This window comes from Tessaracoccus sp. OH4464_COT-324, from assembly GCF_003932855.1.
Lineage (GTDB): Bacteria > Actinomycetota > Actinomycetes > Propionibacteriales > Propionibacteriaceae > Arachnia.
Genome location: NZ_RQYZ01000002.1, coordinates 115,344 through 216,794, shown reverse-complemented (window position 1 = coordinate 216,794; position 101,451 = coordinate 115,344). Strand labels below are relative to the sequence as shown.

The window sequence follows — 101,451 nt, the reverse complement described above, 5'->3', positions numbered from 1 at the left end:
CGAAGCCGAGCGAGCCCAAGCCGAGCGAGCCCAAGCCGAGCGAGCCGAAGCCGAGCGAGCCCAAGCCGAGCGAGCCCAAGCCGAGCGAGCCGAAGCCGAGCGAGCCGAAGCCGAGCGAGCCGAAGCCGAGCGAGCCGAAGCCGAGCGAGCCGAAGCCGAGCGAGCCCAAGCCGATGAGGCCCAGGCCGGGGCTGCCCAAGACCGGAAGATGAAGTATGACTGGGGCGCCAGCGGTTAAGCTGGCGTCCCAGTCTCACTCTCCCGTGGGCTCAGTAGACTGCGCATATGACCGCAACGCCGCTGGAAATCCATATCTTCGCGGACTCCACGGGGGAGTCCGCCGCCCGGATAGCTCGGGCCGCCGTCGCCCAGTTTCCCGGACGGGAGTTCGTCATCATTCGTCATCGGCGGATGGGCTCGGCCGAACAGATCCAGCGGGTGCTGGCCACTTTGGAGCTCGTTCGCCCCATCGCGATTCTCTACACGCTCGTCAAGCGCGAGATGGCCGAGACCGTTGAGCGGTTCTGCGCGCAGTATTCGGTGCCCCACTCGGACCTCATGACCGACACGGTCTCCGCGCTGGAACAGGCGTCCGGGACCGAGGCCGCGGCGGTGCTGCGGCGCCCGGTAGGGGTGGAGGCTGACTATTTCACGAGGGTCACCGCAATCGACTTCGCGGTGCGCAACGACGATGGTTCCATCCCTCAGGCGCTACGTGAAGCGGACATCGTTCTCGTCGGGCCCTCGCGGGCGGGCAAGACGCCACTTTCGATCTTCCTGGGCTATTTGGGATTCAAAGCCGCAAACGTCCCGCTCGTTCCAGGGATCACCCCCCCGGAGGAACTGTTCACCGTTGATCGCTGGCGGATTGTTGGTCTGACCATGGACGCCGACCGACTTCAACAAATCCGAAATCAGCGGGTGAAGGGCATGGGCGGATTCGGCAATCGCGACGGATACGCCGACCTGGCAAAGATCTATGACGAACTGGACGAGGTGGGCGAAACCATGCGGGTGCTCGGCTGCCCAGTGGTCAACACCACGGGAGTGGCGCTGGAGGAAAACGCCAGCCGAATCGTCGACCTGGTGGCCACCCGAGCCATGAAATTCGGCGCAAGCCTGCGCACACCCCCTGGGGTGATGTGCCGGCCGGACGCGATTTAGTTAGCGTTTCCAAGCATTTGGCGGCCCCTGTGCTGAGGTGAACTCTGGGCTGAGTAGTGTTGAGACATCGGGGGCTACGGTCAGCCCCCGAGTCGAGTCAAAGGAGTCTTGACCATATGAGCGACAAGCGCTACATCTACGATCTTGCCGACGGAAACGCCGGCATGAAATCCCTTCTCGGCGGCAAGGGCGCCAACGTTGCGGAAATGCACCGCATCGGCATTCCTGTCCCGGATCTGTTCACCGTGTCCACTACTGCGTGTGTCGAAACCATGCGCCTCGGCGGCGAGTGGCCGGAAGGGCTGGCCGAAGAGGTCGACCAAGGCCTGGCTCGCTTGGAGGAGCGCACCGGTAAGAAGCTCGGAGCTAGCGTCAACCCGCTGCTGGTTTCGGTCCGTTCCGGCGCGGTCTTCTCGATGCCCGGCATGATGGACACCATCTTGAATCTCGGCATGTCCGATGAGTCGGTGGTGGCGGTGGCGCAGGAGTCGGGCAACGAGCGCTTCGCCTGGGATTGCTACCGTCGCTTCATCCAGATGTACGGTGAGGTCGTCGAGGGCGTTCCGTCGCACGCGTACGAGGATGCGCTCACCGAGCTCAAGCTCGCCAAGGGCGTGGAACAAGACACCGACCTGAGCGCCGACGACCTCAAGGAGTTGGTGGCCACCTTCAAGGAGATCTCGGTTGACCACCTGGGCGGGGAATGGACCTCCGACCCCCGCGAGCAGCTGCACCGCGCGGTGAACGCTGTCTTCAAGTCCTGGCTCAACCCGCGAGCCGAGGTCTACCGTCGCGCCAACAACATCTCCGCAGACCTCGGTACCGCAGTCAACGTGCAGCAGATGGTCTTCGGCAACCGCGGTGAGACGTCGGCGACCGGAGTCTGCTTCACCCGCAACCCGTCCACCGGCGGGAAGGAACTCTACGGCGAGTTCCTCGTGAACGCCCAGGGCGAGGATGTCGTCGCGGGCATCCGCACTCCTCGCCCGCTCGAGGAGATGCTCGAGGTGCTGCCGGAAGCCTACGATCAGCTCATCGCGACGATGGAGCGCCTGGAGCAGCACTACCGCGACATGCAAGACATCGAGTTCACTGTCGAAGACGGCAAGCTCTTCCTGCTGCAGACCCGAAACGGCAAGCGCACCGCTGCCGCCGCGCTCAAGGTGGCCTCCGATCTCGTCGACGAGGGCCTGATCGACAAGTCCGAGGCTCTGCGCCGCATCGAACCCAGGCAGCTGGACCAGCTGCTGCATCCCGCGATCGATCCGAAGCACGGCAAGCGACCGGTGGCCAAGGGCCTGCCCGCCTCACCCGGTGCCGCCGTCGGTGAGGTTGTCTTCGACGCCGACACCGCGGCGGAGCGCGGCGGGCGCGGCGAACCCGTCGTGCTGGTGCGCTACGAGACCACGCCGGATGACATCCACGGCGTCATCGTGGCCCAGGGAATCCTCACGGCCCACGGCGGAATGACCTCGCACGCCGCGGTGGTCGCCAGGGGCATGGGTAAGCCGTGCGTCGCCGGAGCCGCCGGGATCCGCATTGATGCGGTCGGCAAAAAACTCACCATCGGCGAGCACGTCTACGCCGAAGGCGACGTGATCACGCTCGACGGCACCAGCGGCGAGGTCTACGGCGAAGCGCTGGAGCTGATCCCTCCGCAGATCAACGAGGACTTCGAGCGTGTCGTGGAGTGGGCCGACGAGGTGCGCCGCCTGGGCGTGCGGGCCAACGCGGACAACTTCGAGGACGCCTCGAAGGCGCGCGAGCTGGGCGCGGAGGGCATCGGACTGTGCCGCACGGAGCACATGTTCATGGCCGCCGACCGGCTGCCCGCGGTGCGGCGCATGATCCTGGCGGAGACCCCCGAGGCGCGCGCCGATGCACTGACCGAGATCCTGCCGATGCAGCAGGCCGACTTCGAGGGCATCTTCACTGCGATGAAGGGGCTTCCGGTGACGGTGCGCCTGCTGGATCCGCCGCTGCACGAGTTCCTGCCCAACCTGGTGGAGCAGTCGCTGCTGGTTCAGCGCCTGGAACTCACGGGGGCCGACGCGGAAGAACTCGCCGCCGCACGGCAGACCCTCGCCCAGGTGAAGCGGCTGCACGAGCAGAACCCGATGCTCGGCACCCGCGGCTGTCGTCTCGCGATGCTCTACCCGGAGATCCCGGAGATGCAGACCCGCGCCATCATCCGTGCGGCGCTGGCCGTTAAGGAGCGCGAGGGCGAGACCGTGGGGGTCGAGATCATGATCCCGCTGGTGGCGCTCAAGCAGGAACTCGAGGTGCAGCGCGCCATCGTCGAGCGTGCGGTGGCGGAGGAAGTCGGGGACTCAGGCCTTGAGGTCAAGATCGGCACGATGATCGAGTTGCCGCGCGCGGCGCTCACTGCCGATCAGATCGCTCAGTCCGCCGACTTCTTCAGCTTCGGCACCAACGACCTCACCCAGACCGGTGTCGGCATCTCCCGAGACGACGCCGAGAACGGCTTCCTGGCCCAGTACGTGATCGATCACGTGCTTGAGCAGAATCCGTTCGAGTCGATCGACGTCGACGGCGTGGGGCAGCTCGTCGAGATGGGAGTGGCCAAGGGCCGGAACACGAAGCCCGACCTCAAGACCGGTGTGTGTGGAGAGCACGGCGGTGACCCCGCGTCGATCGAGTTCTTCAACGGTGTCGGCCTCGACTACGTGTCCTGCTCCCCGTTCCGGGTGCCGATTGCGCGGTTCGCGGCGGCCAAGGCCGTTCTCGAGCAGGGCTGATCGCGACGACCAGCTGAACGGGTGGGGCGGTGAGCCCCACCCGTTTGCCGTCCCCGCGTAGGGTGGTGACCGGGTGGCGCGCGGCCCGGAAGTATCTGTTTACGGCGGCCCGGCGCCGGCCAGGCTAGCGTCTTGGCATGCAAGCAACACCGTATTTTGATCGGAGAAACCTCATCCGGGCCACGGCGGCCGCGCTGATCGCGCCCGGGCTGGCCGGCTGCCAACTCGGCGCGGTGATCAGCAACCCGGCGGTCACGGAGTGGCTGAAGGGCTTCGCCTCCGACCTGCTGGCGGAAGCGGCTCTTGACCTGCTGACGGACGTCTCGGCCGTGCTGCGCGACGGCTTCCACAAGGCCTACCAAGAATGGCTCCCGGGAGATACCGCCTCGCTGACCGAACTCGACTTCGGCAAGGTGTACTGCGACCAGGAACGCACCGTCCTCTTCGCCGGGGTGTCCGACCAGCGGGAAAATCAACAACGCGGTACCAACAGGGGCGCGAGCGACCCCAGGACCGACTGGTGTTTCATCGTGTTCGCCCAAGGGGAGCAGTCGCTGAAACTCCCGCCCTGGGCGTGGCAGGGGCTGCATATGTTCATTCAGGAGATGTCGACGAGCGCGGAAGCGGAAAGCGGGAACCGGGTGCGCAAACTGCTGGCCGCGACGCTGACCCCGACGGCGCTAGAGACCAACCAGGTGACCAGTTGCGCCGAGGCGGTGGAAGCCGTCTCCTATCAGGGTGGGTACGGGCCCGTCGACGTCGCGCTCGTCGAGCAACCCGACCACAGCCACTACGTGCTGGTGAAGGCCGCCGGCTTCCCGGACGCAGAAAACGGGCCCACCGTCGCCCAATACGACCTGCCAACCGCGGCGGGTTAGGACCTGTCTCGGAAACGCTGCTGGGGCGAAGACGCCCAGGGATGTGTTGGGCCCCTCGCGCCCGACCCAGCGCGACCCGCGCGCCAGGCTCAGGCCTCGCGCTCCGGAAGCAGCCGCGCGGGCTCGCCCGTCAACCAGGAGCGCAGCCACCAGATCAACTCCACGACGCCCACCCCGACTGCGCCCGCCACGTAGGCCACCAGCATCGTGTGCCAGTTGGCGGTGTCTAGGTTGAGGATGCTGGCCGTCACCGGCCAATGGATCAGCACGCCGTAGAAGGCGTAGGCGAAAGCAACGAGCGCCAGCCGCCACAGCCGGTACGGGCGAGCGACCACGGACAGTACCCACGTCGCGACGATGATCATCGTCGTCAGCGCGGCAGTGGAGGCCTGCAATTGCAGATCCATCGGCACCTCGCCCAGACCACGTGCCCACAGGTAGGCGACGATCGTAGCCGCCGCCACAGCGACGCCGGCGGGCACCGCCAGCGAGAGTGTGCGCGAAACGAAGCCCGGACGGGCGAGTTCCTTGTTCGGCGCAAGGCTCAGGAGGAAAGCTGGGATACCGATGGTGAACCAGCCCACGACGGTGACGTGCAGCGGCTGAAACGGGAACGGCACCGCCACGAGGCCAAAGATCAGGGCCAGGGTCACCGAGTAGATGGTCTTGGTGAGGAACAGTTTCGCGACGCGCTCGATGTTGCCGATCACCCGGCGCCCCTCGGCCACGACGTGCGGCAGCTGCGCGAACTTGTCGTCGAGGAGCACCAGCTGCGCCACGCTTCGGGTGGCTGCGGCCCCCGAACCCATCGCCACGCCGAGGTCGGCGTCCTTCAGCGCCAACACGTCGTTGACTCCGTCGCCGGTCATCGCGACGTTGTGCCCGCGGGACTGCAGGGCCGACACCATCTGGCGCTTCTGCTCCGGCGTGACCCGACCGAAGACGCCCGCGTTCTCGACCCGCTCGGTGAACGCCTCACTAGGCTCGGGCAGGGTGCGGGCATCCACCACCTCGCCAAGATCCACGCCCAGGGACCGGGTGACCGCACCAACCGAGGCCGCGTTGTCGCCCGAGATCACTTTCAGCCGAACACGCTGGTCCTGGAAGTAGGCGAGCGTGTCGGCGGCGTCGGGGCGAACCAACTGATCCAGCACCACCAGCGCCAGCGGAGCCACCCGGCCGGGTGCGTCGGCGGAGTCTACAGGCAGTTCGGCGCTGCCCAGGAGCAGCACCCGTCGGCCGGTCGACCCGACCTCTTCCGCCTGCGACGCGACCTGCCCCTCGGCCAAGACATCCGGAGCGCCCAGCACGATGTTCCGGTCGCCAAAACTGACGCCGGACCACTTCTTCGCCGACGTGAACGGGGCCCGCGCGGTGACCTGCCACGGGTCGGAGGCGGGCTCCACGCCCAGCGCGATGGCCTGCATCGAAGCGTTCGGCGTATCGTCTGCGGCGACGAGCTGCGCCAACACCGCGCGAGCCCCGGCCTCGTCACCCACCACCGGGAGGATCTCGCCGAGCGTCATGGCGTTCTGGGTCAGGGTGCCAGTCTTGTCGGCGCACACCACGTCCACGCGGGCCAGCCCCTCGATCGCAGGCAGCTCCTGCACCAGCACATTCCGTTTGCCCAACCGGATGACGCCCAAGGCGAACGCCATGGCGGTCAGCAAAACCAGACCCTCCGGCACCATCGGAACCAGGGACGCCGTCATGCCGAGCACCGCCTGCTGCCAAGTGGTGCCTGGTTGGGCGAACTGCACCCAGATGGACAGCACGCCCACCGGGATCAGCAGCCAGGAGACGTATTTCAGGATCTGGTCGATTCCCTGACGCAGTTCCGAGGACACGAGGGTGAACTTCGCGGCCTGCGCCGTGATCTGCGCCGCGTAGGCGTCGGCTCCCACCTTCGTCGCCCGGTAAACGCCCGAGCCGGAAACTACGAATGCCCCGGACATCACCTCGTCGCCGGGGACCTTGGCGATGGGGTCAGCCTCGCCCGTCAGCAGCGATTCATCAACTTCGAGATACTGGGCGGTTACCACCTCACCATCCACGACGATCTGCCCGCCGGGTGCGAGGATGATCAGGTCGCCCAGCACCACCTCGTCGCGCAAGATCGAGGTGCGCACCCCGTCGCGGATCACCTCGGGTCGGGCCTCGCCGACCACGGCCAGCCTGTCCAGCGTGCGCTTGGCCCGCAGCTCCTGGATGATGCCGATGATGGAGTTCGCGATGATGAGCATCGCGAACATCCCCTGCAACAGCTGGCCTGTCGTCAGCACGCACAGAAAAAGCACCGCGAGGATGAGGTTCACGCGGGTGAAGACGTTGGCCTTCACGATACCGGACACGGTTCGTCCCGAGCGGGGTGGGAGCGTGTTCACTTCGCCACGCTCGACGCGCTCGGCCACCTCCTGGGAGGTGAGCCCCACAAGACTCTCAGTACGCACGGCGCACGCTCAGCTCTGCCAGGCGGGTGAGGGCCGCGGTGCCTGCGGCGGAGAAGCCACCCGAGTGCAGCGCCTCAAGGCCCTGGGACAGGTGATCCTCGATCAAGCCTTCGACACTGGCTCGCGCCCCGGTGGCCTCGATGATCTCCGCCGCGGCCACGATGTCGCGCTCGCGGGCGTCCTTCGCGCCCAACACCTCCCTGAGACGGGCGGCAGCCGTGGCATCGGCCCGGTTCAGCGCGGTGAGCACCAACACGGTCGCCTTGCCCTCGCGCAGATCGCCGCCCGTCGGCTTCCCGGTGAGGCTTTCGTCGCCCCACACGCCCAGCAGGTCGTCGCGCAGCTGGAACGCGTGTCCCACGTGCGAACCGAAGCTGGCCAGCCGGGCGAGCGCCGCGTCGTCGGCACCGGCCAATCGGGCGCCGATCGTCGAGGGGCGCCGCATCGAATAGCTCGCCGACTTGTACTCAAGTACCTTCTCCGCCACCACGAGCGGGTCCGGGTAGTCCGCGACGTCGAAGGCGGCGGAGATGTCGAGGAACTGCCCAGCCGTCACCTCGGAACGCATCCGGCTGAGCTCCGGCCGGGCCGCCTCCAGATTGGTGGCTCCTGCGGTGTCGAACATCTCCGCGCTCCACATCAGCAGCATGTCGCCCAGCAGCACCGCGGCGGCTGCCCCGAATTCCTGGATGCTTCCCCGGCCGCCCCGCTCGACATGGAGCATCTCGAAACGCTTGTGCGCGGCGGGTAGGCCGCGGCGGGTGTCGGCTGCGTCGATCAGGTCGTCGTGAACCAGCGCCGAGATATGCAGCACGTCCAGCGAGGCCGCGACTTGTAGCACCGCCTCTCGCTCGCTTGGTTCTCCGCCGACTGCTTCGTGCGCCCAGTAACAAAAGGCCGGACGCAGCCGCTTGCCGCCCAACGCGTAACCCAGCGCAACCTCGAGGAGCGCGGAGGTGCCCACCTCCTGCATGAGCGGACGCTGCTGGTTCAGAAAATGCGCGATGGCGCCCTCCACCTTGGTGCGGAATTCGTGCGCCAGGGGATCGTCCGGGTCAAAGTCTCGAAGCATGGATCAAGACTAGCCACCAGATCCGCCTTCGCGTCTATCCTAGCCCTCATGCTTTCTCCCGCAGGGCTAACCGTTGCTGAGCTGCTCAGCCAAGGCAAACCTCTTTTCTCCTTCGAGTTTTTCCCGCCGCGAACGGCGGAGGAGGTTCCGAGGCTGCTGAATACCGTCGCGGCGCTCGCTCCGCTGGCTCCCGACTTCGTCTCCATCACCTACGGCGCCAACGGTTCCAGGCGTGACCGTACGATGGAGGCCACCCGGGAGATCGCACGGATAGGCAACCCGATGACGGTCGGCCACCTGACCTGCGTCGACCAGTCGAAATCCGACGTGGCGAACGCGCTGGCGCTCTACCGGGAGGTAGGGGTGCGCAACATCCTGGCCGTGCGCGGCGACATGCCCGGCGGGGGCCGATGGAGGCCGCACCCGGACGGGTTGCGCAACGCAACCGAACTCGTCGAATTCGTGAAGAGCGAGGGCGACTTCTGCGTCGGAGTGGCTGCCTTCGTCAGCCCGCACCCCGAGACCAACGACGCAGACCTGGATGCTCGGATCCTGCTTGACAAGGTCGCAGCAGGAGCGGACTACGCCATCACCCAGCTGTTCTTCGACACGGCGGACTACTTCGCCCTCGTCAACCGGATGCAGTCGCTGGGCTGTGGCATTCCCATCATCGCCGGGCTCATGCCGCTCACCGCCATCCGGCAGATCGAACGTTTCGAGGCGCTCTCCGGAGCCCCGTTGCCTGCGGACTTCGTGGCAGGCCTGCGTGCGGCCGACCCGGCGGACGTGCGCTCGATTGGCATCAGCCATGCGAAAGACATGTGCCGGATCCTGCTCGACGGCGGTGCGCCCGGGCTGCAGTTCTTCACCCAGAATCGCGCCAAGGCGACCCGCGAGGTGCTGGCGGCGGTGCGCGGTCAGAGGAACTGACGCCAGCGGGCGGAGTCGATGTCGATGGCCACCATCCGCTGAGTCGCGCGGGTGAGCGCCACGTACAGCACCCGCTCGGCACCCGGGGCCTCGGCTACGATCTCATCCGGGCCCACGACGGCCACCCCGTCGTACTCCAGACCCTTGGCCTGCAGCGCGGTGACGACGACGAGCCGGCTTTCGAATGCGGACAGCCGAGGATCTGACAACACGAATCGGGTCATGTCGGCGAGCCGGGAGGGTGCGACGATGATTCCGATCGTGCCGGTGACCTGACCGGCCATGGCGATCACCTCGTCGCGGAGCTTGATTTGCAACCCGTCGGCGCTCACCTGGATCAGGCGCGGTTCAACCCCCGTCGAACGCACTGCCTTGGGCAGGAGCGCGTCGGGGTGCACTCGGACGATCACCTTGGCCGCTAGGTCAAACACCTCGGAGGGGGAGCGGTAGTTGGTGCTCAGCACGAAGCGGCGATGCGCGCCCCTGCCGATGATCTCCTTCAACGCTCGCTCGGTCTCCTCCGGCTTGGGGAACGAGGATTGTGCCGGGTCGCCGACGATGGTCCACGAAGCCTGCGGCCCCCGGCGGCGCAGCATCCGCCACTGCATCGGCGTGATGTCCTGGGCCTCATCGATCAGCAGATGGGCGAAGGTGCGCTGCGGCTCGTCGTCCGGATCCGCCATCTTAGTGCGGGCGAACCGGTCGCCCAGACCAACCAGCTCTTCGACGCCTGCGGCCTCCAGATAGGCGAGCGGGTCGTCGATCTCCTCCGGCTCCGGCCCGAGCAGACCCACCAACTCGTCGAGCAGCGCGACATCCGCCACCGACCAGCCGCGGGGCAATTCCTCCACTTCAAGGTCGGTTAGCCAGGCGTAGGACTTTGCCAAGGCCATACGCTCGTCGTCGCTCAGTTCGGGCGCCACCTCCCGCACGACGGCTGGGTCGGCGAGTCGGGCCAGCACGGTGTGCGCGCTCAAGGTCGGCCACCAGGCGTCCATGAAGTCGCTCAGCTGACGCTGTTCGCGGATCAGCTCCGGCACGTTCGCGTCGTCGACTTCGACGTCCTCGGGCAGTTTCGCGACGAGCGCCTCCACAACCATGTTGGTGGCCTGCCGGCGGGCGAGATTGAAGCGCTGGGCGGCGAGCACCGCGTCGCGGATGGCGCTGAGCTCCTCCCTGCTTAGGCTCAGGATCTCTCCCTTGACCGATACACGCAACCGGGGCAGCTCGCCCAGCGGCAGCCGAACCAGCCGGCGCAGCACCTTCGCCATCAGCCAGGAGCCCTTGCACGTGGCGGCCAGTGAGTCGTCGAGGCGTTCACTGGTCATGCCCAGCACATCCGTGGCCACCGAGCCGATCGACTTGAGCGTCACCGAGTCCTCGCCGAGGCTGGGCAGCACCCGTTCAATGTAGTTCATGAACACATTGCTGGGTCCGACGACGAGCACCCCGCCGCGCTCAAGCCGCGCACGGTTGGTGTAGAGCAGGTAGGCGGCGCGGTGCAGGGCTACGACAGTCTTCCCGGTGCCTGGGCCGCCCGCGATCACGGTGACGCCGCGGTAGGGCGCGCGAATCGCCTCATCCTGCTCGGCCTGGATAGTGGACACGATGTCACGCATCTGGCGTCCGCGTGCGCGAGTCACCGCAGCCATCAGCGCGCCTTCGCCAAAGATGGGCAGCTGACGTTCAGCGTTCGGATCTAGCAGGTCGTCTTCGATGCCGAGCACTCGTTCGTCTCGGCAGCGCAGCACGCGACGACGGATCACGTTCATGGGAGAAATTTGGGTGGCGCGGTAGAACGGCTCTGCGGCGGGGGCGCGCCAGTCGATCACCAGGGGCTCGTACTCGTCGTCGCGCACGCCGATGCGCCCGATGTAGCGCACCTCGTCGTCGGTCAGATCGATCCTGCCGAATACCAATCCCTCGTGCTCCGCGTCCAGCACCGCGAGCCGGCGCGCAGCTTGGAACGCGAACGCGTCACGCTCGAACAGCGCGGTTCCGTTCTCTTCCCTCAGGAAATCAGCGCGGTCGGTGACGAAGATCTCCCGGCCCTGGCGGGCCAGCTCCTTGGCGCTGGAGGTGGCCACGTCGAGGTTTGCATAGACTTTATCGACATGGGCTTGTTCGATCGCGATCTCTTGTTCGAGCGCTTCGCGCGAAGTAGTCAATGGAATCCTCACTGCTTTTGGGCGTGGCAGGATATTCTAGCCCACCGAAACTGGAGTCGAGTCATGAGGCGTTGTAGGTGAAGAACAAGATTCAGCCGATGCAGATCATCCTGGGCGCGGTACTCGCTGTGCTGGTGCTGGGCAGTATCGCGATGCTGGGCCAGCAGGGCCAGTCAGCCGCGGAGTCCGCGCCCCCCAAATCGGCCTCCGCGCAGCAGGCCGGCGGCGAGAAGTCGGCCGCGGGCACAACGTCTGTCGCGCCGTCGGCGAAGCAGCAACCCACGGAGCGAAGCGACCAGGAACGGGCACTATTGGCGCTGCCCAGACGCAAGGCCGACGATCCGGCCGCCTTGGGTGCTGTTGACGCCCCCGTGGTCATCACGGAGTGGGCTGACTTCCGCTGCCCGTTCTGCTCCGCATTCAGCGAGCAAACCTTGCCGAAGCTGCGCAGCTTCATCGACTCCGGCCAGGTACGGTTCGAATTCCGCGACTTCGCGGTCTTCGGCGATGACTCAGTGTTCGCAGCCGCAGCAGCGCGTGCTGCCGGGCGACAGGGCAAGCAGTTCGAGTTCATGGAGACGTTGTTCATCGCGCTGCCCAACAGCGGACACCCACCGGTCAGTCGCGATCTTGCGCTTCAGGTGGCGCAGCAGGTTGGGGTTGCCGACTTGGATCTCTTCGCGGCAGACATAGACGGTGAGGAGCTCAAGGCCGCGGTGCAAGCCGAGACAGTGGAAGCGCAGCAGATCGGTATCCAGAGCGTCCCGGCCTTCGTCGTTGGTGGCCAGTACATCTCCGGCGCTCAACCCGCAGAAGTTTTCGTGCAGGTGATCCAAGAAGAGCTGGCCAAGGCGGGCAGGTGAGCGTCGGCTACGCGTTGGCTTTCCTGGGGGGTGCCGTCGCGCTGTTCAGTCCGTGCGCGGCGATGCTGCTGCCGAGCTTCTTCGCGCTCGCGTTTGGTCAGCGCACGGCAACCCTCCTAGGCCGGGTTGGCATCTTCTACCTGGGTTTGCTGGCCACGCTCGTCCCGCTGGGGTTGGCGGCGGGGACGGTTGGTGCGCTGCTCGGTGCCCACCGGGAGACCTTGGCCCTGGCGGGCGGCATCGTGCTGATCGTGCTCGGCGTGGCCACCGCCTGCGGCTTCTCGCTGCCGGTGCCCGGGCTGAGCGCGAAAGGTGGTTCCAGCCCGGTGGCGGTGTTTGCCCTCGGCGCAGTCTACGGTCTTGCCGGGGCCTGCACCGGCCCGCTGTTGGGTGCTCTTTTCACCTTCGTCGCGGCCAGCGGATCCAGCCTCTACGGGGCGCTGCTTTTTGCGCTTTTCGGCGCGGGCATGACTCTGCCGCTGGCGCTGCTGGCCCTGGTGTGGGACGCGGGACGCATCGGGGAGCGGCTACGGCCCAAACCGCTGCAACTGGGACCGATCACGACGTCGGTGTGGTCCATCGTGGCAGGTGCGCTGTTCGTCGCGCTGGGCGGGCTTTTCCTGTTCTCCGACGCCACGGGTTCCCTTGGCGGGCTGCTCGACGCCACTCAGCAGTTGGAGCTGGAGGGCTGGCTGCGCAGCCTCGTCGGAGGAGTGCCTGACGTCGTGGCACTGGTTCTGCTGGCGCTTGTCGTCGGGCTGCTCGTCTGGTGGGCGGTGACTCGCGAGGATCGCAGCGCGGTCTAGCGCCTGTTGCAAAGAGCATGCCGGGCTGCGGCGCACCGGATCGGGCGACTCCCAAACTCTCAGCATCTTGATACCCAGTAGGAGGCAGAGGCCGAGCGCCCATCTCGTCCTGCTCAGAGCATCCTCGCTCCGACAGCGCTTTCGTAGCAGACTCTAGCCCTGGTCGGCGCGCGCCAGCCTGGGCAGCTGGAAGGAGCGGTTCGTCGGCCGGCAGTCCTGCCCGGTCAACTGCTCGTGCAGTTCGTAGACCGCCAGCGCGGCGCTCAGCAGCTGAGCCCAGGGTTCCCCGCCGGCCAGGCAACTAGCGGATGCGAGGCACGCGCCGGGGATTTGGCGTGCCAACCAGCGTTGGACGTCGTCGGGGGCGATGCCAGCGCTGAGGTCGGGGCGCGCAGCGCTGTAGTCCACCACTTGGGTGCGGTGTTCGCCGCGGATGGTGCGCAGAGGCAGCGGGCCGGTGAGGTCGACGATCTCGGCGGCCGGGCCCGGGTCGCCTTCGGTGACTTCGGGCACCAGCGCGGCGCGGGGGCGGCGCCACAGCCGGCGGGGGAGGCGGGGCCGGGCGTCCAGTGTGGGTGGATCATCGGAGGAACAGACCCCACGGAGTTCCAATCGGTTGCGCAGCAACTCAACCAGGGAGTTGGCCTCGGCGGTTGTTCCAGAGTGGACCAGTCGGTGGCGGCCGAAGGTGCGCACGATAACCTGCCGCACCGCGAGCAGGCCGGGAACAGTGGGCGAGTCAGTGCCGGCTAGTGGGCCTTCTGCGAGGATGATCGGAGCCAGTCTGCCTGCGCGGTCGGCGACATCGGGCAAGGTACGATCCAGCCACAGCGCCCGCAACTCGGCACCGGTCGCCGGACGCCTTGGAGATTCGAGCCCAAAGCGACGCAATGCGCTCCAGACGTCGTCCAGGTCGTCGAGGAGGTCGCGCCAGGCTTCGGCCGGCGCGCCACCCAGTGCGTCCCGGATGGCGTAGAACTGGCCTGCGCGGTCGTCGGGTAGCGTCAGACGCAGCCCGTCCGGGAGCAGATAGGTGGTAGGTGGCGCGGGCTCCAGGCTGAGGTGGCGGGAGTTCAGGGCCCCGACGAGCGGCTGGCCGGACTTCTTAAACAGGTCGCGCCAAGCAGCTGGCAACTCGAAGTGGTTCAGCAGTTCCTGGCCCTGCTCCGCGCCGGAGAGCCCGACCGCATGACCGAGCCGGGCCAGCCGGGCTGCGGCGGCCATGCCGGCCAGGGTGCGGCCCGCGACGACGATCATGGCGAGCAGTCTAGAACACCTGGGGGCTTGCCGGTTGATCAGGGAGGGCCTTTGCAGTTGCGTTTACTGAGCAGGGGCTCTACTGGGGTGGGGCTCGACTCCGGTAGGTATTGGGCTTCTTAGGCCCGGCGCAGACTCGGCCCGCGCGTCGGCCAAGCAAGCGGCGGGCCTGCTCCGGGCGGCGGAGCAGGCGAGGAGGCGGCGGCCCGGCGGCCGCACCCCGCGCCGGAAGTGTGGGCCAAGACGGTGAAGGATCTCTTATCCGACCCTGCGCAGCCCGGAATAACTTTCGAACAGGGCCTAGAAGTCCCCCTGGCGTTTGCGCCAGCGTTCCTCCAACCTGTCCATGAACTCCTTGCTGCCCGAGCCGCTGGGGGAGGGCTGCTTCTTTGGGCGCTGCTCCCCGCCGTCTGTCACTCGCTGCCAGGAACCGATGCCGACGATGCACGCCGCAAGCATGATGCCAAACCCCAAGACGCTGATTCCCCAGAAAAGTTGGAAACCGAACAACAGCGCCACCAGGCCGACCAGGAATCCGACGCCGGCGAAGGCTGCCCGACGCCGATGGATTCGCACCTGGCCGCGCCCGCTCAACGTTTCCGCGAATTTCGGGTCTTCCGCCTTGAGCGAGGCCTCAAGCTGCTCCAGAAGCTTCCGCTCCTCTTCAGATAGCGCCATGGGGTCTCCTAGAGTTGGGGGTCTGCTTAGGATTCTAGTCGGGTCCGTCAACTGCTGCTCCTACTGCGCCAAAGCGATCGAGGCAGCCAGAGGTACCGTGCGGGGGCGTCGTGCAAAACCTCGGATCGGAAGAGTCGCACGAGCTGAGGGAGGCGCTCGGTATCGACGCTGTCGCGGGCGAAGAAGGAGCGTTCCACGATGTCAGCAATCGCCATGAGGGTGTCGTAGCCGGGCAGGTGCTCGCCCAGTTCGCGCGCGGCTGGCCCGGGGGATCCGGCAGGCAGGGAGATCCCGATGTCGGCGAGCGTTGCGACCACCTCCTGCCAGGCGTTTCGCGCGGCCTCGGACGGAGGTTGGGCGGGGCGGAGCCGCCACCGTCGTTGTCCGGTGCGCACGGCGCTGGGCAACGCGGACAGCACTGTGGTGACCGCCAGCCCGAGCAGGAGCCACAGCAGTATGCCGAGCCACGCAGCCTGCTCCGTCTTAGCCGTAGTGGGTTGGCTGGCGGGTGCCGGGGAAGCCGGTGCCGTGCTGGGCTGCGCGGAGGGGCTGGGCGAGGCAGGCGACGACGGAGTGGGCACCGGGTCCGTCGTGTTCGGGGCGTCGGAGGGATTGCTGGCGGGTGGAGCGAAGCCGCCGTCGCCTGGGGTGGGCTCGAATGGTACCCAGCCTAGGCCGTCGAAGTAGAGCTCCGGCCAGGCGTGCATGTTGTGGGTAGTGACGAGGAAGCTACCGTCCGGTTTCCTGGTTCCCCCGTTGAATCCCACCGCCATGCGCGCAGGAATGCCTTCCAAGCGGGCCATAGCCACCATCGCCGAGGAGAAGTGGATGCAGTATCCGGCCCGGTCTTCGAGCAGGAAGGACGAGATAGCGTCCAGCGAGGTGGAGTCGGGGGCGTCGAACGTATACCGGAAGCCATCTTCGCGGAGGAAGGACTCGATTCTCAGGGCCTTGTCACCATCGGACACGGCGCCCTCAACGACGGAGCTAGCTAGTGCCTTCACTTCCGGGCTCATCTGCGGCGCCACCGTGGTGATCTGTTCCACATCGGTGCCGGCGACTGCTGTGCGCAATTGCTCCGGGGAAACCCTGGGCACGTGGCTGTGGGCGGTGTAGTTGAGGTTCCGCCCCTGCTTGCTGCCCTCAACGCCGGAGGCGATGACGGAGAGGGTGATCGGGTCGAAACTCCATTTGCCCTCGGCGGAGAAGGAATCCACGGCGAAGGGGACAGGCAAATAATCCGAATCGAAGTCCATCTGAACGTTGACCTCCACCTCCTCCCCGGGGAAGTCATAGGCGCCGGCCAGACCAAAGTTACGCAGCTGCATCGGTATGAGGCGAGCGCCGTCGTTGGTCAGGTCAGGTAGGGCCACCGTCCGCAGGTATATGGGTTCCCCGGTCGAGCTGCTGTACGTGAGCACCCGCTGCTCTTGCGGGCGCTTCAGATTCTCGGTGAGGTTGATCGTCGGGTCGCCGAGCTGGATCGAGCTGGGGGAGTCGCCCTGGAAGGGGGGGTGATCGTTGACGGGGAGCACCTTTGCGAAAAGGGTCGCCGGAAGCAACGTGGCCAGCAAGATGAGCAGCGCACCCAGGGCTCCGAGCATCGACCGGATATCATTCCTGTTCCTCAATCCGCTGGGGAAGGAGGGTAAGCCGGACGAACAGTACAGGGCGACGACGTACGCGGCCAACGGCAAGCCGTAGGCACTCAGCCAGAGGGATTCTTCGTTCACCAGGGAAGCGACGACGGCACCCAGCAACAGCGGAGCAAAGGACCAGACAGTTTGTCCCAGAACCCGGGAGAGGAACTCCGCGAATAGGTAGAGCACCAGCGAACCCACCAGGGCGAGGAAGCCGACGGCTGGGGTGACGGTGATCGGGGTGGTGTTCCTCGATATCTGATCCAGTCCACTCTGGACGCCCGTGAGCCAAGCCGAAAGGTAGTCGTCGCCAGGCAACTGCGTCGCCCCGAGAAAAACCACGATGCCAAGTGCGGCCAGCGTTTCGAGGAGGAATATCCATCTGTTTCTGAATAGCCGGAAGAAAGAGAGAAAAACTGCGGCCAAGGCCAGGCCCAGGGAAGGGAGGAACAAAGACAAGCCGAAACGGCCGGAGAAGAAGTCAGCCAGCGGGAGGAGCCCGACGGCCGTTCCGACGGCGAGTATCGGTGAGGCCCAGGTGCCTGGGCGGGTTTCAGTCATCGCCATTTCCCTTTGTGAGTGAGGGCTTGCAATACGCTGGGTACCGTTTCCAGTGTCCCGTGGGTGTGACAGAGCCAACCGTGCAGCCTGAGGGAATCCAGCGCGGATCGGTGTGCTGGAATGTCCGAGCCCCACTGCCCAGGGTCCGGGGCGAAGAGGACCGGGGCGGTCAGACGCTCACCGATGGTCGCCAGGAACTCCGCGTCGTCGACTGACAGTAGTCCCGTGCAGGCGATGAGCCGGGAAGTGCTCGGCAGCGGGGTCAGGTGGCCGGCCATATCGGAGAGCCGCTGCCCGTCGTCGGCTTGCAGATCGATCGCGGTCTCCAGTAACTGGTGGTGTTGATCGCCGCGAGCGTCGGAGGAGGAGAAAATCAGGCCGGAACCGCCGAGGATCCTCAGCCGGTGTTTCTCGCTCAGCAGCCTTAGTCCGATGCTGGTACTCGCGGATATGGACCACTCCATGCTCGACGAGGCCCCGTTTCCCAGATGAGCCGAGCGGCGCAGGTCGAGCAGCACGGTGGAGGAGGGCTGCAGCGGGGCGTCGTCAAGGCGAACCATCAACTCGTCACGCTTCGCGCTGAGCCGCCAGTGCACCTTGCGCATCCCGTCGCCCTCGCGGTGTTCGCGTACCAGCACATCCGGGTCGCCCGTTAAACCTGTTTTCCCGGTCCCGGCGGCCCCAACCCTGGGCGGGCCGCCGGCAGCGAGCGCGGGCAGGGGCCACACCCGGGGAGCCACCCGCAGCGTGTTCTCCTCGCCCAGCGCACGAATGCTTCTGGCGGCTAGGTTCAGTGGAGAGAGCACTTCGACGATGGGAGCTGCAAGTCTGAACCTGCCGCGAATCGAACTGCGTAGCCTGAATGTGTCTAGCACCTCACTCCAGGGCCTGAGCTGGTTGACTCGTAGCGTTCCGCCTCCACGTAGCGGTGGGTGGGGGACATCAGTGATCACCGCCGTGCAAATCGATCCTAGGCCGGGCTTGGTGATCTGGAGGTCGTAGGACAGGGGCTCGTTTATGCACACCTGGGTGGAACTCATGATGCGCTGGAAATGCACCTTGCGCAGCAGAAAGGTCAGCAGCAAAGCGATGACCGGTAGGAACACCAAAACAAGCCCGACGGCTAAGAAATCCCGCTCTCCGAGGTAGAGCCCGGACAGGACGAACAGGGCTCCGCCGACCAGCAGGGAAGTGCCGCGTGAGGTGAAGCGGATGCTCACCTATCCTCCTCGGGGGGCCGACACGGTGTTGACGATTTCGCTGATCACATGCTCTGGGCTTCGTCCGGCGACATGCGTGTCCACCGTGGGCAGCACTCGGTGGGCGAGAACCTCGACTGCAAGCATGGTGGCGTCCTCGGGGATCACATAGTCGCGGCCGGCCAGAGCGGCAACCACGCGAGCAACTTGCATCAAATGGAGCGATGCCCTCGGGCTGGCTCCCAGCCGCAGGCTGGGGTGCGCCCGAGTGGCGGAGCACAGCTGGACGATGTAGTCGGCGATAGCGGGAGAAACGTAGACCAGCTCAAGCGAGCGCATCGCTTGGTTGATCTCCTCGACCGAGGTAACCGCACGAACCTGGCCGAGCCGGTCCCCGTCCGCGCGAGCCAGGAGCATTCGGCTCTCCGCGGTTTCCCCCGGGTAGCCCATGGAGATGCGCGCCATGAAGCGATCGCGTTGGGCCTCGGGTAGTGGGAAGGTGCCTTCCATCTCGATGGGATTCTGGGTTGCGATGACCATGAACGGTTGGGCGAGCCGGTAGGTGCGGCCATCGGCGGACACCTGACGCTCGGCCATCGCTTCCAGCAGCGCGGATTGCGTCTTGGGGGACGCGCGGTTGATCTCGTCGCCCAACACGATGTTGGCGAAGATCCCACCGGGCTTGAACTCGAACTCGCGAGTGTTCTGGTTGAAGACGGATACCCCTGTGATGTCCGAGGGCAGGAGGTCCGGGGTGAACTGGATGCGTTTGAAGCTGCCCGAGATGGACCGGCCCAAGGCCTTAGCCAACACGGTCTTTCCAACTCCGGGTACATCCTCGAGCAGTAGGTGGCCGCCGGCGAGTAGCACGGTCACGGCCGTGCGGACCTGGCGTCGCTTTCCCTCGATGACGCGATCCATCTCGCTGGAGATCGCTTCGGCCAGACGAAGTATCTCCCCGACTCTCGAATCCACCACGGCGCCGAGCCTCCTTCCGATGTTGGGCAGGCCCAGCCTACTGACTCGGGCAAACAATTCCTGCCTCGGCCGCAGCTGCGGCCGCGTCCGCGAGGGGCTCGCGACTCGCCGATGAAGAGAAAGTGGTGGAAAGTGGGGTAAAGTGGGGCGAAATGGAGTGAGGTGTGGTGATCTGTGGCGGAGGGAGGTGCGCCCCGTGTTTCTCGGTACTTACCTGCCGAAGCTCGATGACAAGGGGCGGATCATTCTTCCCGCCAAGTTCCGCGACGCGTTCGCCGAGGGGCTCGTGGTGACCCGCATTCAGGAGCGGGCTCTCGCGATCTACACGGCGAAGGCATTCGAGGAGTTGATGGCCCCCGTAGCTTCAGCGCCGACCACGGTCAAGCAGGTGCGCGACTACCAGCGCATGCTCGCGGCCGGGGCCAGCTTCGAGGTGCCGGACAAGCAGGGCCGGATCACCATCCCCCCGATCCTGCGTAAGTACGCAGGGCTCGATCGGGACGTGGTGGTGATCGGCGCGGGCAACCGGGCCGAGATTTGGGATCTAGCGGCCTGGGAGCAGTACTCCGAAGCCAGCGAAGCGGGCTTCGCCGACCTGGACGAGGAGTTCATGGTGCCGTTATAGGTCGCCACCCGGTCCCCTCCTGGCGGGTCCCCTGACTTTCTTCCCCGTAGTCAGGTGGCTCACCAGGAGGGGACCAGGTGGCGAACAACATAGGAGTTTGAGGAGGGTATTGATGGCTGATGTGCATGTACCTGTGCTGCTGGAGCGGATCGTCGATGTCCTTTCCGGCTCCCTGGGCGCCCCCGGGGCTATTTACGTGGACGGCACGCTCGGGTTGGGTGGGCACGCCCGCGCGGTGCTGGCACGCAACCCGCACGCCAGACTGATCGGGATCGACCGTGACACCGACGCGCTGGCGGTAGCTCGGGAACGCCTGGCGGAATACGAGCCACGAATCACTCTGGTGCACGCCGTTTACGACGAGCTGCCGGACGTGCTGGATTCACTGGGCATACCTGAGGTCGATGCAATCCTGTTGGATCTGGGGCTCAGCTCGCTGCAGATCGACCGGGCCGGGCGTGGCTTCGCCTATCGCTTCGACGCGCCGCTCGACATGCGGATGAATCAGGAGGATCCGCTCACAGCTGCTGATGTGCTGAACACCTATTCGGTGGGAGAGCTGGCCCGAATCCTCACGCGGTACGGCGAGGAGAGGTACGCCGACAGGATCGCCCGAGCTATCGTCGCGCAGCGCCCATTCGAGAACTCCGGCCGGCTGGTTGAAGTGATCCAATCCGCCCTCCCGGCTGCTGCGAGGCACAGCGGGGGGCACCCCGCGAAGCGTACTTTCCAGGCGCTCCGGATCGAGGTGAACCGGGAGCTCGAAGCCCTGGAGAAAGTGCTGCCCACATCCCTGGACAGGTTGCGGCTGCACGGTCGGGTGGCTGTACTCAGCTACCACTCGCTGGAGGATCGGCTGGTCAAGCGGGCTTTCGCGGCCGCGGCCAGCGACCGCGCACCACAGAACATTCCAGTGGTGCCCGACCACCTCCGCGCTCAGTTCGTCCTCGAGACTCGGGGCGCTGAGCGGCCGACGGTGGACGAGACGTCGAACAACTCCCGGGCGGCCTCCGCCCGGCTCAGAATCGCAAAACGGATCAGGGAGAAAGCATGAGCGTAATTGTTCCCCGTGCGCGGGTGTCCACCGTCGGCTTCGTGCTGATCATCCTCACCGTGATCGGCATCGGGCTTGGCGCAGTAGCCATTGTCACCACATCAATCGGTGCCCAATCGCGTGAGCTGGAGACCCTGCGTCGTGAAGCCACCCAACTGACATACGAGTCTGCCGCGCTTAAGTCGCAGATCGAGAGTATTGGCAGCTCGGCGTCGCTGGCTTTTCGAGCAACCGACCTGGGCATGGTGCCTAACCCATACCCTGCCTTCTTGCTGCTCGCGACCGGAGAGGTGGTGGGTGCGCCCACCTCCGTCAAGGGGGACGAGCTGCCGTTGCTGCGCGGAATGCCCGTGCGGCAACCGCCCGAGTCGCCTCAGCCCGATGAAGCCGCTTCGTTGCCCATCGACGGTGCGGGAGGCAACCCGGATGCGGCGAACGTCACGGTCAACGATCCGGCTCCCGCCGAGACCCAGCCCGCTTCGGGGGTCGTAGCGGCTCCCGCTCAAGGGACTGGAGCTGCGGCGGCTGGGGAAGGGTAGAGATGATCAAGTCTCGCAAATCGCCGGTGAGGGAGAACCAACCCCGCTCTCAAAACGGTAGGCGCCCGCGCTCCTCGTCGAAGAAGCTTTCGGCGAGCGCCGGGCGTCGTTACCGCGGCACGGTCACCCTGCGGCTGGGCAACCGGAACCGCAGGCTGCGGCTATTCGCGGTCTCTCTCGTTTTGCTGCTGGCGGCGAGCATGATTCGGGCGGTTCAGTTGCAGGCCATAGATCCCAAATCGTTCGCGGACGAGGCCATCAAGAAGATGCAGCAGACCCGCTCGGTGCCCGCGATGCGCGGTGATATCCGAGACCGCAACGACGTCACACTGGCCATGACCGAACCCGGGTTCCGGATCGTCGTGGACGCCGAGATGATCCACATGAACGGCGCGCCGCGGAACCGAGAAATGACCGAGCGTGAGCGGGCGGATGCGGAGGTAGCGCCGGGCCTCGTCGCGGATATTCTGGTGAAACATATCGGGGGTCGACGCGGCGAGTACCTAGAGGTGTTCAACCGCAAGAAGCCCAACACCGACCAGTTCTCCCGCTACGAGATAGTGGCGCGACGCATCTCGGCGCACGTCTTTAACGCGCTCATGGCTGACCTGCGCGTCGGTATCAAGGACGGCGACAAGTCCCGCAGGCTGTTTGGCGTCTACGGCGAGCCCGACCCGGTTCGGCTCTACCCCAACCGCTATACCGGTTCCAACGTCGTGGGATTCGTGAACGGAGACGGCAACGGTGCCAGCGGACTTGAGTTCGCGCTGGACAGCCAGCTCAAGGGGGAGCCGGGGCAGGTGACCTTCGACAGGCTGCGCTTCGGTCGCATCCCGTTGGGTACCAACGTCGCGATTCCAGCGGTCGACGGAACGGACTACCAGCTGACCATCGACTCCGACCTGTCCTGGGTGACGGATCAGTTCTTGGCTGAGGGCCTGAAAAACTCCGGGGCCAAGACCGGCACGGCCATAGTCATGGACGTGAACACGGCTGAGGTGCTGGCGATGTCGGTACTGCCGAGCTTCGATTCGTCCAACCCGGCTGAAGCAGACTTCGCCGATCTGGGAAACCGGGCGGTGGCCCAGGCCTACGAGCCGGGGTCCACCCAGAAGGTGCTCACGATGGCGGCGCTGGCCGACCAGGGGCTCGTGACGCCAGATACGCGGGTTCAGGTTCCCGCCCGTATCCGATCCGGTGCGGGTTACGTGCGTGACTCCTTCGAGCACGGCACCCTGAAACTCACCGCTCGCGGCGTCGTGGCCCAGTCGTCGAACATCGGCACAATCATGCTCGCGCGGCAAGCAGACAAAGCCAAGCTCTCGGATTACTACGCCGCATTCGGTCTGGGCAGCCGGACCGGCGTCGAGCTTCCCGGGGAGGCGGCGGGGCGGTTGCCGGGCAAGGACATGCCCGACTACACCCGCGATCAAATCTCCTTCGGACAGGGGCTCAGCGTGAACGCCTTGCAGATGGCCAGCGCGATCTCCGCTGTGGTCAACGGCGGCATGTACCACGCGCCGCGCATGATCAAGTCCGCGACAGCGGCCGACGGCAGCGAGGTCGAGTTGCCGCCCGCGCCCTCGCGGCGGGTCATCTCCGAGGAGGCATCCAAGATGACCGTCGAGATGATGGAGGCGGTCACGATGCTCGACCCGGAGAACCGGGCCATCCCCGGATATCGCACTGCGGGCAAGTCGGGCACCGCCCAGCGGTTCGACGAAAGGTGCAAGTGTTACAACGGCTTCACCTCTTCGTACGTGGCGGTGGCGCCCGCAGAGGACCCGCAGCTGCTGGTGTACGTGGTCCTGGACCAGCCGAGCAACGGCAACCTGGGCAGTCGGCTGGCTCTTCCCGTCGTGAACCAGATCCTGCAGGTCGCGCTGCCCCGATACAACGTGCTGCCCTCGTCGACGGCTGCCCCCAGCGATCCTCTAGTCTTCGAGTGATGAATGCTCTACCTCCCGCCGGCCGGGCACCGGTGCCACTGCAGAGTCTGGTTCCCTCGGCCAGCGCGAACCCGCTGATCTCCGGCATCTCCCTCGACTCCCGCAGCGTTCAGCCCGGGTGGATCTACGCCGCCCTGCCGGGGAGCCGGGCGCACGGCGCCTCCTACGCCGGTCAGGCGATCGCCGCGGGGGCGGCCGCGGTGGTGACCGACGAGGAGGGCGCGCGGATCGTTGATGATGTGGCCGTCCCGGTGGTGGTGTTGCCCGATGTCCGCGCTGGGCTCGGGGTCATCGCGGCTGGCGTGTTCGGACGGCCCGCCGACGATCTGCTCACCTTGGGCGTGACGGGTACCAACGGCAAGACCACCACTGTGCAGCTGTTGGCCGCGGGCCTGGAAGCGGCGGGACGGATGCCCGCTACTGTCGGCACGCTAGGTTTCCTGCTGGCGGGGGAGAGCTTGGAGACCGAGCGCAGCACGGTGACCACCCCGGAGGCGCCAGATCTTCAGGCGCTCCTGGCTCACTTCCTGGCCGCCGGTGCAGATTCCGTCGCTCTGGAAGTTTCCTCGCACGCGCTGGAACTGCATCGGGTGGGAGGGCTCAGGTTCGACATCGCAGGATTCTTGAACCTGGGGCACGATCACCTGGACTTCCACGGTACGCCAGAGGCTTACTTCCGGGCTAAGAGGAGGTTATTTGATCCTGAGCTCTCCCGGCGGTGCGTGATCTGGCTCGACGAGCATGGCTCGCTCATCGCGGAGGACGTGCGTGCCGTGCGGCAGGCCGACTTGGTGACGGTCGGTTTCGAGGATGCGGACTATGTGCTTGGCGGCTATCGGCCGCAGGGCAGGCTCGGCGGGGTTGCGAGCGTGACGCGAGGTGGGGAGCGGTTGGAGCTTCGGGTGGCCTTGCCGGGGCAGTTCAACATGATTGATGCGGCGGTGGCCCTCGCGATGCTGGAATCGGCGGGGATCTCCACCTCGGTCGCGCTGGCGGGCTTGGCGCGAGCCCAAGTACCGGGGCGGATGCAGCGCGTCGTCTTCGACGACGAGGCGCCTTTGATCATCGTCGACTTCGCGCACACCCCGCAGGCGGTGGCGGCCACGCTGGAGACCCTGGGTCAGCTGGGGCCAGTCACGACCGTTCTAGGCTGTGGCGGCGACCGGGACGCGCGGAAGCGCCCGGCCATGGGCCGGGTTGCGGCGGAACTGAGCTCTTCGCTGATCGTCACCGACGACAACCCACGCAGCGAACCGCCGGCCGAAATTCGCGCAGCGATGCTGACCGGAGCCCGCGCGGTAGCCGGATCGCGGGTCGTGGAGATCGGGGATAGGCAGGAGGCGATCGAACATGCCATCCGCTCCACGCCGGCCAGCGGGGTCGTGGCGATCCTCGGCAAGGGGCATGAGCGGGGACAAATCCTCGCGGACCGGGTGGTGGATTTCTCGGACGCGCTGGTCGCGCGATCCGCTTGGGAGAGAATGCGAGGTAGGGCATGAAGCAGCGGAACCTGGTGGAGCTGGTGGAGTTGATGCAGCCCGCAGCGGTCGAGGTCTACGGCGAGGACTGCGTGGTTGGGCCCGATGTGGTGACGGACAGCCGTGCCGTCACCGAGGGAGCCATATTCGTGGCCATCCCGGGCGAGCGGGTCGACGGCCACGCCTTCGCTGTCGCTGCGGAGAGTGCGGGGGCCGCGGTAGTGATGGGTAGCTACGTCACCGACGCGTCGATACCGCATTTGCTTGGCGAGAACTCCGTGCAGACTCTCAGCTGGCTGGCGCGCGGCCTGGTGCGTGAGGCGCGTGCCGCGGGGATGGTTAGCGTCGGGGTGACCGGATCGTCGGGAAAGACCTCCACTAAGGATTTGATTGCCCAGGTGCTGGAGCGTCGTGGACCGACGGTTTCGCCTGTCGGCAGCCAGAACAATGAGATCGGCGTGCCGTTGACCGCGTGTCGCATTGATGACGAGACGGCGTTCCTGGTGAGCGAGCTGGGCGCTCGTGGCCTGGGCCACATCAAGTGGCTGACCTCGCTGGTGCCGCTGGACATCGCGGTGGTGGTGAACGTCGGGCAGGCCCACGCCGGCGAGTTTGGCGGGATCGAGGTGACGCAGAAGGCCAAGACCGAGATCGTCGAGGACCTGGGGGCGGACGGCTGGGCGGTGCTAAACGGCGACGACCCGCGGGTGGCGGCGATGGCCGACGCCACGAAGGCACGGCTGGCCTGGGTGGGGCTCGGGGAGCTGCCCGCCGGCGAGTTGCAGGTGCGGGCCCGCGAGGTTCGGGTGGACGAGCTGTCGCGCCCGAACTTCGTACTTGAGGTTACCGACGATACGGGCACCTCGGCGGTTAACGTGGATCTGCAGGTGGTGGGCCGCCACCAGGTGTCGAACGCGCTGTTGGCCGCCGCGGTCGGGCTTATCAGCGGCCTCAGCCTCGACGCCGTGGCAGCCGCGCTACGCGAGGCAGGCCCGCGTTCACCGTGGCGGATGGCGGTGTCTCGCGGCATCGGGGGAGCGATCGTCGTCAACGACGCCTACAACGCCAACCCGGACTCGATGGCTGCTGCGTTGCACACCGCAGCCGAGCTGATCGGGCGTTCGCGCGAGCGGTACCCCGCAGCTCGACTGATCGCGGTTCTGGGCGACATGCTGGAGCTTGGCGAGGATGCGGTTCAGGCGCACGAGGCCGTCGGACGGTTGGCGCACGAGTGTGGGGTTTCGGAGCTAATCGCAGTCGGCGAGCACGCCAGGGATGTGGCGCGTGGCGCGGCCAATGTGCCGTGCGTCCGGGTGGCCATGCGCGAAGAAGTGGCGGAATCCCTTAGGCTGACTGTTGGCGATGTGGTGCTGGTCAAAGGCTCGCGTGGAGTGGGCTTGGAACTCGTGGCGCAGTCGCTGGAGGAAAAACAGTGATCAACATCTTGCTAGCTGCGGGCCTATCGCTCGTCTTTACTCTCGGCGGCACTCCGTTGCTGATTCGTTTTCTGGTTCGAAAGAAGTACGGCCAGTTTATTCGCGAGGACGGTCCCGACTCGCACCAGGTGAAGCGGGGAACCCCGACGATGGGCGGGCTAGTGATCGTCGCCGCCGTGCTCCTGGCCTATTTCGTCAGCCACCTCATCCTGTGGAACCCACCGACCCTGTCGGCGCTGCTGCTCCTCGGCCTGATGAGCGCCATGGGCCTGCTTGGCTTCCTGGATGACTGGTCGAAGATCTCGAACGAGCGCAGCCTCGGCCTGACCGCGCGGGGCAAGCTCATCGGCCAGGGGATCGTGGGTTTGGGTTTCGGCTGGGCTGTGCTCAACTTCCCGAACTCGCGTGGCGTGACGCCCGGCTCCGCCGCCATTTCTTTTCTCCGGGATCTGAGCTGGTTGGTGCTGCCATCCGTCGTGGCGATTCTTTTCTTTGCGTTCGTCATCTCGGCCTGGTCCAACGCCACGAACCTGACCGATGGGCTCGACGGTCTGCTCGCCGGGTGTGCGACTCTCGTGTTCGCGGCTTATACCTTGATTTCCATCTGGCAGTTCAACCAGTGGTGTGGTCGAGCGTCCACGGCGGGCCCGCGCTGCTACCTGGTTCGGGATCCGTACGACCTCGGGGTGGTGGCCATCGCGCTGGCGGCGGCCTGTTTCGGTTTCCTCTGGTGGAATGCTAAGCCGGCCAAGATCTTCATGGGTGACACCGGGTCGATGGCCATCGGGGCTTCGCTGGCTGGGCTGTCGATCATGACGCACACCGAGTTGCTGGCGGTAGTGCTGGGCGCTTTGTTCGTGATGGAGGCGGGATCGGTGATGCTCCAGGTCGGGTATTTCAAACTCACCAAGGGAAAGCGAATCTTCAAGATGTCGCCCATCCATCACCACTTTGAACTCAAGGGCTGGGACGAGGTGACCGTCGTGATCCGATTCTGGATCATCTGCGGTCTTTTCGTCGCGCTCGGCATCGGCGTTTTCTACGCGGAGTGGGTGGTAAGCCAATGAACGTTGACTCGTTGAACCGGCTGTCCGATTGGAGTTCGGTCCGCGTGGTCGTGGCCGGGCTCGGAGTATCCGGCTTTGCTGCGGCGGACGGCCTACTGGAGTTGGGTGCTCGGGTCACGGTGCTCGACGACTCGACGGCGCACGAGGACAAGGCCGAATTGCTCAGACAGCTGGGGGCCACCGTCGTGACGGGGCCGGGCGCGACGGGCAGGCTGCCCGAGGGCACGGACCTCGTCGTTACGTCTCCCGGCTGGCGTCCCGATGCCCCGCTGCTCGCGGCCGCCGGCGACGTCGAAATCCCCGTCTGGGGCGAGGTTGAGCTCGCCTGGCGCATGATGCAACCCGACCGCGCTCGCCCGTGGCTGGGCGTCACCGGGACGAACGGGAAAACCACCACCACGCAGATGCTGACTGCGATCCTGCGCGCCGACGGTTACCGCGTGGCGGAAGTGGGCAACATAGGCCGCCCCATCGTCGAGGCCATCCTTGACGAGGAGGACTACGACGTGTTCGTCGTGGAACTGTCCAGCTTCCAGCTGCACTATGTCAACTCTGTGGCCCTGCACTCCGCGGCGGTGCTCAACCTGCACGAGGACCATCTAGAGTGGTACGACGGGCCGGACGGTTTCGAGCGTTATCGGGCGGACAAGGCGCGCGTCTACGAACGAGTGACTCACTCCTGCGTCTACAACGCCGACGAACCGGCCACGGAGCGGCTGGTGGAGGAGGCGAACGTCGCCGAAGGGGCGCGCGCCATCGGCTTCACGCTTGGCGTGCCCGCGCGTTCGATGATGGGGGTCGTGGACGATCTGCTGGTGGATCGAGCCTTCGTTCAGCAGCGTGCCACGTCCGCGCTCGAATTGGCGAAGGTGAGCGACGTGCAACCCTTCGCTCCGCACAACGTGGCTAATGCGCTCGCCGCCGCAGCTTTGGCGCGTAGCTTGGGTGTGAGGCCGCAGTCTGTCGCCCAGGGGCTGCAGCAGTTGGAGCTGGCCGGACACCGGATTCAACTGGTGGCCGAGGCCGAGGGAATCACCTGGGTGGACGATTCCAAGGCCACCAACCCGCACGCGGCGGATTCGGCCCTGCGGGCCTTCGAATCGATCGTCTGGCTTGCCGGTGGGCAAACCAAGGGTACGAGCTTTGATGACCTGGTGGCCAAGCACGCGGCCCGGCTGAGGGCTGCGGTGCTCTTTGGCGTGGATCGGGCGGTGATAGCTGAAGCACTTCGACGACACGCGCCTGAGGTGCCGGTTCATGTGCTGGATTCGGCTGACACTGGGGTGATGGACGAGGCGGTAAGCCTGGCCGGGTCGTTGGCCCGCTCCGGCGACGTGGTGCTGCTGTCCCCGGGAGGTGCCTCACTGGACATGTTCACGGGTTACGCGGCCAGGGGAGACGCCTTCGCCCAGTCGGTGAAAGGCTACCTGGATCAAGGTTAGGACGGTTGGAAATGGCTAAGCAGGCTTCCCCGGTGCACGCTTCCAACCGCAGCCAGTTCCGCGCGCTGATCGCGGCGCCGACGACGCCGCTCTATCTGGTGATCGCGAGTGTGGCTTTCCTGGTCTCCCTCGGGACGCTGATGGTGTTGTCCTCGTCCTCGGTGGTGGCCGAATACTGGAAGCTGAGCCCGTACTACTTCGTCGTGCGGCAGGCCCTGATTCTGGCGGTCGCGCTGTTGGCGGCCTGGGTGTTGGCCAGGTTGAGCGCGGAGACCTACGTGAAGCTGGGCTGGGCGGCCTGGGTACTGTCGGCTGTGCTGTTGACAGCGGTACTTGTGGTGGGAGACGACCGGTTCGGCAACCGCAACTGGCTCACCTTCGGGCCGATCAGCATTCAGCCTTCGGAGTTCGCGAAGCTTGGGTTGATCGTGTTCGCGGCCGCGCTCCTGCACAGACGCAGTCGCACGCTCAACAAGCCTTGGGCGTTGTTGATCCCGCTCGCCCCGATGGCGCTCATCCTCTTCTTTCTGATCCTGGCCGGGCGCGACGTGGGCACCGGGCTGATCATGGCGACCATCGCCGGGCTGATCATGTGGTTCATCGGCACGCCGATGCGCATCCTCGCTCCGGCGGCCGCGTTGGGGCTGGGGTTGATGGCGTTGCTGGTCTTCGGCTCGGACAACCGATCTGCCCGGATCGCGATCTTCCTCAACCCCGACAGCAACCCCGATTTGGCCTCGCAGCCCATGTCGGCGCTCTACGCGCTGTCTTCCGGGGGCGTGTGGGGCGTCGGTTTGGGCGCGAGCCGACAGAAATGGGGTGGGTTGCAGACCGGGCCACACACGGACTACATCTTCGCGGTGATCGGGGAGGAACTGGGGTTGTTCGGCTCGCTGGCGGTGCTGTTGGCTTTCGCCGTCTTCGGTTTCGCCGGGATGCTGATCGCGATGCGTTCGGACTCGCTTTTCTGCCAGATAACTGCTGCAAGCATCACCGGTTGGATGATCGTGCAGGCGGCGGTGAATATTTTCGTGGTGATGAACCTGCTGCCGGTGCTCGGAGTTCCGCTGCCGTTCATGTCGTACGGCGGGTCGTCGCTGTTGGCCAGCATGATGGCGGTCGGTGTGCTGATTTCCTGTGCTAGAAATACACCGGATATGCGCAAGCACCTGGAGGCGAAGCGCAGGGCGAAGCGGACGCTGCGTCGTCGCATGACGAGTGTGATGGCCGCGACGAAAGGAGACTCATGACGAGCGTGGTTCTCGCGGGCGGTGGCACGGCTGGCCACACATCACCGCTGATCGCTACGGCTCAGGTGTTGGAGGAACTCGGCGTGCAGCGTCTCGTGGCGGTGGGCACCGCTAAGGGCCTCGAAACCGAGGTGATTCCCAAGGCAGGATTGAAGCTGGAACTGATCGAACCGGTTCCGCTGCCCCGAACCGTCAACCTGGATCTGGCGAGACTGCCGGTTCGCCTCAGCAGAGCAGTTCGGCAGTCGCTGCGCATACTGCGGCGCTATAACGCCGATGTCGTGGTGGGTTTCGGCGGATATGTGTCGATCCCGGTTTACCTGGCGGCCCGGGCGGCGAAGGTGCCGGTGGTTGTGCACGAGGCCAACAACATCCCGGGGATCGCGAACAAGATCGGGGCGCGGTTCGCGCGATATGTGGCGACGACGTTCGACACCCCGATGCGAGGCAACCCGCAGGTGATCGGGATGCCCATGAACCGCAGTATCACGAGGCCCAGTCATACCCCGGAGGAGGCACGGGAGAGCTTCGGGCTGGATCCGCGGCGCAGGACGCTGCTCGTCAGCGGCGGGTCGCAGGGAGCATTGGCGGTGAACCGCGCGGTGATTGGTGCTCGTGACGCGTTGCTCGACGCAGGAATCCAGATTTTGCATGTGCTCGGACCGAAGAACTATGCCGATGATCCGGTGGTCACTCGGGGCGGTGTGGCTTACGTTCCGGTGGCCTACGTGGATGACATGTCGCGTGCGTACCAGGCTGCCGACCTGATGGTGGGGCGTGCGGGCGCGGGCACGGTTATGGAGACGGCGGTCAGTGGCCTGCCCGTGATCTTCATCCCGCTTCCGTGGGGTAATGGGGAGCAGGGCAGGAACGCGGCAGCGTTGGTCGCCGCAGGCGGTGGCGTGCTGCTGGAAGAGAACAGGCTGGACGAGGGGACGCTGGGTGCTCAGGTCCTGGAGTTGTTCGAGGGGGATCGGTTGGGTGAGATGGCGCAGATCGCGCGTGACTTTTACCCCAGCGACGCGGCCGAGGTTCTGGCGCGCGCTGTTTACGATATCGCCAGGAAAGGATGAACACCGATGTTGCTAACTCCGATCGAGGTTGCGCCCGCCGTCGAGGTAGGCCCAGTGCACTTTATTGCTGCGGGTGGTTCTGGGATGAGCGGTGTTGCGCGACTGTACGCCCAGCTCGGAGTGCGCACCAGCGGGTCGGATCAGAGCGATTCACGCGCGTTGCGTTCGCTGGCGGAGGCCGGGGTCAGGGTCTATGTCGGCCACAATGCGGATCAGCTGGCCGATGACGTGGAGACGGTGGTGATTTCGTCGGCGGTGCGGGAGACGAACGTCGAGTTGGCCGAGGCGCGCAGGCGCGGGCTACGGGTCTGGCACCGGTCGGCTGCGCTCGCCGCTCTGATGCTGGGCCGCGACGGTGTGGCCGTAGCCGGCACGCACGGCAAGACCACCACCACGGCGATGACTGCGGTGATGCTGGGGGCGGCGGGGCTGGACCCCAGCTATGTGATCGGCGGTGCGCTCTCGACGACGGGCGTTAGTTCGGCGATCGGCGAGGGTCGGGCCTTCGTGGTCGAGGCTGACGAGTCGGACGCCTCTTTCCTGCAGTATCCCACCAAAGTGGCGGTGATCACCAACATCGAGGCGGACCACCTGGTGAACTGGGGTAGCCCGCAGGCCTACGCGGAGGGTTTCTACCGATTCGCCACGCAGCCCCAGGTGGAGACCGTGGTGATCAACATCGACGATGAGGGCGCGCGCGTGCTGGCCGAGCGGCTGATCGCGGAGAACCGGAAGGTCATCACCTATGGCGAGAGCGCGGCGGCCGCCGTGCGGTTCTCGGCGGTGCGCCCGACACCGGGTGGGGTTGAGGCGGTGCTGAGCTATGGCGACGAGTCCGGCGCCCTCCGACTGCAGGTACCGGGCAACCACAACCTAGCCAACGCGTGTGCGGCCTACGCCGTTGGGCGCGCGCTGGGCCACGAGCACGGGCGGCTGCTGACGGCGCTCGGGGAGTTCGTGGGCACGCTGCGCAGATTCCAGTTGATCACCGATACGGCGGGCATCCGCGTCTATGACGACTACGCTCACCACCCGACGGAGATTCGGGCCGCGCTGTCGGCCGCTCGCCGGGCCACCGAGGCCGGGAACGCGGCGACCGGGTTGGCGGGGCGGCTCGTCGCCTGCTTCCAACCGCATCTGTACTCGCGCACGCTCGACTTCACGGAGGAGTTCGGGGAGGTGCTGACGCTGGCTGATGTCGTCGTTGTGAACGACGTGGACGGCGCCCGGGAGGATCCGGTGCCCGGAGTTACCGGCGAACTGGTGGTTGATGCGGCTAAGCGGCACGGTGCGCGGGAGGTGCACTACGTCGAGGATAAGTATGATCTGCCGGCCGCGCTGAACGAGTTGGCGCGACCGGGGGATCTCATCATCACGCTGGGCTGCGGTGACGTGACCATCGTCGGTCCGCTGCTGGCGAAGCTGCTGGAGCAGCGTGCAGACGCCTGAGGAGTTCGTCGCCACTTTCCGCGACGAGCGGGCCAAGAAGCGCCGTCGCAGGTGGATCCTGGGCGGAGCGGTGGGCGGGTTCGTCTCAGCCGCCGCCGTCGTGGTTTGGTTGTTCTTCTTTTCGAGTGTCCTGGCGGCGGAGCAGGTGAGCGTCGAGGGCGCTGTTCTTCTTGAGGAGCAGGAGATCCTGGCCCAGGCCGAGGTCCCGCTCGGGACCCCGCTGGCGCTGCTCGACACCAGAGCCGTTGAGGAGAGGCTGAAGCTGCTGCAGGATCTGCGTGATGTGGTTGTTCTCACGGATTACCCGAACACGGTTCGCATCCTGCTCACCGAACGGGAACCGGTTTTTCAGCTTCCGGTGGGCGACAGCTATTCCTGGGTTGATTCCGAGGGGCTGGTATTTCGCACGGGCCAGGCCCGCTCCGGGCTGTTGCCCGAGGCACGCACCGATGTTAGCGACGCCCGGCTGCTGGTCGAGGTGGCGCGGGCTGTCGGACAGCTGCCTCAGGAGGTTCGTTCTGATCTGCGGTTCCTGGAAGCCAGGTCTGTGGATCGCATTGAGTTCGAGCTCCAGGGGGATCGGAGAGTCATCTGGGGCAGCGCCGACGATGGCGTGCTGAAAGCGGAGGTGCTGAGCGGCCTGCTCAAGGTCAGCGCGAGCGTTTACGACGTTTCGGCGCCTACTCATCCGACGACACGCGGCAGATGAGCGGCAAACCTTAAACCACCACTTGAGGCCAGTTTGGCTCTTTTCGCGTTGTTCGTTGGACTGTGAGCCCGATTGTCCATAGCCTTCGTTCCATAGGTTTCCCGGGCCGGAAGGCGGACAATGGCAAGCGCATCCCAGAATTACTTGGCGGTGATCAAGGTTGTGGGCGTTGGCGGCGGTGGCGTCAACGCGGTCAACCGCATGATTGAGGCGGGCTTGCGTGGGGTGGAGTTCATCGCCGTGAACACCGACGCCCAGGCGCTGGTCATGAGCGATGCCGATGTGAAGCTCGATATCGGCCGGGATCTCACCCGCGGTCTAGGCGCAGGAGCCGACCCGGCGAAGGGGCGGCAGGCGGCGGAGGACCATGCCGAGGACATTGAGGAAGCGCTCAAGGGAGCCGACATGGTTTTCGTCACTGCGGGCGAGGGCGGCGGCACTGGCACAGGGGGCGCGCCGATCGTCGCCAAGATCGCTCGTTCGTTGGGCGCGCTCACCATTGGGGTCGTGACCAGGCCGTTCTCGTTCGAGGGACGGCGCCGGGCGATGCAGGCGGATTCGGGAATTGAGGCGCTGCGCGACGAGGTGGACACGCTGATCGTGATCCCCAACGATAAGCTGCTCCAGATGACGGACCACCAGGTTGCCATCCTGGACGCTTTTAAGTCAGCTGACCAGGTGCTCATGCAGGGCGTGTCGGGGATTACGGACCTGATCACCACCCCGGGGCTGATCAATCTGGACTTCGCGGACGTCAAGTCGGTGATGAGCCAGGCGGGATCCGCATTGATGGGCATCGGCTCGGCGCGTGGTGAGGATCGGGCCCGGGCTGCGGCTGAGATGGCGATCAGTTCACCGCTGCTTGAGGCCAGCATCGATGGGGCTCACGGGGTCCTGCTTTCCATCGCGGGCGGTTCGGATCTGGGCTTGTTCGAGGTGTCGGCCGCCGCCCAGCTCATCGAGGCTGCGGCGCATGACGAAGCCAACATCATTTTCGGCACGGTGATTGATGATGCACTCGGGGATGAGGTTCGGGTGACCGTGATCGCCGCTGGCTTTGATTCCGCGCCCGTGAAGCGCCCCGCGGCTGCTCGACCCCCGCAGACTCGGCCAACCCCGTCGGCTTCCGCTGCTCAGATGGTTGCACCTCAGCAACCGGTTCAACCCAAACAGCCGATGTCGCCGCCTCCGCAACCCAGGCCGCAGCCGACTTTTTCGGATGACGATCTCGACGTGCCCGATTTCATGAAATAGGGTTCGATCAAGTTTGAGTAGCCTCAACAGCGCGTCGTTTCCAGTAGCACGGGTATGACGCGCTAGCCTTCTACGAGTAAGCAATTTTTCAGGAGGCGACAGTGGGCCTACGCAACATCGCTGCTTGGATCGGTCTCGTTGACGACGGCCGCTACGATAGGGATCCGAGCCAGCTTGAAGAGGAGCTCACCGGCGACGACTACATTGAGGAGGAGTCGGTCGTTGAGGAACTGCCTGCTGTCCCGGAGGCGCGCACCCGTCCGCGCACTGTTGTCGCGAAGGAGAAGGAGCCCGAGGTGGCCGACTTGAGCCGTATCGTCAGCGTGCGTCCGAGGTCGTACAACGAGGCGCGCATGATTGGCGAGAACTTCCGCCAGGGCGTTCCTGTAATCATGAACCTGTCCGACATGGAAGACGGCGATGACAAGCGGCTTGTTGACTTCGCGGCCGGGCTAATCTTCGGCCTTCGAGGCAACATCGAGCGAGTCGCTAACAAGGTGTTCCTCCTGTGCCCGAACGGATTGGTGGTGGGCCCGGAGGACCGGGAGCGCATCTCCTCGGGCGGATTCTTCAACCAGAGCTGAGGCAGAGTTGAGCGTGATCGGGTTGATCCTTTGGTGGGCCATCAACATCTACTTCTGGGTATTGCTCGGCAGAGTGGTGTTGTCGTTCGTGCCAGCTGTCGTGCCGGGATGGACCCCGCGTGGTGTGTTGCTCGTGCTGGCCGAGGTGCTCTACACGCTGACCGACCCACCGTTGAAGCTGATTTCCAGGGTCGTGCCTCCTGTTCGGTTGGGAGCGGCGGCGCTCGATTTTTCGCCGCTGGTTCTCATTTTTGCTCTCCAACTGCTGCAAGTGGTGGTCCGCCTCATCTTCTTCTAGGCGTCGGATGTGCCAAGCGGGTACCTTGGAGGGAGTGGTTTCCTGTAGGGTAACTTGTTGGTTAGTCCATTTCTAGAGAGTTTGGAGCGCATATGAGCCTCACCCTTGAAGATGTGCGTCGCATCCGGTTCCGTATGGCACGTCCACGCGAGACCGGCTACGCGGTTGCCGACGTGGACACCTTCATCGACAAGGTGGAGGAGAGCTTCGAACACTTCGAGAAGTCGAACGACCTGCTTCGTCGAGAGATCGAGGCTGCCGCCGCCGCCCACCCCGGCAAGGACCACTCAGCGGAGCTTGCGGAGTCCAGGCAGCAGTTGGCTGCCAAGGATCGGGAGGTCTCGTCGCTTCGCGCTGAGATCGCTCGGCTGAAGAAGGAGGTCGACGAGGCGCGCAATGCGACGACCACCATGGCCCAGATGAGCGACGCGGGCGACGAGGTCCGTCGGCTGCAGGCGGCCAACAACGATTTGATGAACCAGCGTAGCCAGTTGGAATCGCAGGGCGATCAGTTGAGGGCTCAACTGGAGCAGACTCGCTCCGAACTCGAACGGATGCGTACCGAGCGGGTGACGCACCAGTTCGGTAGCCCGTCGCAGTCGCTCACCGTGCATGCCGCAGAGGACGCGGCGCCTGCTGTTACTCGGCTGCTGCAGATGGCTACCGAACAGGCTTCCACGCTTGTCTCGGAAGCTGAGATTGAAGCTTCCCGTAAGTTGGCGGACGCGGAACAGCGCGCCACCGAGATCAAGACTGACGCTCGGACCCGGGCGGAGCGGATCGAATCCGAGGCTCGGGTCAACGCTGAGCAACTCACGGGCGAGGCGGAGTCCCGTGCGGCCCGCCTGGATTCGGAGGTCAAGGCTAAGCGCAACGAACTCTTCGCGGAACTGGAGCGCGAGCAGGGCATTCTCTCGGGCAAGGTCAGTGCGCTGCGGCACTTCGAGTCGAAGTATCGGGAGAACCTGAACGCCTCACTGCAGCGGCTCGTTGGTGCGCTGAGCAATGAGCATCCGGAGCCGTTGGAGGTTCCGGAACTCGCCCAGCGATCGGATACCCCGCGTCTCGACGCTCTCGTCGGAAGGCATGAGGCTCGACGCTGATTCGACTCGCCAGGGCGGGTCGATCCCAGAGCACGGGGTCGACCCGCCCTGCGCTTGTCGCGGAAGTGGTGTACCCTTCCTGCACGGTAATCAATGAGGAAAGACACATCATGGCCAAGAACGAGGCAGCCAAAACTCTCCCCATCCGTGAGGGCGAAGAACCCTGGACCGAGGAGGAGATTCGAGAGCAGCGCGAGGAACTCGTCGGGGAGCTTGCCCGCATCGAGAAGCGGATTGAAGAGTCCGAGGCTGAACTGGCTGCGCTGCTCAGTGGCGGTAACGACGGCGCGGGCCGTGATCCGGCCGACGTCGGCTCCAGCAACTTTGAGCGGGATCAGGAACTGTCTCTTGCACACAACGTGAAGGAGATGGCAGATCAGCTTCGGCTCGCTCTCACCCTGTTCGACCAGGGCCAGTACGGTTACTGCGAGGTTTGCGAGCAGCCGATCGGCAAGGGCAGGCTGCAGGTGTTCCCGCGGGCGACTCTGTGTGTCGGCTGCAAGCAGCGGGAGGAGCGACGCTGAAGCGGGCAGCGATTGCGTTGGCCGTGGGTCTCGGACTTTTCGGGTTTGCGGCGGACCAACTCACCAAAGAGATCATTCTAGCGTCGCTCCAACCTGGCGAGTCTGTTCCAATGTTGGGGGAGTTGCTGCGGTTCACGCTGATCTTCAACCCGGGGGCGGCGTTCGGCTTGGGGCGGAGCGCCACGCTGGCCTTCACGGTTTTCGCGATCGTCGCGCTGGCGGGATGCCTCGGCTACGCACTGCCTCGGGTGCGGCGAGTGAGCCAAGCAGTGGTGCTCGGCTTTTTCCTTGCCGGGATTTCCGGCAACCTGCACGACCGGTTGTTCCGCCCGCCTGCCGCGCTTTATGGGCATGTGGTTGATTTCATCCAGTTGCCTTATTTCGCGATTTTCAACGTTGCGGACGTGTTCATCACACTAGGGGCGGCCCTGCTGATCCTGTTCGGGTTCAGGAGCGGACGCAGGCCGAGCGGGGTGTAGCGGTGAGCATCTTCCTGATCCCGGACGCGTTGGCAGGTGAGCGGGTTGACGTCGCGGCGGCGAGAGTCAGCGGCTACTCTCGCTCGAAAATAGAGACCATCCTGAACGCGGGCGGGCTACTGCTCGATTTCAAACCGGTGCTGAAGGGAGCCACCCGGGTCGCCGCGGGGGCGATGCTGGAGATTCTCGACGAGGCGGTTCCGGCCCCCTTGACGGTGAAGCCACGTGTTGCTGAAGGGCTGAGCATCCTGCACGAGGATGCGGATATCGTCGTGGTGGATAAGCCTGCGGGCATCGCCGCTCACCCGAGCCTGGGCTGGGAGGGCGGCAGCGTGGTAGAGCACCTGGCCCATGTCGGTGTGAAGGTCGCGACGAGCGGCGCAGCCGAGCGGCAGGGGATCGTCAGCAGGCTGGACGTCGGAACCTCGGGCGTGATGGTGGTGGCCAAGAGCGAGCGAGCCTATTCGATCCTCAAGGACGCGTTTCGTTCTCGATTGGTGGACAAGACCTACCATGCTCTCGTCCAAGGACATCCTGACCCCTTCAGCGGCTCCATCGACGCTCCTATCGGGCGTCATCCCGGGCACGAGTGGAAGATGGCGGTTGTCGAGGGCGGGCGCGAGAGCCTGACCCACTACGACACCATCGAGGCCCATAGACGGGCAACGCTCCTTGATGTCAAGCTGATGACCGGACGGACCCATCAGATCCGGGTGCACATGGCTGCCATCGGGCATCCCTGCGTGGGGGATCCGCTCTACGGGGCAGATCCCAAACTCTCCGCGCTGGTTGGCCTCGACCGGCAGTGGCTGCACGCGCTGCGACTCGGGTTCGAACACCCAGCGACGGGGAGGCGAGTGGAGTTCGAGTCGCCCTACCCGGAGGAGCTGGCGCGTGCGCTGGAGGTCGTCCGGTCAAACGATTGAGCAACTTTTCTTCGCAGTTGGCTAACAGAAGGACTCCGGGTGAGGGTATTCTCTACCCTTCGGGTAGGCTGAGGCATTGTGCGTAGAGCTAAGATTGTTTGTACCCTGGGCCCGTCTTCCGAGTCTGTTGAGCGTCTGGTGGAGCTCATCCAGGCGGGCATGAACGTAGCCCGACTCAACATGAGCCACGGCGACTACAACGAGCACCTCACCCGACTGAAGAACGTCCGGGAGGCTAGCCGCATCACTGGCGCCACCGTCGGCGTGTTCGCCGATCTGCAGGGCCCCAAGATCCGTCTCGGAAAGTTCGCGGATGGCCCGCATAACCTCGCCCGTGGTGACGTGTTCACCATCACCGTGGAGGAAATCCTCGGCACCAAGGAACGCTGCTCCACCACTTACAAGGGTCTGCCGGGAGACGTCCGCCCCGGCGACATGCTCCTCATCGACGACGGCAAGGTTGGCCTGCGGGTGACCGCAGTGGATGCCACCGACGTGGTCACCGAGGTGGTCGTGGCCGGGCCGGTGTCCAACAACAAGGGCATCAACATCCCGGGAGCCGCGGTCTCGGTTCCGGCGATGAGCGAGAAGGACGAAGCAGACCTGCGCTGGGCGTTGGAAAACGGCATCGACATGATGGCGCTGTCCTTCGTTCGCTCGGGAGATGACATCAAGCGCGTGCACGAGATCATGGACGAGGTCGGCCGTCGCGTGCCGGTGATCGCCAAGCTGGAGAAGCCGCAGGCCATCCGGAACCTGCAAGCCATCATCGACTCCTTCGACGCCTTCATGGTGGCCCGTGGCGATCTGGGCGTGGAACTGCCGCTGGAAGACGTTCCGCTGGTGCAGAAGAAGATCATTCGGGCCGCCCGCAAGTGGGCCAAACCGGTCATCGTAGCGACGCAGATGCTCGATTCTATGATCTCCAACCCGCGCCCGACCCGGGCTGAGGCCTCCGACGTGGCGAACGCCATCCTCGACGGTGCCGACGCGGTGATGCTCTCCGGAGAGACCTCGGTTGGCGACTTCCCGGTCCTCACCGTCTCCACGATGGCGCGCATCGTCGAAAGCACCGAGAAGGAAGGCCACGCGGAAATCCACCACATCGACTGGGATCCGCACACCACGGGAGGCATCCTCGCGAAGGCCGCGGTCGAGGTGGCCGAGCGGGTTGGCGCCCGCTACCTGGTGGCTTTCACCAAGTCGGGGGACACCGGTCGCAGGCTCTCCCGCCTGCGGGCACCGATCCCGATGCTGGTCTTCTCCCCCGAGGAGACCACTCGCCAGCAGATGACCCTCTCGTGGGGTTTGAACACCGTGGTGACGCCCAACTTCATGGCCCAGGAGGAAATGGTTCAGGCCCTCGACGCCTACCTGCGAGCCCACGGTCTGATTGAGGTGGGGGAACGCGTCGTGATTCTGTCCGGTATGCCGATGGGTGTGCCCGGCAAGACGAACAACTTGCGCGTTCACCGCATCAAGGACTGAGCTAGGTGCGACGGCGAAAGAGCCGCAGGAAAACCTGCGGCTCTTTCATTGTCGTACCCGGCAGGGGGAGTGTCGCGGCTCAGGACATAGGAGACGCATGTCTCACGACATGGGAAACCTTTGGAGCGCGATGCTCGAGGATGTTGAAAGCACGTCTCGTTATCACGGCTGTGGCTATCCGGGGACTCCCGCAAGCCGAAACCGCCCGCCGCTACCAACCCCAAACAATGAACCCCCCCGAACCCTGAAGGTTCAAGGGGTTTCCGATGTCATGAGACATCACAATCGTACCCGGCAGGGGACTCGAACCCCTACGGCCTTTCGGGCCACTCGATTTTGAGTCGAGCGCGTCTACCATTCCGCCACCCGGGCAACTCCAAACATTGTGCCACACTTGACTGATTTTGCGCTAAGTGGGCAAAGACGCGCCGACAGCAGTAGGCTATTCGCTGAATGTGCTCAGCCTGAGCAAGTGAGGAACCAATGACTGAATCGACTAAGAAGCCGACGGTGCTCGTCGCAGAGGACGAGGCGCTCATCCGATTGGATTTGGTGGAGCTGCTCATTGAGGAAGGCTATGAGGTGGTCGGCCAGGCGGGGGACGGCGAGGAGGCCATTGAGATGGCGCGCGCGTTGCAACCCGACCTGGTCATCATGGATGTGAAGATGCCGAAGTTGGACGGCATCTCGGCCGCCGAGACCATCGCGGAGGAACGCATCGCTCCCATCGTGATGCTCACGGCCTTCAGCCAGCGAGACCTGGTGGAGAGAGCCCGGGATGCGGGTGCGATGGCTTACGTGGTCAAACCCTTTGACGCCTCGGACGTGGTGCCAGCCATTGAGGTGGCACTCGGGCGTTTTCAGGAGCTACGTGCCATCGAGGAGGAGCTGGCCACACTGGAAGAGCGGCTGGAGTCCCGCAAGATCATCGACCAGGCCAAGGGAATCCTGCAGAAGAACCTGTCACTCACCGAGCCGGAGGCGTTCCGCTGGATTCAGAAGACGGCTATGAATTTGCGCAAATCCATGCGTGAGGTGGCGGAGGGCGTGATCGCTCACCACAAGAAACAGTCCTAGAAAGAGACCTCAGCTTGTCGGCACGAGCATGCAGTTCAGCGTGCCGGTCGAGATCAACCGGCTTGCGTCGTCGGTGACATCCACGCGGTAGGCGGCGACCCGCCGGCCGAGGCGCACCGCCGTCGCGGTTCCGTAGACTGTGCCGCTCCTTGCTGAGCCCAAGTGCGTGACGTGCAGGTCGAGTCCCACCGCCATCAGCCCCAGCGTCTTGCCGTGGGCGGTGGCACCCAATGATGCCAAGGTCTCGATTAGGGTGGCCGACGCGCCGCCGTGCAGCCTGCCAAAGGGTTGCACGTTTCCTGCTACTGGGATCCAGCCCACCACTCTTTGCGGAGACAGCTCGACGAGTTCCAAGCCCAACTTCTGATCAAACGGGCTGGCCATTTCGGTTGCCCAGGACGGGAGATCGGTCATGGTAGGACTCTGCCACAGGTAGGGTTGACTTCATGACCTCAGCTCTAATTGTGGTGGACGTCCAGAACGACTTCTGCGAGGGCGGAGCCTTGGCCGTCGCTGGTGGCGCGGCAGTGGCCGCCAAGATATCCCGGATGCTGAACGCTGGAACCAGCTACGACGTTGTGGTGGCCACCCGGGACCAGCACATCGATCCCGGCGCACATTTCAGCGAGCAGCCCGACTACGTGGATTCCTGGCCGCCGCACTGCGTCGTGGGCACGCCGGGGGCCGAACTGCATCCGAACCTGACGTTTGAGTTCGAAGCGGTCTTCGACAAGGGGGCTCGTGCGGCCGCCTATTCGGGTTTCGAGGGAAACTGTAATGAGCAGTACTTGGTCGACTATCTGCGGGAGAGGGGCGTGACGCATGTGGACGTTTGCGGAATCGCCACCGACTACTGCGTGCGGGCGACGGCGTTGGATGCCAAAAGGAGTGGGTTTGACACGCGCGTGCTGCTCGACCTGACGGCCGCCGTGCATCCGGATCGGGTCCACGAGGTAGAGGCCGAACTGTCGAGTGCCGGTGTCGAGGTCGAACACGTGCGTGACCTGCATGTTTCCTGGGAGGTTGTCGAACGTCGCCTGCTGGCAGAAGGCCGGGTCTCAAGCTATGTGAGCGAGACCGTGCTCACCCCGGCGGGCGAGCGAATGGAGCGGCAATTCCTCAGCCACCCGGGTGCGGTTGGGATCGTTGCCTGGGACGAGGGCACAGACGAGATCGTCGTGGTGCGCCAGTACCGGCACCCGGTGGGGATGGAGCTGGTCGAGATCCCTGCCGGACTGCTGGATGCCGAGGGCGAGACCTGGCAGGCGAGCGCTGCTCGCGAACTCGCGGAGGAGGCAGGCCTTGGGGCCGAACGTTGGCAGGTGCTAGTCGACGTCTGCACCACGCCGGGAGCTTCTGCTGAGACATTGCGAATCTTCCTGGCCAGGGGACTCAGCGCCGCGGGGGCTCCTGCAGGATTCGTGGCTGAGGGCGAGGAGGCCGAGATGCGGGTTCAACGGGTGAAGCGTGCCGAATTGGTGGCCGCGATCCTCGACGGCCGGTGCCAGTCGCCGTCGTTGGTGGCAGGCGTGCTGGCGTTGGACAGCGCCCTGAACGCGGGCCGCGTCAACCAGCTGCGTGATGCCGAGGCGCCTTGGCCGGTCAGGGACTGAGCATCGAGGAAGCGGTCGCCGAGTACCTCGGCCACGTGCGGGTGGAACGAGGGCTATCGGCCAACACAGTCGCGGCCTACCGTCGGGACCTGGCCCGGTACACGGGATTCTTACGGGAACGCGGTATAACGCGGGTGGCCGACGTCAATGTCACGGATGTTTCGGAGTTCGTGCGCCACCTCGGCCCACAGCTGGCCCGAGCCTCGGTGGCGCGCGCGGTGGTGAGCGTGCGCAGCCTGCACGCCTTTGCGTTCGGGGAGGGATTTGCTGCAGCGAACCCGGCGGCTGAACTCGCCCCGCCAAAACTACCCAAGCGGTTGCCGAAGTCGCTGACAGTGGATGAGGTAGCCCGATTGATCGCCGCGCCGGACATCAGCACGGCGGCCGGCGTGCGCGACGTGGCCTTGCTGGAGTTGCTGTACGCGACGGGGGCTCGCGTCAGCGAGGTGTGCGCGCTCGACCTGTGGGAGGCCAAGGCGGCGCTGGAACACCCGGATGCCGGAATCCTGCTCAGAGGGAAGGGTGGGAAGGAACGGGTGGTTCCGCTCGGCAGCTACGCGGCCGACGCGCTGGGCGCCTACCTGGTGCGTTCGAGACCGAGCTTGGCCACCCGCCCAGAACGGGCGCTGTTTCTCAACCAGCTGGGCCGCAGACTGAGCCGGCAGAGCGTCTGGGCGGTGCTGCAGCGCGCTGCGGCGAGGGCCGGGCTGCAGGTGGAGATCTCACCGCACTCCCTCCGGCACTCCTTCGCGACGCACTTGTTGGCCGGGGGTGCGGATCTGCGGGTGGTGCAGGAATTGCTTGGGCACTCGTCGGTGGCCACGACACAGATATACACGCTCGTCACGGTCGAACAACTGCACGAGGTGCATCGCAGCGCACACCCGCGCGCTCGCGCAGAGTAGGATGTCGGGGAGCATTGGATGGAAGGAAGACGCTGTGGCTGAGGACACACTGATTCCGGGCGAGATCGGACCGACCGGGCGCCCGATGCCGGAACTGGCGGATCCTCTGCCGCCATCGCACGGCCCGAAACAGGCGGTGATCATCGCACTGTGCAATCAGAAGGGCGGAGTGGGCAAGACCACCACGACGATCAACCTGGGGGCTGCGCTCGTCGAGACGGGGCGGCGGGTCCTACTGGTGGACTTCGATCCGCAGGGCTCGCTGTCGGTTGGTCTCGGGATCAACCCGCACACCCTCGACCGCTCGATCTACAACCTACTGCTCACCCGGGAGTACGCTGTGGACGAGGTCGTACAACCCACGGGGGTACCGGGCTTGGACATTCTGCCGGCGAACATCGACTTGTCGGCCGCTGAGGTGCAGCTCGTCAGCGAGGTGGCTCGCGAGCAGAGCCTGCAGCGCGTGTTGGTCAAACTACGTGACCGATACGACTACATCCTGATCGACTGCGCACCGAGCCTGGGGCTGCTGACGATCAATGCGCTCACTGCGAGCGACTACGTGATCATGCCGCTGGAGTTGGAGTTCTTCGCCCTGCGGGGCATCGCGCTGCTCACCGACACCATCAGCAAGGTCAAGGATCGGCTGAATCCCAATGTGAAGGTGCTGGGTCTGCTGGGGACGATGTACGACTCGCGCACGCTGCACGCGCGGGAAGTGCTGGAGCGCATCGTCGAAGCATTCAAGGAGGACGTCTTCCACACCGTGATCAAGCGCACCGTCAAGTTCCCGGAGACCACCGTCGCGGGAGAACCCATCACCAGCTACGCCCCGAACTCCCCGGGAGCGGCCGCTTACCGACAGCTGGCTCGTGAGGTTTTGTTGAAGGTGCAGAATGGCTAAGCGTGTCGCGCTGCCGGGCGCCAGCGAGTTGTTCCGCCCGACGAGTTCACCCACTCCTAGCCCGGTTCCCCGCCCGGATCAGGCCCAGCCCAAGGAGCAGGCGCCCCTGGCCTCCGGGCGAGTCAAGCACGATCACAAGATCACCGTCTACTTCTCGGAGGACGAACTCAACGCGCTAGAGGAGGCAAACATGCTGCTGCGGCGCAGCCACGGGGTGCGGGTGGACCGAGGACGGCTGGTGCGCACCGCCGTCGCGCTGGCGCTCCGGGACCTGCACGCGCAGGGCGCTGGGTCGGAGCTGGTGCGCGAGCTGCGTGGTTAGGCCCAAACCCGAGAGTTGTGAACCGGATGGGGTGGGCGGCTTCGCAGTTCACCTCACCAACTTCGAGGGCCCATTTGATCTGCTCCTGCAGCTGATAGCTCGTCGAGAACTTGACGTCACCGAGGTGGCGCTTAGCCAGGTGACCGACGAGTTCATCGCGCACGTGCGCGCCGGCGACTGGGACCTGGAGCTCACCAGTTCTTTTCTCGTGGTTGCCGCGACATTGCTTGATCTGAAGACCGCGCGACTGCTGCCGGGAGCGGAGGCCGAGGACCCTGAGGACGTGGCGGCTCTTGAAGCGCGGGACCTGCTGTTTGCCCGCCTCCTGCAGTATCGGGCCTTCAAGCAGCTCGCGGCCTGGATGGCCGATGTCGTCGCGTTAGCCGCGCGCAGGCACTACCGGCCCGGTGGATTGGAGGAGCGGTTCCGCTACGTGCTGCCAGAGGTGGAACTCCAGCTGGGCGCGCATGCCTTCGCGCAGTTGGCCGCAGCTGCGTTAACGCCCAAGGAGCCGCCGCAAGTCCCCCTCACCCACCTGCATGGTGCGAGCGTCAACCTGAACGAACAGGTGCAACTGGTGGCTTCGCGGCTGCGTGCCGAGGGCCGTGTTTCCTTTGGAGAGCTAGTTGCGGGCTCGGATCGTCTCACCACCGTGGTTCGGTTCCTCGCGGTGCTTGAACTGTTCCGTTACGCGCAGGTGGACTTCGAACAGACGAGCCCACTGACTGAGTTGATCATTCGTTGGACGGCTGGGGACGACGCGGCTGCGCGCGTTGTCGACGAGTACGGGACAGAGGAGGCGGAATAATCGGGAGCTTGGTGAGAATCGTGGAAGCCATGGCGCTGTTGGCCACGGAGCCGCTCAAGGCCGACGAGATGGCGGGCAGCCTGGGGCAGCCGGTGGCCGCTGTTGAGCGCGCCTTCCAGCAGGTGGCCGACTTCTACACGCAGAACGACAGGGGAATCCGTTTGGTCTTCGTGGCCGGAGGCTGGCGTTTCGCGACGGCGGATGACCTGGTGGAGGACATCGCGCGTTGCCTCGTCGCAGAGCAGTCCGCAAAGCTCAGCCAGGCAGCGTTGGAGACCCTGGCGGTGATCGCCTACCTGCAGCCGGTTTCACGCTCCCGGATCGCTGGCGTGCGGGGTGTCAACGTTGACGGGGTGGTCCGGACACTCGTGGTCCGGGGGCTGATCAGGGAGGTGGGACGCGATGCGACGACCGGGGCGATCACGTTCGGGACCACCGAGCTGTTCCTGGAGAAACTCGGCCTGGCGTCGCTCCAGGATTTGCCGGACTTGGCGCCGCTCCTGCCCGATGCCGTAGCTTTGGAGGCAGAACTGGCTCAACTCTCGAAGGAAGATGATCGTGATCGAGGCTGAAGGCATCCGCATCCAGAAGGTGCTGGCGCAGGCGGGCATCGCCTCGCGGCGGGCGAGCGAGGAACTGATCATGGAGGGCCGAGTGGAAGTCAACGGCAAGCTGGCCGTTCTCGGCCAGCGGGTCGATCCGGAGAGAGACAGGATTCGGGTTGATGGCTCACGCATTCCTGCGCCGCGCAAGCACACCTACCTGGTGCTCAACAAGCCGCGCGGGGTGGTGTCGACGATGGAGGATCCGGAGGGGCGGCGCACGCTGGCGGACTTCGTGCCGCCGCGCAGCGGCAGGCTGTTCCACGTCGGGCGCCTCGACACGCAGACGGAGGGGCTGATCATCCTCACCAACGACGGGGAATTCGCCAACCGGTTGGCTCACCCGCGATACGAGGTGAAGAAGACCTATCTTGTCGAAGCGGCCGGCGTCGTCGAACCGAAGACGCTTCAGCGGCTGGAGAAGGGCGTCAAGCTCGACGACGGCCCGGTACGTCCCGACCGGGTGAAGCTGGTGGCGCAAACCGAGACGCGCTCGATGCTCAGGGTGACGTTGCATGAGGGGCGGAACCGGGTGGTGCGCCGCATGATGGAGGCGGTGGGGCATCCGGTGGACCGCCTGTCGCGGATCGCTATTGGGCCGATCCGGCTTGGCCAGCTCGCGCCGGGTGAGGTGCGTGAGGTGACGAGTGAGGAACTCGGCAAGCTGCTGGACATCGTTGGGATGTGAGTTCGGGTAGCATTCAACCCGTGTCAATTTCCAAGTCCATTCGCATTGCCCTCGCCGCGGCTACCACGGCGGCCCTGCTGAGCGCGTGCTCCTCCACCACCGAAACCCCATCGCCTGAGCCCTCTACGGAGCAGAGTGTCAGCGAATCTCCTGCGGCCAGCGACTCCGCTTCGCCTGAGCCCTCCGCCAGCCCGAGTGTGTCGGTTGAGCCTTCGACCGACCTGGGCGCGATCACGGTCACGGACACTGACAAGCCGGAGGTGCAGTTCGCGGCTCCTTGGGCAATCAGCAGCACCACGACGAAGGTGCTGCGGCCCTCGGCGAACCCTCAGCACCTTACGCAGGACTCCGTCGTCAAGCTCAACTACGTGGGGGTGAACGGTACCACGGGCGAGATCTTCGACACCTCCTATGATTCGAGCCCCAAGGTGTTCCCGCTGTCTAACGTTGTTCCGGGGTTCCGCCTCGGTCTCGACAAGCAGGCGGTGGGGTCGCGGGTGCTGATCGGCATGCCTGCGAGCGACGGGTATCCGCAGGGTAACCAGTCCGGCAGTATCAAGCCGGGCGACTCGCTGCTCTTTGTTGTGGACATCATTTCGGCCAACTTCGAGGGTGCCATGGGGGAGGAGCAGCCCCCGGTGGAAGGGATGCCACAGGTTAGCGTCGGCACCGATGGTCCGAGCGTTAGCCTTGACACCGCCAAACAGCCGCCCGAACAGCTGCAGGTCGCTCCGCTGATCAAGGGCTCCGGCCAACCGGTCACGGCTGAGAGCCTGCTCCAGGTGAAGTATCGATCCTGGGTGTGGTCCAGCGGGGAGCAGTTTGAGGATTCCTGGGCTCCGCAGAGCGGGCGGCTGAGTGGGCTCATCGAAGGCTGGAAGCAGGGCTTGGTCGGGCAGACCGCCGGCTCTCGCGTACTGCTGGTGGTTCCCCCGGCGCTGGCCTACCCGGAAGGCAGGTCGACATCGCCCGCTCTGCAACCGGGGCAGACTCTCGTCTACGTGATCGATATCCTCGACGTCCAGTAGGAGTAGTCAGCCGGCATAGCGGCCAGGGCCTCCGTGAGATTCCGCGCAGACCCCAGGCCGAGGGATTCGACCAGCCAGCTGAACACCACCTGAGGGCCGCCCGCCTCGTCAAGCGTGACGCCACCGTTTCGCTTGGCGAGGCGTTTGCCGTCCGAGCCCATGACGAGGCTGACGTGCGCGTAGCTGGCGCAGGTGCCGCCCAACTGTTCGGTGAGCCAGGCTTGTCTAGGCGCGCTGCTCAGGAGGTCGTCGCCGCGGGTGATGTGGGTGACGCCCATCGCGATATCGTCCACGACGACCGCCAGGTTGTAGGCGGGTGTGCCATCGTTGCGGAGGAGCACGAAATCATCGACCACGCTGGTCACCTCGCCCGCGAAGCGGTCGGTGATGCTCTGCGTGGCCGCGTCGGCTCGGACCCGCAGCGCGGCAGGCCGCTCGGCCCGTCGTCTCGCGAGTTGGGTTCGTGTGAGCCGCAGGCAGGTCCCGGGGTAGGGGCGGTAGCCGTCCTCTGCGTGCGGTGCGCTGCTGGCCAGCGCTAGGTCACGCCGGGTGCAGAAACACTCGAAGACACGGTCCCCCAAGGCGGCCACGGCGTCGCGATAGGCGTCGTGGCGCTCCGACTGGCGCATGACCTCGCCATCCCAGTCGAGACCCAGCCTGGCCAGGTCGGACAACTGCCGTTGCTCGGCTCCGTGCGCGGCCCGCACACGAGCCACGTCGAGATCCTCGACACGCATCCGCCAACTGCCACCTGAGTGCCGGGCCAGCAACCAGCCCGCTAGCGCGGTGCGCAGGTTTCCCAGATGCAGATCCGAGGTGGGTGAGGGCGCGTAGCGGTCAACATGCATGCCTCCAAGCGTAGAGCGCCGCTCCCTAGCCGATGGTCCTGCCGGTAGGCTTTGGGCTGCGAGGAGGAACCATGGCCAAAGCTACTTCGGAGCGGGTGATGAACCTGCTGATCGCGCTGCTCACCACGCGCCGCTACCTGAGCAAGCAGGAGCTGCGGGAGATGGTGGCAGGTTACCGGGAATCGAAGAGTTTCGACCGGACGTTCGAACGGGACAAGGCCGCGCTGAGGGACCTCGGGATCGAGATCGCCACGGGCGCCAACGACCCGGACTCGGGCGAGGAATATGGCTACCGAGTGTTCCGCAGCAAGGCCGAGCTGCCCAAAGTCAGTTTCACCCGTGACGAGTTGATCGCCCTCGGACTCGCCGGCCACGTCTGGCAGAGTTCCGTGGTCGCGGAGTCGACGATGTGGGCGCTGCAGCGGTTGAAAGCAGCGGGAGCTGAGCCGGACACCGGCCGATTGAGTTCGCTCGCCGCAAAGATTCCTGCAGAAGAACCCGATTTCGCCACGGTACATCGGGCGCTCTTCGCCCGCCAGGAGGTGGTCTTCCACTACGAGGGCGCCCGGCGCAGGCTGCACCCCTGGCGGCTGGTGCAGCGGCGAGGCCTGTGGCTCGTGCACGGCTTCGACCCGGACAGGAACGCTGAGCGCAGTTTCAAGTTGGTGCGGATGAGCGAGGCTCGACTGATGGGCCCCGAACGGGCCTACGAGGTGCCTAGCGAGTTCGGCGACATTGACCCAGAACCGCTGGTGTCGGCGGTGGTGGCTGTGCGGAACTGGCCCGGGCTCACAGCCGGGGCCAGCCCGGTGCAGTGGTCCTGCCCGCTGCCCGAGGGATACGTGGCTTATGAGGTGAGTAGGCCGTACCAGGATCTGATCGTTGCGGATGTGTGCGTCGCCGGCCCGGAAGCGTTTGTACTGGCCCCGGAGGGGATCAGGCAGGCAACCGTGGATAGGCTGACGCGGATCGCGGAGGGCGCGCGATGAGCGAGCTACGTCGGTTGGTGGATTTGGTGCCGTACCTTGCCGCACGTCCGGTGGTTGCGGTGGAGAAGGCAGCGGCTGATTTCGGGGTGCAGCCCAAACGCATTCTGCATGACCTGGAGATCCTGCAGTTCGTCGGCCTACCGGGCTATCTGCCCGGAGACCTATTCGAGGTGGATCTCGACGGCGCTCGGGCGGACGGCTATATCATGGCCCGGAATGTGGACGCGCTGGCCCGACCTCTGCGGCTCAACCCGGACCAGGTGGTGAGCCTGTCGGTGGCGTTGAAGCTGATCGTCGAGATGGGAGCTGGGCATGCGGCGGCGAGCGCGTTAGAGAAACTGGAACAGCTGAGCATACGGGCGACATCGAGCGTTGCCGTCACGGTCGAGGCGGGTGCCCCCGACATCCGCACGGCCTTGGCCGCCGCCGTTGCCAAGCGACTCGTCGTGACGATCGAATACGGTGAGGTTGGCAGCGAGCGGCGGGCCGTCGTCGAGCCACACCGGCTCCGCACCGATTCGGGCTTCGCCTACCTGGACGCCTGGAGCAGAGAGCGCGACGATTGGCGCACCTTCCGCCTCGATCGCGTGCACAGCGCGGAGCAGTCCGATGAGACTTTCGATGTGCGTCCGCTGCCCGACACGCTCGACACCTGGTTCGCTGACGTGTCACGGGAGCTGACCCTCGAAGTCACCGAGAGCGGCAGGTGGTGCGCGGACTACCATCCGACGAGCGCGGTCCATGAGCTGGGGGATCGTTGGCGGATCACCTTCCCCTTGGCCAATCAGGAGTGGGCGGTTTCGTTGCTGCTTCGGCTTGGCGAGCATGTGCTCAGCGTCTCCGACCCGGATATCGAGCACGCGGCTCGGGAAAGGGCCCGAGCCGCTCTCGCCAACTACGGCAGCTGAGCCAGAATTGGCTTTGACGCTGTCGTGACTAGACTTACGGCAAACGAAAGGTGGATTACACATGTCAGTCCTGGTTATTGGCGGTCTCGGATGGCAGGAACTCCTGATCATCCTTGCCGTCGTCCTGCTTCTGTTCGGGGGCTCCCGTTTGGCGGGCATCGGCAAAGGCGTCGGCCGCTCGATCCGGGAGTTCAAGGAAGAAGTGAAGTCCGACCCGAAGGAGCTGCCTGAGGCGGAGGCGGCTGAGTCCAGCGACGTGCGTGCCGAGGAAAACCAAAGGGAGCAGTAGCCTTGGCGAAGTTGAGATCAGTTGACGGTTCCCGCTCGTCCGGGCGCCTCGGCTGGTTGAAACCCCCGAAGGGTGGCCCGGACGGCACGATGTCGTTGCTGGACCACCTGCGCGAGTTGCGCTACCGGGTGTTTGTCTCCCTCGTGGTCATCGTCTCCGTGGCGATCGGGTCCGCGTTCTTCTACGAGAACCTGGTCCGGTTCATCACGGATCCGTACGACCAGGCGAAGCGCGAGGTGATGGAGGCGACAGCCGGCAAGGCGAACATCGCGCTGACCAACCTGGGCGTCACTTCCCCCTTCACGCTGGCGGTGATCGCGTGTGCGCTGGCGGGGCTCGTGCTGGCGAGCCCATTTTGGCTCTACCAGGTGTGGGCGTTCTTTGCTCCAGCATTGTTCAAGAACGAGAAGCGCTATGTTCTGACTTTTGTGGGCACAGCAACTCCGCTCTTCCTGGTGGGCTGCTACCTGGGATACGTGGTGTGGCCACGTGGCGTGTCGTTGATGCTGAGCTTCACCCCGCCGAACCTGGACATCGTGAACCTGCTGGAGATGGTGGATTTCCTGCAGAAACAGGTGATGATCATGCTCGTGTTCGGGGTTTCATTCACGATTCCCGTGCTGGTCGTGATGCTGAACCTGGCCGGTCTGGTTCGAGGACACCACCTGGGCAGATACCGAAAGTTCGTGGTGCTGGGCTCGACCATCTTTGCCGCGGTTGTCACACCCACTGTGGACCCCTTCTCGATGCTGGCTCTCACACTGCCTGTTGTCGTGTTGTTCTTCATAGCGGAGATCATCTGCCGAATGATTGACCGAAAACGCGGGATCACGAAGGCTTCCGCGGCCGAATTCTCCCCAAAGCTGGATGAGGAAGAGTGAACGAACTAGCGAAACCTCGGCTGCTAACTCTGGTGGTAAACCCTCGTTCAGGAGGCGGACGAGCAGGCCGAATGCTGCGCAGGGTGGTCGAGCTCTTGAAGCTCAAGCTGCCGACGTCGGAGGTGCTTGTGGTCGAGTCCGTCAGCTGGGAGGACGCCCGGGAGCTGATCAGGGCCGCGGCCAACTCGGCGCGTCCCGGAGACATCGTCGCCGTGATGGGCGGCGACGGCATGGCCCACCTGGGCGTGAACGGCTGCGCCCACACGGAGGCGACGCTGGCCGTGATCCCGGCGGGGACGGGAAACGACTTCGCGCGTGCGTTGGGGATCGGCAGCGTGGAGTCCTCGCTGGACGCGATCGTCGAGGGACGCAAGCGCCTGCTCGACCTCACCCGGGCCAGCAACCTGTCGGTGGGCGAGCGGCACGTCGGAGCGGTTGTGAGTTGCGGCTACGACGCCCGGGTGAACCGGGCCACCAACAACATCCGGCTGAGGCTAGGCGCACTGAGCTACGGCTTCATTGCGCTGCGCGAACTGGCTAACTTCTCACCGCTCAGCTACCGGGTTTGCGTTGACGGTGAGAGCCGTGAGTTCGAAGCAATGCTGATGGCGATCTGCAACACGGGAATCTATGGCGGTGGGATGAACATTGCGCCTGACGCCGATCCGGGCGACGGCCTGCTCGATATCACGCTCATCCATCCCGTTGGCCGAGCGACGGTGCTGCGGTTGTTGCCCAGCCTTTACTCGGGGAAGTTTGTCAGCCACCCCGCGGTGGAACGCATCCAGGCGCGGGCCGTCGAACTCGACGGGGAGGGTCTGTTCCTGATGGGGGATGGGGAGGAGCTGGGGCCGGTACCCGCGCGAATCGCCGTTGACCCCGGAGCGTTGCGGGTGTTGGTCGGATGAGTCTGCTCACTGAGTTCGCCAGCGGGTATTCGTTTCCATTGGATGACTACCAGCTGGATGGCTGCCGAGCGCTTCTGGAGGGATCGGGCGTTCTGGTCGCCGCGCCCACGGGCGCCGGTAAGACCGTCGTGGGCGAGTTCGGCGTCTTCCTTGCGGTAGCCAACTCGCGCAAATGCTTCTACACCACCCCGATCAAGGCCCTCTCCAACCAGAAGTACCATGACCTCGTGGAGCGCTACGGGCCGGATCGGGTTGGGCTGCTGACTGGAGACCAGTCGATCAACTCCGAGGCGCAGATCGTCGTGATGACCACGGAAGTGCTGCGCAACATGATCTACGCAGCCTCACCCACGCTCAACCATCTCGGCTATGTGGTGTTGGACGAGGTGCACTATCTGGCGGATCGCTTCCGAGGCGCGGTCTGGGAAGAAGTGATCTTGGGGCTCGCGGAGTCGGTACAGATCGTTGCGCTCTCCGCCACCGTGAGCAACGTCGAGGACTTCGGGGCCTGGCTCGACGAGGTGCGTGGAAGCGTGGTGACCGTCGTCAGCGAACGCAGGCCCGTGCCCTTGTACCAGCACGTGCTGGTTGGTCGTAGGCTCGTGGACCTGTTCGAGGGCGTGGCGCCCACTGCGCTGGATTCGCCCACGAATCGGGCCGCAAAGGTGAACCGGGAGTTGCTGCGCGTGGCGCGCAGCGAGTCGATGCGGGTACGCGACGATGCGCGCCGTCCGCGCGGCCGAAGCGGCCGCGGTAAGTCTGGGGGTAGCCAGTACGGTGGCGACACCCACCCCCGGTTCGCCAAGTACCGCACCAGCCGATCCGACGTGGCCCGCACCCTGCGGCAGGCGCAGTTGCTGCCCGCCATCTACTTCATCTTCTCCCGAGCAGGCTGCGATGCGGCGGTGGAGCAGGTGCTGGGTTCAGGCATCGTGCTCACCAGCCCTCAGGAGGCACGCCTGTTGGGCTCGATCGCCGATCAGCACGCCGCAGCTCTCGAGCCGAACGATCTCGAAGCTTTGGGCTACGAGGATTTCCGGCTGGCACTGGTCAACGGGGTGGCAGCGCATCACGCCGGCCAGATCCCGGCGTTCAAGGCGATCGTGGAGGAAGGCTTCCGCACAGGAGCGCTGAAAGTGGTCTTCGCCACCGAGACGCTCGCTCTTGGCATCAACATGCCGGCCAGAACGGTGGCCCTGGAGAAGCTGTCGAAATACAACGGCGAGGCACACGTCGACATAACGGCGGGGGAATACACCCAGCTGACCGGCCGGGCCGGGCGCCGCGGCATCGATGTCGAGGGTCACGCGGTGGTGCTGTGGCAACCGGGCATGGACCCGCGTGCCGTCGCGGGCCTCGCCTCGCGACGGACGTACCCCCTGAAGTCGAGCTTCGCCCCCACGTACAACATGGCCGTGAACCTGATCGCGACGATGGGCCGAGTCCGGGCCCGCGACCTGCTGGATCAGTCCTTCTCGCAGTACCTCTCAGACAAGACCGTCGTGCAAGCCACCCGCAAGGAGCAGCGGGTGCGGCGCGACGTTCAGGAGCTGATGGGGCAGATCAGCTGCCACTTGGGTGACTTCATGGGCTACGCTCGACTGCGAGAGGAACTGTCCCAACTCGAATCCACGTCCGCGAAACATCGCCGCGCGGAGCGCCTAGCCAGCACCGCCGATTCTCTCGCCAGTCTGATGATGGGCGATGTTATCTGGGTGCCGCGCACAGGTTGGTGCGTGGTGCTGCGCACCGGGCGCAGGCAGGCAAAGGACGCGCAGCCGTGGGTGCAGACGCTGGCCGTTGACCACAGCGTCGCGAAGCTGGAGCCCGAGGATTTCGGTGTACCGGTTGCTGTTGGAGGACGCATTCGAGTGCCTCGGCAGTTTCGACTTCGAGAACGTTCCGATCGGCGTTCGCTGATCGCGGCGCTCGCAGCGAAAATTGACACGCTGGACGAGCCGCAGATCGCCGACGTTCCCACGGACGTCAGCCACGCGGAGCGAATCGCGCAACTGCGTCAGGAGATTCGCTCCCACGATTGCCATGCCTGCGAGGAGAGGGAAGTGCATGCGGTGGCCGCAGCGCGGGTGCTTCGCCTGGAACGAGAGGCGCGCGCGTCCCAGGCCTCTGCCCTGGGCCGGGCCAACTCGCTGGGCGTCCAGTTCGACCGGGTTTGCGCAGTGCTTGAGGAACTGGGTTACCTCGCAGGGGAGGAACTCACTGAAGCAGGCAACAAGTTGCGACGCATCTACAACGAGCTCGACCTGGTGGCGGCCGAGGCCATCCGTCGGGGGGTTTTCCTCGGGTTGGATGCGCCACAACTGGGCGCCGTGTTGAGTTCCCTGGTGTACGAATCCCGTCCGCTGAGAGGCGCGCTGCCTCGGATGCCGGATCGGGCAAGTGAACGGGCCCAATCGGAACTGCGCACGGTGTGGCGGGAAGTCGGCGTCGTCGAACGCCGCCACGCCCGGGATCGCGGGCGCGACCTGGACATCGGGTTCGCTGAGGGCATTTGGCGCTGGGCCAGCGGGCAGGATCTGGAGAAGACGCTGCGCCACGCCCCGCTCGCTCCGGGTGACTTCGTGCGTTGGGTTCGCCAGGTGATTGACCTAGCCAGCCAGGTCGGGCAGGCCGCAGGGCCGGGCGACCTGAGGCGCACCTGCCGAACGCTTGTCGACTCGCTGCGCCGCGGTGTTGTGGCGGCCGACATGGCAGAGGAATGACGGACCGACCTGCGAGTTGGCGGCACTCGGCGCTAACTTGGGAGGTATGAGCGTTGCTGTGCGTGTGATTCCGTGCCTGGACGTCGACGACGGTCGAGTGGTGAAGGGCGTCAACTTCGAGAACCTGCGCGACGCCGGGGACCCGGTCGAGCTGGCGGCAAAGTACTCAGCGGAGGGTGCAGATGAGCTCGTTTTTCTGGACATATCTGCCTCGGCGCAGGAGCGCGAGACCACTCGCGACATGGTTTCGCGCTGCGCGGAGCAGGTCTTCATTCCGCTCACTGTGGGCGGGGGAGTACGCAGCGTCGAGGATGTGAACCTGCTGCTGCGCGCGGGTGCGGACAAGGCGGGTATCAACACCGGCGCGATTGAGCGCCCCGGCGTGATCGACGAGATTCGCGGCCGGTTCGGCCGACAGGTGCTGGTGCTCTCGGTGGATGCTCGGCGAGACGAGGCCATGCCCTCCGGGTTCGGGGTCACCACCCACGGCGGTCGGCGCTCCGCCGGGTTGGACGCACTGGCGTGGGTGCGCGAGGCAACCCGGCGGGGCGTTGGGGAGATCCTGCTGAACTCGATGGACGCCGACGGCACCACGTCGGGTTTCGACCTTGAGCTGATTCGCGCGGTTCGGGCGGTCACTCCGTTGCCCTTGATTGCCTCGGGTGGGGCCGGGAAGGTCCAGCATTTCGTTGACGCTGCGGCGGCGGGTGCCGATGCGTTGCTCGCCGCCAGCGTCTTCCACTACGGCAAGTTCACCATCCACGAGGTGAAAGACGGACTCAGGGCGAGCGGAATCACCGTCCGCTGAACTAATGTGCTGGCATGGAGTGCCTGTTTTGCCGGATTATTGCGGGGTCGGTTCCGTCGTATCGCGTCTACGAGGACCCCGCCGCCTTCGCCTTCCTCGATATCGCTCCGTGGCAAGTGGGGCATGCGCTCGTCGTGCCCAAACGGCACAGCGTTGACGTGCTCGACGACGACCGGGTGTTGGGAGAGATCGCGCCCGCAATCGCTCGCGTCGGTCGGCTGCTGAAGGAGAGGCTTGGCGCCACCGCGGTGAACGTGGTGAGCAACGCTGGAGCCGATGCCGGTCAGGAGGTGTTTCACACGCACGTGCACGTCGTTCCTCGTTACGCGTCCAGCCCGGGGCTGGGCCTGCTCCGGGGCCGCGTTGCTGAGGGCGTGGAACTGACCTGGAAGAGAATCGTCGACTGAGCGTCCACAATGTGAACGGGGGTTGACACCTCTGCCCCCGTGCGAAAGGGTTGGGGTGTGTTTAACCGCCACCTCGTAATTCTTTGACAGCGCTTCGCTCAGCATCGATCGAAGCGCTCCCTCGTGTGCCTACAGGCCTCGGGGGTTTTTTATTGAGGTGGCCCAACCGGAAGGGAATGCTATGGCCAAGCAGGACGGTGAGCTTCTCACGGGCGCCGAAGCCCTTGTCGAGTCGCTGGAGCGCGTCGGCGTCGAGGTAGCTTTCGGTATTCCTGGTGGCGCGATCCTCCCCGCCTACGATCCGCTGTTCGACTCGCCGATCAGGCACATTCTCTGTCGCCACGAGCAGGGCGCCGGACACGCTGCAGAGGGGTATGCGCTGATCACCGGAAAAGTGGGCGTTTGTATCGCCACCTCCGGCCCGGGAGCCACCAACCTCGTCACCCCGATAGCCAACGCCTACATGGATTCTACGCCCATCGTGGCGATCACGGGCCAGGTGAACTCCACGGCGATCGGCACGGACGCGTTCCAGGAGGCCGACATCCGTGGTATCACGATGCCCATCACCAAGCACAGTTTCCTGATCAAGGACACCCGAGACATCCCGCTCGCCATCAAAGAGGCATTCCACATCGCGGGCACCGGACGCAAGGGCCCGGTCCTCGTCGACATCGCGAAGGACGCGCTTGCCGGCAAGGCACCTTTCAACTGGCCTGAGGAGCTAGAGCTGCCCGGATACCGCCCGACGATCGAGCCGCACGTGCGTCAGATTCGTGCTGCCGCACAGCTGATCGCGGACTCGCGCAAGCCGGTGTTGTACGTCGGCGGCGGGGTTACTGCGGCGCGGGCGCACAAGGAGTTGGCAGAGTTGGCTGAGCTCAGCCGCATCCCCGTCGTCACCACGCTCATGGCTAGGGGCGCCTTCCCCGACAGCCACGAACTGCACATGGGGATGCCCGGAATGCACGGCACCGTCGCGGCGGTCGGCGCCTTGCAGAAGGCGGATCTGCTGATCGCGTTGGGAACCCGATTCGACGATCGGGTCACCGGGCTGTTGAGCAGCTTCGCCACCCAGGCAAAGGTGATCCATTGCGACATCGACCCTGCGGAGGTGGGTAAGAACGTCGCGGTTGACGTGCCGATCGTCGGCGACGTCCGGCTGACTCTCCAGGGCTTGGTAGAGGCCATGAAAAAGCATCAGCAGCCGGACACCTCGGCCTGGGTTGATCTGCTCCAGGCGATGAACGAGCGTTACGGCCTATACTGGGATGAGGCGCCGGACGGAAAACTCAGCCCGCAAGAGGTGATCCAGCGCATCGGGCAGTTGGCCCCGTCGGACACGATCTTCGTCACTGGGGTGGGACAGCACCAGATGTGGTCCACGCACTTCCTGCCGCACAACACCCCGAACTCGTTCCTGACCTCGGGTGGCGCGGGAACCATGGGCTACTGCGTCCCGGCCGCGATGGGGGCCAAAGTTGCGAGCCCGGAGCGCATGGTGTGGGGCATCGACGGCGACGGCTGCTTCCAGATGACCAATCAGGAGCTGGTCACCTGCGCGGTGGAAAACATCCCGGTGAAGATCGCGGTGATCAACAATAACGTCCTGGGCATGGTCCGTCAGTGGCAGAGCCTCTTCTACGGAGGCCGTTATTCCAACACCAGCCTCTCCTCGGAATCCTGGCCCAACATACCGCTGCTCGCCGAGGCCATGGGCTGCGTTGCTTTCCGGGCGACGAACGAAGAGGAGATGGAAGACGTGCTCTCGAAAGCGATGCAGATCAACGACCGCCCAGTGGTCGTGGAGTTCGTGGTGCACAAGGATGCCATGGTGTGGCCGATGGTGCCCGCAGGAGTCAGCAACGATGAGATCAAGGTGGCGCGTGACATGGCGCCGGAGTGGGAAGAGGAAGTGCTGTGACCGCGTACACGCTTAGCATCCTGGTTTCTAACAAGCCCGGCGTGTTGACCCGAATCTCCGCGCTGTTCTCCCGACGGGGATTCAACATCGAATCCCTGGCCGTTGGCCAGACGGAGCGGCCGGAGATCTCCCGGATGACCGTCGTGGCGAATGTCGCCGACGAGGCTACGCTGGAGCAGATCGTCAAGCAGCTGAACAAGCTGATCGAGGTGCGCAAGGTGTTGGAACTCAGTTCCAATGCGGTGCATCGCCAGATGATTCTGGTGAAGGTGCGAGCCGATGTCGCCAGCCGTAGCCAGATCATTGACGTGGTCGGCCTGTTCCGGGGCAAGGCGGTCGACGTTTCCAACGAGTCGATCACCATCGAGGCTACGGGCAGCACCGAGAAGCTTGAAGCATTGCTGAATATGCTTGCCCCACACGGCATCCAGGAACTGGTCCAGTCCGGGCACGTCGCGCTCGGCCGCGGCACCAAGTCCCTCACCGTCAGACCCAACAACAGGTAAGGAAACAAACATGGCAGAGATGTTCTACGACGACGACGCTGACCTCTCGATCATCCAGGGACGACACGTCGCAGTCATCGGCTATGGCTCGCAGGGCCATGCGCATGCGCTCAGCCTGCGCGACTCGGGGGTTGACGTTCGTATCGGCCTGCGTCCCGGGTCGAAGTCTGCGGCCAAGGCGGAGGCTGAGGGCCTTCGGGTGCTGCCGGTTGCGGAGGCCGTGGAAGAAGCGGATCTCATCATGATCCTCGCACCCGACCAGGTGCAGCGCAAGCTGTACGCGGAGGAGATCGCCGACCATCTGGTGCCCGGCGACGCGCTGTTCTTTGCGCACGGTTTCAACATCCGGTTCGGCTACATCACGCCGCCCGAGGGCGTGGATGTGTGCATGGTCGCGCCGAAGGGCCCAGGCCACCTGGTGCGTCGCGAGTACGTTGACGGCCGCGGGGTGCCCGCCATTGTTGCGGTGGAGAAGGACGCGACCGGCAATGCTTGGCCGCTCGTGCTGTCCTACGCGAAGGCGATTGGTGCGCTGCGTGCGGGCGGGATCAAGACCACCTTCACGGAGGAGACGGAGACCGACTTGTTCGGCGAGCAGGCCGTGCTCTGCGGTGGCGCCTCCGCGCTGGTGCAGGCCGGGTTCGAGACCCTCGTGGAGGCGGGGTATCAGCCGGAGGTGGCCTATTTCGAGTGCTTGCACGAGCTGAAGCTCATCGTCGATCTCATGATCGAGGGCGGGATCTCGAAGCAGCGCTGGTCGATCTCCGACACCGCCGAGTACGGCGATTACGTGTCCGGGCCGCGAGTCATCGACGCTCGGGTCAAGGAGAACATGAAAGTGGTCCTGGCCGATATCCAGTCCGGTGCGTTTGCGAAGCGCTTCATCGATGACCAGGACGCCGGGGCGCCGGAGTTCAAGCGGCTGCGCGCCGAGGGGGAGAATCACCCCATCGAAGCCACTGGCCGTGAGCTGCGCAAGCTCTTCTCCTGGATGAAAGCCAGCGACGACTACACGGAAGGCAACGCCTCCCGCTGATCAGCATCCACTGGGGGGTCGGAGAAACTCGCGGGTTTTTCCGACCCTTTTTGCCAGCCAATGACCCCGAGACGAAATAGGGTGTGCTCGTGACAACTTCTCCTGAACCCCTTCACCCCGCAGTTGCCAAGCTGCTTGAGCAGGCGCGAGCGTTGGAAGAGCGCGCTGCCGCCCGTCTGGATCCCGCCCGCCGTGCTCGCCGCGACGGCCTGAGCGTTGACGTTTCTCCGGTTGGGGGTCTGCTGGCCCTCCGGGTTGAGGAACGTACCTTGACGCCTGTGCACGACTGGGGCGTGACGTTCCAGCATCTGTTCGACGCTGCGGTTGACGGCGGATCCTCAGAATATGAGGTGGCGGAGCTGCCCTTCGATCCGCAGCACCTGGGCTCTTTCGCCTCCCAGCCGCTACCGCCGGGCGTCGACATGAACGCGTCGCCGGAGGTCGCGATGCAGCAGTTCGCCGACGCCGTCGCGCGGCTGCGCCCGCCCAGCGAGGACACGGCAAAGCAGCTGGCCCGATTGGAGGGGATTGGGCTGAGTGACAGCGAGGTCCGGGTGGCTCTCGACGCCGATGAACGGCTGCTGTCGGTTTTCGTTCCCACCGCGTTGGTCCACGAGCCGGTGGAAGTCATCAACGCCAGTCTCGCCGAGGCCGTGGCACGGGCAAAAGCAGATCTGGCGCAGCAAGTCACCGAACTAGAGAGAGCAGAGGGCCTCCGATGAGTGAGATCGGCTTCAGCCCGTCAGAGATCAACGGAGTCGCACAACGGATCACGGCAGCCAGCGCCACGTTGGGCGGGATTCAGCGACCGAACAGCCCTAAGCCGGAGTCCTTCGGCAAGGTACTGGCGGCTGCCGGGGCGCACGCCTTCCCGTACACCACCGACGGTGTGCGCGCCTACCTGGACAGCTCGCAGCAGGCTACCCAACAGATGGCGCAGTCCCTTCAGCTGACCGCCCGCGCCTACCAGGAGATGGAGGAAGCGGCCGAGCAGATCGCGCGCTCGATCTTCGGTGGCGGCGGCGCGAGCGCCCCCAAGGTGGGCTCGGTGCAGATGCCGAGGAGAGATTCCTGGGGTCGAGCTCGCGACGTGCTGGAGCAAGGGGCTGGCCAGGGCGGTGATGCGAGTGCCACCGGGCCGCATACCGCGTTCGCCCAGCTGCGATGGCTGGTCACCAAGCCTAACTTCAAGTCGGTGCTGATGATCAGCCTCGCACAGCTGTTCAGCTACGTGGCTGAGCAGTTCGGCGCTTTTGATGAGCCCCTGGACCAGCTTTCGGGCGATCCTGGCGACGTACAGCAGTTGCAGCAGGCGATGACCGCCGTCGCGCAGGGCTTGATCCAGCACGCGGAACAGGTGGCAGCGGCCAAGGGAACGTCGCCCAACTGGTTCGGCCCGGCCTCTGACGCCTTCTACGTCTACGCAGACTTCGAGCACGACTGCATGCAGGCGGCGGCCAAGGTGGCGGAGCTGATCGGTTCGCGCTCCGTCCTGATCGCGGGAACCACCGGCGAGGCTCGCCGGGCCGCCATCACCGTCGTGATGCGCGCGGTGTATGCGGTGATCGAGCTGGCTTTCAGCAAGTGGTGGAAGCTGCTCGTTGCCATCGGCGTGGCGGTGCTGTCGTGGATCCTGCCGATCGACGCGCGGAAAGCCCTGAACTGGTTCCTCTCCAAGGTGGACACCACCGTCGCAGGCGCCCTGCGCGAGATCGCGGCCCTGTTGCAAAAGGTGGCGAACTCGGGTGCGGCCCAACTGGGCGAGGTGCGCTGGCTGGGGGAGGCCTTCACCAGGGCGGCGGCGATCATCAAGGATGGCAAGGATCCGGGCGCTGAGCAGGGACTTGATCGCGGGTCGTTCGGCGAGTCGATGATGGGTACCGAGCACAAGACGCGTGACGGCGAACTGATCAAGCTCATGGCGAATGATCCGGAAGGGGCCGGATACGAACAAGTGGGCGAGGACGAGGCTCGCTCGCTGGGGGTCACCCCGCAGATGCTGCGCAACGACGAAAACGGTTTCGCCGCCAAGATCTTCAAGCGAATGGGAGCGGACGGCAAGCCCGAGTACGTCGTCGTCTTCGAGGGAACCGATTTCGGCGATCCCCAGCAGCGGGACATGATGAAGGAAAACCTGCCTGGTGGGATCGGCGTCGGGCCGCAGACTCGCATGGCGATCGAGTTGGCGGAGGCGCTGGATCGGAGTCCGCACAGCAGCAACATCATCTATGCGGGGCATTCGCTCGGCGGGCGCTTGGCGTCGGTTGCGGCGTTGACCAGCGGCAATCCTGCAGTCACCGCCAACTCCGCTGGTGTGAGCGACGCGACGATCAACTACATTGCGCAGTCCAACGGGACCAGTTATGAACAGCTCCGTTCCTCGGCGGACCAGGGGCTGATTCGCTCCTATCGAACTTCTGACGATGTGCTCACCTTCTTGCAGGAGGAATATTTCCTGACGAGGGATGCGATGCCGGACGGGCTCGGAACGCGCTTCGAGTTGGGAGGTGACGGCAAGCCATCGGCCGAGGGGCATGGCTCGATCAACGTCAGGGAGCAGTACGACAAGAGCTACGGCGGCAGGTGAGCCGTGGTTGCGTCGGGGCCCTTCTGTTTGACCTCCTGACCCGATAAACTGGAGGGGACGGAAAGGGCTTTGACGTGACTTTGTTTCTAATTGTTGGCGTTATCGGGCTTGTTGCTGCGGCACTGACTCTGATCTTCGGTGAGGCGGTCGAAGCTGCCTTCAATGTGGATTTTCTGGCGGGCGACTCCTTCTCTTTGGCCAGCATGGCTGCTTTCCTCGGGGCCTTTGGGTTCGGTGGTGTCATTTCCCTCAGTCTTGTCCCCAGCACGAGCGTTGCGGTTGTTGTTGGCTTGGCTCTGGGGATGATTGCCGCGTGGGGCGCAATCTCGCTGACCCGCTGGCTCAAGCGCTCTGAGTCGCTGACGACAATGCGTTCGGAGGCTTTGGTCGGGTCAGTGGCCCGGGTGATCACAGCGATCCCAAGCGGTGGGTATGGGGAAGTCCTGATCACTCTCGCCGGCGAGTCACACAAAAGGTCGGCCCGTGCGGATCGAGAGCTGCCCGCAGGTACCGAGGTTTGGGTGATGAGCATTCTCTCTCCAACCGCCGTGGAGGTAGCCTCGACCCGTACTGACGTCATCAGCAACAGTTGAAATTATTTCATCGCTAAAGTATACAGAAAGGAATAGGCGTGCCGGAATTCCCTCCAATCGTTCTTGGCATTGGCGGCGTTTTGCTGCTGATAGTCCTGGTCGTCTGGCTCATTGCTAGCCGCTACAAAGTGGCGCGTCCCAACGAGGCGTACATCATCACGGGTTCCAAGGGTAAGGCGGTGACCAATCCCGAGACGGGACTGGTCTCTACTGACCTTTCGGGTCAGAAGGTGGTCATGGGCGGCGGCGTGTTCGTCATCCCGTTCATTCAGCGCCTGCATGTTCTCGACCTTTCCTCGAGGCGCATCATGGTCACGATCCGCAATGCAGTTTCCGGCCAGGGTATCAAGCTCAACGTCGACGGTGTCGCGATCGTTAAGGTGGGCGGCAACGAGGACTCCATCCGAGCTGCGGCGCAGCGCTTCCTGATGCAGCAGGAAGAGGTCGAGACGTTCACGCAGGAAACCCTGGCGGGTTCGCTGCGCTCCATTGTCGGTTCGCTCACCGTGGAGCAGATCATCCGTGATCGTGCGGCGTTTGCCCAGCGCGTCGCCGACGAGTCGGAAGCATCGCTGACCGGTCAGGGACTGGTGCTCGACACCTTCCAAATCCAGGACATCACCGACGACGGAACCTACCTTTCGGACCTTGGCCGTCCGGAGTCGGCCCGCGTGGGTCAGCTCGCCGCCGTCGCTGAGGCGGAAGCCCGTAGGGAGGCAGAGCAGGCGCGCATCGCGGCATCGCAGGAGATCGCCATCGCCGAGCGGGCCCTGGTGCTGAAGGAAGCCGAGATTCAGGCAGAGACTGACGCGGCGCGTGCTCAGGCCGCAGCTTCCGGCCCGCTGGCCCAGGCTGACCGTGATCAGGCCATTCTGCTGGAGCAGGAGAAGGTGGCCGTCCGGCAGGCCGCGCTGAAGGAGCGTCAGCTGGACACCGAGGTTCGCAAGCCGGCAGACGCGAAGCGCTACGAGATCGAGACGGAGGCACAGGCGCGTCGCCAGGCCGCGATCTACGAGGCGGAGGCCCGCAAGGCGGCGGCGATTGCCGAGGCCCAGGCAGACGCCGAACGGCAGCGGCTCTCCGGTGAGGGTGAGCAGTCTCGCCGCGAGGCGCTCGCCAATGCGCACGCCTTCGAAGGCGCCAAGCGCGGTGAGGCGGAGAAGTCACGTCGTGTTGCTGAAGCGGAGGCGACTCGTGCCGAGGGCGAGGCCAAGGCTGCCGCTATCGCGGCCATCGGTGCGGCAGAGGCTGAGGCGATGGACAAGCGCGCGGACGCGTTCTCGCGTTACAACGAGGCAGCTGTGCTCCAGATGCTCGTCGAGGTGCTACCCCAGGTCGCGGAGAAGGTGGCCGCTCCGATCAGCGCCATCGACAAGCTGACTGTCGTCTCAAGCGACGGCGTGTCGAGCCTGCCGCGTACCGTTAATGACAACGTGCTGCAGACCGTGGAAATGATGAAGAACACCACCGGCATCGATCTGCTCGACGTGCTGCGCAAGCGCACCGCAAAGGCTGGAGGGACCATCGTTGCGGAGGACTCAGAACAGGGTTGAGCGCCCGGCTTGATTGATTCTGGGGTGGGAGGCGTTGGCTCCCCACCCCAGAATTTCATTCAGCACACTGCGGCAGCGATCCGATCTCCCACCGCAGCCGTGCTGGTCGGTGCACTGCGTTCGGCGACGTCCACCGCAACCGCGGCATCGATCCGGGCTGCGAGTTCGGGTTGACCGAGGTGATCTAGCAACAGGCTCATCGAGGAGATGGCGGCGGTAGGGTCGGCTATGCCCTTGCCCGCGATATCGGGAGCAGAGCCGTGGACGGGCTCGAACATGCTCGGAAACACGCCTGTTGGGTTGATATTTGCGGAAGCCGCTAGACCGATGCCGCCAGTGATGGCGGCGGCGAGGTCGGTGATGATGTCGCCAAAGAGGTTGTCCGTGACGATGACGTCGAACGCTGCCGGATCCACCACCATCTTGATCATCGCCGCGTCAATGTGCAGATAACTCGTTTCGATATCGGGGAACTCCTCTCCGACTTCCCGCAGCACCCTGTTCCACAGCGCTCCCGCGTTGACCAACACGTTGTGCTTGTGCAGCAGCGTGAGCTTTCCGCGACGTCGCCGAGCCCGCTGATACGCGTCGCGAACGACGCGCTCCACGCCGAAAGCGGTATTGACACTCACCTCGGTGGCAATTTCCTGTTGCGACCCCACGCGCACTGCACCACCGTTGCCGCAGTACAGGCCCTCCGTCCCCTCGCGCACGACGACGAAGTCCACGCTGCGGTCCTCGACAACTTCTGGAGCCAGCGGGGTAGCCACTCCTCGGTAGAGCTTTGCCGGGCGAAGGTTGATGCCGTGATCCAACTCGAAACGCAGCCTGAGCAGGAGACCGCGTTCTAGCAGCCCAGAGGGGATCGTCTTGGAACCGGGTGCTGCCCCGACCGCGCCCAGAATGATTGCATCGGCGGTCTTGAGTTCTGCCAGCACGCTATCGGGTAGCACCTCGCCGGTTCGTTGCCAACGTTCAGCGCCCAGGTCGTAGGGTAGGAACTCGAACTTTCCCGGCGCCACCGCGTCGAGCACTTTGAGCGCCTCGCGGGTCACCTCGGGGCCGATGCCGTCGCCGGCGATCACTGCGATGTTCTTGCGTGTCATAGAACCACACTAGCCAGCGGACGGCCAAGGCGCGGCGCTGTTTCGCCGCACAAGATGATGTCGCGACAAGTTGTCTCCGGCTGCGGTTGTCGGGCCCGGAGCGCGGCTAGGCTTTGGCCATGCGTATTGCACGTTTTGTCAAGGATGGAATGTCTCCGGCCTACGGAATTATCGAGTTGGCAGTGGACGCGGGAGAACACCCGGACACGATCTCGGTTATCTCCGCCGACCCACTGGCCGGGGTGCCTGTGAACTACACGGGCGAGCGCTTCGACCTCGACGAGGTCCGGCTGCTGGCTCCGGTGATTCCCCGCAGCAAAGTGGTGGGTGTTGGCCGGAATTATCCCGGGCATCTGGCTGAGATGGGTGGCGAGAAACCGTCGAGCCTTCTGGTCTTCCTCAAGCCGAATACGTGCGTTATTGGGCCGGGCGAAGCCATAGTGCGTCCCGCAGGAGTGCGGGAGCTGCACTTGGAAGGCGAGCTGGCCATCGTGATCGGCCGATTCTGCAAGGAGGTGCCCGCCGAACGAGCGGCGGACGTGATTTTCGGCTACACGATTGCGAACGACATCACCGCCCGTGACTGGCAAAAATCTGACGGCCAGTGGTGGCGCGCTAAGGGCGCGGATACCTTCCTGCCGCTAGGCCCGTGGATCAACACACACTGGTCAATCGAGGAGGCCTCCCGGCTGAACATCCAGACCCGAGTGGGCGACGAGTTGCGGCAGGACGGAAACACTCGGGAGCTGATCCACGGCATCGCCGACATCGTCGTGGAGGTGACCAAGGCCTGCACGCTGCTGCCTGGCGACGTCATCTTGACCGGTACCCCTGCGGGGGTTAGCGCCCTCGACGACGGCGACGTGGTGTCGGTGGCGATTGAGGGGCTAGGCGAACTGACGAACCCAGTCGTGGGGTCATGATGGTTGTTCTGCTGCATCGCGGAGCCCCGACGAAACCCGATCCCGAGCAGCCCTACCCGCTCTCGCTCAGGCCGTTGACGCTCGTCGAGGGAACGTTCGGCCTGCTGCTCGCCGCCTCGGGTTTCGTACTGGTGTTGCCGCTGGTCTCCAATCTGGTGCTACGCCTCTTCTTTTGGTTTCGGGGGCGCAGCGATTTCGACGCCTATCTGCATCTCGCCCGGGCCTATCACCTGCCGGAGGGCCTACTGGCCGGTCACCTGGCGTTGGCAAGCCTCACCCTCGTGGTGCTGGGCATCACCCGCGCAGTGCATGGCAGATTGGCGCGCTGGATCTTCTCCGTTCAGCCGGGGATGCGTTGGCGCTACCTGTTGGCTGTGTTCGTGCTGGCTGCCGTGGTGCTGCACGGCATGTTGTGGATCAGTTTCTCCTGGCAGGGGGTACCGGTCTTCAACTCGGGCCAGCCCGGAGCGAGGTGGTTCATTGTTGCGGTTTTGTTGGCTTCCCCGTTGCAGGCCCTGGCCGAAGAGGTCTTCTTCCGTGGCTATCTGCTCGCAGTGATGGGCTCGGTCTCCGGACGGATCTGGGTGGGGATCGTTGGTTCGTCGGTGGTTTTCGCTCTGCTGCACGGTGTGCAGAACCCGGCCCTGTTCACGCATCGACTGGTCTTCGGGCTGATAGCAGGCACCATGGTCTACATCACTGGTGGTCTGGAGGCCGGTATCGCCGCACACATTGTGAATAACCTCGGGGCATTCGGCTACGCAATTTTTACCACCAGCGTGGCCGAAGCCAGAGCGGTGACCGAAATTGGTTGGGGCAAAGCGGGGTGGGACATTCTGGCTTTTGCATTGTACGCGTTGCTCGCTTGGCTGATCGCGCGGCGGATGCGCCTGGCGACGGTCAGCCCGCCCCTTCGTCGAGGCTAGCGGCAGGCAGCCTGCTTGGGAAGGTGAGGCCGCTTGCGGGCTGTGTATTCTGCGGCTGTTCGTCGTCTGGGTGAAGCGATGGGTGTGCTGCGCCTTTCTACGGTCAGCCGGGTCGGCTTCAAGTCGCGCCGAGGTGCAGCGTTTTTGCGAAGTCTCATTGTGGTTTTGCTCGATGTTCTTGGGCCAAAAGTGCTGTTTTCGGAGGGGAATGTTGGGGAAACTTTTTCTGGTCACATGGTCGGTCGTGAGTAATCAGAATAGTTGAGCGTTGTCTGTGGGGACGCCCGAGGAAAGCGAGGGCAGCAGCATTATCCTGACAGTCTTTAACCCTGTCTCGGCTATGGCGCTTCCCGCCCGTCGGATCCGGTGCCGAAGTGACCTCGGGGGAGGGCCTCTGCGACCATCCTCTGTGCTGGACGCTGGCCAGCTGGTGTGGGCCTTTCATGTCGATCGGGGCGGGCTTCTTCGGATTCGTGATCGATGTGCCCTCGGCTCGCGCCGATATCTGTCTGGCGCCGCTGCCCTCGCCGGTCGGGCTGCGGCTGATGGGCCAGGTGATGCGACGGGTAGATGGGCGGAGGCGAGGCGTCCGGGACGGAACCGGGCGCTCGGCGAAGGGGGTCACTTTCCGAGGTGTCCGCTCGGGCGGGCGAATTGCCTGGTGGCCGGAGGTTTGCTGGCCTGCTGGTGGCTGATTTTGCATTCCGTGCGGCTCTCGTGTAGAGTTCCACGACGTGCCAACCGCACCAAAAACCATAGGGGTATGGGGTAATTGGCAGCCCGACTGATTCTGGTTCAGTTAGTCTTGGTTCGAGTCCAGGTACCCCTGCGGAGGAGTGATCCTCTACCCTAACAAGTGAATGGCCCCGTTGTGTAGCGGCCTAGCACGCCGCCCTCTCAAGGCGGTAGCGCGGGTTCAAATCCCGTCGGGGCTACTCTGAGGAGCCCCGGGATACCAAGTGGTGTCCCGGGGCTTTCCTGTTTGTTGTTAATCGGGTCAGTCGGTGGTCCCGCTTCGCCTCAGCACTTCGCTCAGACGTTCCGCAGCGGCCAGCACTGCTGCGCCATGCAGCCTGCCGGGGTAGCGGGTCAGGCGTTCGATGGGCCCGGAACACGAAACCGCCGCGAGAATCTTGCCGGAGGGCGCAAGCACTGGAGCGGAGACGCTCGCCACGCCCGGCTCGCGCTCGGCAACCGACTGGGCCCAGCCCCGCCTGCGTACGGTGGTCAGCATCGCTTCGGTGAAGGTTGAGCCTTCCAAGACCTTGCCGATGCGATCCGGCTCCTCCCAGGCCAGGAGGACTTGAGCTGCCGATCCTGCCTTCATCGAGAGCTGTGCCCCCAGCGGGACTGTGTCACGCAGCCCCTGCGGGCGCTCCACCGCGGCGACGCACACCCGCATGTCCCCCTGCCTCCTGAACAGTTGGGCGGATTCGCCGGTGATGTCGCGTAGCCTGGTGAGCACCGGACCCGCGGTGGACAGCAGCGGATCCTCGCCGGCCGCGTCCGCCAGCTCAAGCAGCCGAGGCCCCAACACAAATCTGCCCTGCAGATCCCTGCCCACCAGCCGGTGGTACTCCAGTGCAACTGCCAGCCGATGCGCCGTGGGCCGTGCAAGCCCCGTCGCGGTGACCAGCCCGGCCAAGGTCAGCGGCTGGTGCTCCAGCGCGGAAAGCACGGCGGCCGCCTTGTCCAGCACGCCCACTCCACTTGTATCGTCCATATTATGAGACTACATGTTCATATTCTGGACTGTAAAGGTCTGAGGAGCCCGGTTCGGGCATCGTTGACCCAGCAGGAGAGCGGGAAGGTGGAGCGATGGGAAAGACCTTGAGCGAAAAGGTGTGGGATGCGCACATCGTGCGACGGGATGAGGGGCAGCCCGACCTGCTCTACATCGACCTGCACCTGGTGCACGAGGTGACCAGCCCACAGGCCTTCGAAGGGCTCAGGCTGGCGGGCAGGCGGGTCCGACGGCCGGACCTGACCCTCGCCACAGAGGACCACAACACCCCCACGCTGGACATCTTGCAACCGATCGCGGATCCGACGTCGCGCAAGCAGGTTGAGACGTTGCGACGAAATGCTGCGGACTTCGGGATCCGGCTGCACTCTCTCGGAGATCGAGATCAGGGCATCGTGCACGTCGTCGGGCCGCAGCTTGGAGTCACCCAACCCGGCATGACTGTCGTGTGCGGGGACTCTCACACATCCACGCACGGGGCGTTCGGAGCACTCGCCTTCGGCATCGGCACCAGTGAAGTGGAGCACGTGCTGGCCACCCAGACGTTGCCCCAGGAGAGGCTCAAATCCATGGCGGTGAACATCAACGGTGAACTGCCCGCAGGGGTCACCGCAAAAGACATCGTTTTGGCGCTGATCGCCAAGGTGGGAACCGGCGGTGGCCAGGGCCACGTCGTCGAGTATCGCGGTAGCACCATCGAAGCTCTCAGCATGGAAGGGCGGATGACCATCTGCAACATGTCTATAGAATGGGGCGCCAAGGCAGGCATGATCGCTCCCGACGAGACCACCTTCGCCTACCTCAAGGGCCGCCCACACGCACCCACAGGGAAGGCCTGGGACGCGGCGGTCGAGCACTGGCGAAGCCTGCGCACGGACGAGGACGCCAGGTTTGATGTGGAGATCGACATCGATGCAACCCAGCTCAGCCCCTTCGTCACCTGGGGCACGAACCCCGGGCAGGGGGTTCCGTTGGCCTGCGTTGTGCCCGCGCCGGAAGACTTCGGCTCCGAGATCGAGCGCGTGACTGCTGCGCGCGCTCTCGAATACATGGATCTGCGCCCAGGGACCCCGATGCGCGATATCAAGGTCGATACGGTGTTCCTCGGCTCCTGCACCAATGGGCGAATCGAAGATCTGAGGCTCGCAGCCGAGGTGGTGCGAGGCAGGAGAAAGCATGACGAAGTGCGTATGCTGGTGGTTCCTGGGTCGGCTCGGGTTCGCCTCCAGGCCGAAGCCGAGGGGCTGGATAAGGTTTTCCTTGACTTCGGCGCGGAGTGGCGTGCGGCAGGCTGTTCGATGTGCTTGGGCATGAATCCGGATCAACTTGCGCCGGGGGAGCGGTCCGCGTCGACCTCCAACCGCAATTTCGAAGGCAGGCAGGGTAAGGGCGGGCGCACACACCTCGTCTCGCCCTCCGTCGCCGCCGCGACCGCCGTTGTGGGCAGGCTAGCTTCGCCTGCGGACCTGTGAGGAGCGAACATGGAGAAGTTTTCAACACACGCTGGCGTGCCCGTGCCGTTGCGTCGCAGCAATGTGGACACGGACCAGATCATTCCCGCTGTGTACCTGAAGCGCATCACGCGCACCGGATTCGCCGACGGGCTCTTCGCGGGTTGGCGGCAGGAGCCGGACTTTGTGCTGAACCAGGAGCCGTTCCGCTCGGGGACCATCCTCGTAGTGGGGCCGGACTTCGGGACCGGGTCGTCCAGGGAGCACGCAGTCTGGGCGTTGCAGGACTATGGCTTCAAGGCAGTGATCGGCTCGCGATTCGGCGACATCTTCCGCAACAACTCGGGCAAGGCCGGGCTGGTGGTGGCCGTCGTCCCGGGGACAGTCGTTGTCGAGATCTGGGAGTACATCGACGAACACCCGGGCGAACCTATCACTGTCGACCTGGTGGAGCGCCAGATTCGCGTAGGTGACCAGGAACACCCGTTTGAACTGGACGACTTCACCCGCCACCGGTTGCTTGAGGGCCTGGACGACATCTCGATGACGCTCCAGCACGAGGAGGACATCGCCGCCTATGAGGAGCGTCGCCCGGGCTTTCTGCCGAAGACACTTCCCGCCCGGGTGGCGGACTAGATTAAGCTCATCCCTGGCTTGCGCAATGTAGCGTCATCGGGTTTGTGGCGTTAGGCTTGGCTAACCTACAGCCCGTCCCGCAGCCGCATGCGCAAGGAGTGTAAATGAAGCCAAAGGCCGACAGGAAGGCGCCGAAGATACCCATCGGCACAAAAGTCGGAAGAAGAGCAAATCTCGCTGTCTTCGCACTATCGGCCCTCGCCTCCGTGACGCAGGCCGCCACATTTATCGCACTGGGCCGGGCGCTCGGCGACGTGATCGCGGGCGACCCGCCCAACTGGCAGCTTGTCGTGGCCACCATTTGCTCGATCGTGTCAGCGCTCGCCCACCTCGTCGCCCAGGTGGTTGCCCGCGCCGAAGCCGTGCACGAAGAGGGGCGTCTCCGCCGTCGGGTCCTCGGCCATCTGATCTCCCTTGGCCCGGCCAGGACCACCGAAGTGCGTACGGGGGCCACGGTTTCCACGCTCACCGACGGGGCGGAGAGGGTGGCGCTCTACCGCCAGACCTTCCTGCCCCAAGCGATCGCCTCGGGGCTGGCCCCGGCTCTCGTCTTGATCCTCGTGGCGGTCACGGTTGATCCGGTGCCCGCGCTGGTGCTCCTCGTGGCCGTCGTGGTGATCCCGCTGCTCATCGTCGGCTTCCAGCGGGCCTTCCGGAAGAGTTCCTCGGCTTCACGCAAGGAACGCGCCAACCTGGCTGCCCGCTACCTCGACGCGATCCAGGGCCTGACCACGCTCGTACTCGCCCGAGCCGCGCGACGTACCGAGGCGAGCCTGCGGGTTGCGGGTGAGGAGAACCGCCAAGCCGTGATGCGGCTTCTGGCGGGAAATCAGGTAGTCATCCTGGTTACGGACGCACTCTTCTCGCTGTTTCTCGTCAGCGCAGCGACCGTGGCCGCGCTACTGCGGCTGCAAGCCGGCACCATCGGTGTCGGGGACGCGCTGGCACTGGTCCTCGTCGCGTACGTTTTGCTGGAGCCCCTGGACCAGGTGGGCGCGTTTTTCTACGTCGGAATGGGCGGGCTGGCCAATCAGCGGGCGATGCGTCGAATCCTCGGGATACCCGCAGAACGGGGCGGGGGCGACCCCGCGGCCACAGCCGACAGCGTCAACGTGGTCGAAGTGCGTGGGGCCAGCCTTGGCTGGGGGGACGAGCCGGTGCTGTCCGACGTCGACCTCACCGTCGCGCGTGGCGAGCACCTGGCGATCGTTGGCGCCTCGGGTGCGGGCAAATCCACCCTGCTCGCGGCGCTGTCGGGGGACCTACTTCCTGCCTCGGGCAGCGTGGTCATTGACGATGTCGCGCTAACTGGCGCCAGTCGGCACGCGGTTCGTGAGCGCAGCGCCCTCGTGGCCCAGTCCACGTGGCTGTTCACCGGAACCATCGCTGACAACCTGCGCATTGCCAAGCCCGACGCTACGGAAGATGAGATGTGGGCGGCCCTGTCTGCGGCCAACCTGGAGGCGGAAGTGCGGCTGATGCCAGCAGGACTGAATACCGAGTTGGGCGAGCAGGGCATGGGCCTCTCCGGCGGTCAGGCGCAGCGGATGTCGCTCGCCCGGGCAGTGCTTTCCGGCAGACGGCTACTGCTGTTGGATGAGCCCACCAGTCAGGTTGACCTGGCCAGTGAGGCGGAAATCGTGTCGGCCATTGAGAAAGTGGGCGAGGATCGCACGGTGGTGCTCATCTCGCATCGCGCCGGCGCGCTGACCGGAGCGGATCGTGTGCTGAGAGTGGTCGATGGGGAGATCCGTCCGGTCGCTCAGGAAGGAGCGGTGCTGTGAACGTGCCCACCCGTCGAGAAATGTTTGCCTGGGTGCTTGGCGTCACCCGACCGGTGCTGGCGCCCCTGGGATTGTCCACAGCGTGCCGGGTTCTGGATCAGCTGTTGGGGGCCACTCTCTTCGGGCTGGCCGCCGGCTCGGTGGTGGCGCTGGGGCAGGCGATGGCTGGTGTCGGAGATTCTCCGCGACTGACTACGATCGTCGTTGCGCTGGTGGTGGTTTGCCTCCTCAAGGCTGCGTTGCGCTACGCGGAGCAGTTCCTGGGCCACCTCGTCGCCTTCAAAGCACTGGAACTACTTCGGGCTGAGATTTTCCGGGCTCTCGTTCCACAGGCCCCGCGGGTCCTACTGTCGTCGCGTTCCGGTGATCTGATGACGCGTGCCACGAAGGATGTGGACCGGATCGAGATCTTCTTCGCGCACACCTTTGCCCCCGTGGTCAGCGCGGTGGTCGTACCGATTATTGTCCTGCTGACGATCGGCGCCACCACCTCCTGGGCGGTTGCGCTGTGGGCTGCGCCGTTCCTGCTGAGCGCGGTGCTGATTACTCCCTGGGTGGGGGCGCGCTCGTCGCTCGCAGCGGCCAGACGCTCTGCGGAGACCAGAGCAAGGCTTAACCATCACGTTACCGACTCGCTGCAGGGCATGCGGGAAGTCGTCGGGTACGGCCGGGCTGACGAGCGACTCGACGAAGCGCAGGACTTTGGAAGGCTCTTGGTGCGCGACTCGTGGGCGCCGACCGCGTGGGCAGCGCTGCGCAGGGGCGCCAACCAGTGGCTCATGCTGGGCGCGGCGATCGCGATGGTGTGCGTGGGGTTGGAGGAGACCCGCGGCGCCGGCATCGATTTCGTCGCGCTGGCGGCCAGCACCGCGGCCGTGATCCGCCTCACCGAGGTGGTGCGCGGCGTCGAAGAGCTGGCCGCAGCGGTTTCCACATCGCTAGCTTCCGTGGAACGTGTGTGGCGCACGGTGCATGCTCCCGTTCTGGTGGAGGAAGGCGCCGAGGAGTTGCCCCGGTGCGAGGAGTATGACGTGGTCTGGGAGAACGTCAGCTACCGCTACCCCAGCGCCCAACGTTCGGCCCTGCGGGACGTAAACGTCCGGGCCGCTGCGGGGGAGTGGACCTGCCTGGTGGGTGTGTCCGGTTCGGGAAAGACCACGCTGTCCCAGCTGGCTTTGCGCTTCGACGATCCCGCGGTAGGCCGGGTCCTCGTCGGGGGCGTAGACGTGCGGGATTTGACCAACGACTCGCTGCGCTCCACAGTCGGCCTCGTACAACAACGCGCCCATCTGATGCGCGCCACCGTGCGGGAAAACCTCAAGCTGGCCGCGCCTGAGGCGACGGACGAGGACATCACAGCGGCATGTCAGGCAGCCTGCATACACGAAGACATCCTCGCTCTGCCGGAGGGCTACGAGACGATGATTGGCGAACGCGGCGCCAGCCTCTCCGGAGGCCAGGGGCAGCGCCTTGCCCTCGCCCGCATGCTGCTGACACAGCCGGCCGTGCTAGTGCTCGACGAGTTCACCTCGCATCTCGACCCGGCACTATCGGAACGCGTGCGCGCCAACCTGCGGGGCTTCCTGCCCAGGGCCACCATCGTCGAGGTCACGCACAAGATCGGCCAGGTGGGCACGGCGGACCGGGTGGTGGTCCTGGACTCCGGCCAGGTGGTTCAGGCGGGTCAACCCGCGGAGTTGCTGGCGGTTGACGGCCCGCTGAGGCGCCTGGCGGCCCGTGAGCCGGAGCCCGTCGGGACCTGAGCCCGCCTCGTGGCGGAGGCCATGCTGGGCCGAGGTGCTTCCAACCAGGCGAAAAGGGCCCTCGGTATCTTGGTCAGCACATCCAGTGCAGAAGCCGGTTGCTGAGGGCCCAACCCGCCGACGCCGGGCAGCACTCGACAACGTGGCGCCGCCGAAGCCGGTCTTAATCCCCGACGAGCAGTCGGACTCCGGTGTCGGAGTGGAAGGCCAGGAACGGGCGTTCGCCGTGACCCAACAACTTGGCGGGAACATCCAGCTCCCACAGCGGACCGTCGTGGCGGTGTTGGTAAGCGCTCACCTTTGTCCCGGAATCCGACGGGGAACAGACCAGGAACACCTGCTGACCCGCGATGTACACGGAGTCATCTGGGAGTTCCCAGACTTGCTCCGCCGCGCCCGTATCGATGTTGAAGGAGCGCAGCCTGGCTCCCTCCTCGATCTTGAAGCCGGCGACCGAATCGCCGAATGCGATCAGCACCTCGTAGGGCAGCAGCGTCATCGCCGGTGACTGGTCCTGACCGGTCAACGGATCCTTGAGGACGAAGACCTCGGTGTCGGGCTCCTCGCCGCTGCGAAACTCTGCAAACCGATGGCGGACGAAGGATACCCAGGAGTTTTCCGTCAGCTCGGGGTGTTGCTCGTTGCCGGAACCGTCGTAGTAGGAGGTTTGCTCTTCATTTGAGACTGCAAAGAAGTTTGCTCCGGAGGCGAACCAGTGATGGTAGACGTCTGCTCCCACCGGGGGTGACCAGGCAGGAATCGCGCCGTCGCCCAGGTTGTAGGCGGTGGCGCAGGCACCGCGGAAGTCATTCATATACGTGGGGTACTTAGCGAGCCAGTCATCCTCGGCGTGCTCGACATCGGGCTCGATACACAAGGTGACGTATTCGCCTTGGCGTCTGGCGAAGACCGTCTCCCGGTTCTCCTCGGCGGATGCGAGATCGAAATGGGAGGTGGGTTGCTGCCAGAGCTGGCTGCCGTCCTGGGCGAACGCGGTGATGGTCCAATCGCTGGGGGAGAAGCGGTACAGGGTGTCGTTGTCGTCGAAGATGGCTGCCGAGTGACGTGCGGAGTCGATTGATGATATAACCTCGCCTGTCGCGGCGCTGACTAGCAGATCCGTGCAGGTCGCTGCGGGGCTGTTGCAGGAGTGCAGGTAGAGGAACTTAGCGCTCGGAGAAGCAACGACGGTGGTCCGTCCGGCGACCGGCAGGTTGGCCTCCCAGATCAGATCCTCCGTTTGCACGTCGAACAGCTGAAAAAGGCTCTCGGTCCCGGCCGGTGGACCGTAGAGCAGGACGTAGTTCTCGCCGACGAAGCCAGCGATTACGCTGCCGGGCTGGCCGAGTTCGACGATGCGGGGCGCCCCCTTGGTTAGCCCCACCGGGCCGCGATCGCCGAACCCGGTCACGGTGAGCGTTGGAGGCGGGACCGGCTCAGGCGTTGGGCTCGTGGGCTCAGTAGGACTCGGCGATGCGCGGAACGTGATCACAGATGCTTTGGGCAGTGTGTTGGGCGTCTCTTGAGACCCTCGACCCAGCAGGAACCATGTGGCGACCAATCCTCCGAGTACGAAGACGCCTCCGAAGACGAGCAGCCACTTCAGCCCACCGCCGGATCGTTTCGGGGGTGGGGGAGGCGTCCATCCTTCGGGCACTCCGGACCATGGTGGCCCTTGTGAAGGTATCTGCTGTGGGTAGGGAGTGGGCCTTGCAGTGTCCTGGTCGCGGATCGGTTGGGCGGCGTACGGATTGTCGGGATACGGCTGTGCTCCAGGTGTTGGGGTCGGCCCAGGCGGTGGCCATCCCGTCTGGGGAGATCGGGAGGTGGGCATTGGCGAGAGAGGGGGCTGCTTTGGCTGGCTATTGGAGTGATTTCCCGGAGCCTCGGGGGGCGGTTCCCAAGGTCGATTCGACGGGAATTGCGGGGAGCTCATGATGTCCTCCGACTGAGTTCTAGGGGGTCTACTCATTCTAGTTCTTCAAGCCTTTTCCTTGAAGCCTCTTCGCTGAGTCGATAGCGGAAAATCCGTTCAGGTCTCACTACGATGAACGTGCAACAATCGGCTCTCGCTGTGCAAGTTGTCGAGGCTGCTGCACGGTTCGGCAGACGCGGGTTGGGCGCATGATCCTTGCGGCGAGGTTTGAGCTAGCAGAGTGTAGTCTATGCGGGTGACTATGGATACCGGTATCAACTGGGTTCGGCAGGCCTCGTGGTTTCTCTTCGGCCAGGGGTTGAGCCAGATCGGCTCACAGGTGGTTCAATTCGCGCTGATTTGGCACCTCACGATCGATTCCCGTTCGGGAGCGACGGTGACCGTCGCTACTCTGGTTGGCATGCTGCCCATGGTGCTGCTCGCGCCATTCGGTGGAATGCTCGCTGACCGGTACTCGCGTCGGAAACTCATTGCGGTGGCCGATACCCTGGTGGCGATCACCACGGTGCTGCTGCTGCTGTTGCTGATGGCCGGCCAGGGCTCCTACCTGGTCTTCTTCGCGGCGTTGCTGCTTCGAGGTTGTGGACAAGGCGTGCAGGTGCCGGCTGTTGCCGCGCTGCTGCCGCAGATCGTGCCGGCCAAGCAGCTCGGTCGGTTCAACGGATACAACGCATCCATCCATGCGGCGATGACGTTGCTCTCCCCGATCCTCGCGGCCGCTCTGCTCGGAATCATGCCCTTACACCTGGTTCTTCTGGTGGACATCGTCACTGCATTGATCGGGGTCGGGATCCTGCTCCTCGCGCTCGCTACTCCGCCCCCGGAGGGGGCTTCCGACGCCAGGCGGCGCCACCCGCTGGGCGACATTGTCGAGGGGGTGCGCTACATCCACGGAAATCATTTCGTCAGACGACTCCTGGCCTACTTCGTTTTGCTGAACTTCTTGGCCGCTCCTGTTGCGCTGCTCACCCCGCTGCAGGTGGTGCGTACCTTCGGTGGTGACGAGACTCACCTGACCGTGGTTGAGGTGGCTTTCTCAGCGGGAATGATCCTGGGCGGGATCCTGGTGGGCTTTTGGGGGACTCGTTCGTCTCGAACTACGACGGTTTCCTCCGCCATTTTGGTTCTAGGTGGATTGACGATCGCGCTCGGGCTGCCCACGACTTTCCTGCTGTACTCCGCCATCATGCTGGTCTCCGGGGTATTTCTGCCTTTCCTCAACACGCCGGCCATCACGATGGTGCAGCTGAGCGTCGAGGAGAAACTGATGGGGCGTGTCAGCTCTATCCTCATGATGATCTCTAACCTGGCGGTTCCACTCGGAATGGCGGTGATGGGCCCGCTGGCGGATCGGTTCTCCGTAGAACTGCTGCTGCTGGTGACTGGGGCCTCGATGCTGCTCGTCGGTCTTCGGATGGTGTGCGACGGCTGGCTTCGGGCCAACGAACCTAACGATGCCGCCCAAGCTAGCATGTGAGCCATGGCTGAACCCGAGTCTCCCTCAATCGTGTACCGCGGGTTGGTGGGCGCAGTCCGGCTCGTCCTACCGCTGCTGGTCAAGCGCAGCTGGTCCGGGCTACACCGGTTGCCCAAAACCGGTTCCCTGTTGGTCGTCAGCAACCACACCTCGAACTTCGACGCGATCACGCTGGCTGACGCGCTGGTGGCGGGCGGCCGCTGGCCGCGTTTCCTGGGCAAGGCCGACATCTGGCGGGTCCCGTTCATTGGTTGGCTGGCGGTCAAGTGTCGACAGATTCCCGTGGAGCGCAACACCGAGCGGGCGAAGGATGCGCTGATCCCGGCCGCCGCGGCACTCGCGGATGGCGAGTGCGTGGCCCTCTACCCGGAGGGCACTATCACGCGCGACCCGAGCGGATGGCCGATGTTGGGGCGACGGGGTGCGGCCAGGCTGGCGCTCACCAGCAGCGCTCCGGTGGTTCCCGTGGTCCAGCACGGGCCAGACCAGGTGCTCGGCGGACGGTATTTGGAGCTGCGCAAGCTGTTCTCGTTTAGGCGGCGTGTGATCAAGCTTGTGGTCGGTGAGCCGATTGCCTTAGACGACCTGCGCGGCCCGGAACCCACCGAGGAACAGATCGCTGAGGCGACCGGCCGAATCATGTCCGAGATCACCCGGCTGTACGGCGAACTGGTCGGCGAACCGATTCCCGAGATCGTCTGGAGCCCCTGGGAGAAGGGGTACGTCAAGCGCCCGGGGTGATGGAGCTCACCCGCAGTACCGCACCGTCGACCTGGAATCGTACGTTGTGGCCGGCGAAGCTCAGCCCGTAGGGTCGGGTGTCTCGTTGATAGGCGGGACGCGGATCCTGGGCCAGCAGGCCGCGCAGCGCGGCCAGCTTGGCGGGGGGAAGAGCCGCGGCGTACTCGTCGGGTATTTCCACGGTCAGCTCGTAGTCGGCGCCGCGCGATAGGAAGCCGAACGTGGCGTCCGGGTGCTGGTCTGCGGGAATGTAGGGCTTGATGTCGAGGATGGGGGTGTTGTCGACGAGGTCCGCGCCCGCCACGACGAGTCGGTCGGCGGAGACCTTCAGCAGCCGGACAGAGGACAGGCCGATAGGGTTCGGTCGGATGGGCGAACGGGTGGCAAAGACCCCCATGCGTTCGTTGCCGCCGAGACGCGGCGGCCGAACGGTTGGTGACCAGCGGGCGGGCGAGTGCGAGAACAGCCAGATCAGCCAGATGTGTGAGAAACCAGCGAGCCCGCGCACGGCCTCTGGGGAACGAAACTCGGGGCTGAAGATCACCTCCGCCGTCAGTTCGGGTACCAGGCCGGACTGGCGAGGGACGCCGAACTTCTGCGGAAAGTCGCTGCTGATGTGGGCGATGGGCTGCATGAGCCCACTGTAGGATGTTCGGCAGTCCTACTGAGGAGGCCAGTTGTCCAGTCGTATCCGTGTTGCGCTCGTGTTTGGTGGTACGTCGTCGGAACACTCGATTTCCTGCCTGACCGCGGCGAGCGTGCTGGGCGCCATCGACAGAACCCGTTTCGACGTGTGTTGCCTCGGGATCGCGAGGAGCGGGCGGTGGACACAGGTGGCCGAGGAGGAGGTGGCTGCCTACGCCATCGTCGACGGCCGACCGCCGGAGGTGGCGGAGCCCGAGGCCGACACGGTGTGGCTGGCCAGCGACCGCGGCTCCCAGATCGCCACGCGCGTAGGCGGGTCGCTCGTTGATGTCAGCGAAATCGACGTGGCGTTCGCGCTGCTGCACGGCCCATTCGGTGAGGACGGCACTATCCAAGGGTTGTTCGAACTCATGGGTATCCGCTACGTGGGCTGCGGAGTCACGTCGAGCGCGGTCGGGATGGACAAGCAATTCATGCGGCAGGCCTTCGCGGCCAACGGCCTCCCGGTGGGGCCGTACGTCGTGGCGTCGAACCACCGCTGGCTTCAGCACCGCGACGAGGTGCTCGCCGAGGCATCGACTCTGAGATTTCCGGTGTTCGTGAAGCCGTGCCGGGGCGGTTCCTCCATCGGCATCTCACGCGTGACCGATCCCGATTCCCTGGTCGCCGCGATTGAGCACGCGCGCGAGTTCGACCCGAAGGTGATCGTGGAGGAGGGCATCCCCGGTCGCGAGATCGAGTGCGCGGTGCTGGGCGACCCGGACAGTCCCGAAGGGTGTGAGGCATCCCCGCTGGGCGAGGTGCGGGTTCTGGCCGAGGGCGGATTCTACGATTACGAGACGAAGTACTTCGATGAGACGGGGGCCGCGTTGGACATCCCGGCGGTGGTTGAGCCGGAGGTGGCGAAACGGATCCAGTCGCTGGCCAAACAAGCCTTCCGCGCGCTCGACTGCGAGGGCCTGGCCCGCGCCGATTTCTTCCTCACCCCCGAGGGAGAGGTCTTCATCAACGAGGTGAACACCATGCCGGGTTTCACGCGAATCTCGATGTTCCCGTCGCTGTGGCACTCCACCGGCATGAGCTACGGTCAGCTGGTGACCCGCCTGATCGACCTGGCGCTGGAGCGCAGGGTTGGCCTCCGGTGAGCAGCGAGTTTGAACTCATTGAGGCCATCACTGAGGCCCTGCCCAGTAACGACAGCGTCTTGCTGGGTCCTGGTGACGACGCGGCAGTGCTGCGGTTCTCCGGTGCTGCGGTGGTCTCCACGGACATCCTGGTTGAGAGCGTGCACTTCCGACGGGACTGGTCTTCGGCCGCGCAGATTGGCCGGAAAGCGATTGCGGTGAACGTCTCTGATGTTGAAGCGATGGGCGCAAACCCGCGTGCCGTGGTCGTTTCCTTGGCCATCCCGCAGGGCACCGAGCGTGACTGGATCCTGGACTTCGCCGCCGGGGTGCGCGAGGAATGCACAGCCGCAGGGGTGGCGCTGGTCGGCGGGGATCTCTCTGGCTCCCCGCAGGTGGTCGTGAACGTGACTGTCTTGGGCGAGTCCTCGGGCCAGGTGGTCACGCGCGCGGGCGCTCGGCCCGGCGACGTCGTCGCGATCACTGGCCGTCTCGGGTGGGCGGGGGCCGGCCACGCGGCGCTGAGCAGAGGCTTTCGCTCCCCGGTGAGCGTGGTGCAGGCGGCTTTGGTCCCCGAGGTGGCGTATGGCGCGGGTGCGCGGGCCGCCGCTGCAGGTGCCCGGGCGATGATTGATGTCTCCGACGGACTGTTACAGGATCTTGGCCACATCGCCGGGCGCTCCGGTGTGGCGATTGACGTGCACTCAGCAGCCCTTGAGATTGCGGAACCGATCGAACGGGTGGCGGTCGCCACTGGAAGGGATCCGCTGAGCTTCGTGTTGTGCGGCGGCGAGGATTACGCGCTGGCTGCAGCTTTCCCGCCGGAGGCCACGCTGCCCGACGGGTGGCGTGCGATCGGAAGTGTGGACGCCGGGACCGGCGTCACCGTGGATGGAGAAGCACATCCCGGCACGGGTTGGGATCACTTTTCGTGATTCTGAATTATCTCGGTGTGGGATGACGCCCACTGCGTGTCGTCCGCCCTAGGGTGATTGCATGGCGTCCCGCGTACCTTCCTCGGCGCGGAGCGGTGGCAGGCAGCCCTCGGGCAAGTCCACCCGCTCCAGAACCACTGCATCCACCAGATCACGGTCCGCTGCGAAGAACAAGACAAGCGGCCGGTTCCTTCGTTCGCTGAGCACATGGTCCGTCTGGTCGCTGAACCAGCTCGCTGGGGGAGTGGGTTGGATGATGCGTTCCATCGGCCAGTCGGCTCGCGACGTGGACCCGAAACTGCGCAGGGACGGCATAGGACTGCTGCTGTTCGCGGTGGGGTTGATCATGATGGGTGGGGTCTGGTTCCAGCTGGCCGGGATCTCATACTGGCTGCAGATCGCAATGACCACGGTCGTCGGGATCTTGGCAGTGGTTCTGCCAGCAGTGTTCTTCTACGGCTCCTGGCGGGTCATGCGCCACCCCCGCGACGTCGAGCAGGCTCCCAAAACCGGCCTTGGCTGGATCCTTCTCCTGTTCGGTGTGCTGGGTCTGGTGCACATCATCCAGGGCCAACCCACCCCCGAGGATATGACTGCGGTGCGCGCCGCGGGCGGCATGATGGGTTACCTGTCCTCCTACGTGCTGGTCGGTATCGCGACAGTGTGGCTCGCTGTCCCGCTGCTGGTGCTGCTGGCTCTGTTTGGTGCGCTGATCATTATCGCGCGTCCGTTGCGGGAGGTCATCTCTAGCCTGCGTGCGGCGTTGGCTTCCCTGGTGGAGGAGAACGAGGAAGACACTCGGCGCCGCCGCGAGGAACCGACGGATGACCCCGGTGTGGATTATGGCGTCGATGAACCCTACGACTCGCCGCTGATCGAGGACCGGGTTGAGGATCCGGAGGTCGTCGATGAACCCTCCACGGACCTCGACTGGGCCCTCGAATACGGTTCCGAGGATGAGCCGAAGGCTCGCGCCCCGCAGCCGCCCCGGCAGCTTGCGTCGGACCCAGGCTTGAGGATGGACAGCCCGGAACTTGTCCCGCCGCTCGGAGAGCGAGTTGTGCCAGCCTCGGCGGCGCCCGCTCCGGTAGCGCCGATCAGCCCGCCGCGCGGTGAGCAACTCATGCTCACCGGGGACATCGTCTATCAGTTGCCGGAGCAGGACATTCTGACCCCCGGCTCGAAGCCGAAGGCGCGCACTGAATCGAGCGACCGCATCGTCGCGCAGCTTACGGCCGTGCTCAACGAGTTCGAGATTGACGCCCGCGTGACCGGATACACGCGCGGACCAACTGTGACGCGCTATGAGATCGAGAAAGGCGCGGCGGTCAACGTCAAGAAGATCATCGGGCTGCAGGACAACATCGCTTACGCTGTGGGCTCCAGCGAGATCCGCATCCTGAACCCGATCCCCGGCAAGTCGGCGATTGGTGTGGAGATCCCCAATATCGACAAGGAAGTGGTCTCGCTGGGCGACGTGCTGCGCTCGCCCAAAGCGCAGACCGACCATCACCCGCTCACGGTGGGCCTGGGCAAGAACGTTGATGGCGGTTTCGTCATCGCCAACATGGCCAAGATGCCGCACCTACTGGTGGCGGGTGCAACCGGTTCCGGCAAGTCCAGCTTCATCAACTCCCTGATCACCTCGGTAATGATGCGTGCCACCCCGGAAGAGGTGCGCATGATCCTCGTGGATCCGAAGCGCGTGGAACTCAACCAGTACGAGGGCATCCCGCATCTCATCACGCCAATCATCACGAACCCGAAGAAGGCCGCAGAAGCGCTGGCGTGGGTGGTCCGTGAGATGGACATGCGCTACGACGATCTGGCGGCCTTCGGCTTCCGGCACGTCGACGACTTCAACAAGGCCGTGCGGGCCGGGCAGATCAAGCTGCCGGAAGGATCCAACCGTGTGCTCGCCCCCTATCCCTACCTGCTGGTGGTCGTGGACGAGCTGGCCGATCTGATGATGGTGGCCGCACGCGACGTGGAGGAATCCGTCGTGCGGATCACGCAGCTGGCCCGGGCCGCGGGCATCCATCTGGTTCTGGCGACGCAGCGCCCCTCCACGGACGTCGTGACCGGGCTGATCAAGGCCAACGTGCCCTCTCGGTTGGCTTTCGCCACTTCCTCCATGACGGATTCTCGGGTCATCCTCGACCAGCCGGGTGCGGAGCGTCTCGTGGGGAAGGGCGATGGACTGTTCCTGCCGATGGGGGAGAGCAAGCCGATCCGTGTGCAGGGCGCCTGGGTCAAGGAGTCGGAGATCCGGGAGGTGGTGTCCTTCGTCACCGGCCAGCTTCAGCCGAACTATCGCGAGGACGTGACTGCCGGCGCGTCGGCGGAGCGGAAGGTGGCAGAGGACATCGGCGACGACCTGGACCTGGTGCTCGACGCCTGCCGTCTGGTGGTGGAGTTGCAACTGGGATCCACGTCGATGCTGCAGCGGAAGCTGCGTGTGGGCTTCGCTAAGGCTGGCCGCTTGATGGACATCCTGGAGACGCGCGGCATCGTTGGACCTTCCGAGGGTTCCAAGGCGCGTGAGGTGCTCGTCCGACCGGAGGATCTCGACGACGTGCTCGCCAGCCTCGCCGCGGGATAGTCTGGTGGCGATGACTCATTCTGTGCATATCGCATCGCTCGGCTGCGCCCGCAACGATGTCGACTCCGAGGAACTGGCTGCCCGTCTGGAAGCAGGGGGGTTCCGCCTGGTGTCCGATCCCGCAGAGGCAGAAACGGTCGTCGTGAACACCTGTGGTTTTGTGGAGCAGGCGAAGAAAGACTCGATCGACACGCTGCTGGCGGCTGCCGATCTGAAGGAGAGCGCCGGGGTGCGTTCGGTCGTCGCAGTGGGGTGCATGGCCGAAAGGTACGGCGCAGAGTTGGCCAAGGAACTGCCTGAAGCCGACGCCGTGCTCGGTTTCGACGCCTACGCGGACATCGCCGACCGGCTGCGCGGCATCCTCGACGGCGAGCAGCAGATTTCGCACGTGCCGCGGGACCGACGAAAGCTCCTGCCGATCGCGCCGGCCCAGCGGCAGCAAGCACCAGAGGTGGCCATCCCGGGGCACTCCTGGCTGGCGGGTCGAAAGCGGCTGAGCGACGCTCCGTGGTCGAGCCTGAAGATTGCCTCCGGCTGTGACCGCAAGTGCGCGTTCTGCGCCATCCCGAGCTTCCGCGGTGCCTATTTCTCGCGGCCGGGCGATGAGATCGTGGCTGAGGCGCACTGGCTTGCGGAGCAGGGGGTGCGTGAGCTGTTTCTGGTGAGTGAGAACACGTCCTCCTACGGTAAGGATCTGCCTCCGGGCGAGGGGCTGGAAAGCTTGCTCGCGCGGCTGAGCAGAGTGGACGGCATCGAGTGGATCCGCGTCAGCTACCTTCAACCGGCGGAGATTCGGCCGTCGATGCTGCATGCGATCCTGAACACCGAAAAGGTGGTTCCATATTTCGACCTGAGTTTCCAGCATGCCTCGAAATCCGTGCTGCGCTCGATGCGACGCTTCGGCGACCCAGACAGTTTCCTGGGCCTGATCGAGTCGATCCGGCGCTCCGCGCCCACCGCAGGCATCCGAAGCAATGTGATCGCGGGCTTCCCGGGCGAAACGGAGTGCGACGTCGAGATCCTGCGCGGCTTCATCTCGGCAGCTAACCTCGACGTGTGTGGGGTGTTTGGCTACTCGGACGAGGAAGGAACTGAGGGTGTCTCACTGCCGGGCCACCTGCCGGAGGAGGTAGTAGAGGAACGCCGATCCGAGTTGGCCGATCTCGCGCTTGAGGTGGCGGAGGGCCGGGCGGCGGAGCGGATCGGCGAGCGGCTGGAGGTGCTGATAGAGGGCACCGACGATGAGGGGGCCTGGGGGCGCGCTCGGCATCAGGGCCCGGAGACCGACGGAATCGTGCGGGTCGATGGGGAACACGGCTGCGGCGCGCTCGTCGCAGCGAGGGCCGTAGACTCTGAGGGAATCGACCTTTATGCGGAGGTGAACCGATGACTCCCCATGCGAGCCTGCCGAACATCTTGACAGTGATCCGCATGATCCTGGTCCCGGTGATGGTGGTCTTGCTGTTCGTCGATCCGAACAACCTGGGGCTGAGAGCGGCCGCGACTGCGGTGTTTGCTGCCGCCATGGCCACGGATTTTCTGGACGGGAGAATCGCACGCAAGTACGGCCTCGTCACGGACTTCGGCAAGCTTTGGGATCCGATCGCTGACAAGGCGCTCACGGGAGCGGCGTTCATTTCCCTGTCGTTGTTGGGCGAGTTGCCCTGGTATTTCACGATCATCATCTTGGTCCGGGAATGGGGGATAACCGCCCTACGAGACTACCTCAAACGTCGCAGCATCATCATGGCTGCAAACCGGGGCGGGAAGTTGAAGACGGTGCTTCAATCGTTCGCTCTTCTGTTGCTTCTGTTCGGTGAGCAGTTTCTGCCCGGTCCGCTGCAGGTCGGGGCGTGGGCACTGATGTGGCTGGCGTTGATCGTGACAGTGGTCACCGGGTTCGACTATGTTCGAGAGGCTGTCGGACTGCTCCGCACGGCCGGCCGGGAACCCGAAGCTAGGTGAGCGACGCGGCCCGCATCGTTGCTCTGCTGCGCGAGCGTGGCGAGACGGTAGCTACCTGCGAGTCGCTCACCGCTGGTCTGGTCGCGGCAGAGTTCGCGACGGTCCCCGGGGCATCAGAGGTCTTTCGCGGTGGGCTGGTGACCTACGCCGTGGATCTGAAGACCAAGCTCGCCCACGTCGATCCGGCCTGGCTTGCGCTCCGCGGCGCGTTCAACGCGGAGACGGCGGCGCAGATGGCTCGCGGGGCGGTGTTGGAGTGCGCCACAAGCTGGGGGGTAGCCACGACGGGGGTGGCGGGCCCTGGGCCGAGCGACGGGGTGGCTGCCGGGTCGGTCTGGGTGGGGGTCGCGGGAGGCGGCGCGGTGGCCACGCAGGAACTCAGATTGAGCGGCTGCCGGGACGAGATCCGGCGGGCGAGCGTCGAGCATGCGCTGCTGTTTCTCTGGTGGAAGCTGGCTGGTCGGGAATAAACCGGAGCACTTGCGCGTTTGACCTTATCGAAGCGGGGCATCAGTCCCGGGATAGGGGCAGATGGAAGTGCGAAACGTGCTGTTGCGTCAGGTTGTTGGTGAGGCTCTTCGAGAGCTGCGGGCCGAGACGGGGCTGACGTTGCGTAAGGTGTCCACGGCTTCGATGGTCTCGCTGGGATACCTGTCGGAGATCGAGCGTGGCCACAAGGAAGCATCCAGCGAGGTACTGGGGTCCATCTGCCGTGCTCTCGGTGTCACGCTCGGCCAGCTGATGAGTTCTGTGGCTTGGAAGTTGAGCGTCCGGGAGGCTGTGGAGCAGGGTGTCGAGGCGGCCGCTTAGACTTTGACCACCGCCACCTGAAGCCCTGCCCTGCGCAGTTTCTCCAACCGCTCCGGGTCGGCCCGGTCGTCGGTCACGAGTAGATCGACCTTGTCGAGGCCAACGATTTTGGCCTTCGCGCTCTGCCCCAACTTAGTTGAGTCCATCACAACGATCACTCGCTGGGCGTGTTCGAGCATCAGCAGATTCGTACGCGCCTCGGTCTCGTCATGCCCGGTGAACCCAGCCTCAACGCTGCACCCGCTGACTCCCACGATGGCCGTGCCCACATTCACTAGCTTCATGGTTTCCTCGGTGAGAGCTCCCACCAATTCCAGCGAGCTCGGGCGCAGAACGCCGCCAGCGATCAGCACCCGGCTCTGGCCCTGTTCTGCGGCCGCCAAGCCGATGCTGATTGAGTTGGTGATGATAGTCAGATCTGTGCGGTGCTCCAGGCTGCGCAGCACTGCGGCCACGGTGCTTCCGCCGGTTAGGGCCAGCATGTGCTTCCCCGGAGGAATCTCTCTTGCTATGCGCTGCGCGATGGCCTTTTTCGCGTCGGCCTGTTTGGCGTCACGCAGCCTCACCGGGAGTTCGGTGGAGCCTTGGAGTGGACGACAGCCCCCATGGGTGCGTTCAAGCAGACCCTGGGCAGCCAGCTGTGCGACGTCGCGGCGGATCGTCGCAGCGGAGGCTCCCAACGAGGTGGCGAGGAAGGAAAGGCTGAGGGCGCCGCGCTCATTCAGCAGGTCAAGCAGGGCTACCATGCGATCTGACCGTTTCTTCGATGGGGCTGCGTACATGTGCAGCAATATACTTTGTTCGGTGCGGGAAGTAGAGTTCTGGATTCGGCTGGACGAGGTGCTGGGCGAGCAATACGCGCGGGTGTGGGCGGAGAACACGGTGTTGAGCGGTCTGGGTTCGCGGACAGTGAACGAGGCGCTGGCCCACGGAGTTGACTGCAAACGGATTTGGCGCGCCGTCTGGGAACAACTGGAGTTGCCCGAACAGGTGCGCTAGCGTGACGACATTGATATTCGAACGGACGTTCGGTAATGTTCTGGCTGGCTTCTCCACAGCCAGGAAGCCAGATGAAGAAATGTCAGTGCCCACTGACAGAGTAATGGTTGCAACCACTACTCATAAGCGTGAAGGATAATCATGGCCGCAGGTGACAACCGAAAGGGTGGTCCGGGAGACCGCTTGAAGGCGCTGGAAGCTGCATTGCAGCAGATCGAAAAGTCGCACGGTAAGGGCTCAATCATGAAGCTCGGCGCCGATTCCCGTGTACCCATGGACGTCATCCCCACGGGGTCGGTGGCGCTCGACGTGGCCCTGGGGGTGGGTGGGCTGCCTCGGGGACGCATCGTTGAGATCTACGGCCCGGAGTCCAGCGGCAAGACGACGGTGGCGTTGCACGCCATTGCAAACGCTCAGGCCGAGGGCGGGATCTGTGCGTTCATTGATGCGGAACACGCTCTGGACCCGGACTATGCAGCGAAGCTCGGCGTCAACACGGATGAACTTCTCGTCTCCCAGCCCGACAACGGTGAGCAGGCACTTGAGATCGCCGACACCTTGGTCCGCTCCGGCGCCCTCGCGTTGATCGTGGTCGACTCCGTGGCTGCCTTGACCCCGAGAGCCGAGATCGAGGGTGAGATGGGGGATTCCCACGTCGGTCTCCAGGCTCGGTTGATGAGCCAGGCGTTGCGCAAGATGACGGGCGCGCTCAAGGCGGCCAACACCACCGCGATCTTTATCAACCAGTTGCGCGAGAAGATTGGCGTGATGTTCGGCAACCCGGAAACCACTACCGGCGGCCGTGCGCTCAAGTTCTACTCCTCCGTGCGGCTCGACGTGCGCCGCATCGAGACCCTGAAGGACGGCTCGGAGATGGTGGGCAACCGTACTCGGGTGAAGGTGGTCAAGAACAAGGTGGCGCCGCCATTCAAGCAGGCCGAGTTCGACATCATGTATGGTCAGGGTATCTCGCGGGAGGGATCTCTGCTCGATATGGGGGTGGAGGCCGGAATCATCCGCAAGGCCGGGGCGTGGTTCACCTATGAGACCGATCAACTTGGCCAGGGCAAGGAGAATGCGCGCAATTTCCTGCGCAATCATCCTGAAGTAGCCGATGAGATCGAGCGCCGTATTCGGCTGCACCTCGGGGTGGATGTAGAGGACGTGCCCGAGGGAATCAACCCGGAAACGGGTGAGGTCGATTTCTGACGAGTTCGCCCGCAGAATCGCCTTGGACCTGATCAGCGCGCGGCCGCGCAGCGAAGCGGAGCTGCGCGGCGCGCTCGCCAGGAGGAATGTCCCAGAGAAGGTAATCGATGACCTGTGCGCTCGGTTCAAGGAGGTTAGGCTACTCGATGACGCGGCCTTCGCCGCTGCCGTGGTGCACAGCCGCCTGCGTCACTCCCTTCATGGGTCGGCCCGAATAGCGCACGAGCTCCGGAACAAAGGGGTATCCGATGAGTTGGTGGCCGAGATGCTTGGCGAGATCGGTGAGGAAGACGAATTGGCTGGGGCACGGGAGTTGGCGAGCAAGAAGCTGCGCAGCCTCCGCGGCCAGCCGCTGCACGTCGCACAGCGGCGCCTAGCGGGCACGCTCTCCCGCCGGGGTTTCAGCCAGTCCGTAGTAATCCGTGTGGTGGAAGAAGCCTTGGTAGATTGGCAGCACCCGGACTGAGGAGAAACAAATGGAATGGCTTGGCTGGGCAGTTTCCGCAGCGCTGGTGGTCGCCTGCCTCTCGCTGTGGCGGCTGGGTGTTACTCCCAAGTTGGCGGCGGAGAGCGCCCGGTTGGAGGCTGAGCGAGCGGCCTTCGAACAGCGAAAGGCCGAGCATGCGGCTCAAGCCGAAGACGAGCGTGCCGTAGTCGACCGACGCTCGCGAGAGTTGGCCCGCCAGGAGCAGGAACTCACACTCCGAGCAGAATCGGTGGAGGCCGAGTTGGCACGGATCGGCGGGCTCACCCCGGAGCAGGCCAAGGAAGAGATCATCGGGAGCATCGCACGCGATGCTCGACTTGAGGGTCTGCATCAGGCGCGTGAGATAGAACGGCAGTTCCGTGCGGAAGCCGAACGCGAAGCGCGCAAGATTGTTGTCGGCGCCATCCAGCGAATCGCCGCCGAACAGACGAGCGAAGTCGTTGTTTCCACTATCTCCTTGCCCAACGAGGAGATGAAAGGTCGCGTCATCGGGCGCGAAGGCCGGAATATCCGGGCCTTCGAACAGGTGACCGGAGCCACGCTCTATGTCGACGAGACCCCGCAGACCGTGCTTCTCAGCTGCTTCGACCCGGAGCGGCGAGAAGTGGCGAGAGCGACGATCGAGGCTCTGATCGCTGATGGGGTCATTCACCCCGCGCGGATCGAGCAGCAATTCGAGCGTGCCAAGCGGGGCTTCGTCGAACGAGTCCGCGAGGTGGGGCGGGACGCAGCAGCGCGAGTGGGGATCACGGATCTAGCCGACGAGCTGGTGGAGCTTCTTGGAAGACTGTCATTTCGCACCAGCTACGGCCAGAATGTTCTCGAACACCTGATTGAGTGCGCGCAGTTGGCTGGGCTGATCGCGGCGGAACTGGGCCTAGACGTCGAACAGACCAAGCGGGCAGCATTCCTACACGACGTGGGCAAGGCAATCGCTTCGGACGGCGAGTCCCATGCGATGGCAGGCGCCCAGCTGCTGCGCAAGCTCGGCGAAAACGAGGACGTCTGTCACGCGGTCGAGTCCCATCACAACGAGGTCGAGCCCAGGACCGCAGAAGCGCTGATCACCCAGGCAGTCGACGCCATCTCCGGTTCTAGGCCCGGCGCCCGGCGTGAATCACTTGAGAACTACGTCGAGCGAATGGAGACGTTGGAGCGGATCGCCGGCAGCAAACCAGGAGTGGCCGGCGTCTACGCGGTACAGGCTGGCCGCGAGGTTAGGGTGATGGTTCTGCCGGGCGAAGTAGATGACAGGGCCGCGCAGGCTTTGGCCGCCGAGATCGCCGCTGAGATCGGGGAAAAGCTTACCCTCAGCGGACGGATCCGGGTCACTGTGATCCGCGAGTCTCGTGCCACCGCCTTCGCCAGCTAACGAACCCGAACGCCCCAGCGCCCAGCGAAGGACTGGCCGGGCGCGAGCTGCACCAGGTCGCCCCTCGTCGGGCCATCATTGAATGCATCCGGTCCGCAGGTCATCGGCTCGACGGCCAACGAGGTCCTGTCCTCGGGTGAATGCAGCTGAGCCCAAGGATGGTGCTGGTCAGCCCACACCGTGACCGTGTGGCTGGGTGCCGCAAGCCGGATCTCCCAGTCCTTCGGCCCCTCGGTGAAAGCAGTGTCGAAGCTGACATCGCCGATCTTATGGGGCGCCCGAAAATCGAATTGGGTTTCCAACTCGTCAATCCGCTTAGGAAGTAGTCGGTTGTCGACCAGCAGCTGCTTCTGGAAGGGCAGCGAGAGCGAAACTTTCGCCAAATCATCAAAGGCGAAGTAGGGGTGGGCTCCATAACCGTAGGGCACGGTGATTTCTCCCACGTTGCTCGCCTCATGCTCCACCGACAGGGCGTCACCCCGCACGGAGTAGGTGATTTCCATCCTGAGGCACCCGGCCCACCCGGGCTGGGGGTAGATGACCGTCGCCAACGACACGCTATCCGGTTGGCGATGCAGCAACCTCCACTCCACGGCGTGCCCCAGCCCATGCAGCGCACAGTTGCGCTCGTGCTCGTTGATGGGCAGCCGATACTCCACGCCGTCGAAAACGTATCTGCCGTCGCGGATCCGGTTTGGCCACGGAGTCAGGGTGGTGCCCCGCCAAGGAGAGAATGGCTCATCGTCGGAATAGGTCGCCAGGATCTCGCGATCGCGAACCCGAAAGCTGCGCAGGGTTGCGCCCACCTCGCCGACGACTGCGGTGGTGTGGCCGGCTCTGATCTCGTACTGCGTGCCAGTCGGTAGAATCCTCATGGCGGAAAGCCTATATCCGCGGATGGGTCACTTCGAGACAACCTCTCGTTGGATCGAAACGGGAAGCGCAGTTAGAGTTGCGTGGTTATGACTGAGCGCAGCTACCACGTGATCACCTACGGGTGCCAGATGAACGTGCACGACTCCGAACGGATCTCGGGCTTGCTGGAGGAGGCCGGTTTCGTGCGAGCCCAGGGCGAGGGCCCCTCTGCGGGGGCGGACATCGTCGTGTTCAACACCTGTGCGGTGCGCGAGAACGCCGACAACCGGCTCTACGGCAACCTGGGACACATGGCTGCCATCAAAGAACGGCGTCCCGAGATGCAGATCGCCGTGGGCGGCTGCATGGCGCAGAAAGACCGAGACACCATCGTGCGCAAAGCGCCTTGGGTGGATGTCGTCTTCGGCACGCACAACGTCGGTGCGCTCCCGGTGTTGCTGGAAAGAGCCCGCATCGAGCGCAAGTCTCAGGTGGAGATCAAGGAGGCGCTCGAAACTTTCCCGTCCAACCTGCCCAGCCGCAGAGAGTCTCCGTACTCGGGCTGGGTGTCGATCTCCGTCGGGTGCAACAACACCTGCACGTTCTGCATCGTCCCGCAGCTGCGGGGCAAGGAGAACGATCGTCGCCCGGGGGACATCCTCGCCGAGGTTCGGATGCTCGTCGACCAAGGGGTGCAGGAGATCACCCTGCTCGGGCAGAACGTGAACGCCTACGGGGTCGAGTTCGGCGACCGTCAGGCGTTTGCGAAGCTACTCCGGGCATGCGGTGAGATCGACGGGCTGGAGCGAGTCCGGTTCACGTCGCCGCACCCGAAGGACTTCACCGACGACGTGATCGCCGCCATGGCCGAGACACACAACGTGATGCCCAGCCTGCACATGCCGCTGCAGTCGGGATCGGACTCCGTCCTCAAGGCGATGCGTCGCTCCTACCGCAGCGAGCGGTTCCTGGGCATCCTCTCCAGGGTGCGCGAGGCAATGCCACACGCGGCCATCACCACGGACATCATCGTCGGCTTCCCCGGCGAGACGGAGGCGGACTTCGAAGAAACCCTCCGGGTGGTTGAGCAGTCGCGGTTCTCTGCTGCCTTCACCTTCCAATACTCGATCAGGCCGGGCACCCCCGCGGCGACGATGCCAAACCAGGTGCCCAAGCCCGTCGTGCAGGAGCGCTACGAACGCCTGGTACGGCTCGTGGACGAGATCGCGTGGGCAGAAAACCGAAAACTGGAAGGTCAGGACGTCGAGGTGATGTTCGCGGTGGGCGAGGGTCGCAAAGACGCGGAAACGAACCGGATGAGCGGCCGGGCCCGGGACAATCGGCTGGTGCATGTGGCGGTCGACCCGGACGAGCGCCCGCGTCCGGGCGACATCGCTACGGCGCGCATCACATACGCGGCACCCCACCACCTCAACTCCGACCTGCTGCCCAGCAATCTGAGGAGGACGCGTGGCGGGGACGCCTGGGCGGAGAGCATCGCCGAGCCCAAGCCCGTGGGAATCGGGCTCGGCATGCCCAGCCTGCGCAGACCCTGATCAGGGCTGCTTGTTGGCGGCCTTGTCGATCTGCTGCTTGGCGAAGTCCTGGGCCTGGTCGACCTTGTCTGCGAACTTGCCACCGGTCTTCTCGTCGATGGCGTCGCCCACCTTGTCGACGCCAGCCTTGAGCGCGTCAGCGTTTTGAGCGATCTTGTCGCCGATACCGTCAAGCATTCCCATGCTTGCCTCCTTTCGTTGGTTGTACCTCAAGATTGTCAAGAAAACTGTTCAATATCTAGTACCGCGCCGGAAGGAGGCTGAGATGCAGCCGGTGATCGTCATCGTGGGCCCGACCGCGAGCGGAAAGTCCAAGCTTGCGGTGGACGTCGCCCTGGCGTTGGTCAGCAGGGGGACACTCGCTGAAGTGGTCAACGCGGACTCCATGCTCGTCTACCGGGGCATGGACATCGGGACGGCCAAACCGACGCAAGCCGAACGCAGAGGGGTGGTGCATCACCTCATCGACTTCATGGAGGTGACCGAGTCCGCCTCGGTGGCCGAGTTCCAGCGGCTGGCCAGGGCCGCCATCGCCGATGTCCGGGCGCGCAACGGGGTCCCCATCGTCGTGGGCGGTTCCGCGCTGTACACCCGCGCCATCGTCGACGAGTTCGAGTTTCCCGGTTCCGACGCCGAAGTGCGGGCGCGATGGGAGGCGGAGTTGCAACGTATCGGGGTCGAGGCGCTCCACGAACGGTTGCGCGAGACTGCGCCGGAGTCGGCGGCCAGGATCGAACCCGGTAACGCGCGCCGGATCGTGCGCGCGCTGGAGGTGGCGGAGCTGACGGGCAGTCACAGCGCGTCGCTGCCCGAATGGACGTATGCGATCGAGAACGTTCACCAGTTCGGCCTGACGATGGAGCGCGCGGTCCTCGATCAACGGATAACCGACAGGGTGTCCGCGATGTGGGCCGAAGGACTCGTGGCCGAGGTCAGTGCTCTGCTCGGGCGAGGGCTGCGCGCGGGCCGCACTGCGTCGCGGGCCATTGGCTACCGTCAGGTGATCGACTACCTGGACGGGCGCATCAGCGAGGACGAAAGCCGCGATGCCGTGGCGCGAGCCACCAAGCGGTTCTTCCGTAAACAGCTCGGGTGGTATCGCCGCGACCCGCGCATCATCTGGCTGCAGGCGGATGCGAAGGACAACGTCGAAACGATCCTCGCTGCCCTAGACTTCGCATAGGCGAGGTTAGGAAAACTCATGGGATTCAGCTTCCACAAGGGCCACGGCACCAGAAACGATTTCATCCTGCTCGATGACCACGAGGGTGGCCGGAAGCTCAGTGAGGAACAGGTGCGGGCGTTCACGGATCGGCGCGGGGGAATTGGGGCAGACGGCGTGATCCGCGTCGTGCGTGCCGGGCGGATCCCGGAGTGGACGGGGGACCCTGATCTCTGGTTCATGGACTATCGAAACGCCGACGGCTCGATCGCAGAGATGTGCGGCAACGGGCTGCGCGTGTTTGTCGCCTACCTGCTGCACCGTGGCTACGTCGATCAGCCAGAGTTCTCCGTGGCCACCCGCGCCGGCCTCAAGCGGGTGACGGTGCGACTGGGCGGGGACGTCGCGGTCGAGATCGGTCCGGCTAGCTTTGAGCCCGACCCAGTGACCGTGCGCGTCGACGGCCACAGCTTCGCGGCCCACCCAGTCGATGTGGGCAACCCGCACGCTGTTAGTTTCGTTTCTGCGGAGGTACTGGAAGGGCTTACGCTGAGCGAGGCGCCGACGTGGCAACCCGAAGACCGGTTTCCGAACGGCGTCAACCTGGAGTTTGTGACTGTGGACGGCCCGGGGCAACTCACCATGCGAGTTTTCGAGCGAGGCGTCGGCGAAACGGAGAGCTGCGGCACGGGTGTCGTGGCGGCGGCATCAGCGTACCGGGAGTTCCACGGCTGGCCGGAAGCGGTGGTTGTCCGGGTGCCCGGCGGCACGCTCAAGGTGGAGTTCGTGGCAGGCACGACGATGCTCGAAGGCCCGGCAGTGATTGTGGGGCGTGGCGACTTCCTACTTTGAGGTTTTCCACCGAGCTGGTGGCGCGCTTTGGGGCTGGGCTGCCAGGCTGAGAGAATTGGCACATCATGACTGACAACGACACCGAACACCGCTCCTTTGACGGCGACCAAGACGAACTCGCCGACCGCCACGCGCTCCGACGCGTGGCGGGTCTGTCGACTGAGCTGGAGGACATCTCGGATGTCGAGTATCGGCAGCTGCGGCTGGAACGGGTCGTGCTGGTCAGCGTATGGACCTCGGGCACGCAGACGGACGCGGACAACGCGATGGCCGAACTGAAGCTGCTGAGCGAAACAGCCGGCTCGCAGGTCCTCGACGCGCTTGTGCAGCGTCGGTCAACACCCGATCCCGCGACCTACGTAGGTAGTGGGAAGGTCGCGGAGATCAAGGAAGTGGTGCTCGCGACCGGCGCGGACACGGTGATCTGCGACGGTGAGCTGGAGCCCGCCCAGCTGCGCAACTTGGAGGATCGCATCGGGGTGAAGGTGATCGATCGCACCGGCCTCATCCTGGACATCTTTGCCCAGCACGCCAAATCGGCCGAGGGCAAGGCTCAGGTCGAGATGGCTCAGCTCAACTACCTGAAGCAGCGGCTGCGCGGTTGGGGTGGCAATCTGTCCCGTCAGGCCGGTGGCCGAGCCGCCGGGGGCGCGGGTATCGGCGGTCGCGGGCCCGGCGAGACGCGCATCGAGACCGATCGCCGACGCATCGGAGCCCGGATAGCTCAGTTGAGGCGCAAGCTGCGCGAGATGGATCAGCACCGGGCCGCCAAGCGCGCTGAGCGGAAGCGCAACCAGGTGCCCAGCGTGGCCATCGTCGGCTACACCAACGCGGGTAAGTCTTCGCTGCTGAACCGGCTCACGGGCGCCGGCGTGCTGGTGGAGGACGCCTTGTTCGCCACCCTGGATCCCACCACGCGCCGCACCCAAACGGCTGATGGGAGGGTCTACACCCTCACCGACACCGTGGGCTTCGTGCGCCACCTGCCGCACGATCTGGTGGAGGCCTTCCGGTCCACGCTGGAGGAGTCCGTGGAGGCTGATTTGCTGCTGCACGTCGTTGACGCCTCCGACCCCGACCCCGCAGGCCAGATCCGCGCCGTTCGCGAGGTGCTGGTCGAGATCGGTGCCGGCGAGCTACCGGAACTGTTGGTCTTCAACAAAGCCGACCTGGCGGGCGAGGACGCTCTGCTCATTTTGCGCGCGAACCACCCGGGGGCGGTGGTCACGTCGGCACGGACGGGCGCGGGCATACCGGAGTTGCTGTCAGCAGTCGACCGACGGTTGCCGCAACCCGAGACCCACATCAACGCGCTGATCCCGTACAGTCGAGGCGACCTTGTGGATCGCATCCACAAGGAGGCGTTGATTACCAGCCTGGAACATCGGGCGGACGGCACCCATTTCGTCGGCCGGGTGCGGGCGAATTTGGCCGACGAGCTCAGCGCCTATGCCCGATAGTGTCGAGATCCTCTCTGCCGCAGTTCGGCGGCTGGGCGGGGAGGACCGTCCCGGGCAGTACGCGATGGCTGAGGCCATTGACGAGGCCCTGGTCAGCGGCAAGCACCTGATGGTGCAGGCAGGGACGGGGACGGGAAAGTCGCTGGGTTACCTGGTGCCGGCGCTGCGACGGGCGGTCAAGCACGGTGAGCGGATCGTCGTGGCGACCGCCACCCTCGCGCTGCAAACCCAGCTGGCGGAGAAGGATATCCCGTTGGCCGTGGACGCTGTTCACGCTTCGCTTGGAGTCAGGCCGAGTACAGCCGTGCTCAAGGGGCGATCCAATTACGCATGTCTCTACAAGGTGCGCGACGGGGTGCAGCCCGGACAGGATTCCCTCCTGGGTGCCGCAGCTCTGGAATCCGCCTCCGGGGTCGGCGCGGAGGTAGTCAGGCTGCGGGAGTGGGCGGAGGAGGAAGTCAACTTGAGCGGGACGGGCGAACGTGACCAGGCCCCCGCCCATACCGATCGCGCCTGGCAGCAAGTTTCGATGCCGCCGAGGGAATGCCTGGGAACTGCCTGCCCATTCTACGACGAGTGCCTGGTCGAGCTCTCACGGGAGCGGGCGCGCAACGCAGACCTGGTGGTCACCAACCATGCACTGCTTGCTATCGACGCCATGCACGGGGGCACCGCGCTGCCTGAGCACGACGCGCTGATTATCGATGAGGCCCACGAACTCGTGTCTCGGATCACCAACGCGGCCACAGACGAACTGACCCCCGGGATCATCGAGCGGGCAGCCCGGCGCTGCCTGGACCATATCAACGACGACTTGGGCGCGGATTTCCTCGGGGCGGCTGATCTGCTCGCCGAGGCGCTCGACGAAGCAGAACAGGGCCGCATCGAGGACGCAGAACACCCGGTGGCCCGTGCGGCAGCCCAGGTGCGCGATCTCGCGCGGCAGGTGGCCAGCTCAGTTGGTTCGAGCCGGGAGGACCCGGAGAAGACGCAGGCCGCCGGTGCCGTCCGGGAGGTGTTCGACGTGGCCGAGCGGATCGCGGGGTTGGCGGACGCCGACGTTGTCTGGGTGGGCGGGGGAGACGAACCAAGTGCGTACGTGGCGCCACTACGAGTTTCCGGTCTCCTGCGCGAGCATGTCTTCGCCGAAACCACCACGGTGCTCACCTCGGCCACGCTGTCGCTGGGCGGAAACTTTGACGCGGTGGCCCGCTCCGTCGGACTGTTGCCGTCGGATTTGGAGTGGCGGGGGCTCGACGTTGGCTCCCCATTTGACTACCGAAGGCAGGGGATCCTCTATGTTGCGCGCAGCCTGCCTCGCCCGGGACGTGACGGTCTGTCGGCTCAGGCTAAGGCCCAGATCGCCGAGTTGGTGTGGGCGGCGGGTGGGCGCACGTTGGCCCTGTTCGCCTCGCGGCGTTCCGCGACGGAAGCCGCCGAGTACGTGCGAAAGGAGCTGCCGAGCTGCACCATTTTTTGCCAGGGCGATGCGCAATTGGCGGAGCTCACGAAACGCTTCGCGGCGGAACCGGAAACCAGCCTCTTCGGCACGCTGTCGCTGTGGCAAGGCGTTGATGTGCCGGGGGACACCTGCCAGCTGGTCATTATTGAGAAGATCCCATTTCCTCGCCCTGACGATCCATTGATGCAGGCGCGGGCCAAGGCCGTGGATGAGGCGGGGGGAAATGGTTTCATGTCGGTTTCTGCTACGCATGCTGCACTGCTGTTGGCGCAGGGAGCCGGGAGGTTGATTCGTCGCAGGGAGGACCGTGGCGTGGTCGCGGTGCTCGACCCCCGGGTCGTCACCGCCCGCTACGGCTCCTTTTTGCTCAAATCGATGCCCGGTTTTTGGCCCACCAGCAGCCTGGAGGTGGCCTGTGACGCGCTGCGCAGGCTGCGCGGTGCACCCTGAAGGACTGACAAAGGGGCACTGCGGCTGTGGGGCGGGCACGGGTTCGATAGCGTGAACCCATGGAAATTGGTGTACCGAAGGAGATTGGCGACGCGCGGGTGGCCGCTACGCCGAAATCCGTTGCCGGGCTCAACAAGCTCGGCTATGAAGTGACGATCGAGTCTGGTGCCGGGCTGGCCGCCTCTTTTGCCGACGACGCCTACGAGGAAGCGGGCGCGCGGATCGTGGCCGATCCTTGGCTGGCGGACATCGTGCTCGCGGTGAACGCGCCCAGCCAGGAACAGTTGCAGCGCATGCGTGCCGGGGCCACGCTGATCACGTTCCTCGCTCCGCGGCAGAATCCTGAGCTGGTCGAGAGGCTGGCGGCGCAGGGCATCACCGCGCTGAGCATGGATATGGTGCCCCGCACCTCAAGAGCCCAGGCCCTTGATGCGCTCAGCTCGCTGGCCAATATCTCCGGTTACCGGGCGGTGATCGAAGCCGCACACGCTTTCGGCCGCTTCTTCACCGGTCAGGTCACGGCCGCCGGCAAGGTGCCGCCGGCCAAGGTGCTGGTTGCAGGTACCGGCGTCGCCGGGCTGGCGGCCATTGGCGCTGCTAACTCGTTGGGCGCCATAGTGCGGGCAACAGACGTGCGCCCGGAGACCGCAGAGCAGGTGGAGTCTATGGGGGCAACCTTCCTGCACGTTGCGGCTGATCAGGGGGTGAGTTCGGACGGTTATGCGAAGGAGGCCAGCGCGGACTACGCGGCTAAGGCCGCAGAATTGTATGCGCAGCAGGCCAAGGAAGTCGACATCATCATTACGACGGCCGCCATCCCCGGCCGGCCGTCGCCGAAGCTCATCACCGCTGACATGGTGGCGACGATGCGCCCGGGCAGCGTCATCGTCGACCTGGCTGCGGTGGGCGGAGGAAACTGCGAGCTGACTCGCCCGGGCGAGGCCTACGAGACCGGCAACGGCGTCACCATCATCGGCTACACGGATATGGTTTCGCGACTCCCCGGTCAGGCATCGCAGCTATACGGCACCAACTTGGTCAACGCGCTGCAGTTGATGACCCCGGGCAAGGACGGTGAGCTCGTGGTCGACTTCGATGACGAGGTGGTGCGCAACATGACGATCACGCGCGACGGGGAGGTTACCTTTCCGCCGCCACCGATTCAGGTTTCGGCTGCACCCGCGTCCACGGTGCCTGCCAAGGTGGTTGAGCCGGTCGTCGAGAGCAGGCCCCCGAGGCCGTGGTGGCAGGAGGTTGCCGTCGTTGGGATCGGGTCGATCCTGATGATTGCACTGCTCACGGTGGCGCCCAGCAGTTTCGTGACCTTGTTCGGGGTGTTCGCTCTGGCCTGCGTGGTGGGTTACTACGTAGTCTGGAACGTGACACACGCGCTGCACACGCCGTTGATGAGCGTGACTAACGCCATCTCCGGGATCATCGTGGTCGGTGCCATGACACAGTTGGCCAGCGAGAACCTCATGGTCAAGATCATCGCGTTCGTCGCCGTGCTGATCGCCTCTATCAACGTGTTCGGTGGCTTCACCGTTACCCACCGTATGCTCAACATGTTTAGGAAGGGCTGATCATGTATCTGGCCAACTTCATCAACGCCACCTTCATCTTCGCAGGCATCATGTTCATCCTCGCCCTGGCGGGGCTGAGTAGGCACGAGACCGCGAAGAAGGGAAACGCCTTCGGCATCCTCGGCATGTTCTTCGCCATCGTGGCCACGAACTTCGCAATCGGCTACACCGATATCGTGACCAGCAATATCCAATTTGGCTCAGCGATTGCCCTGTACGTGGCGATTACATTGGGCGCAGTCATCGGAATCTGGCGGGCGCGCCAGGTGGAGATGACGGGGATGCCCGAACTCATCGCGTTGCTGCACAGCTTCGTGGGCATGGCGGCCGTACTCGTCGGCTTCAACGTGCACTTCGTTGGGCACAGTTCTGACCTGCTGCACGCGATTGAGGTTTATC

At 64.9% G+C, this 101,451-nt stretch carries 94 protein-coding genes, 3 tRNA genes and 1 pseudogene (1 of these 98 cut by a window edge); 79 read left to right on the top strand and 19 right to left on the bottom strand.

Annotated elements, in window-relative coordinates:
* Window positions 1-199 (bottom strand): hypothetical protein (locus tag EII42_RS13260; protein ID WP_199729781.1); only part of this gene is annotated, 199 nt, incomplete at its 3' end.
* An 86-nt stretch (window positions 200-285) separates the two neighbouring features.
* Between EII42_RS13260 and EII42_RS02975 the strand changes: the two genes are divergently transcribed.
* The 3 genes from EII42_RS02975 to EII42_RS02965 all read left to right on the top strand — a co-directional run bounded on the left by EII42_RS02975 (window position 286) and on the right by EII42_RS02965 (window position 4,801).
* Complete coding sequence (locus EII42_RS02975; RefSeq protein WP_125170622.1) at window positions 286-1,164, top strand: pyruvate, water dikinase regulatory protein; 879 nt, start codon at window positions 286-288, stop codon at window positions 1,162-1,164.
* A gap of 116 nt (window positions 1,165-1,280) precedes the next feature.
* On the top strand, window positions 1,281-3,923 hold the full coding sequence (gene ppdK / locus EII42_RS02970) for a pyruvate, phosphate dikinase (RefSeq protein WP_125170621.1): 2,643 nt from the start codon (window positions 1,281-1,283) through the stop codon (window positions 3,921-3,923).
* A 137-nt stretch (window positions 3,924-4,060) separates the two neighbouring features.
* A complete protein-coding gene (locus EII42_RS02965) occupies window positions 4,061-4,801 on the top strand; it encodes a hypothetical protein (protein WP_125170620.1) in 741 nt (246 codons plus the stop codon).
* A gap of 89 nt (window positions 4,802-4,890) precedes the next feature.
* On the opposite strand, the gene EII42_RS02960 is transcribed toward EII42_RS02965, so the two are convergent.
* A complete protein-coding gene (locus EII42_RS02960) occupies window positions 4,891-7,251 on the bottom strand; it encodes an HAD-IC family P-type ATPase (protein WP_125170619.1) in 2,361 nt (786 codons plus the stop codon).
* Entirely contained in the window at window positions 7,241-8,323 is a 1,083-nt protein-coding gene (locus EII42_RS02955) for a polyprenyl synthetase family protein (RefSeq protein ID WP_125170618.1), read from the bottom strand. The genes EII42_RS02960 and EII42_RS02955 overlap by 11 nt, the downstream gene beginning before the upstream one ends.
* Before the next feature lie 48 nt (window positions 8,324-8,371).
* Between EII42_RS02955 and EII42_RS02950 the strand changes: the two genes are divergently transcribed.
* The gene (locus tag EII42_RS02950) at window positions 8,372-9,253 is read left to right on the top strand and encodes a methylenetetrahydrofolate reductase (RefSeq protein ID WP_125170617.1); all 882 of its coding nucleotides are present in this window, start codon (window positions 8,372-8,374) and stop codon (window positions 9,251-9,253) included.
* Here the strand turns inward: EII42_RS02950 and EII42_RS02945 are convergent.
* Window positions 9,241-11,421, bottom strand: a complete 2,181-nt coding sequence (locus EII42_RS02945; RefSeq protein WP_125170616.1) for a UvrD-helicase domain-containing protein — start codon at window positions 11,419-11,421, stop codon at window positions 9,241-9,243. The two genes, EII42_RS02950 and EII42_RS02945, sit on opposite strands and share 13 nt — an antisense overlap.
* A 77-nt stretch (window positions 11,422-11,498) precedes the next feature.
* Here EII42_RS02945 and EII42_RS02940 point away from each other — a divergent pair, with 77 nt between their 5' ends.
* Both EII42_RS02940 and EII42_RS02935 read left to right on the top strand, forming a co-directional pair.
* The gene (locus EII42_RS02940; RefSeq protein WP_125170615.1) at window positions 11,499-12,284 is read left to right on the top strand and encodes a thioredoxin domain-containing protein; all 786 of its coding nucleotides are present in this window, start codon (window positions 11,499-11,501) and stop codon (window positions 12,282-12,284) included.
* Window positions 12,281-13,090, top strand: a complete 810-nt coding sequence (locus EII42_RS02935) for a cytochrome c biogenesis CcdA family protein (RefSeq protein WP_125170614.1) — start codon at window positions 12,281-12,283, stop codon at window positions 13,088-13,090. Before EII42_RS02940 ends, EII42_RS02935 begins: the two co-directional genes overlap by 4 nt.
* Before the next feature lie 153 nt (window positions 13,091-13,243).
* Here the strand turns inward: EII42_RS02935 and EII42_RS02930 are convergent, their stop codons facing one another.
* The 5 genes from EII42_RS02930 to EII42_RS02910 all read right to left on the bottom strand — a co-directional run bounded on the left by EII42_RS02930 (window position 13,244) and on the right by EII42_RS02910 (window position 19,346).
* The gene (locus EII42_RS02930; RefSeq protein ID WP_125170613.1) at window positions 13,244-14,347 is read right to left on the bottom strand and encodes a hypothetical protein; all 1,104 of its coding nucleotides are present in this window, start codon (window positions 14,345-14,347) and stop codon (window positions 13,244-13,246) included.
* Between the two features lie 300 nt (window positions 14,348-14,647).
* Window positions 14,648-15,025: a DUF3040 domain-containing protein gene (locus EII42_RS02925; protein ID WP_125170612.1), complete on the bottom strand. Its 378-nt coding sequence runs from the start codon at window positions 15,023-15,025 to the stop codon at window positions 14,648-14,650.
* Window positions 15,026-15,072: 47 nt separating this feature from the next.
* A complete protein-coding gene (locus EII42_RS02920) occupies window positions 15,073-17,226 on the bottom strand; it encodes a transglutaminaseTgpA domain-containing protein (RefSeq protein WP_158676375.1) in 2,154 nt (717 codons plus the stop codon).
* Complete coding sequence (locus tag EII42_RS02915; protein ID WP_125170610.1) at window positions 17,223-18,446, bottom strand: DUF58 domain-containing protein; 1,224 nt, start codon at window positions 18,444-18,446, stop codon at window positions 17,223-17,225. The genes EII42_RS02920 and EII42_RS02915 overlap by 4 nt, the downstream gene beginning before the upstream one ends.
* A complete protein-coding gene (locus tag EII42_RS02910) occupies window positions 18,447-19,346 on the bottom strand; it encodes a MoxR family ATPase (protein ID WP_125170636.1) in 900 nt (299 codons plus the stop codon).
* A gap of 253 nt (window positions 19,347-19,599) precedes the next feature.
* Between EII42_RS02910 and mraZ the strand changes: the two genes are divergently transcribed.
* The 20 genes from mraZ to pyk all read left to right on the top strand — a co-directional run bounded on the left by mraZ (window position 19,600) and on the right by pyk (window position 40,130).
* Window positions 19,600-20,028, top strand: coding sequence for a division/cell wall cluster transcriptional repressor MraZ (mraZ, locus tag EII42_RS02905; RefSeq protein WP_125170609.1), 429 nt, complete (start codon window positions 19,600-19,602; stop codon window positions 20,026-20,028).
* A gap of 112 nt (window positions 20,029-20,140) precedes the next feature.
* The gene (gene rsmH / locus EII42_RS02900; RefSeq protein ID WP_125170608.1) at window positions 20,141-21,082 is read left to right on the top strand and encodes a 16S rRNA (cytosine(1402)-N(4))-methyltransferase RsmH; all 942 of its coding nucleotides are present in this window, start codon (window positions 20,141-20,143) and stop codon (window positions 21,080-21,082) included.
* Window positions 21,079-21,621, top strand: coding sequence for a hypothetical protein (locus EII42_RS02895; RefSeq protein ID WP_125170607.1), 543 nt, complete (start codon window positions 21,079-21,081; stop codon window positions 21,619-21,621). The genes rsmH and EII42_RS02895 overlap by 4 nt, the downstream gene beginning before the upstream one ends.
* 2 nt (window positions 21,622-21,623) lie before the next feature.
* The gene (locus EII42_RS02890) at window positions 21,624-23,570 is read left to right on the top strand and encodes a penicillin-binding protein 2 (protein ID WP_125170606.1); all 1,947 of its coding nucleotides are present in this window, start codon (window positions 21,624-21,626) and stop codon (window positions 23,568-23,570) included.
* Window positions 23,570-25,069 (top strand): UDP-N-acetylmuramoyl-L-alanyl-D-glutamate--2,6-diaminopimelate ligase, encoded by a 1,500-nt coding sequence (locus EII42_RS02885; protein WP_125170605.1) that lies wholly within the window; start codon window positions 23,570-23,572, stop codon window positions 25,067-25,069. Before EII42_RS02890 ends, EII42_RS02885 begins: the two co-directional genes overlap by 1 nt.
* The gene (gene murF / locus EII42_RS02880) at window positions 25,066-26,484 is read left to right on the top strand and encodes a UDP-N-acetylmuramoyl-tripeptide--D-alanyl-D-alanine ligase (RefSeq protein ID WP_125170604.1); all 1,419 of its coding nucleotides are present in this window, start codon (window positions 25,066-25,068) and stop codon (window positions 26,482-26,484) included. The genes EII42_RS02885 and murF overlap by 4 nt, the downstream gene beginning before the upstream one ends.
* Window positions 26,481-27,551: a phospho-N-acetylmuramoyl-pentapeptide-transferase gene (mraY, locus tag EII42_RS02875; protein ID WP_125170603.1), complete on the top strand. Its 1,071-nt coding sequence runs from the start codon at window positions 26,481-26,483 to the stop codon at window positions 27,549-27,551. The genes murF and mraY overlap by 4 nt, the downstream gene beginning before the upstream one ends.
* Complete coding sequence (gene murD / locus EII42_RS02870; RefSeq protein ID WP_370318086.1) at window positions 27,533-28,993, top strand: UDP-N-acetylmuramoyl-L-alanine--D-glutamate ligase; 1,461 nt, start codon at window positions 27,533-27,535, stop codon at window positions 28,991-28,993. The genes mraY and murD overlap by 19 nt, the downstream gene beginning before the upstream one ends.
* A gap of 11 nt (window positions 28,994-29,004) precedes the next feature.
* Window positions 29,005-30,243 carry an FtsW/RodA/SpoVE family cell cycle protein gene (locus EII42_RS02865; protein WP_125170601.1) on the top strand — a complete coding sequence of 413 codons (1,239 nt, stop codon included), beginning with the start codon at window positions 29,005-29,007 and terminating at the stop codon, window positions 30,241-30,243.
* On the top strand, window positions 30,240-31,316 hold the full coding sequence (gene murG, locus EII42_RS02860; RefSeq protein WP_125170600.1) for an undecaprenyldiphospho-muramoylpentapeptide beta-N-acetylglucosaminyltransferase: 1,077 nt from the start codon (window positions 30,240-30,242) through the stop codon (window positions 31,314-31,316). The genes EII42_RS02865 and murG overlap by 4 nt, the downstream gene beginning before the upstream one ends.
* Window positions 31,317-31,322: 6 nt before the next feature.
* A complete protein-coding gene (murC, locus tag EII42_RS02855) occupies window positions 31,323-32,765 on the top strand; it encodes a UDP-N-acetylmuramate--L-alanine ligase (RefSeq protein WP_125170599.1) in 1,443 nt (480 codons plus the stop codon).
* Complete coding sequence (locus EII42_RS02850; protein ID WP_125170598.1) at window positions 32,752-33,474, top strand: cell division protein FtsQ/DivIB; 723 nt, start codon at window positions 32,752-32,754, stop codon at window positions 33,472-33,474. The genes murC and EII42_RS02850 overlap by 14 nt, the downstream gene beginning before the upstream one ends.
* A gap of 120 nt (window positions 33,475-33,594) precedes the next feature.
* Entirely contained in the window at window positions 33,595-34,728 is a 1,134-nt protein-coding gene (ftsZ, locus tag EII42_RS02845) for a cell division protein FtsZ (RefSeq protein WP_125170597.1), read from the top strand.
* A gap of 101 nt (window positions 34,729-34,829) precedes the next feature.
* Window positions 34,830-35,312 (top strand): cell division protein SepF, encoded by a 483-nt coding sequence (locus tag EII42_RS02840; protein ID WP_370318085.1) that lies wholly within the window; start codon window positions 34,830-34,832, stop codon window positions 35,310-35,312.
* Between the two features lie 13 nt (window positions 35,313-35,325).
* A complete protein-coding gene (locus EII42_RS02835) occupies window positions 35,326-35,610 on the top strand; it encodes a YggT family protein (RefSeq protein ID WP_199729780.1) in 285 nt (94 codons plus the stop codon).
* Between the two features lie 92 nt (window positions 35,611-35,702).
* The gene (locus tag EII42_RS02830) at window positions 35,703-36,713 is read left to right on the top strand and encodes a DivIVA domain-containing protein (protein ID WP_125170594.1); all 1,011 of its coding nucleotides are present in this window, start codon (window positions 35,703-35,705) and stop codon (window positions 36,711-36,713) included.
* 110 nt (window positions 36,714-36,823) lie between these two features.
* The gene (locus EII42_RS02825) at window positions 36,824-37,237 is read left to right on the top strand and encodes a TraR/DksA C4-type zinc finger protein (RefSeq protein WP_125170593.1); all 414 of its coding nucleotides are present in this window, start codon (window positions 36,824-36,826) and stop codon (window positions 37,235-37,237) included.
* Window positions 37,201-37,716 carry a signal peptidase II gene (lspA, locus tag EII42_RS02820; protein WP_370318084.1) on the top strand — a complete coding sequence of 172 codons (516 nt, stop codon included), beginning with the start codon at window positions 37,201-37,203 and terminating at the stop codon, window positions 37,714-37,716. The genes EII42_RS02825 and lspA overlap by 37 nt, the downstream gene beginning before the upstream one ends.
* A gap of 2 nt (window positions 37,717-37,718) precedes the next feature.
* A complete protein-coding gene (locus tag EII42_RS02815; RefSeq protein WP_125170591.1) occupies window positions 37,719-38,642 on the top strand; it encodes an RluA family pseudouridine synthase in 924 nt (307 codons plus the stop codon).
* Between the two features lie 78 nt (window positions 38,643-38,720).
* Complete coding sequence (gene pyk, locus EII42_RS02810; RefSeq protein WP_125170590.1) at window positions 38,721-40,130, top strand: pyruvate kinase; 1,410 nt, start codon at window positions 38,721-38,723, stop codon at window positions 40,128-40,130.
* A gap of 288 nt (window positions 40,131-40,418) precedes the next feature.
* On the opposite strand, the gene EII42_RS02805 is transcribed toward pyk, so the two are convergent.
* Window positions 40,419-40,502: transfer RNA gene (locus EII42_RS02805), tRNA-Leu, on the bottom strand.
* Window positions 40,503-40,613: 111 nt separating this feature from the next.
* On the opposite strand from EII42_RS02805, the gene EII42_RS02800 reads away from it, so the two are divergent.
* Window positions 40,614-41,207 (top strand): ANTAR domain-containing response regulator, encoded by a 594-nt coding sequence (locus tag EII42_RS02800; protein WP_125170589.1) that lies wholly within the window; start codon window positions 40,614-40,616, stop codon window positions 41,205-41,207.
* A gap of 9 nt (window positions 41,208-41,216) precedes the next feature.
* Here EII42_RS02800 and EII42_RS02795 read toward each other — a convergent pair whose 3' ends face one another.
* Window positions 41,217-41,621 (bottom strand): PaaI family thioesterase, encoded by a 405-nt coding sequence (locus EII42_RS02795; RefSeq protein WP_199729779.1) that lies wholly within the window; start codon window positions 41,619-41,621, stop codon window positions 41,217-41,219.
* A gap of 32 nt (window positions 41,622-41,653) precedes the next feature.
* Here EII42_RS02795 and EII42_RS02790 point away from each other — a divergent pair.
* The 9 genes and pseudogenes from EII42_RS02790 to EII42_RS02750 all read left to right on the top strand — a co-directional run.
* Window positions 41,654-42,184, top strand: a pseudogene (locus EII42_RS02790) (isochorismatase family protein); the annotation flags it as partial.
* A gap of 18 nt (window positions 42,185-42,202) precedes the next feature.
* A complete protein-coding gene (locus tag EII42_RS02785; protein ID WP_370318088.1) occupies window positions 42,203-42,820 on the top strand; it encodes an NUDIX domain-containing protein in 618 nt (205 codons plus the stop codon).
* Window positions 42,802-43,725 carry a site-specific tyrosine recombinase XerD gene (gene xerD / locus EII42_RS02780; protein ID WP_125170588.1) on the top strand — a complete coding sequence of 308 codons (924 nt, stop codon included), beginning with the start codon at window positions 42,802-42,804 and terminating at the stop codon, window positions 43,723-43,725. Before EII42_RS02785 ends, xerD begins: the two co-directional genes overlap by 19 nt.
* Before the next feature lies 1 nt (window position 43,726).
* Window positions 43,727-44,629, top strand: coding sequence for a ParA family protein (locus tag EII42_RS02775; protein WP_125170587.1), 903 nt, complete (start codon window positions 43,727-43,729; stop codon window positions 44,627-44,629).
* The gene (locus tag EII42_RS02770) at window positions 44,622-44,951 is read left to right on the top strand and encodes a hypothetical protein (RefSeq protein WP_125170586.1); all 330 of its coding nucleotides are present in this window, start codon (window positions 44,622-44,624) and stop codon (window positions 44,949-44,951) included. Before EII42_RS02775 ends, EII42_RS02770 begins: the two co-directional genes overlap by 8 nt.
* Window positions 44,944-45,759 (top strand): ScpA family protein, encoded by an 816-nt coding sequence (locus tag EII42_RS02765; protein ID WP_125170585.1) that lies wholly within the window; start codon window positions 44,944-44,946, stop codon window positions 45,757-45,759. Before EII42_RS02770 ends, EII42_RS02765 begins: the two co-directional genes overlap by 8 nt.
* Window positions 45,760-45,770: 11 nt before the next feature.
* The gene (scpB, locus tag EII42_RS02760; RefSeq protein ID WP_233558253.1) at window positions 45,771-46,331 is read left to right on the top strand and encodes an SMC-Scp complex subunit ScpB; all 561 of its coding nucleotides are present in this window, start codon (window positions 45,771-45,773) and stop codon (window positions 46,329-46,331) included.
* The gene (locus EII42_RS02755; RefSeq protein ID WP_125170584.1) at window positions 46,318-47,049 is read left to right on the top strand and encodes a pseudouridine synthase; all 732 of its coding nucleotides are present in this window, start codon (window positions 46,318-46,320) and stop codon (window positions 47,047-47,049) included. Before scpB ends, EII42_RS02755 begins: the two co-directional genes overlap by 14 nt.
* A gap of 20 nt (window positions 47,050-47,069) precedes the next feature.
* On the top strand, window positions 47,070-48,077 hold the full coding sequence (locus EII42_RS02750; protein WP_158676373.1) for an FKBP-type peptidyl-prolyl cis-trans isomerase: 1,008 nt from the start codon (window positions 47,070-47,072) through the stop codon (window positions 48,075-48,077).
* Here the strand turns inward: EII42_RS02750 and gluQRS are convergent.
* Entirely contained in the window at window positions 48,047-48,925 is an 879-nt protein-coding gene (gluQRS, locus tag EII42_RS02745) for a tRNA glutamyl-Q(34) synthetase GluQRS (RefSeq protein WP_125170582.1), read from the bottom strand. The two genes, EII42_RS02750 and gluQRS, sit on opposite strands and share 31 nt — an antisense overlap.
* Before the next feature lie 71 nt (window positions 48,926-48,996).
* Between gluQRS and EII42_RS02740 the strand changes: the two genes are divergently transcribed.
* From EII42_RS02740 to EII42_RS02670, 15 genes are all read left to right on the top strand, one after another.
* Entirely contained in the window at window positions 48,997-49,914 is a 918-nt protein-coding gene (locus EII42_RS02740; protein ID WP_158676372.1) for a YafY family protein, read from the top strand.
* The gene (locus EII42_RS02735) at window positions 49,911-50,822 is read left to right on the top strand and encodes a YafY family protein (RefSeq protein WP_125170580.1); all 912 of its coding nucleotides are present in this window, start codon (window positions 49,911-49,913) and stop codon (window positions 50,820-50,822) included. Before EII42_RS02740 ends, EII42_RS02735 begins: the two co-directional genes overlap by 4 nt.
* 61 nt (window positions 50,823-50,883) lie before the next feature.
* Complete coding sequence (tatA, locus tag EII42_RS02730) at window positions 50,884-51,111, top strand: twin-arginine translocase TatA/TatE family subunit (protein ID WP_125170579.1); 228 nt, start codon at window positions 50,884-50,886, stop codon at window positions 51,109-51,111.
* Window positions 51,112-51,122: 11 nt separating this feature from the next.
* On the top strand, window positions 51,123-51,992 hold the full coding sequence (tatC, locus tag EII42_RS02725; protein WP_125170578.1) for a twin-arginine translocase subunit TatC: 870 nt from the start codon (window positions 51,123-51,125) through the stop codon (window positions 51,990-51,992).
* Window positions 51,989-52,900, top strand: a complete 912-nt coding sequence (locus tag EII42_RS02720) for a diacylglycerol kinase family protein (protein ID WP_125170577.1) — start codon at window positions 51,989-51,991, stop codon at window positions 52,898-52,900. The genes tatC and EII42_RS02720 overlap by 4 nt, the downstream gene beginning before the upstream one ends.
* Window positions 52,897-55,623 (top strand): RNA helicase, encoded by a 2,727-nt coding sequence (locus EII42_RS02715; protein ID WP_125170576.1) that lies wholly within the window; start codon window positions 52,897-52,899, stop codon window positions 55,621-55,623. The genes EII42_RS02720 and EII42_RS02715 overlap by 4 nt, the downstream gene beginning before the upstream one ends.
* 46 nt (window positions 55,624-55,669) lie before the next feature.
* The gene (gene hisF / locus EII42_RS02710) at window positions 55,670-56,431 is read left to right on the top strand and encodes an imidazole glycerol phosphate synthase subunit HisF (RefSeq protein WP_125170575.1); all 762 of its coding nucleotides are present in this window, start codon (window positions 55,670-55,672) and stop codon (window positions 56,429-56,431) included.
* Between the two features lie 14 nt (window positions 56,432-56,445).
* Entirely contained in the window at window positions 56,446-56,838 is a 393-nt protein-coding gene (locus tag EII42_RS02705) for an HIT family protein (RefSeq protein WP_125170574.1), read from the top strand.
* 181 nt (window positions 56,839-57,019) lie between these two features.
* Window positions 57,020-58,762, top strand: a complete 1,743-nt coding sequence (locus EII42_RS02700) for an acetolactate synthase large subunit (RefSeq protein ID WP_125170573.1) — start codon at window positions 57,020-57,022, stop codon at window positions 58,760-58,762.
* Entirely contained in the window at window positions 58,759-59,268 is a 510-nt protein-coding gene (ilvN, locus tag EII42_RS02695; protein ID WP_125170572.1) for an acetolactate synthase small subunit, read from the top strand. The genes EII42_RS02700 and ilvN overlap by 4 nt, the downstream gene beginning before the upstream one ends.
* A gap of 10 nt (window positions 59,269-59,278) precedes the next feature.
* A complete protein-coding gene (gene ilvC / locus EII42_RS02690) occupies window positions 59,279-60,304 on the top strand; it encodes a ketol-acid reductoisomerase (RefSeq protein WP_125170571.1) in 1,026 nt (341 codons plus the stop codon).
* A gap of 89 nt (window positions 60,305-60,393) precedes the next feature.
* The gene (locus EII42_RS02685; RefSeq protein ID WP_125170570.1) at window positions 60,394-61,026 is read left to right on the top strand and encodes a hypothetical protein; all 633 of its coding nucleotides are present in this window, start codon (window positions 60,394-60,396) and stop codon (window positions 61,024-61,026) included.
* Window positions 61,023-62,891 carry a hypothetical protein gene (locus EII42_RS02680; RefSeq protein ID WP_125170569.1) on the top strand — a complete coding sequence of 623 codons (1,869 nt, stop codon included), beginning with the start codon at window positions 61,023-61,025 and terminating at the stop codon, window positions 62,889-62,891. Before EII42_RS02685 ends, EII42_RS02680 begins: the two co-directional genes overlap by 4 nt.
* A 74-nt stretch (window positions 62,892-62,965) precedes the next feature.
* Window positions 62,966-63,484 carry an NfeD family protein gene (locus tag EII42_RS02675; RefSeq protein WP_125170568.1) on the top strand — a complete coding sequence of 173 codons (519 nt, stop codon included), beginning with the start codon at window positions 62,966-62,968 and terminating at the stop codon, window positions 63,482-63,484.
* A gap of 38 nt (window positions 63,485-63,522) precedes the next feature.
* A complete protein-coding gene (locus tag EII42_RS02670) occupies window positions 63,523-65,037 on the top strand; it encodes a flotillin family protein (protein WP_199729778.1) in 1,515 nt (504 codons plus the stop codon).
* Between the two features lie 59 nt (window positions 65,038-65,096).
* Here the strand turns inward: EII42_RS02670 and EII42_RS02665 are convergent, their stop codons facing one another.
* The gene (locus tag EII42_RS02665) at window positions 65,097-66,143 is read right to left on the bottom strand and encodes a 3-isopropylmalate dehydrogenase (RefSeq protein WP_125170567.1); all 1,047 of its coding nucleotides are present in this window, start codon (window positions 66,141-66,143) and stop codon (window positions 65,097-65,099) included.
* Window positions 66,144-66,262: 119 nt separating this feature from the next.
* On the opposite strand from EII42_RS02665, the gene EII42_RS02660 reads away from it, so the two are divergent.
* The 4 genes from EII42_RS02660 (at window position 66,263) to EII42_RS02645 (ending at window position 68,927) form a co-directional block, all read left to right on the top strand.
* Window positions 66,263-67,066: a fumarylacetoacetate hydrolase family protein gene (locus EII42_RS02660; RefSeq protein WP_125170566.1), complete on the top strand. Its 804-nt coding sequence runs from the start codon at window positions 66,263-66,265 to the stop codon at window positions 67,064-67,066.
* Window positions 67,063-67,992, top strand: a complete 930-nt coding sequence (locus EII42_RS02655; protein WP_125170565.1) for a CPBP family intramembrane glutamic endopeptidase — start codon at window positions 67,063-67,065, stop codon at window positions 67,990-67,992. Before EII42_RS02660 ends, EII42_RS02655 begins: the two co-directional genes overlap by 4 nt.
* 757 nt (window positions 67,993-68,749) lie before the next feature.
* Window positions 68,750-68,821, top strand: a tRNA-Gln gene (locus EII42_RS02650).
* 33 nt (window positions 68,822-68,854) lie between these two features.
* Window positions 68,855-68,927: transfer RNA gene (locus EII42_RS02645), tRNA-Glu, on the top strand.
* Between the two features lie 62 nt (window positions 68,928-68,989).
* Here the strand turns inward: EII42_RS02645 and EII42_RS02640 are convergent.
* Window positions 68,990-69,715, bottom strand: coding sequence for an IclR family transcriptional regulator (locus EII42_RS02640; RefSeq protein WP_125170564.1), 726 nt, complete (start codon window positions 69,713-69,715; stop codon window positions 68,990-68,992).
* Between the two features lie 95 nt (window positions 69,716-69,810).
* On the opposite strand from EII42_RS02640, the gene leuC reads away from it, so the two are divergent.
* The 4 genes from leuC (at window position 69,811) to EII42_RS02620 (ending at window position 75,370) form a co-directional block, all read left to right on the top strand.
* Window positions 69,811-71,208 (top strand): 3-isopropylmalate dehydratase large subunit, encoded by a 1,398-nt coding sequence (gene leuC / locus EII42_RS02635; protein WP_125170563.1) that lies wholly within the window; start codon window positions 69,811-69,813, stop codon window positions 71,206-71,208.
* 9 nt (window positions 71,209-71,217) lie between these two features.
* On the top strand, window positions 71,218-71,823 hold the full coding sequence (gene leuD, locus EII42_RS02630; RefSeq protein ID WP_125170562.1) for a 3-isopropylmalate dehydratase small subunit: 606 nt from the start codon (window positions 71,218-71,220) through the stop codon (window positions 71,821-71,823).
* Window positions 71,824-71,927: 104 nt separating this feature from the next.
* Window positions 71,928-73,607, top strand: a complete 1,680-nt coding sequence (locus EII42_RS02625) for an ABC transporter ATP-binding protein/permease (RefSeq protein ID WP_125170561.1) — start codon at window positions 71,928-71,930, stop codon at window positions 73,605-73,607.
* Window positions 73,604-75,370 (top strand): amino acid ABC transporter ATP-binding/permease protein, encoded by a 1,767-nt coding sequence (locus EII42_RS02620; protein ID WP_199729777.1) that lies wholly within the window; start codon window positions 73,604-73,606, stop codon window positions 75,368-75,370. Before EII42_RS02625 ends, EII42_RS02620 begins: the two co-directional genes overlap by 4 nt.
* 163 nt (window positions 75,371-75,533) lie before the next feature.
* Here EII42_RS02620 and EII42_RS02615 read toward each other — a convergent pair whose 3' ends face one another.
* Window positions 75,534-76,781 carry a hypothetical protein gene (locus EII42_RS02615; protein ID WP_125170560.1) on the bottom strand — a complete coding sequence of 416 codons (1,248 nt, stop codon included), beginning with the start codon at window positions 76,779-76,781 and terminating at the stop codon, window positions 75,534-75,536.
* 766 nt (window positions 76,782-77,547) lie between these two features.
* Here EII42_RS02615 and EII42_RS02610 point away from each other — a divergent pair.
* Complete coding sequence (locus EII42_RS02610; RefSeq protein ID WP_233558252.1) at window positions 77,548-78,783, top strand: MFS transporter; 1,236 nt, start codon at window positions 77,548-77,550, stop codon at window positions 78,781-78,783.
* A 3-nt stretch (window positions 78,784-78,786) separates the two neighbouring features.
* Window positions 78,787-79,524 (top strand): 1-acyl-sn-glycerol-3-phosphate acyltransferase, encoded by a 738-nt coding sequence (locus EII42_RS02605; protein WP_125170558.1) that lies wholly within the window; start codon window positions 78,787-78,789, stop codon window positions 79,522-79,524.
* Here EII42_RS02605 and tsaA read toward each other — a convergent pair.
* Window positions 79,508-80,158, bottom strand: coding sequence for a tRNA (N6-threonylcarbamoyladenosine(37)-N6)-methyltransferase TrmO (gene tsaA, locus EII42_RS02600; RefSeq protein ID WP_125170557.1), 651 nt, complete (start codon window positions 80,156-80,158; stop codon window positions 79,508-79,510). The two genes, EII42_RS02605 and tsaA, sit on opposite strands and share 17 nt — an antisense overlap.
* Window positions 80,159-80,201: 43 nt before the next feature.
* On the opposite strand from tsaA, the gene EII42_RS02595 reads away from it, so the two are divergent.
* The 7 genes from EII42_RS02595 to EII42_RS02565 all read left to right on the top strand — a co-directional run bounded on the left by EII42_RS02595 (window position 80,202) and on the right by EII42_RS02565 (window position 87,605).
* A complete protein-coding gene (locus EII42_RS02595; RefSeq protein ID WP_125170556.1) occupies window positions 80,202-81,314 on the top strand; it encodes a D-alanine--D-alanine ligase family protein in 1,113 nt (370 codons plus the stop codon).
* Window positions 81,311-82,228, top strand: coding sequence for a thiamine-phosphate kinase (locus tag EII42_RS02590; RefSeq protein WP_125170555.1), 918 nt, complete (start codon window positions 81,311-81,313; stop codon window positions 82,226-82,228). The genes EII42_RS02595 and EII42_RS02590 overlap by 4 nt, the downstream gene beginning before the upstream one ends.
* 253 nt (window positions 82,229-82,481) lie before the next feature.
* Window positions 82,482-84,830: a DNA translocase FtsK gene (locus tag EII42_RS02585; protein ID WP_233558249.1), complete on the top strand. Its 2,349-nt coding sequence runs from the start codon at window positions 82,482-82,484 to the stop codon at window positions 84,828-84,830.
* 10 nt (window positions 84,831-84,840) lie between these two features.
* A complete protein-coding gene (rimO, locus tag EII42_RS02580) occupies window positions 84,841-86,220 on the top strand; it encodes a 30S ribosomal protein S12 methylthiotransferase RimO (RefSeq protein WP_125170553.1) in 1,380 nt (459 codons plus the stop codon).
* The gene (gene pgsA, locus EII42_RS02575; protein WP_125170552.1) at window positions 86,217-86,795 is read left to right on the top strand and encodes a CDP-diacylglycerol--glycerol-3-phosphate 3-phosphatidyltransferase; all 579 of its coding nucleotides are present in this window, start codon (window positions 86,217-86,219) and stop codon (window positions 86,793-86,795) included. Before rimO ends, pgsA begins: the two co-directional genes overlap by 4 nt.
* The gene (locus EII42_RS02570) at window positions 86,792-87,265 is read left to right on the top strand and encodes a CinA family protein (protein WP_125170551.1); all 474 of its coding nucleotides are present in this window, start codon (window positions 86,792-86,794) and stop codon (window positions 87,263-87,265) included. The genes pgsA and EII42_RS02570 overlap by 4 nt, the downstream gene beginning before the upstream one ends.
* Before the next feature lie 61 nt (window positions 87,266-87,326).
* Window positions 87,327-87,605, top strand: a complete 279-nt coding sequence (locus EII42_RS02565; protein ID WP_125170550.1) for a helix-turn-helix domain-containing protein — start codon at window positions 87,327-87,329, stop codon at window positions 87,603-87,605.
* On the opposite strand, the gene EII42_RS02560 is transcribed toward EII42_RS02565, so the two are convergent.
* Window positions 87,602-88,351: a DeoR/GlpR family DNA-binding transcription regulator gene (locus tag EII42_RS02560; RefSeq protein ID WP_125170549.1), complete on the bottom strand. Its 750-nt coding sequence runs from the start codon at window positions 88,349-88,351 to the stop codon at window positions 87,602-87,604. The genes EII42_RS02565 and EII42_RS02560 overlap by 4 nt on opposite strands.
* A 58-nt stretch (window positions 88,352-88,409) precedes the next feature.
* On the opposite strand from EII42_RS02560, the gene EII42_RS02555 reads away from it, so the two are divergent.
* The 4 genes from EII42_RS02555 to rny all read left to right on the top strand — a co-directional run bounded on the left by EII42_RS02555 (window position 88,410) and on the right by rny (window position 91,672).
* Window positions 88,410-88,604, top strand: a complete 195-nt coding sequence (locus EII42_RS02555) for a DUF3046 domain-containing protein (RefSeq protein ID WP_125170548.1) — start codon at window positions 88,410-88,412, stop codon at window positions 88,602-88,604.
* Window positions 88,605-88,745: 141 nt separating this feature from the next.
* Window positions 88,746-89,813, top strand: coding sequence for a recombinase RecA (recA, locus tag EII42_RS02550; RefSeq protein ID WP_125170547.1), 1,068 nt, complete (start codon window positions 88,746-88,748; stop codon window positions 89,811-89,813).
* Window positions 89,797-90,279 (top strand): regulatory protein RecX, encoded by a 483-nt coding sequence (locus EII42_RS02545; protein WP_125170546.1) that lies wholly within the window; start codon window positions 89,797-89,799, stop codon window positions 90,277-90,279. The genes recA and EII42_RS02545 overlap by 17 nt, the downstream gene beginning before the upstream one ends.
* Before the next feature lie 10 nt (window positions 90,280-90,289).
* Entirely contained in the window at window positions 90,290-91,672 is a 1,383-nt protein-coding gene (rny, locus tag EII42_RS02540; protein ID WP_125170545.1) for a ribonuclease Y, read from the top strand.
* On the opposite strand, the gene EII42_RS02535 is transcribed toward rny, so the two are convergent.
* The gene (locus tag EII42_RS02535) at window positions 91,669-92,547 is read right to left on the bottom strand and encodes an aldose 1-epimerase family protein (protein WP_125170544.1); all 879 of its coding nucleotides are present in this window, start codon (window positions 92,545-92,547) and stop codon (window positions 91,669-91,671) included. The two genes, rny and EII42_RS02535, sit on opposite strands and share 4 nt — an antisense overlap.
* 87 nt (window positions 92,548-92,634) lie before the next feature.
* Between EII42_RS02535 and miaB the strand changes: the two genes are divergently transcribed.
* Entirely contained in the window at window positions 92,635-94,083 is a 1,449-nt protein-coding gene (gene miaB, locus EII42_RS02530) for a tRNA (N6-isopentenyl adenosine(37)-C2)-methylthiotransferase MiaB (protein ID WP_125170543.1), read from the top strand.
* On the opposite strand, the gene EII42_RS02525 is transcribed toward miaB, so the two are convergent.
* Window positions 94,084-94,266: an antitoxin gene (locus EII42_RS02525; RefSeq protein ID WP_125170542.1), complete on the bottom strand. Its 183-nt coding sequence runs from the start codon at window positions 94,264-94,266 to the stop codon at window positions 94,084-94,086. It abuts the gene before it with no gap.
* 82 nt (window positions 94,267-94,348) lie between these two features.
* Between EII42_RS02525 and miaA the strand changes: the two genes are divergently transcribed.
* The 6 genes from miaA to EII42_RS02495 form a co-directional block, all read left to right on the top strand.
* Window positions 94,349-95,266 carry a tRNA (adenosine(37)-N6)-dimethylallyltransferase MiaA gene (gene miaA, locus EII42_RS02520; protein ID WP_125170541.1) on the top strand — a complete coding sequence of 306 codons (918 nt, stop codon included), beginning with the start codon at window positions 94,349-94,351 and terminating at the stop codon, window positions 95,264-95,266.
* A gap of 18 nt (window positions 95,267-95,284) precedes the next feature.
* Window positions 95,285-96,097, top strand: coding sequence for a diaminopimelate epimerase (dapF, locus tag EII42_RS02515; RefSeq protein ID WP_125170540.1), 813 nt, complete (start codon window positions 95,285-95,287; stop codon window positions 96,095-96,097).
* Window positions 96,098-96,162: 65 nt separating this feature from the next.
* On the top strand, window positions 96,163-97,557 hold the full coding sequence (gene hflX, locus EII42_RS02510; RefSeq protein ID WP_125170539.1) for a GTPase HflX: 1,395 nt from the start codon (window positions 96,163-96,165) through the stop codon (window positions 97,555-97,557).
* Entirely contained in the window at window positions 97,547-99,469 is a 1,923-nt protein-coding gene (locus EII42_RS02505; protein ID WP_125170538.1) for an ATP-dependent DNA helicase, read from the top strand. The genes hflX and EII42_RS02505 overlap by 11 nt, the downstream gene beginning before the upstream one ends.
* 59 nt (window positions 99,470-99,528) lie before the next feature.
* Window positions 99,529-101,052, top strand: a complete 1,524-nt coding sequence (locus EII42_RS02500) for a Re/Si-specific NAD(P)(+) transhydrogenase subunit alpha (RefSeq protein WP_125170537.1) — start codon at window positions 99,529-99,531, stop codon at window positions 101,050-101,052.
* 2 nt (window positions 101,053-101,054) lie between these two features.
* A protein-coding gene (locus tag EII42_RS02495; protein WP_125170536.1) for an NAD(P)(+) transhydrogenase (Re/Si-specific) subunit beta crosses the window boundary here: on the top strand, window positions 101,055-101,451 show its 5' end (the start). It continues 1,004 nt past the right edge of the window; the window shows 397 of its 1,401 coding nt (coding positions 1-397); the start codon lies at window positions 101,055-101,057; its stop codon lies off the right edge, out of view.

What these genes read in the sequence shown, in the direction of transcription:
- EII42_RS02740 (WP_158676372.1), top strand. Translation starts at nt 48,997, where the DNA reads ATGGCCAAAGCTACTTCGGAGCGGGTGATGAACCTGCTGATCGCGCTG.
- EII42_RS02735 (WP_125170580.1), top strand. Translation starts at nt 49,911, where the DNA reads ATGAGCGAGCTACGTCGGTTGGTGGATTTGGTGCCGTACCTTGCCGCA.
- EII42_RS02930 (WP_125170613.1), bottom strand. Translation starts at nt 14,347, where the DNA reads ATGATCGTCGTCGCGGGCCGCACCCTGGCCGGCATGGCCGCCGCAGCC.
- EII42_RS02955 (WP_125170618.1), bottom strand. Translation starts at nt 8,323, where the DNA reads ATGCTTCGAGACTTTGACCCGGACGATCCCCTGGCGCACGAATTCCGC.
- EII42_RS02500 (WP_125170537.1), top strand. Translation starts at nt 99,529, where the DNA reads ATGGAAATTGGTGTACCGAAGGAGATTGGCGACGCGCGGGTGGCCGCT.
- EII42_RS02825 (WP_125170593.1), top strand. Translation starts at nt 36,824, where the DNA reads ATGGCCAAGAACGAGGCAGCCAAAACTCTCCCCATCCGTGAGGGCGAA.
- EII42_RS02920 (WP_158676375.1), bottom strand. Translation starts at nt 17,226, where the DNA reads ATGACTGAAACCCGCCCAGGCACCTGGGCCTCACCGATACTCGCCGTC.
- ppdK (WP_125170621.1), top strand. Translation starts at nt 1,281, where the DNA reads ATGAGCGACAAGCGCTACATCTACGATCTTGCCGACGGAAACGCCGGC.
- EII42_RS02700 (WP_125170573.1), top strand. Translation starts at nt 57,020, where the DNA reads ATGGCCAAGCAGGACGGTGAGCTTCTCACGGGCGCCGAAGCCCTTGTC.
- EII42_RS02795 (WP_199729779.1), bottom strand. Translation starts at nt 41,621, where the DNA reads ATGACCGATCTCCCGTCCTGGGCAACCGAAATGGCCAGCCCGTTTGAT.
- EII42_RS02895 (WP_125170607.1), top strand. Translation starts at nt 21,079, where the DNA reads ATGAGCGTAATTGTTCCCCGTGCGCGGGTGTCCACCGTCGGCTTCGTG.
- EII42_RS02950 (WP_125170617.1), top strand. Translation starts at nt 8,372, where the DNA reads ATGCTTTCTCCCGCAGGGCTAACCGTTGCTGAGCTGCTCAGCCAAGGC.
- EII42_RS02505 (WP_125170538.1), top strand. Translation starts at nt 97,547, where the DNA reads ATGCCCGATAGTGTCGAGATCCTCTCTGCCGCAGTTCGGCGGCTGGGC.
- leuC (WP_125170563.1), top strand. Translation starts at nt 69,811, where the DNA reads ATGGGAAAGACCTTGAGCGAAAAGGTGTGGGATGCGCACATCGTGCGA.
- EII42_RS02830 (WP_125170594.1), top strand. Translation starts at nt 35,703, where the DNA reads ATGAGCCTCACCCTTGAAGATGTGCGTCGCATCCGGTTCCGTATGGCA.
- EII42_RS02910 (WP_125170636.1), bottom strand. Translation starts at nt 19,346, where the DNA reads ATGGATCGCGTCATCGAGGGAAAGCGACGCCAGGTCCGCACGGCCGTG.
- EII42_RS02865 (WP_125170601.1), top strand. Translation starts at nt 29,005, where the DNA reads ATGGCTAAGCAGGCTTCCCCGGTGCACGCTTCCAACCGCAGCCAGTTC.
- EII42_RS02610 (WP_233558252.1), top strand. Translation starts at nt 77,548, where the DNA reads ATGGATACCGGTATCAACTGGGTTCGGCAGGCCTCGTGGTTTCTCTTC.
- EII42_RS02565 (WP_125170550.1), top strand. Translation starts at nt 87,327, where the DNA reads ATGGAAGTGCGAAACGTGCTGTTGCGTCAGGTTGTTGGTGAGGCTCTT.
- EII42_RS02975 (WP_125170622.1), top strand. Translation starts at nt 286, where the DNA reads ATGACCGCAACGCCGCTGGAAATCCATATCTTCGCGGACTCCACGGGG.
- EII42_RS02665 (WP_125170567.1), bottom strand. Translation starts at nt 66,143, where the DNA reads ATGACACGCAAGAACATCGCAGTGATCGCCGGCGACGGCATCGGCCCC.
- tsaA (WP_125170557.1), bottom strand. Translation starts at nt 80,158, where the DNA reads ATGCAGCCCATCGCCCACATCAGCAGCGACTTTCCGCAGAAGTTCGGC.
- EII42_RS02660 (WP_125170566.1), top strand. Translation starts at nt 66,263, where the DNA reads ATGCGTATTGCACGTTTTGTCAAGGATGGAATGTCTCCGGCCTACGGA.
- EII42_RS02890 (WP_125170606.1), top strand. Translation starts at nt 21,624, where the DNA reads ATGATCAAGTCTCGCAAATCGCCGGTGAGGGAGAACCAACCCCGCTCT.
- tatA (WP_125170579.1), top strand. Translation starts at nt 50,884, where the DNA reads ATGTCAGTCCTGGTTATTGGCGGTCTCGGATGGCAGGAACTCCTGATC.
- ilvC (WP_125170571.1), top strand. Translation starts at nt 59,279, where the DNA reads ATGGCAGAGATGTTCTACGACGACGACGCTGACCTCTCGATCATCCAG.
- murG (WP_125170600.1), top strand. Translation starts at nt 30,240, where the DNA reads ATGACGAGCGTGGTTCTCGCGGGCGGTGGCACGGCTGGCCACACATCA.
- leuD (WP_125170562.1), top strand. Translation starts at nt 71,218, where the DNA reads ATGGAGAAGTTTTCAACACACGCTGGCGTGCCCGTGCCGTTGCGTCGC.
- EII42_RS02800 (WP_125170589.1), top strand. Translation starts at nt 40,614, where the DNA reads ATGACTGAATCGACTAAGAAGCCGACGGTGCTCGTCGCAGAGGACGAG.
- hflX (WP_125170539.1), top strand. Translation starts at nt 96,163, where the DNA reads ATGACTGACAACGACACCGAACACCGCTCCTTTGACGGCGACCAAGAC.
- murC (WP_125170599.1), top strand. Translation starts at nt 31,323, where the DNA reads ATGTTGCTAACTCCGATCGAGGTTGCGCCCGCCGTCGAGGTAGGCCCA.
- EII42_RS02925 (WP_125170612.1), bottom strand. Translation starts at nt 15,025, where the DNA reads ATGGCGCTATCTGAAGAGGAGCGGAAGCTTCTGGAGCAGCTTGAGGCC.
- EII42_RS02770 (WP_125170586.1), top strand. Translation starts at nt 44,622, where the DNA reads ATGGCTAAGCGTGTCGCGCTGCCGGGCGCCAGCGAGTTGTTCCGCCCG.
- rny (WP_125170545.1), top strand. Translation starts at nt 90,290, where the DNA reads ATGGAATGGCTTGGCTGGGCAGTTTCCGCAGCGCTGGTGGTCGCCTGC.
- EII42_RS02715 (WP_125170576.1), top strand. Translation starts at nt 52,897, where the DNA reads ATGAGTCTGCTCACTGAGTTCGCCAGCGGGTATTCGTTTCCATTGGAT.
- EII42_RS02585 (WP_233558249.1), top strand. Translation starts at nt 82,482, where the DNA reads ATGATGCGTTCCATCGGCCAGTCGGCTCGCGACGTGGACCCGAAACTG.
- rimO (WP_125170553.1), top strand. Translation starts at nt 84,841, where the DNA reads ATGACTCATTCTGTGCATATCGCATCGCTCGGCTGCGCCCGCAACGAT.
- gluQRS (WP_125170582.1), bottom strand. Translation starts at nt 48,925, where the DNA reads ATGCATGTTGACCGCTACGCGCCCTCACCCACCTCGGATCTGCATCTG.
- EII42_RS02775 (WP_125170587.1), top strand. Translation starts at nt 43,727, where the DNA reads ATGTCGGGGAGCATTGGATGGAAGGAAGACGCTGTGGCTGAGGACACA.
- EII42_RS02640 (WP_125170564.1), bottom strand. Translation starts at nt 69,715, where the DNA reads ATGGACGATACAAGTGGAGTGGGCGTGCTGGACAAGGCGGCCGCCGTG.
- EII42_RS02625 (WP_125170561.1), top strand. Translation starts at nt 71,928, where the DNA reads ATGAAGCCAAAGGCCGACAGGAAGGCGCCGAAGATACCCATCGGCACA.
- recA (WP_125170547.1), top strand. Translation starts at nt 88,746, where the DNA reads ATGGCCGCAGGTGACAACCGAAAGGGTGGTCCGGGAGACCGCTTGAAG.
- EII42_RS02885 (WP_125170605.1), top strand. Translation starts at nt 23,570, where the DNA reads ATGAATGCTCTACCTCCCGCCGGCCGGGCACCGGTGCCACTGCAGAGT.
- pgsA (WP_125170552.1), top strand. Translation starts at nt 86,217, where the DNA reads ATGACTCCCCATGCGAGCCTGCCGAACATCTTGACAGTGATCCGCATG.
- murF (WP_125170604.1), top strand. Translation starts at nt 25,066, where the DNA reads ATGAAGCAGCGGAACCTGGTGGAGCTGGTGGAGTTGATGCAGCCCGCA.
- miaB (WP_125170543.1), top strand. Translation starts at nt 92,635, where the DNA reads ATGACTGAGCGCAGCTACCACGTGATCACCTACGGGTGCCAGATGAAC.
- rsmH (WP_125170608.1), top strand. Translation starts at nt 20,141, where the DNA reads ATGGCTGATGTGCATGTACCTGTGCTGCTGGAGCGGATCGTCGATGTC.
- hisF (WP_125170575.1), top strand. Translation starts at nt 55,670, where the DNA reads ATGAGCGTTGCTGTGCGTGTGATTCCGTGCCTGGACGTCGACGACGGT.
- EII42_RS02525 (WP_125170542.1), bottom strand. Translation starts at nt 94,266, where the DNA reads ATGGGAATGCTTGACGGTATCGGCGACAAGATCGCTCAAAACGCTGAC.
- EII42_RS02705 (WP_125170574.1), top strand. Translation starts at nt 56,446, where the DNA reads ATGGAGTGCCTGTTTTGCCGGATTATTGCGGGGTCGGTTCCGTCGTAT.
- EII42_RS02605 (WP_125170558.1), top strand. Translation starts at nt 78,787, where the DNA reads ATGGCTGAACCCGAGTCTCCCTCAATCGTGTACCGCGGGTTGGTGGGC.
- EII42_RS02680 (WP_125170569.1), top strand. Translation starts at nt 61,023, where the DNA reads ATGAGTGAGATCGGCTTCAGCCCGTCAGAGATCAACGGAGTCGCACAA.
- EII42_RS02965 (WP_125170620.1), top strand. Translation starts at nt 4,061, where the DNA reads ATGCAAGCAACACCGTATTTTGATCGGAGAAACCTCATCCGGGCCACG.
- EII42_RS02560 (WP_125170549.1), bottom strand. Translation starts at nt 88,351, where the DNA reads ATGGTAGCCCTGCTTGACCTGCTGAATGAGCGCGGCGCCCTCAGCCTT.
- ftsZ (WP_125170597.1), top strand. Translation starts at nt 33,595, where the DNA reads ATGGCAAGCGCATCCCAGAATTACTTGGCGGTGATCAAGGTTGTGGGC.
- dapF (WP_125170540.1), top strand. Translation starts at nt 95,285, where the DNA reads ATGGGATTCAGCTTCCACAAGGGCCACGGCACCAGAAACGATTTCATC.
- EII42_RS02535 (WP_125170544.1), bottom strand. Translation starts at nt 92,547, where the DNA reads ATGAGGATTCTACCGACTGGCACGCAGTACGAGATCAGAGCCGGCCAC.
- EII42_RS02655 (WP_125170565.1), top strand. Translation starts at nt 67,063, where the DNA reads ATGATGGTTGTTCTGCTGCATCGCGGAGCCCCGACGAAACCCGATCCC.
- miaA (WP_125170541.1), top strand. Translation starts at nt 94,349, where the DNA reads ATGCAGCCGGTGATCGTCATCGTGGGCCCGACCGCGAGCGGAAAGTCC.